The organism is Mesorhizobium sp. A623, assembly GCF_054489405.1.
This window is the reverse complement of record NZ_JBTMXB010000010.1, coordinates 1-112561: the sequence shown is the minus strand read 5'-3', so window position 1 is coordinate 112561 and position 112561 is coordinate 1. Positions and strand designations below refer to the sequence as shown.

Here is a 112561-nt window from a genome sequence, read left to right as displayed (position 1 = left end):
CTCGATCAACATGTCCGAGTTCCAGGAGGCACACACCGTCTCGACGTTGAAAGGCGCGCCTCCCGGCTATGTCGGCTACGGCAAAGGCGGCATCCTGACCGAAGCGGTGCGCAGAAAGCCATATTCGGTGATCCTGCTCGACGAGGTCGAGAAAGCGCATCCGGATGTGCACGAGATTTTCTTCCAGGTCTTCGACAAGGGCATGATGGACGACAGCGAGGGCAGGCGCATCGATTTCAAGAATACGCTGATCCTGCTAACCTCCAATGTCGGCTCCGAAGTGATTATGGATCGTACCCACAATGGTACCGTGCGGGCCGGCCTTGACGATCTCGATCTGGCCCTGCGCCCACCACTCTTGAAGGTATTCCCGGCCGCGTTTCTCGGCCGCGTCGTCACCATCCCCTACTATCCGCTGTCGGATGCCATGATCGAGGCGATCACCCGCCATCAGTTCGGCAAGATAGCAAAAAGGCTGCGTGCAACCAGCGACGCCGAACTGGTGATCGGCGAAGGCGTCATGGATATGGTCAAGGCCCGTTGCACCGAGATCGAATCCGGTGGGCGCATGATCGATGCCATTTTGACCAATACCCTGCTGCCCGAGCTTTCCCGTGGTGTGCTCAACCGCACGCTGGAAGGCGAGCCCATGAAAAAAGTGACGGTTGGTGCCTCCGCCGAAGGGTTTACCTATACCTTCGAATAGTGTGGCGACTTTCCATCGACCACAATGTTGCCGGTTCCCAAAGCGGCTTGGGAGCCGGCAACGTTACGCTGCGCTGTCGTCATCCTCCGACAAGATCAGCGAGGCGTCGTTCGACAGGCAGGAGATGCTGGAGCCTCCCCTGGTCGTGGTGAGCCTCTTCGAATGCGGCTATGATCCTGGCGTCGTAACGGATGCGCTCCGACCGCGGCATAGGCGTGCCAATGGTGGCGGCCGGACCTTGACCCGCTGTCGAACGCTCATCCCCAGCCGCCACTGCCGCCACCAGTGCCAGTGCCACCAGTGCCGCTGCCGCCCAAGGGCGGAACGACGACAGGTGCCGTTTCCTCAGCCGGTTTGACAATTTTCTTGGCGACGATCTTCTTCTGCTTGACGATCTTTGACCTGGTGGTCGTGCGGGTGGTCGTCGGCCTGTGCTTCGTCGTCGTCAGCGTCGGTTCGGCCTTCGGTGCGACCGACACGCAGCCCGTCAGCACCGCCAGAGAACCGGATAGAATCGTGGCGATCAATGCTTGCTTCATCACCCTGCCCACCATTGCCTCCTTGTTGATCAAAACAGGTCTCGACGTGGATTGGCCTGCTCCCAGACCGCTCTGGCCGCATTGACCAGTTGGTCGTCCAGCGAGCCATTCGCCGGGACCTTCGACTTGAGGTCCCGGCGCAATTGCTTGAGCGCCGCCGTCTTCGCCTTCACTCCGAATTTCGCCAGCACCGCCCGGGCGTCCGGCAATTCCTTGCGAAGATCAAGCGCGACCGTGAAGGCAAGATAACGCACTGCTATTGCCTGGTCGGCCTTGTCGCCCTTCTGCATTTCAAGGGCCGCGCGATCATACGCGCCGGACTGGTCGCCCCGCGTTGCCGCCACCTCGAACAGCCTTTGCGCTTCGGCGAGGTTCTGTCCTACGCCGACACCGTCCCGGTACATGCGCGCAAGGCTGCCTGGGGCGTAGGGTTGGCCGAGGTCAATGGCCTTCTGAAAAAGCGCCAATGCTGCCTTCGGGTTCTTCTCGACGCCCTGCCCGCTGAGGTAGTTGCGGCCGAGCAGGTTCATCGAATACATGTCCTGCCGCTCGACGCCGGCCTTCAGAAAAGCCACGGCGCGAGCCGGATCCGCGGGCACGCCATTGCGGCCTTCAGTGAAGATCGCGGCAAGATCGTTCATCGCGTAAGTATGACCCATAGCCGCCGCCTTGAGCAGCAGGTCCAGCCCCTTGCCGGTGTCGCGCTCGACGCCATAGCCGTTGAACAAGGCGCGGCCCCACGACGTCATCCCGTAGGGATCGCCCTTATCGGATGCGGATGCATAGAAGGTGTTGGCCCGCTTGCGATCGACGGGCATTCCCGTTCCCGTCGCGTTGAAATAGCCGAGTTCGAACACGGCGCGGACATGGCCCCTGTCTGCGGCTTCCTGGATGGCCTTCTTTGCCTGGTCGACCTTGCCGGCCGCCAACAGCGCTCGCCCCAGTTCGTAGCGGAAGCGGGCGACATCGGGATAGGCCTTCACCGCCGCCTCGCAGGGCTTCACGGCCTCGGCGCTGATCTCGTTTGGCAGGAGGCCTGGAACAACACCCTGCAGGTCGAGAGGTTCGCCGGCAGCCTGGTCGCACGGATCGACGCTGGGCGACAGCTTCATCGTGGCGGGCTTGGATGAACTGCTGTCGGCCCGGATCTCGAAGCCGACCTCGACCGGTTCGGCGGTACCGATCTGGGGTTCGTAGCGCAAATCGTCAAGCTCGTCCGCCATCAGGCTCGACTCGGGCGACAGGGCACGATCCGGCAGGGACAGCGTTCCCGTTATCGGATAGTTCGCGACCTTCACGCTGATGGCGGCATCCTTTGTAGGGAAATCCAGCTTCAGCGGAACCGGGCCGACGCCGACCGGAACGCTGATCTCGCGGTTTTCGATCGCCTCGGCAGCACCGGTGATATGGATGCCTCGCTCGAGCACCTGCTGTTTCTGCTCAGCTTCGAGCGAGGCCATAATCTGTTCGCCCTCGGCGCCTTGGCCGCTTTTGACACGGAACACCATTATGCCCTGGGCTTTGCCACCCCAATTGTCATGCGTGGCATAGGCCAGCATGTCCACCTCCTCCTGCGCACCGATGCCCTTGGGCACCTCCATCTTCAGGCGCGGCAAGTCCTTGCCCTGAATCAGTTCGCCCACCTCGACAGCCTTGCCGTCCAGCAGCAGGCGCCCGAGCGCAGGCGGCCTTTCGATGCTAACGGTGATTGATCCGCCATCGATGTCGACCGGTTCCGGCAGGTCCAGGGCGACGGGCCCGACACCCGACGGCACAAGCTTCTCCAGAACCGGTGGCAGCGAAGGCCGGCTGGCACGGCGCATCAGGACAACCTCGTCAATGAGGGACGAGTTTTCCCAGGGAACCTGCTTGCCGTCAGTGGCCTCCACCACATCGCGGCGCACCGCGGCCATGACCGTGCGAAGCTCCTGGTTCGGAGCCATTGCGCGCCGAGAGAATGCGGATGAAAACGGGCTGAGGTCTCCCGTTCCATCATAGGCGACCGCCCCTGGCTCGGTGGCGAAGGCTATCAGCGTGTTCAGCGAGCTTTTGACCTGCGCAAGACCGGTGTTGCCCGCCGTGATCAATTGATCCCTCAGCCAATAATCCTTGCGCGGAAACGGATTGTTGCGACAGGCATCGAGGATGATCACCTGGATCTTCGATTTCGAACGCAACTGCTGCAGCACATCGCCCAGCCTGATCGCCTGTACCTCAATGTCGGCCGCGTTCTTCAACGAGGCATCCACGGGGATCAAGAAATTTTCGCCTCCGATCTGAAAGCCATGACCTGAATAGTACACGACGGACAGATCGGCGCCGTCCGCCGCCGCGAGGTAGTGACGAAACTGCTTCTCGAACTGCAGCTTTGTGAGGTCCTTGGCGACGAACACCTCGAAACCGGCCAGCCGAAAGGTTTTGGATACGTCCTCGGCATCCTTGTCGGGGTTCTTGAGCGCGGGGATTTCCCGGTACTCGGAATTGCCGATCACCAGGGCAACCCTTCGATCGGCCGACGCATCGAAGGTCGTCAGGGCCGCTACGAGGAAGACTGCGATGAATCCGCAAAGTCGGAGCATGGCAACTGCCTTAACCGTTACCTGGCGACCCCAAGCACGCAGCTTGCGGTATCAAGGTCGGCTACAGAGTTCACAATCTGCCGAGACAGGAACAGAGTGAAAAGCCATCGCGACAGCGGGCACATTCCTCATCTGAATAGGCTCTAGGTTACCTCAGAACCGAACCGCCCGCAATGCGTGTCAAATCGCCCCGGAGGTGCTGTCCGGAGTAAGCTGCAGGTGTAGGTTCGTGGGTCTGGCGCATCGGCCGATACTCCGTTCCAGCCCACCCCATAAATCCTCATGCTCCCCCTATTGCATGACGCTGCGTAAATCCCCTTGCCGGGATTATATGCATATGATCGTATGGCGATCAAAATCCATCAGTTCAATCTGATACGAAAACGCAAAGGGAGGAATTGCATCAATGTCCACGAGTAGCAGAGGGTTTTCGCGCCGCGGTTTCCTCGGCGGCAGCGCCGTCGCCCTGACGGCAGGCACGTTGGGAATGCCCTTCGTGCGCACGGCCCGAGCGCAGGCGTCGACCTTCAAGGCGGGCGTCATCACATCGCTGTCGGGAGAAAATATCCTCGGCGGCAACCTCACCAAGCGCGGCTACGATCTATGGGCTGACGCCATCAACGCCAAGGGCGGCGTCGAAGTCGGCGGTGACCGTTTCAAGGTGGACATGTTCTACGGCGACGACCAGAGCAATCCGGCGACCGGCGCCGACGCCGCCGAACGGCTGATCGTGCAGAACGAGGTCGACGTTCTGTTCGGCCCTTATACCAGCGGCTCGACCATCGCCGTGCAGCCGATCTGCCAGAAATACCAGGTACCGATGATTTCCGGCTCGGCGGAATCGCCGAATGTGTGGAAAGCCAAGCCGGAATTCAATTTCGGCATCATCCCCTCGGTCGACACCACGTCCGGCATGTCGTTGGCGGTGCTGGCCAAGCTGTCGAACCCGGCCGCCAAGACAATCGCCGTCATCGGCGTCAACGAGCCGTTCTCGAAGGAGACCGGCGAAGGCTTTCGCGATGGCGTCAAGGCTGCCGGTCTGGAACTGGTTGCCTATGAACTGGTGCCGCCGGAAGGCGACCTCACCCCCGTCATTTCCAAGATCGCAGCCCTCAATCCGGATGTCATTGCGGTGGGCGGGCACGAGGAACCGCTCATCAATGTCGTCAAGACGTGCAAGTCGCTGAATTATCGGCCGAAGGCGCTGATCATGCATTACGGCGTCACCAACCCCGCCTTCGCCCAGGCACTCGGCGCGGATGCGGACGGCACGACCGGCGTGGCGGTGTGGCTGCCGACCGTTCCCTACAAGGACGATCTGTTCGGCACAGCCAAGGAATTCGCCGAGATGGCGCAGAAGAAGTCGGGCTCGGAGCCGGACTATACCGAGGCCGGCTGCGCGGCCAGCGGCTTGGTGCTGGGCGATGCGCTCAAGCGCCTCGGCAAGAAGCCGGCGCTGACGCCCGAGGACCGGGTGGCGCTGAAGGATGCCATCGCCGAAACCGACATCCAGACCTTCTACGGGCCGATCAAGTTCGAAAAGGAAGGCCCGCACTATCACGACAATACCCAGCCCGTTCCGGTGCTGATCCAGATCCAGGGCGGCAAGACCATCGCGGTCGGCCCGAAGGAAGCGGCTGCCGCGCCCTTCATCTATCCGCTGCCGGCCTGGAAATAAGCGTCAAGACGGGATGGGGCGAGACCACCGCCCCATCCCGGTCGAATTCCGCCGCCGGTTGCGCATGCCTGCAAAATGACGGACCATGTGCCTGTGGTGCCGGCTTGCCGCCGTACCGCTCTGCCTTTCCGTTTCCCTGACGACGAACGGTTTTCGCCTTGGATCTTTTTCTCCAGACTCTGCTGAACGGCCTTCTGATCGGCGGCGTCATCGCCACCTTCACCATCGCCTTCCAGCTTACCTTCGGCGTGCTGCATGTCATCGACTTCGCGGTCGGCGGCTGGGTCGTGCTGGGTGGCTATCTCGGCTACTACATGACAGCGGCGCTGGGGGTCGACGGCTTCGCGGCGATCCCGGTGGCCTTCGTCCTGTTCGGCGCGCTTGGCTACCTGATCGGGCCGATCCTCTACAATGTCCGCAACAGCCGAACGGCAAGGCCGGAACTGATGGCGCTGGCGCTGACCTTCGGCCTGTTCACGCTGCTGCGCGGCGGCATGCTGACCGCGTGGGGCTTCAACACCTACAGCGTGCAGACGGCGCTGAGCGGCGAAAGCTTCACCCTCGGCCCGGTCACGGTACCGCTGATCCGGGTTGCCGCGGCAGTTTTTGCGGCGGCAATCGCCGGCGGCCTGTTCCTGTTCCTCTACCGCACCCGCTACGGGTTGGCGATCCGCGCCACGGCCGAGAACCGGCATAACGCCGCTCTGATGGGCGTCAACATCCGCCGCCTCAGCGCCAATGTCTACGGGCTTTACGCAGGCATCACCGCCATGGCCGGCGTGCTGATGGGGTCTATCTACTCGGTCAATCCGGAGGTCGGCCTGCGCTACACGCTGTTCGCCTTCTTCGTCGCCGTGCTGGCGGGGCTCGGCTCGGTCGGCGGCGCGCTGGTCGCAGCCCTGCTGCTCGGCGTCATCGAAGCCTTCGTTTCCACCTATGTCGGGTCCAGCTATTCGCTGCTGGCGGTCTTCGCCACGCTCTTTCTGGTCCTTCTCATATCCCCGAAGGGGATCTTGCGGAGAGGATTGTGACATGGCGGCGCAAACCATGAAATCGCGCCTGCCGGGCCTCGTCCTGCTCGCCGCCATCCTCGTGGTGCTGGCGCTGATGCCGTTGCTGGTCAACAATTACTGGCTGCGCATCGCCACCGGCGCGCTGATGTGGGCGGGGCTTGCCTGCTCCTGGAACATTCTGGGCGGCTATGCCGGCTACATCAATTTCGGCCACTCGGCCTTTTTCGGCCTGGGCGCCTATGCGACCGCGCTCCTGATGGGCGACCCGTTCGGCCTGCCTTTCCTGGCCACGATCCCGGCCGGCATGCTGGTGACAGCCCTGTTCGCCGTCGTCATCGGCGCACCGACGCTGCGCCTGCGCGGCGCTTATTTCGCCATCGCCACATGGGCCTTCGCCGAGGTGCTGATCCAATTTTCCTCGGTGGTGGACTTCACCGGCGGCATCGGCGGCATCGGCCTGCCGCCCTACCTCAACGAGCGCTTCTTCTATTTCGCCATGTTCGGCGCGGCGGCACTGACCTATCTCGTCACCTGGGCGCTGTTCGAGCGCTCCCGCTTTGGCCTGAAGGTCAAGGCGCTGCGCGACCACGAGCCGGCGGCGGAGGCGATGGGCATCAACACATCGCTGGTCAAATTGCAGACCTTCGTGCTGAGCGCGGTAACCGCCTCGGTGTTTGGCGCGATCTTCGCCTACTGGGTCACCTTCATCAATCCCAAGAGCGTGTTCGGCGGCGACATCACCGACCAGATGGTGGTGATGGTGCTGCTCGGCGGGCTGGGTAGCCTGTGGGGACCGGCCATTGGCGGGGTGATGCTGTTCGTCGTCAACCGCCTCGTGTGGATGTACTGGGGCGACACCGCCTTCTATATCGCCGTACTCGGCGCGGCCATCGTGCTGGTGGTGCTGTTCCTGCCCAACGGCATCGCCGGCCTGTTTGCCAAGCGCGCCAAATCGAGCACGATACTGGAAAAGGCCGCCGGCAAGCTGGCCGGCGGTAGCGGGGAGGGAGGGCGGCCATGAGTGAGGCCACGCAATCATCGCCGGCGGGCGACCCCATCCTCGTGGTGCGCGACGTGCAGAAGCACTTCGGCGGCATCAAGGCCGCCAACGGCGTCAGCCTGGAAGTCGGGCGTCGGGAGATCGCCGGGCTGATCGGGCCGAACGGCTCCGGCAAGTCGACATTATTCAGCCTCGTCTCGGGCACGGTGACGCCGGACAGCGGCCAGATCCGTTTCGACGGGCAGGAGGTGGCCGGCCGCAGCGCCTATGCGATCGCCAGGCTGGGACTGGCGCGCACCTTCCAGATCCCCGCTCTGTTCGAGAACATGACCGTAACCGAGAACTTGCTGGCGGCGGCGGCGCAAGGTCATTGGCTGGGTGCGCATGAGCGGGCGACAGAGACGCTCGCGCTGCTCAAGCTGGAACATGTCGCCGATAACCGCGCCGCCGACCTGTCGGGTGGGCAGCAGAAGTTGCTCGAATTCGGCCGCGTCATCATGCGCCAGTCCAGCCTCATCCTGCTCGACGAGGTGACCGCCGGCGTGCACCCCAACATCCGCAAGATCATCCTCGAGGCGATTGCGCGGCTGCGCGAACGCGGCGTTACCTTCCTTGTCATCGAGCACGACATGGAGATGGTGCGCAGCGTATGCGACCGCATTATCGTCATGGATTCGGGTCGGGTAGTGACCAGCGGAACCTTCAACGACATCGTGCGCAATTCGGAAGTCATGCAAACCTATCTGGGGCGGCCGCAATGAGTACGCTCGCCGCCGAAAACATCGTCACCGGCTACGGCAAGCAGGAAATCGTCCACGGCATTTCGCTCACGGCCGAGGCCGGCAAGATCACCTGCATCTTCGGCCCCAACGGCTGCGGCAAGTCTACTTTGCTCAAGGCCATCGCCGGCGCACTGCCGGTGTGGAGCGGCACGGCCAGCCTTGGCGGCACGACGCTTTCCAACCTTGCCGTCCATGACGTGGTGCGCGAGGGGCTGGTGCTGATGCCGCAGGGCGGCGGCGTGTTCCCGCGCCTGACCGTCATGGAAAATTTGCGCATGGGCGGCTACGCCATTGCTGACCGCAGCGCGGTGGAGCGCCGCATCGAGGCGCTGATCGACGAGTATCCCTCACTGGCGCGGCGTCGGCGCACGGCGGCCGGCGCGCTTTCGGGCGGCGAACAGGCGATGCTTTCGCTGGCGCGCGCTCTGGTTTCGCAACCGCGCTTCATCCTGCTCGACGAACCCTCCGCCGGCCTGTCGCCCGCGATGGTGATCGAAACGCTGGAACGCATCACCGGGCTGACGAAACTGGGTATCGGCATTCTGATGGTCGAGCAGAACATCCGCGAGGCCATGCCCATCGCCGACCGAATCTACATCCTCGCTGCCGGCGAAAAGCGCTTCGAAGGCTCGCCGAGCGACGTGCGCGACGACCGCCAGATCATGGACATCTACATGGGCGGCGCCTGATACGCGTTGATGCAGCAAACAGAGCGGTGAAGCGGCCAATCCGCTTGCTGGTGACCACGGGCTCTCAGGTTTCAGGGCTGTTCACGCACTCGAGGAGCGACGGTGGTTGAGGCGCAGGGAAAGCCCGAATGATCGCCGTGAGGAGACCCTGTCCCTGACCGCCGCAGGTCGCCGGCCTTACGCGGAGATTGTTCCTCGCGCGATAGAGTTTGAAGCAGCATTACGTGGCGTGCTTGGAACCGATGCAGGACCCTTGCTGAGGGTACTCCACCGACTCGATGCCCATGCTGGGGTGGGAGCCAAAGGGGGGTGCGATCAGGTGGGGGCCATCGCCCCACCCTCTAGCTAGGTGCTGTGCTTCTACCCTCCGCGGAGGCGGCCTCATGCGATAAGGTCCAGGCTCAGAGCGAGGCGGCCAGTGCCTTCAGGAAATGGTCGTTGTCGGCCTCGGTGCCGACCGAGACGCGCAGCCAGTTTTCGTAGCCCGCTTGCTTCCACGGCTTGACGATCACGCCCTGGTTCAGCAGCGCCTCGGCGAGTTCGACCGATGGGCGGGTCGCTTCGAAGAACAGGAAATTCCCCTTTGACGGCAGCACGCGCAGGCCGAGCGCTTCGATCGCGGCTTTTACGCGCGGCCGCTCGCGCTGCACCAGTGCCACCGCTTCCGCCACCGATTGCGGATGGGCCAGTGCCGCCTCGGCCGCCACCTGGGCCATCAGGTTCACGTTGAAGGGGGTGCGTGCCAGATCCAGCCCGCGCTTCAGTTCCGCGCTGTTGGTCAGCCCGTAGCCGATACGCAGGCCGGCGAGCCCCCAGGCCTTCGAGAAGGTGCGCAGGATCAGCAGCGGCCCGCGATGGGTCGCCAGCCGCGCCGTGCCCGAAGCGTATCCCTCCCCTTCCGCATATTCGTGGTAGGCCTCGTCGAGGCAGGTCACCGCCTCGGGGTGGACCGCGTCCAGCACCCGGTCCAGATCCTGCGGCGACAGCCACACGCCGGCCGGGTTCATCGGGTTGGCGAACAGCACCAGCCGCACCGGCTGCGCCACCGCCTGCACCAGCGCGTCGACATCGATGCTGCCTTGCGGCGTCAGCCCGATGCGCGTGACCTCCGCCCCCATCAGCCGGGCATAATCCTCATGCAGCGGAAAGGACGGATAAAGCGTGACCACCTGGTCGCCCGGCCTTAAAACGGCGCGGGCAAGCACCGCGAGAAGATCTTCCGAACCGTTGCCCAGCACCAGCTGGTCGGCCGAAACGCCGTGCCGTGCCGCCAGCTTGGCCAGCAGCGCGCGGCCCGACGGGTCGGGGTAAACGGCGATGCGCTGCAACGAGGCTTCGAGCGCCTGCCGCACCGCCGGGGCCGGCCCGAGCGGGTTTTCGTTCGAGCCCAACTTGGCGACGCGGGTCACGCCAGGCCGCCGGGCGACCTCTTCGGCGGTGAGGCCGGCATTGTAAGGCGCGAGCGCGGCCAGTTCCGGGCGCAGGAACGAGTGAGCTTTGGTCATGCTTTGGGCCTCCTTGCCCGGCGTGGTGACGGCTTGGCCGCCTGTATCGTGTTTGCCTGTAAAGCTGGGGGAATGGATTTATCTTGCCTGAAAGCCGCGCATCGGGCCGGATCAGTCGCCCCCCGCCGTGGTCTTTTCGGTGCCGACAAAATGACCGGGCTGGAACGCCACCCGGACGGTGGTGATCGGCCCGATGTCGTTCCAGGTGGTGCGGTGCAGGATCAGCAGCGCTTGACCTGGCTGCGTCCGCAGCAGCCGTGCGTCGCGGCGATTGGCATTTTCGGCCGAGAATGCCAGTTCCGCACGCAGGTAAGGCGCATTTCGCACCAGCCATTCATTGGCGTTCAATTGCCAGAAATCGGCTTTTTCCAGCTCTGGCGCGGTGCGCGGGTAGAGCCAGCGGTCCTCCAGCTGGAACGGCAGGCCATCGCCATAGTGCACCGCCCGCATATGGACCAGCACCTCGCCCGTCGGAAGGCCGACCCGCGCTGCAATATCGTCGGGAATGGGGCTCTTGCGCTGCGCAACGACACGATGGCTGTAGGCCATGCCGGCTTGTTCCACCTGTTCGCGCACGATGGAGATGGTGAAGGTTGCCTTGCGGACCGGGTCGATCGCGACCCGCGTGCCGGCCCGGCGCCGGCGGTCCAAAAGCCCTTCGCCGGCCAGAAGCTGCAGGGCCTTGTTGACGGTGGCGCGCGCCGCGTCGAACTCGATCGCCAGGTCGGCCTCGTCGGGAATGCGGTCGCCCTGGCGCCATTCGTGCTCGACGATGCGGCGGCGTACCTCGCTGGCGATGTGCTGCGCCTTGGGGGAGGTGGAACCGGCTGGCTTGTCGGTCACATCCGCTCCTGCAATCGGCCGATGCATGCCAGGTAATCGGCGGTGATGCGCTCGTGGTCCGGGTGCCGACCGTCCTGCACGACATGGCGGCCGGCCGCCCAGACGTCGCGCACCAACCCGTCATGGCCGGCGAAGATCAGGCTGTCCAGCATCTCGTCGCCCTTGCGGCCGGCGAGCACCGGATTGTCCAGCGAAACCGCGCACAGATCGGCCCACAGGCCGGGGGCGATAGCCCCGGTCTCGCGCCCTGCGGCCGTTATGCCACCGTCCAGGCCGGCCTCGTAGAGGACCCGGCCGGTGGAGCGCCCCGTCTCGGCGAGTACGGCGCGGGCGGTGTCGCGCAGGCGCTGGCTGTATTCCAGCGTGCGCAGTTCCTCGACCAGCGAGATGCGGACGTTGCTGTCCGAGCCGAAGCCGAGGCGTCCGCCCGCCTCTTTCCAGATCGTGCCGTTGAAGATGCCGTCGCCAAGACTGGATTCGGTGATCGGGCAAAGCCCGGCCACGGCACCGGTGGCTGCCAGCCCACGGGTTTCGGCCTCGGTCATGTGGGTGAGGTGGATCAGCGTCCAGCGGCGGTCGGGATTGTGGTTGTCGAGCAGCCATTCGACCGGGCGGCGGCCACGCGCGGCCTGCACTTCCTCGATTTCCGGGAGTTGTTCGGCCAGATGCATGTGCAGCGGCCGCCCCGGACGCAAGCCCTCGCAGATGGTCAGCGCCTCGGTGCCGACCGCGCGCAGCGAATGCGGCGCGATGCCGATCCCCGCATCGGCCGGCAGATGCCGCAACGCCCGCTCCGCCGCATCGAGCAGAACGGCGAATTCGTCCGGCGTCGTGCCGAAACGCTGCTGGCCGGGTCCGAGCGGGCGGCCGTCAAGGCCGCCAAACTGATAGTGCACCGGCAACAGGGTCAGCCCGATGCCGGTGCGCGCGGCGGCGGCCACGATCCGCTCCGACATCTCGGCGATGTTGGCGTAGTGTGTCCCGCCCGGCTGGTGGTGCAGATAGTGGAATTCCACATTGGTGGCGTAGCCGGCTTCCAGCATCTCCATCTGCACCAAGGCTGCGATCTCCTCGACATCCTCGGGCGTCAAATGGTCGAGGAAACGGTACATGATCTGACGCCATGTCCAGAACGTGTCGCGCGGCTGCGGCCCGCGCGCTTCCGACAGGCCGGCCATGGCGCGCTGGAAGGCGTGCGAATGAAGATTGGCCATCGCCGGCAGCAAAAGGCCGACCTGCTGCCCCGTTCGCGCCGCGCCGGCTTCAACCTTGGCGATGCGGCCGTCCGCGCCGAAATCGACACGGACATTCTCCGCCCAGCCGCCCTGCAGCAACGCACGGTCCGCCCAAAGTGTCGTCATTATTCCGATCTCCTCTCGCCGTCTCGACTCGGAAGCCGACATCAATAAGTTTAGACATAGAGACAGAATAAGTCTAGACATAGAAATCCGATTATGGTTAGGCTCAGAAAAATCACGGACAGGGCCGGAGGGCACAGGATGCAGGTTCTAAGCAATGCCGCAGTGGCAATCGTGGACGACGAGAAGGCGGGCTATCGGCTCGTTGAGCGCGCTTCGATCGCTATCGACGGCGGCGCAATCGCCTGGGTCGGCGCCGATGCCGACCTGCCGGCAGCCTATCGCGGTGCCCCTTCGCGCGACCTCGAAGGGCGGGTGGTCACACCGGGCCTGATCGACTGCCACACCCACATCGTTTATGGCGGCGACCGCGCCCGCGAGTTCGAGATGCGCCTGGAAGGTGCTGCCTACGAGGAGATCGCGCGGGCCGGCGGCGGCATTCTCTCCAGTGTCCGCAACACCCGCGAAGCCAGCGAGGACGAGCTTCTGGCGCTGGCGCTGCCGCGCGTCGACACGCTGCTTGCCGAAGGCGTCACCACGCTGGAGATCAAGTCCGGCTACGGGCTCGACATCGCCACCGAACTGAAAATGCTGCGCGTCGCGCGGCGTATCGGCACGCTTCGTCCGGTGCATGTCTTTACCAGCTGGCTTGCCGCCCACGCCCTGCCGCCGGAATTCAAGGACGACCGCGCCGGCTATATCGACCGCGTGGTTCTTGCCGGCATGGATCAGGGCCATGCCGAAGGGCTGATCGATGCGGTGGACGGTTTTTGCGAGGGCATCGCCTTTTCGGTCGAGGAAATGGCGCGCATCTTCGATCATGCCAAGGCGCTCGGCCTGCCGGTCAAGCTGCATGCCGAACAATTGTCCGACCTGCACGGAGCGGCGATGGCGGCCGAACACGGCGCGCTTTCCGTGGACCACCTCGAATATCTCGGCGCGGACGGCATCGCCGCCATGGCGAAGGCCGGAACCGTCGCCGTCCTGCTGCCCGGCGCTTTCTATACGCTCAGGGAAACGCAATATCCGCCGCTTCAGGCGCTGCGCGACGCCGGCGTGCCGATCGCGCTCGCCACCGATTCCAATCCCGGCACCTCGCCGCTGACCTCCATCCTCCTGACCATGAATATGGGCGCGACGCTGTTTCGCATGACGCCTGCCGAATGCCTGCGTGGCGTGACCCGCAACGCGGCGCGCGCGCTTGGCCTTTCCGATCGCGGCGTGATCGTACCCGGCGCCCGCGCCGATCTGGCCATCTGGAACATCAAGCATCCGGCCGAGCTTTCCTATCGCATCGGCTTCAACCCGCTTCATGCCCGCATTTTCGGAGGCCAATATGTCTGAAATCGTCCTGATACCCGGCAAGGTCACCCTGGCCGATTTGGAGCGCGTCTGGCGCGAGGGGCTTGCCGTGCGGCTGGCCGACAGCGCCCGCGCCGGCATTGCCGATTCCGCAGCAAGGATCGATGCCGCCGCCAAGGGCGACGTGCCGGTCTATGGTGTCAACACCGGCTTCGGCAAGCTTGCCTCCATCAAGATCAAGACCGAGGATACGGCCACCTTGCAGCGCAACCTTATCCTGTCGCATTGCTGCGGCGTGGGCGAGGCCGTCGAGGAAGAAACCGTGCGCCTGATCATGGCGCTGAAGCTTCTGTCGCTCGGTCGCGGCGCCTCCGGCACCCGCCCCGAACTGGTCGCGCTGATCGAGGCCATGCTGGCCAAGGGCGTGCATCCGGTGATCCCCGCGCAGGGTTCGGTCGGCGCTTCGGGCGACCTCGCGCCATTGGCGCACATGGCGGCCACGATGCTGGGCGAAGGCCGCGCCACCTATCAGGGTCGCGAAATGGCGAGCGCCGAGGCTATGGCCGCCGCCGGCCTGAAGCCGATGGTGCTGGCCGCCAAGGAAGGGCTGGCGCTCATCAACGGCACCCAGGTTTCGACCGCCTTCGCGCTGGTCGGCCTCTTCGAGGCCTCTCGGGCGGCGCGCAATGCGCTGGTGTCGTCGTCGCTTTCCACCGACGCCATCATGGGCTCGACCGCGCCCTTCCTGGATGAAATCCACCAGTTGCGCGGCCATCGCGGCCAGATTCTTGTCGCCAGCGCCATCCGCACATTGATGGATGGCTCGGAAATCCGCGAAAGCCACCGCGTCGGCGACACCCGCGTGCAGGACCCTTATTGCATCCGCTGCCAGCCGCAGGTCACCGGCGCCTGCATCGACCTTTTGACCCAGGCGGGCCGCACGCTGGAGATCGAGGCAAACGCCGCGACCGACAACCCGCTGGTGCTGGTCGAAACCGGCCAGATCGTTTCGGGCGGCAATTTCCACGCCGAGCCGGTGGCGTTTGCCGCCGACCAGATCGCGCTGGCGATCGCCGAGATCGGGGCTATCTCGCAGCGCCGCATCGCGTTGATGGTCGACCCGGCGCTCAGCCACGATTTGCCGCCCTTCCTCACACCCGATCCGGGCCTGAACAGCGGCCTGATGATCGCCGAGGTGACCTCGGCGGCGCTGATGAGCGAGAACAAGCATCTGGCCAATCCCTGCTCGACCGATTCGACCCCGACCTCGGCGAACCAGGAGGACCACGTCTCCATGGCCGCGCACGGCGCGCGCCGCCTGAAGCGGATGAACGCCAACCTTGCCCAGATCGTCGGCATCGAAGTGCTGTGCGGAGCCGCCGGCGTCGAATTCCGCGCCCCGCTCAAAACCTCAACCCCGCTTCAGGCGGTGGTCGCACGGCTGCGCAAGTCGGTCGCGGCGCTGGATCAGGACCGCTACATGGCTCCCGACCTTGCCGAGGTCGCTGCCCTTGTCCGCTCCGGCGCGCTGCTCGAGGCCCTGCCCAAGGGCATGCTGGACGAGGCCCGCCCGTGAACCCAACCCCCGTGGACCCAACACCCGTGAAGCCTGTCGAAATTGTTCGGGGCGATGGCCCGGTCATTCTCGGCCTGCCGCATACCGGCACATATCTGCCCGAGACGATCCGCGCGAAACTCAACGCGCGCGGGCGCATCCTGGCCGATACCGACTGGCACATCGAGCGCCTCTATGACGGGTTGTTGCCGAATGTGACGACGGTCAGGGCGACGTTCCATCGCTATTGCGTAGACGCCAATCGCGGCCCGGACGACGCCAGCCTCTATCCCGGCCAGAACACCACCGGCCTGGTGCCGGTGACCGATTTCGACGGCGAGCCGATCTGGACCGAGGAACCGACGGCGGCTGAAATCGCAGCGCGCAAGGCGGATTTCCATGCGCCCTACCATGAGGCGCTTGCCGCCGAGATCGAACGGGTGAAGGCCAGGCACGGCGTGGCGATCCTCTACGATTGCCATTCGATCCGCTCGCATATTCCGTTCCTGTTCGAGGGCGTGCTGCCCGACTTCAACATTGGCACCAATAACGGCGCGACCTGCGACCCGCGTATCGAGGCCGCGATCTTCGACCTGTGCGCCGCGAGCGGCCGCACGCACGTGCTCAATGGCCGCTTCAAGGGCGGCTGGACCACGCGCCATTACGGCCGCCCCAAGGATGGCGTCCACGCCATCCAGATGGAGTTGGCGCAATCCACCCATCTCGCGACCGAATCCCCGCCCTTCGCCTATGACGAGGTCAAGGCAGCGGCGCTGCGCATTACGCTTGGCGCCATCCTCACCCGGCTTGCCGCGCTCGCGCCGGAGTTGAAGCCATGAGCGGACCGCTTGCCGGCATCAAGGTGCTCGACCTGTCGCGCGTTCTGGCCGGGCCGTATTGCACCGCGCTGCTGGCCGATCTGGGCGCCGAGATCATCAAACTGGAGCCGCCATCCGGCGACGACTACCGCCATGTCGGCCCGTTCAAGGATGGCGAGAGCGCGCTGTTCACGCTGAACAACCGTGGCAAGAAGAGCATCGTGCTCGACCTGAAGAAGCCGGCCGACATGAAACTGGCGCAGGCGCTCGCCGCGCGTGTGGACGTGATCGTGGAAAATTTCCGCCCCGGCGTCGCCGCCCGCCTGGGCCTTGGTGCCGAGGCGTCGCGCGCGGCCAATCCGCGCCTGGTCTACTGCTCCATTTCCGGCTTCGGGCAGGAGGGTCCTTTCAAGGACCTGCCGGCCTACGACCTGGTGGTGCAGGCCATGTCCGGCCTGATGGCCGCGACCGGCGAGGAGGGCGGTGCACCCTTGAAAACCGGCGAAAGCATCGCCGACCTGGTCGCCGGCCTGTTCGCTAGCTGGTCGATCATGGCAGCACTCGTGCAGCGCAACGCCACCGGCCAAGGCGCGACGCTGGACGTCGCCATGTACGACGCCTTGTTCTCCATGCTGACGACCAGCCATGCCCAGCATCTTTACGGCGGCATCCTGCCGGGCCGGGTCGGAAACCGTCATCCGCTCTCCACGCCCTTCGGCTGCTTTGCCACAAGCGACGGGCAGGTGGTGATCGCCGTGCTGAACGCCGGGCAGTTCGAGCGGCTGGCGGCCCTCATCGGCAAGCCGGAGATCGCTGCCGATCCGCGCTTTGCGAGCGACAGCAGCCGCACCGAGCATGAGCCGGCGCTGCGCGCGCTGATCGAGGCATGGTCGGGCGCGCTGACGACCGAGGCGGCCGTTGCGGCCTTGGCTTCGCAGGGCCTGCCGACCGCGCCGATCTGGGACATCGCCAAGGCCGCCGACAATGAACACTCTGCCGCACGCGGCTTGGTGAGCCAACTGGCGCATCCCGTGCTCGGCCAGGCGCCGGTCGTCGGCCAGCCGGTGCGCTTCGACGGCGTCAAGCCGTTGGCGGCAACCGCGGCCCCGCGCCTCGGCGGCGACATTGAAGCAGTTCTGAGGGAATTCGGGTTGGAGGAATTCGAGTTGGAGGGGAGGGCATGACGCAGATCGACGACCCCTGGCACATGCTTGCCGAAGAGGAGCGCATGTTCTGCGACGTGCTGGAGCGGCTTTGCGCGGACAAGATCGCGCCGCTGGCGGCCGAGACCGACGAGGCCTCGCGCTTCGTGCATGCGCAGCTTGGCGTGCTCGGCGAAGCGGGCATGATGGGCGCCAACCTGCCGGAGGCCTATGGCGGCGGCGGCATCTCCGCGCCGGCGCTGTTGCGCGCCGTCTCCATCGTGGCCGGTGCCTGCGGCTCGACCGCCTCGGCGCTGACGGCGCATTATCTGGCGACCGATTCCATCCTGATCGGCGGCACCGATGCGCAGAAAGAGGAATGGCTGACGAAGGCTGCCACCGGCGAGGCGCTCGGCGCTTTCGCCTTGACCGAACCCACCGCCGGCTCCGACCCCGCCGACATGAAAACGTGGGCGCGGCGCACGGAAAATGGCTGGCACCTCAAGGGTACCAAGTGCTTCATTTCAAACGGCGGGGTTGCGGATTTCATCGTCGTCTATGCGGTGACCGATCCCGAAAAGGCGCATCGCGGCATCTCGGCCTTCATCCTGCCCAAGGGCACGCCCGGCCTCGAAGCCGGGCCAGCGGAAAAGACCATGGGCCTGAAGGGCGGTCATGTCTTCACGCTGAACCTCGACTGCGTGCTTCCTGAAAGCGCGCTGCTCGGCGAGGAGGGCAAGGGCTTCCGCATCGCGATGCAGGTTCTCGACAACGGCCGCATCGAGGTCGCAGCCCAATGTCTCGGCCTTGCCGGTGCTGCCATGAACGCGGCGGTCGCCTACGCCAAGGACCGCGTCATCGGCGGCATTGCGCTGTCGGAGCGGCAGGGCATTCGCTGGATGATCGCCGACATGGGGCTCGCCTTCCACTCGGCGCTGCTGTTGTCGCAGGAGGCCGCGCGCCAGCGCGATTTGGCGCATCGCCATGGCGGGCGTTTCTCGCTGGCCTCGTCCATGGCCAAGCTGGGCGCGTCGGAGGCTGCGGGCAAGATCGCCGACACCGCCCTGCAACTGCATGGCGGCTATGGCTACACCCGCGATTTTCCCATCGAACGGATCAACCGGGACCTGCGCATCATGCGCATCTACGAGGGGTCCAGCGAAATCCAGCGCATCATTATTTCCGGCACTATGCTGGCCTGACAGGAGTCAAACCATGAGCAACCCCAGACACAATACCCGCGATGTCTTTCCTCCGACCGGTTCCGAGATCACCGCGAAAAGCTGGCTGACCGAGGCGCCCATGCGCATGCTGATGAACAATCTGCATCCCGACGTCGCCGAGAACCCGCATGAACTGGTGGTCTATGGCGGCATCGGCCGCGCCGCCCGCACCTGGAAGGATTTCGACATCATCGTCGACAGCCTGAAGAAGCTGGAGGCCGACGAGACGCTTCTGGTGCAGTCGGGCAAGCCGGTCGGTGTCTTCAAGACCCACAAGGACGCCCCGCGCGTTCTGATCGCCAATTCCAACCTCGTGCCGCACTGGGCAACCTGGGACCATTTCAACGAACTCGACAAGAAGGGCCTGGCCATGTACGGCCAGATGACGGCCGGGTCGTGGATCTATATCGGTTCCCAGGGCATCGTTCAGGGCACCTACGAGACCTTTGTCGAGGCCGGCCGCCAGCATTATGGCGGCAGCCTCAAAGGCAAGTGGATACTCACCGCGGGTCTTGGCGGCATGGGCGGCGCCCAGCCGCTGGCCGCGGTGATGGCCGGCGCCTGCTGCCTGGCGGTGGAGTGCGACGAGACCCGCGTCGATTTCCGCCTGCGCACCCGCTATGTCGACGCAAAAGCCCATTCCATCGATGAAGCGCTGGCCATGATCGACCAGTGGACCAAGGCGGGCGAGGCGAAATCCGTGGCGCTGATCGGCAATGCGGCGGATGTCTTCCCGGAACTGGTGAAGCGCGGCGTCAGGCCCGATATCGTCACCGACCAGACCTCGGCGCACGATCCGATACACGGCTACCTGCCGCTCGGCTGGAACGTCGCCGAATGGCGCGCCAAGCAGGAGAGCGCACCCAAGGAAGTGGAAAAGGCCGCGCGCGCCTCCATGAAGCAGCATGTCGCCGCCATGGTCGACTTCTGGAATGCCGGCGTGCCGACGCTCGACTACGGCAACAACATCCGCCAGATCGCGCTGGAGGAAGGGCTGGAAAACGCTTTCGCCTTCCCCGGCTTCGTGCCGGCCTATATCCGCCCGCTGTTCTGCCGCGGCATCGGCCCGTTCCGCTGGGCCGCCCTTTCGGGCGATCCGGAAGACATCTACAAGACCGACGCCAAGGTGAAGGAACTGACGCCCGGCAACCACCATCTGCACAACTGGCTGGACATGGCGCGCGATCGCATCGCCTTCCAGGGCCTGCCGGCGCGTATCTGCTGGGTTGGCCTCGGCGACCGCCACCGGCTCGGCCTCGCCTTCAACGAGATGGTGCGCACCGGCGAGTTGAAGGCCCCGGTCGTCATAGGCCGCGACCACCTCGATTCCGGCTCGGTCGCTTCGCCGAACCGCGAGACGGAATCGATGAAGGACGGCTCCGACGCCGTTTCCGACTGGCCGCTGCTCAACGCGCTCTTGAACACCGCTTCGGGCGCGACCTGGGTGTCGCTGCACCATGGCGGTGGCGTCGGCATGGGCTTCTCGCAGCATTCGGGCATGGTCATCGTGGCCGATGGCACTGAAGACGCCGCGCGCCGGCTGGAGCGCGTGCTTTGGAACGATCCCGCCACTGGCGTCATGCGCCATGCCGATGCGGGCTATGAGATCGCGATCGACTGCGCTCGCGAACAAGGGCTGAACCTGCCCGCCATTCTTTGATGGCATCGCGCGCCTCCGGCCTCTGGCGGCGCGCGACAAAACCCAATAGCTTTGGTTAATCAGCAGTCGCTAACAGTTCACCAGGGAGAAAAGTGAAATGAAGTTTTCCAACACACTGAAATCGGCTTTGTTCGGCCTGGCCGCGCTCGGCCTCGCCGTGCCCGCCATGGCCGACCAGCTTTCCGACATCAAGGCCGCCGGCAAGATCGTCACGGCAACCGACATGCACTATGCGCCCTTCGACGTGCTCAACAACGGCACCTATGAAGGCATGACCAAGGACCTGTTCGACGGTGTCGCCAAGGAGCTCGGCGTCGAGCCGGTCTACCAGGACATTCCGTGGACCGCGGAACTGCCCGGCCTCGAAGTCAAGAAGTTCGACATCGTCATCGCCCCGGTCACCATCACGCCGGAGCGGCTTGAGCGCTACAACTTCACGCTGCCGATCGCCGACGCCACCGTGGCGCTGGTGCGCGCCACCGCCAACACCGAGATGAAGAAGCCGGAAGACATCAAGGGCAAGACCGTAGGCGTCCAGCAGGGCACCGCGCAGTTCAAGCAGTTGCAGGCCTTCGGCGACACGCTGGGCGGCGTCGACGTCAAGGAGTACGGCACCACTGACGAGGCCTATGCGGATCTTGCCGCCGGCCGTCTGGACGCGGTTGCCGGCTCGCTGCCCAACCTGGGCTATCTGGTCAAGAGCCGTCCCGAGACGTTCGCCATGTTCGATAGCGCGACGTTCGGCCAGCCGACCTATTTTGCCTGGGTGGCGCGCAAAGACGCTGACAGCGAAAGCTTCGTCAAGGCCATCAACGACGCCGTGCTCAAGATGACCGACGACGGTCGTATCAAGGCGATCCAGGAAAAGTGGCTCGGCTCCTACACCGAGCTGCCGCGCGAAGTCCCCACCAAGTAACGATACGCTGCGGGCGGGAGCGATCCCGCCCGCAAGCCTTGCGTCAATCGGAGCACCGATGTTTTCGATCTCCACGTTTCTGAACAGCTTCGAGCCGCTCTTCTGGGCCGCGCGCTATACGCTGTTGATTTCAGGGCTGGGCATTGCGCTCGGGCTGGTGGTCGGCGCGCTCATCTGCGCGGCCGCACTGTCCCGCGTGGCCTGGCTGCGCTGGTTCGCAGCACTTTGGGTCAGTTTCCTGCGCGGGGTTCCGCTGCTGGTCCAGCTTCTTCTTTGTTATTATCTCCTGCCCGTCGTCGGCATCAACGTGCCGGCTATGGTCGCGGCCGTGGTGACGGTCGGCATCTGTTCCAGCGCCTATGTCTCCGAAATCTGGCGCGGCGCCATCATTGCGCTTCCCAACGGCCAGGCCGAGGCGGCGACCGCCATCGGCATGCGGCCGCGTGACATCTGGGCACGGATCATCCTGCCGCAGGCGTTCAGGATTTCGCTGCCGGCGCTGGTCAACGAGCTGATCCTGCTGGTCAAGGCATCGTCGCTGGTGTCGATCGTCGGCATAATGGAAGTGACGCGCGCCAGCCAGGCGCAGGCGGCCACCACCTTCCGCCCGCTGGAAGTCTACATCGCAGCAGCCTGCATCTACCTGATCATCAATCTCTGCTTGGCGGCGCTCGGGCGCTACCTCGAGCACAGGATGACCGTGTAATGGACCTGAGCATCCTGCTGCAATACTGGCCGATCCTGCTGAAAGGCTTCGGGCTGACGATCCTTTGCTGGTTCCTGGGCACCGTCTTCAGCATGATCCTCGGCCTGCTCATTTCGCTGGCGCAGCGTTACGGGCCGCGCTGGCTCGGCTGGTTGATCCAGGTCTATATCGAGGTCATCCGCGGCACGCCCTTTCTCGTACAGCTCTTCGTGCTCTATTATGGCGGCCCGCTGCTCGGCCTGCGCCTTGACGCCCTGCCGGCCGGTATCCTCGGGCTCAGCGTCTATGGCAGCCCCTATTTCGCCGAGATTTTTCGCGCGGGCTATCTTGCCGTGCCTCTTGGCCAGCTCGAAGCGGCACGCGCCATCGGCATGTCGGAACTCACCATCATCCGCCGCATCCTGCTGCCGCTAAGCCTGGTTTCCGCACTGCCGGCGCTGGTCAATTTCTCCATCATCCTGACCAAGGAGACGGTGATCCTGTCCATCATCACCGTGCCCGAATTGATGTATCAGGTACAGCGCATGTCCACCGAGACCTTCCGCTATCTGGAGGCCAATTTGGTGCTGGCTCTGTTCTTCTGGGCGTTGGTCGAAACCATTTCGCGCCTCGGCCGCCGGCTGGAAACGCGCATTACCCGACATCTGATCGAAAGGACATAGGATGGCAGAGGCCTCATCCGTCGAGATCCGCAAGGTCAACAAGTTCTACGGCCCGTTCCAGGCGCTGAAACAGGTGGACCTGTCCATCACGCCGGGCAAGGTGACCTGCCTGATCGGGCCTTCCGGCTCGGGCAAGTCCACGCTTTTGCGCTGCATCAACTTCCTTGAGGAATATGATTCCGGCGAGATCACCATCGACGGGCAACTGATCGGCTACGCCAGTCCGGGTGGCCGCAAGATGTCGGGCCGCAAGCTGCGCGAGATGCGCCGCTCGATCGGCATGGTGTTCCAGCAGTTCAACCTGTGGCCGCATATGACGGCGTTGCAGAACGTGGCCGAGGGGCTGATCCGCGTGCGCGGCATGTCAAAATCCGAGGCCGGAAGCCGCGCGGCCGGGGCACTGGAGAAGGTGGGGCTCGCCGACAAGATGGCCAACCATCCGGCGCGCCTGTCGGGCGGCCAGCAGCAGCGCGTCGCGATCGCCCGTGCCATCGCCATGGAACCGCGCCTGATGCTGTTCGACGAACCCACCTCCGCGCTCGATCCGGAATTGGTGGGCGAGGTGCTGAGCGTCATGAAGACGCTCGCCTCCGAGGGCATGACCATGGTCGTCGTCACCCATGAAATGGGGTTCGCCGCGCATGTCGCGGATCAGGTCGGCTTCATGGAAAAGGGCGAACTGGTGGGTGTGGCCGCGCCGAGCCAGATCCTGCACGACCCCAAGGACCCGCGCATCCAGGCCTTTCTGCGCACCTATCACGAGCGCAACGTCTTCTGATTCGCCCACGACAAGGCGGCGAGGTACATGCGGGAAGATGTCACCAGACCTGCGCGGGGGTAGAATTCTACCCTGGTATCGCTTGATCTTTTCGGCTTCCGGGGACGGGAGTAGAGCCGCGCCAGCAATGCGTTGTCGTCGGCGCCTTGCTGGCTCGCTGACGATTCCGGGCCGGTGCCGATCACGGCTCGTTGACGATTTTCCATCACAAATTCCGACGAGCATCCTTGATGTCATGGTGCAGCGCACCTATAATAACCGAACGGTCGGAAATTAATGATTGGATGCCTTGCGCATGGCTCGCCCCAGAGTAATCGAACAGGACGATATTCTTGATGCCGCAGAGGCCGTCGTCGTTCGCAACGGCGCAGCGCATCTGACCCTTGATGCAGTGGCCATCGAGGCCGGCATCAGCAAGGCCAGCGTCATCTACGACTACAAGTCCAAGCAGCAGCTGATCAAAGCCGTGATCGAGCGGCGCGTGGCACTGGGGGAAGAGCGAATTCGTGCCGCGACCGAGGAACTGGGTGCGGTGTCGAGTGCTTCGATACGCGGCCTGATCGCGGCTTCGTCGGATGCGGAGCCTGATGACGCGCGGGCAGTGGCGGTCAATCTCGGTGCTGCGCTCGCGCAAGACAAGGCGTTGCGCAAGCCCATTCAGGATTACTACGAGCGGACCATCGCCTCGGTCATGGCGACGTCGAAAAGCCCGCGCGGTGGCCTCCTGGCCTTTCTCGCTCTTGAAGGATTGAGGGCACTAGAATGGCATGATTTTCATTCCTGGACCGATGAGGAGCGCCGGCGCATCTTGCAGGAAATCGGCTGGCTGGTCGATGCGGTTCCTGCACCTGACAAGGCTGGTGGCGCACCAGACTCTTCCTGATCCCTCGCTGAAAACCCATTCCCAATTTTCACCGGTGCGTCACCATCGAACGCATCGGCAGTGACACCTATTCGTGGATTTCCCCTAATGCGTATTTTTGCCGTGCCCCTGAAGATAGCTGCCGCTGTCGCGCTCCTCTCGCTGGTCGCAGCCTGTAGCGAGGCTGAAAGCTCCGCCGAAGCGCCGGCGGCACCGCCGCCTTCCGCTGTCAGCGTCGTCGAGGTGACGCCGGAGCCGATCCCGATCCTGAATGAATTGCCCGGCCGCATCGCGCCTACCCGCATCGCCGAAGTGCGTCCGCGCGTGTCGGGCATCGTGCTGGAGCGCGTTTTCGAACAGGGCAGCCTCGTCGAGCAGGGCGACGTGCTCTACCGCATCGACCCCGCACAGTTTCGCGTGCAGGTCGCCAGTGCGGAAGCGACGTTGCAGCGCGCGCAATCGGTCCAGCTTCAGGCGCGTCAGGCGGCTGATCGGCAAACACAGCTGCGCGAGCGCAATGTCGCCAGCGGGCAGCAGATGGACAATGCCGTGGCAGCCCTTGCCCAGGCCGACGCCGAGGTCGCGATAGCAAGTGCGGGTCTTGCCGCAGCGCAACTCAATCTCGACTATGCCGAGATCAAGGCGCCGATCTCCGGCCGTATCGGGCGGGCGATGATCACCGAGGGGGCGCTGGTCAGCACCAACAGCGCCGAAAGCCTGGCCACCATCCAGCAGCTCGACCCGGTCTATGCCGATTTCACCCAGTCGGCCAACGCACTGCTGAAACTGCGCAAGGCTCTCGAAAACGGAGCGCTGACGAGTTCGAACCCCGGTGAAGCGCGCGTATTGCTGCGACTGGACGACGGCAGCGAATATGCCCATGCCGGCCGTCTTTTGTTTCTTGAGGCGGCGGTCGATGCGACGACCGGGCAGGTGACGTTGCGTGGCGAATTTCCAAATCCGGAAGGCGATCTTCTGCCCGGCATGTATGTGCGCGTGCTGATCGAGCAGGGCGTCCAGCAAAATGCCATCGCCATTCCGCAACAGGCGATCCAGCGTGATTCCGGCGGGCAATCCCAGGTCTATGTCGTGAATGACGAAAATATCGCCGAACTCAGGACGGTGCGGGTCGGACGTACCGTGGGCGAGCGCTGGGTTGTCGAAGATGGCCTGAAGGCCGGCGACAAGATTATCGTGGAAGGCTTTCAAAAGATCAGGCCCGGTGCTCCGGTCAGTGCTCAGCCATGGAAGCCGGAAGCCGCCCAGCCCGCAACGGATAGTGACACACCGGTCGATGCCGGCAGCAAATCCACGGCCGGATAAGGACGCTCAACATGCCCCAGTTTTTCATTGAACGGCCCATTTTCGCATGGGTCGTGGCGATCTTCATCATGCTGGCCGGCGTCATCGCCATCCCGTTCCTGCCGGTCGCGCAGTATCCCAACGTCGCGCCGCCACAGATATCGGTTAATGCGAACTATGCGGGTGCCGCACCCGAGGACATCTACCAGAGCGTCACCAAGCCGATCGAAGAAGAGCTGAACGGCGTCGGCGGGCTGCTCTATTTCGAATCGACCTCGGATTCGTCCGGCATGATCAGCATCACGGCGACGTTTGCTCCGGGCACCGATACCGCCCAGGCATCCATCGACGTCCAGAACGCCATCCGGCGCGTCGAGCCGCGCCTGCCGCAGCTTGTCAAGCAAACGGGCATTCAGGTGCAGGAAGCCGGCACCGGATTTCTCATGATGGTCGCGCTTACCTCTACCGACGGCTCCGTCGACGTGGTCGGTCTCGGCGACTATCTCAGCCGCAACGTCTTGAGTGAGATAAGGCGCATCGACGGCGTCGGCCGCGCGCAGCTTTTCGCCACGCAGCGTGCCATGCGCATCTGGATCGATCCCGACAAGATGGTGGGTCTGAACCTGACGTCGGACGACATCACCAATGCCATCCGGTCGCAGAACGCCCAGGTTGCCGCCGGTCGTATCGGGGCACAGCCCAATCCGATCACCCAGCAGATTTCGGCGACCGTGCTGGTGCGCGGCCAGCTTACTTCGGCGGAAGAGTTCGGCTCGATCGTGCTGCGCGCCAACCCCGATGGCTCGTCTGTCCGGCTATCGGATGTGGCCCGCATCGAGGTCGGCGCTGAGAATTACAGTTTTTCCACCAGGCTGAACGGCAAGCCCAGCGCCGCCATTGCGGTGCAGCTTTCGCCGACCGGCAATGCGCTGGCCACCTCCAATGCGGTTCGCGCCCAGATGGAGGAACTTGCGAAGTTTTTCCCGGCAGGTCTCGAATATGCCATCCCCTACGACACGTCGCCCTTCGTCAAGGTGTCGATCGAAAAGGTCATCCATACGCTTCTGGAAGCGATGGTGCTGGTCTTCGCGGTCATGTTCCTGTTCCTGCAGAACTTCCGCTACACGATCATCCCGACGCTGGTGGTGCCGGTGGCGCTGCTGGGAACCTGCGCGGTGATGCTCGCTACCGGCTTCTCGATCAACGTGTTGACGATGTTCGCGATGGTGTTGGCCATCGGCATTCTAGTCGATGACGCCATTGTCGTGGTCGAGAATGTCGAACGCATCATGGCCGAGGAAGGGCTGTCGCCAAAGGAGGCGACGCACAAGGCGATGAAGCAGATCACGGGGGCGATCGTCGGCATCACGCTGGTGCTGACGGCGGTTTTCGTGCCCATGGCCTTCTTCCCCGGTGCCGTCGGCGTCATCTACAAGCAGTTCAGCCTGACCATGGTCGTGTCGATCCTCTTCTCGGGCTTCCTTGCGCTTTCGCTGACGCCCGCACTTTGCGCCAGCTTCCTGAAGCCCATCGCCAAGGGCCATCATGCCGAGAAGAAGGGTTTCTTCGGCTGGTTCAACCGCGGGGTCAACCGGACGACCGCACGCTACACCTCGTCTGTCGGCTGGATCGTCAATCGGACCGGCCGCTTCATGGTCATCTATCTGGCGCTTCTGGTCGGTCTCGGCTGGTCCTTTCTGCAGCTTCCGAGTTCGTTCCTGCCCAACGAAGACCAGGGCTTCGTGCTGGTCGATATCCAGGGTCCACCGGAATCCAGCAGCAGCCGCACAGCGGAGATCGTGGAGCAGGTCGAAACGATTTTCACGGCAGAGGAAGCGGTCGACCGCATGGTCGTGGTCAGCGGCTTCAGCTTTTCGGGTGCCGGCCAGAACGCGGGCCTGGCCTTCGTGACGCTGAAAGACTGGAGCGAGCGCGACGAACAGAACTCGGCCGCGGCCATCTCCGGCCGTGCCAACGGCGCGCTGTTCCAGATCAAGGACGCGATTTCGTTCGCGCTCTCGCCCCCGCCCATCCAGGGGCTAGGCACGTCGAATGGCTTCACCTTCCGCTTGCAGGATCGGGCAGGGCAGGGGCAAGTGGCGCTTGCTGCCGCGCGCGACCAGTTGATGGCGGCCGCCGCACAAAGCGAGATCGTCACCGGCCTGCGGGTTGAAGGCATGCCCGACGCGGCACAGGTCAATCTGCTCATCGACCGCGAGAAGGCGAATACGTTTGGCGTTTCCTTTGCCGACATCAACTCGACCATCTCGGCCAATCTCGGCTCGGCCTATGTCAACGATTTTCCGAACGCCGGCAAAATGCAGCGCGTGACCGTGCAATCCGATGCCGAGCGTCGCATGAAGACCGACGACCTCTTGAACCTCAACGTGCGCAACTCCAGTGGCGGCATGGTGCCATTGTCATCCTTTACCAGTGTGGAGTGGCAGAAAGGCCCCGCGCAGATTGTCGGCTATAATGGCTATCCGTCGGTGCGCATCGGCGGTCAGGCAGCGCCCGGTCATTCGTCCGGTGCTGCCATTGAAGAGATGGAACGCCTTGCCGGCGAACTGCCGGCCGGCTTCGGCTATGAGTGGACCGGACAGTCGCTGCAGGAAATCCAGTCCGGCTCGCAGGCGCCGGCGCTGATCGCGCTCAGTATCGTGTTCGTCTTCCTGCTTCTGGCAGCCCTCTACGAAAGCTGGACGATCCCGCTGTCGGTCATCCTGGTCGTACCGCTCGGCGTCATCGGATCGGTCTTGGCGGTGACGGTCATGGGCATGTCGAACGACGTCTATTTCAAGGTCGGGTTGATCGCAATCATCGGCCTGTCGGCCAAGAACGCGATCCTGATCATCGAGTTCGCCAAGGATTTGCGCAAGGAAGGCATGTCCCTGCTCGATGCGACGGTCGAGGCATCAAAGCTTCGCTTTCGGCCGATCATCATGACGTCGCTGGCCTTCAGCCTCGGCGTCACGCCGTTGGCTATCGCTACCGGGGCAAGTGCAGCCAGCCAGAACGCCATTGGCATCGGGGTGCTGGGCGGGATGATTTCGGCGACAGTGCTTGCCGTCTTCTTCGTGCCGGTCTTCTTCGTCTTCGTCATGAAACTGTTCGGGCGTGGCAAGGCTGAAGCAAAGGCGGGCGGTCAGGCGGTCGAATCCGCTCAATCGCCGGCGGAGTGAGGCGCACGTGCTTGCGAAGGTAGAAGCGGGAGCTGCGGATGACGTGAACCCGAAGGAACGCATCTTCCATGCGGCGATGTCGGTCGCGCTGCGAAAAGGGTTTGGCAAGGTCGCCCTGAGCCTGGTTGCCCGCGAAGCGGGTCTCAGCAAGGGCGGCTTGCTCCATCACTTCGCGACCAAGGACAATCTGATCAGGTCGATGCTGGCGTTTTACGCGGACCCGACGGCCCGTCACGCCCAGCCGGTCCTGCCCGGCGAAGCGAACGCATTCGTTTCCGGCTGTGATCCCTTCGCCGTGGCGGTGCTCATCGCCGCGGCTGAAAATCCCTTGCTGCTTGAGGTCGTCCGTACGCAGCTTGCTTCGGGAACCCCTGATTTGACAGATCGTTCGGAAACGACGCCAGGCCATTTGCGGCTTGTCGGCGATTTGGTCGCAAAGCTAAGCCAGCGGCGCCGGCTCACGTAGAACTGCCGGTCGTCCGAAACATTTCGGGAGCGGCGGGGAAATGTGCGGCGGCCTGATCGTCTCGGACATCATGGGCGCGTTCCGTCAACCGACGATGCCGTTGGTTGCGTCCGTGGCATGTGCGATATAGGAGCAGATCTGCGCGCGCGACCCGACCGGGAACACTGGGTACATGGTGACGAGATCATTTTCGAAAGCGGTTGCAACCGCGTTCGTCCTGGCGGTGATCGCTGTTGCCGCCATCATCGCCGTTTTCGGCGGCGCGTTCGCCACGCGCGCTTATCTCGACCAGACGGCGGCGCGCGGGGAAACCACCCTGCGGCTGGCCGTTGCCGCGCTGCGCGGCCATATGAGCCGTTTCGAGCCGCTGCCAGCCCTCATCGCCGACCATGACGACATAAAAGCGCTCGTCGACAACCCGGGCAATGCCGTGTTGCGCGCCGAAGCCAATCTCTATCTCAAAGAGATCAACGCGCTTTTGAAATCGTCCGACATCTATGTGCTGCTGACGGATGGCGAGACCATCGCCGCCAGCAATTTCGACGCGCCGCTGAGTTTCGTCGGTGAGAATTTCAGCTACCGTCCCTATTTTCAAGATGCCGTTCAAGGCAGGCAAGGGCGCTTCTTCGCGCTCGGCACCACCTCGCTCAAGCGCGGCTATTATTATTCCGCCCCGGTCCGTGTCGGCAGCCAGATCCGCGGGGTCGTGGTCTTCAAGGTCGACATCGAGCCCATCGAAGCCTCCTGGAAGGGCGACGAGTACGAAATCATCGTCTCGGACCCGGAAGGCATCATCTTCATGACCGACCGTCCCGAATGGCTCTATTCCAGCATCCTTCCCCTTAACCGCGAGCGTCTGGCCAGAACCGAGGCGTCGCGCCGCTATGCCAATGCGACGTTGCGCGATCTGCCGGTCCGACGTACCGCCTCCGATGGACCGCACCATTTGATGAAGATCGCCAGTGCCGGCGTCGACCAGGAGTATCTGGTGCTGGAAGAGCCGATGGCGGAAGCCGGCTGGACCGTCAGCGTCCTGCTCGACACCGGCTCGGCGCATACCCAGGCGCTCACCAGCGTTATCGCCGGGCTCCTCCTGCTTGGCCTCGCCACGCTTGGCGGAACCATTATCTTCCAGCGGCGCGCCCGGCTGGCCGAGCGCATGGAGATCCATCGCAATGCGCGTGAAGAACTTGAACACCGGGTCGAGGAACGCACCGCCGATCTGGCCTCGGTTAACAGCCGGCTTGAACTCGAGGTTGCCGAACGGCGCACCACCGAGCAGCAACTGCGCAAGACGCAGGCCGACCTTGTCCAGGCAGGCAAGCTGGCAGCACTCGGCCAGATGTCGGCCGCCCTTTCACATGAGTTCAACCAGCCGCTGGCGGCGGTCAAGACCTATGCCGACAACGCCGCGATCCTGATCGACCGCCAACGCATCGCCGAGGCGCGAGACAATGTTTCCCGCATCTCCGCGCTGACCGACCGCATGGCCGCGATCAGCCGCCATCTGCGGAATTTCGCACGAAAGCCCAATGAAAGGCTGGGCCCGGTCTCGCTGGCCGAGGTTGTGACCGATACGCTGGAGATCGTCGCCTGGCGGTTGAAGGCCGCCGATGCGACGGTGAGCATCGATCTCGGTACCCGGCCTCCGCAGGTGCAGGCGGGCAGCGTTCGGCTTCAGCAGGTCCTGGTCAATATCATTTCCAATGCGGCCGACGCGGTGGAAGGCCTGCCAGATCGCGTGATCGAGCTTGTCGCCCGGCGCAAACGCGGCATGGTCGCCATCACCATCCGCGATCACGGTCCCGGCGTAGCGGATGCGATCGCCGCGCGTATCTTCGATCCGTTCTTCTCCACCAAGGGCGTCGGCAAGGGGCTTGGGCTCGGCCTGTCGATCTCGTACAACATCGTCAAGGATTTCGGCGGAAGCCTTGGCGTCGAGAACCATGCCGATGGCGGCGCGCTTTTCCGCATCGAACTCAAGGCCGCCGAGGCCGTCACCCACGAGGCTGCCGAATGAACCCTGCGCTGGTCTTGCTGGTCGAGGACGAAGACGAGCTTCGCCGCTCCACCGCGCAAGCGCTGGATTTGTCCGGGTTCAAGGTGCGCGATCTGGCCAGCGCCGAGCGTGCGCTCGACCTCATCACCCCCGGCTTCAACGGCGTCGTGGTAACGGATATCCGCATGCCGGGCATGGACGGCATGACGCTGATGGGGCGTATTCGCGAGATCGACGCCGATATTCCCGTCATTCTCACGACCGGCCATGGCGACGTGCAACTCGCGGTCACGGCGATGCGCGAAGGAGCCTATGATTTCATAGAAAAGCCCTTCACCACGCAAACCCTTGCAGCCGTGGCGGCGCGTGCACTCGACCGGCGGGGCCTGGTGCTGGAAAATCGCCTGCTGCGTGCGGTGGCCGGCAAGCGCGACGATCTCGAGGTTCGCCTGCCCGGCCGCACCCAGACCATGATCGATCTGCGCTACCGCCTGCGCGCGGTGGCCCCCACCGACGCCGATGTTCTCATTGTCGGCGACACCGGCGCCGGCAAGGAGGTCGCGGCGCGTGCGCTTCATGACATCAGCGCGCGCGCCAGCAAGCCCTTTGTCGCCATCGACTGCGCCGCGTTGCCGGCAAACCTGATCGAAAGCGAATTGTTCGGCCATGAGGCGGGCGCTTTTGCCGGTGCCATCCGCGCCCGCTTCGGCAAGTTCGAGCATGCACGCGGCGGCACCATCCTGCTCGACGAGATCGGCTCGATGCCGATCGATCTTCAAGCCAAGCTGCTTCGCGTCATTCAGGATCGCAATATAACCCGGCTGGGATCCAACGAACTTATCGCGCTTGACGTGCGCTTCGTGGCTACCAGCAAGGCCGACCTCGAGGCCGAAGTCGCGGCCGGCCGCTTCCGGGCCGACCTGTTTTACCGGCTCAACGTCGTGACCCTGCGACTGCCTTCGCTAGGCGCCAGGCGCGAGGATGTGCCGCTGCTTTTCCTCCAGCTTGTGCGTGAGGCCGCCGCACGCCATCGCCGGGAAGAAGTCGACGTGCCGCCGCAGGTGATTGCCCATATCGCCAATCGAACCTGGCCCGGAAACGTGCGTGAATTGCGCAACGCGGCCGATCGTTATGTGCTCGGCCTCGGCTTGGGGCTTGATGAAGAGGCGTCGCCCGCCGACAGTTCGCCGCGGCTTGCCGACCGGGTTGCGGATTTCGAGAAGAGCGTGATTTCCGCCGCTCTTTTGGCGCAGGGCGGCAGCCTCAAGGCCGTCTATGAATCCCTCGGCATCTCGCGCAAGACGCTTTATGAGAAGATGCAGCGCTTCGGCCTGGACAAGCGCGATCCGGGCGACCTCTAGCCGCCCGTGTGTGGGATCATACCCGCGCCAAGTCGCCGATGTACCCTTTTCCACCCATCTGGCCACCCAAAATGCATAAATCCTTTCTGCATTCGTCATTGACGGTTGCGGTGGGGCAATCAGGCTTCGTTTATTGTCTCGCCCATCACGGATGCGGGAGGACCCTTCGCATCAGATGGCCGGTCCATATCCTGGGAGGATTTTGATGAAGAAGCTTTTCGCGGCGCTCGGCGCTGCCGCTGCCCTTTCCCTTACCCCGTTTGCCGCTGGTGCGCAGACCTATCCGGAGCGCTCGATTACCATCGTCGTGCCGTTCTCGGCTGGCGGGCCGACCGACACGGTGACGCGTCTGGTGGCCGAAGCCATGTCGAAGGACCTTGGCCAGCAGGTGCTGGTCGAAAACGTCGGTGGTGCCGGCGGCACGCTCGGTGCCGGGCGCGTCGCCAGCGCCGAGCCGGATGGCTACACGCTGCTGTTGCACCATATCGGCATGGCCACCAGCGCCACGCTCTACCGCAAGCTCGCCTATGACACGCTGAACGCCTTCGAATATGTCGGCCTCGTCACCGAAGTGCCGATGACCATCGTCGCGCGCAAGGATTTTGAGCCGACCGACGCGAAGGGCCTGGTCGAATATGCCAAGGCCAACAAGGACACCGTCACCGTCGCCAATGCCGGTATCGGCGCTGCCTCGCATCTGTGCGGCATGCTGTTCATGAGCGCCATCCAGACGCCGCTGGTCACCGTTCCCTACAAGGGCACGGGACCGGCGATGACCGACCTGCTCGGCGGCCAGGTCGACATCCTGTGCGACCAGACCACCAACACCACCAAGCAGATCAAGGCGGGCACGATCAAGGCCTATGCCGTCACCTCGCCGAACCGGCTCGACGTGCTGCCCGACCTGCCGACGACCACTGAGGCCGGCATTGAGGGCATGGAGGTCGGGATCTGGCATGGCGTCTACGCACCGAAGGGCACCCCGGCCGAAATCGTCGACCGCCTGTCCAAGTCGCTTCAACTGGCGTTGAAGGATGAAAACGTCGCGGCACGCTTTGCCGAACTCGGCACCGCGCCTTCCCCGCAGGAAGACGCCACGCCGGCAGCCCTCAAGGCCAAGGTGGAAAGCGAAATCGTCCGCTGGAAGCCCATCATCGATGCGGCCGGCCAGTACGCCGACTAGGTCGACATAAGGAGAGCGGTGGCGGAGCCCTGCCTTGTGCATGTGCCGTCACCGCTCCAGTCCTTTAAGCGCCGCAACCGCGCCTACCTGAAGGAATTGCCATGAAGTCCTTCTCGATCGATAGGGTCAACGGCCTGTGCGCCGCCTTTTTCATCGTCCTTGGGCTGTTCTTTGCCCAGCAGTCGCTCACCGTCGAACTCGGCACCGCATTCCGCATGGGACCGGGTTACTTTCCGCTGGTGCTCGCCGTCATCCTGATCGTGCTTGGCGGGGTCATTCTCGTTGACGCCATTCGTGTCGAAAGCGAGCCGATCGGGCATCTTGCCTGGCGCGGTATTTTCTTCATTTTGCCGGCACCGATCTTTTTCGGCCTGACGGTGCGCGGCCTGGGTTTCGTGCCCTCGATCTTCCTCACCGGGCTTATCGCCGGTTTCGCCAGCCAGAAGATGAAGCCCCTGACCGCCATTTTGCTGGCCGCCGGGCTGACGGTTTTTGCCGTGGCCGTCTTCAGTTACGCGCTCGGCCTGCCCTTCCGGCGGTTCGGCCCCTGGGTCCGGTTCTGAGGCTAGATAAATGGATCTGATCAGCAATCTCGCGCTTGGCTTCGCCACCGCATCGACCCTGTGGAACCTGCTGTTTTGCCTGATCGGCGTCCTGCTGGGCACGCTGATCGGCGTGCTTCCCGGCATCGGCGCGACGGCCACCATCGCCATGCTGTTGCCGATCACCTTCCAGATCGGCGACCCGGTTTCAGCGCTGATCATGCTGTCGGGCATCTATTACGGCGCACAATATGGCGGTTCCACCACAGCGATCCTCATCAACATGCCGGGCGAATCCTCTTCGGCGGTCACCGCGATCGACGGCTACCAGATGGCGCGCAAGGGGCGCGCCGGCGTGGCGCTTGCGACCGCCGCCATAGGCTCATTCTTTGCCGGTTCCGTCTCGACCTTCCTTGTCGCGCTGTTTGCCCCGCCGCTGACGGCTATCGCGCTCAAATTCGGCGCGGCCGAGTATTTCTCGCTGATGGTCGTCGGCCTGGTTTCGTCGATCGCACTTGCGCATGGCTCCATCATCAAGGCGCTGGGCATGGTGGTGCTCGGGTTGCTGCTCGGCCTTGTCGGCACCGACATCTATACCGGAACGCCGCGTTTCACCCTCGGCATTCGCGAATATGCCGACGGCCTGAACTTCGTCGCCGTTGCGGTAGGCGTGTTCGGCATCGCCGAAATCCTGCGCAATCTGGAGAACGAGAAAGGCCGTGACGTGCTGATGGCCAAGGTCAGCGGGCTGATGCCGACCCGAGACGATTTCAGACGCATGGCCGCACCCATCGTGCGCGGTACGTTGATTGGCTCGGCACTCGGCATCCTGCCCGGCGGCGGCGCCATTCTAGCTTCCTTTGCCTCCTATACCGTGGAAAAGCGGGCTTCGAAAAACCCTGAGGAATTCGGCCAGGGTGCGATCGAGGGCGTAGCGGGGCCGGAATCGGCCAACAATGCCGGCGCGCAGACCTCCTTCATCCCGATGCTGACGCTGGGCATTCCCGCCAATCCGGTCATGGCGCTGATGATAGGCGCGATGATCATCCAGGGCATCGTGCCCGGCCCGAACGTGGCGGTCGAACAACCGGCACTATTTTGGGGCATCATCGCCTCGATGTGGATCGGCAATTTGATGCTGATCGTGCTCAACCTGCCACTGATCGGCCTGTGGGTGAAGCTGCTCACCATCCCCTATTACGTGCTGTTCCCGATCATCATGGCGTTCTGCTCCATCGGCGTCTACAGCGTGAACTCCAATGTCTACGACCTCTATGCCGTCGCCTTCTTCGGCCTGCTCGGTTATGCGCTGCTGAAATTGCGGTGCGAACCGGCACCCTTGCTGCTCGGTTTCGTGCTCGGGCCGCTGCTGGAGGAAAATCTGCGCCGCGCCATGATCCTGTCGCGCGGCGACCCGATGACGTTCCTCAACCGGCCGATCAGCGCGATCCTGCTCGGCATTTCAGCTGCCGTTCTGGTCATCGTATTTCTCCCCAGCATCAAGAAAAAGCGCGAGGAAGTCTTCGTCGAAGACGATTGAAGGTTCTGCCGCAGCAGGCCGACTGATCGGCGGCAGTGTTTCGCGACGTGACACAATGTGACCACGGCTTCTGCACGTTCGAGTTGAACCCGCGCTATCATGGCGGCGTCGAATACGCGGAGGAATCATGGAGGTCCAGCAACGATCGACGCTGCGGCAGCGCCTGATCGCCATCATCGTCACCGGCATTGGCGGGGCGGTGGCGACTGCCGTGTCGTTCGGGATGGCCGTCTATGAAACGGCCCATCCGGAGGCCGTTCCCGTCATCGCTGCCGGAAAGCCCATCGACACCGGTCGATGGGCTGTTACGATCCGGGAGGCGAAGATAGATGAAATGCCGCCAACAGGTACGAAGCCGCTCGAGCCGAAGACGTTCGTGACGGTCGCGTTCGATCTCGACAACCGCTCGGCCGCAACCAGCAACGTCTTCTCCAAATTGCTCGCCATCGATCCGCCGGTGCGAGGCTTGCAGGAGCCGACGGTCTATCTGGCGCGGGACAATTGGATCGCCGGCGGCATCCACCCCGACATGCCCGAACGACTGGTCGCCGTGTGGGAATGGCCAGCCTCCGCCCTGCCGCCACGCGAACTTCGGCTGCTGGTCGGCGGCCAGGTCTACAAGCGCCGCGACAATCTCTATGGCGCTTCCGGCTGGTTCGATCGCGATCCGATCGCCGCCGTCGAACTTCCTGTTGCCCAACCTCCTGCCGAGGTGACGCAATGAGCGGGCGCGTCACAGGCTACGCGGCGGTCATCATTGCTGCGGCGCTGCTTTACGCCATACAGCGCACCACGCCCCTCTACAGCGAGATCACCTCGCCTGTTCCGGTCGCAGGCAGGCAGGGCGAAAGGGTAGATACGGCGGCTTTCGCCGTCGGAATCACCAATACCCATCTGGCGCGAAAGCTGACCGTGACGGATTTCGGCCGCACCCGTACCTACACCACGTCAGGCGTCTGGGTGGTCGTCGAGGGGGCTGCGGAAGCGAAGCATGAAAGCCTGGCGCTGACCTCTGCCGAATGGCTCGGCCCCGGCGGCCTGCTCTACCAGGTGAGCCAACGCCTCCCCACAATTCCCGGCTCGTTGGGAACGGAACAACTCGAACCGGGTATTCCAAGACCGATCCTGATGGCATTCGAAGTGCCGGAAACCCAACTCGCGGGCGCGCGGCTGCTGGTCTCCAGATCCGCCATGACGCCGCTTGACGAGCAAGCCTCAATCGAGCTGACCGATATGCGGCCGCACGATATCCAACCTTCCATCACGCTCAGTCGCGGCAACCCGGTCCTGCCCTGGACGCTGGAGGCGAAATGACGGCGACACCGGTGGTTTTGGGCGAACGTCGCCGCTACTGGCTGAGTCTCGCGGCTCTGGCGGTCATGCTGCCGGCCGCCATCCTGATGCATTCAGGAAGCCGGTTTCAGGAATGGCTGCGCCGGGACATGCGCGACCCTATCGCCGTCGAGAAAGGAGCCTCCCAACCGTATGGCGGGGCAGACTGGCGGCTGACCGACATGACCCGATTGCCCGGCAACCTGCCCGGAACGGCCGTCGTCGTCGCCGAGTTCGAGGCGGTTGTCGGCGACCCGGAGCGCCTGCGCGGGGGCGCTTCCTGCACGGTCGTCCTTACCGACATGCAGGGCCGCCGCTGGCGACCTCTGTTCCTGACCGAGCCGGTGGCGCGCAAGATGAAACCCGAAGCCGCGGAAAAGCCGCGCTGCGGTGCCTTCGAGAGCACCGGCAATGGCGATACGCTGATGATGGCCGAGAGTTTCGTCGTTCCGGAGGGCGCGCAGCGCCTCGCCCTTTCCGTGGCCCTTACCAAATCCTTGCCGGAATATCTGCTGTTCAGGTAGCGGCGGCCCGTTGCTGCCTGCCTCGCAGGGTCCGGGTTGCCACGGCATATTCGAGTACCGCCGCCAGAAGGGCGATGCGCACGGCGTCGAACAGGATGCCGCCATCGAGGTCGCTGGGGTTGCCGATGAAGATGTTCGAGACACTGCCGATCAACTGCCAGGTGTCGAGGTCGTAGGGCCCTAGCATGCGCGTCGCGCCGTACCAAAGCCAGGCAGTCGCCCAGTTGAGCGCGCGATAGGCGACGATGCAGGTGAGCAACGTCGCAATCCCGGTGCCAAGGGTCAGCTTGAGGCAGGACCAGACAGGCCGGTAGCGTGTTCGGTAGCCGCCAAAAAAATGCGCCGCGAAATCATGCAGCCATTTTTGCCATGTCGATGCGCCGGCGGACGCGGCCTTCGGCCGAGCGGCGGCGGACAGATCATAGCCGTTGATGATCGCCGCCATCACCAGCCAGACCATCGGCAACAGCGCGTAGAAGAAAAGGTTTTTGGCCTGCTCAAAGCTACCCTGCGGCTGGAACTCGACCGGCACGAAACCCTCGGAGGCATGGACCGCCATCGATAGCGACAATGCGCTCGCGTCAAGCTTGTCAAGCAGTGAGCCTGCGCCAAGCCAGGCAATGAAATCGTCTTTCCACACGCCGAGCGCATAGAGGCCGATGAAGATCCAGCTTGCGTCTGCCGCCACGATCAACAGCCGCCACCAGGGCGCGCGCGCGTACTTGTTCATACGTTTGGCAAACCAGCGGATCGCCCAGCAGGCAATAATCGCGGCGATGAGACCGCGCGATTGCAGCAGGTCAAAGATCTGGAGGCTTTCGCCGAACGGCACCCGCTCCAGCGCCAGCCGCGAGTATTCGCGTACGGTGTCACCGAGAAAACCCCACGCGGCATAGTAGGCGAAAAACGGCAGGATCACCGCCGCCGTGACCCCGAGCATGGTGTCGGCATTGCCAGGCGGCGGTGCTTGCGCGGAGGCCTCGGTTGCGCCCTGCCGTAACGCCGCCAAGGCAGGCAGGCCCGGCCGAAGCGCGGCAAACATCGTCACCACGACGAGGAGCTTCGCCAGTACCACCAGCGACAGCACAACCATGCCGCCAAGCGGGTATTGCATGCCAACGCCGACAGCGGCATCCAGCAGAAAATCATGCGCCATGAACCCGACCGCACCGATCAGCAGAAGCTGCGGCCAGAAACGAACGAGAAGCCTGCCCGTCAACACAAGTGGGCGGACCATGTCCTCCAGCATCGTCATGTCGTGAGGATAGCCGGGCGCGGACCGGGTCTCAACACGCCGCAACTTCAGATTTCATATCCTCGTCGTAACCTGCGTGAGCGAGCGCCGGTCCTCTCGACTTCTCCCGGACACACCAAAACAAGGCCATGCGCATCAGGCTGCGGAACGCATGGAGCGTTGCCGCCGCCTGCGCTTCAGGAACGCGGCGATCGGCTTTTCCAGCGCTTCATGAGCGACCGCGCCGATGGCGATACCCGACACGATGGCGACACCGCAGACAATCGGGCCTGGCACGGAAAAGGAGGTACCTGCCTTGGCCACCACCGAAATCGCCATCGTGTGCCACAGATAGATCGAATAGGAACTGTCGCCGAGATAGGAGGCCAGCGACAGGCGGGGGATCGTCGCGTGTTTTTCAAATGCAAGGACGCCAAGCACGAGAGCCGCGGCCAGCGGCCCGAGGACGAACGGGGTGAACCCGGCATAGGTGACGCCGACAAAGGCGAAGCCCGCAATGGAGACGGCCATCAGCGCGATGCCCGTTCGCGGTGCCGGGATCGCGCCTTTCAGCCAGGCTTTGCCGATGGCCATGCCGATGAGGAACTCCAAGAGCAGCGGGTCGGTCCAGGTCTTGAGAACCGGCGTTTCAGGCCGCAACATCCAGCCAGCCGCGACGAGCGCGAGGAGCAGCGCCGCCATTGCCGCGAAGCGCCGCCTTCCCGGCATGAACAGGGTCGCGGCGAAAAGCACGTAGAAGAACACCTCGTAGTTCAGCGTCCAGCCCTGCACCAGAACCGGCCAGATGTCGCCGGTGCTGGGCGAGCGGCTGGCGATGAAGAAGAGCGAGGACATCACGTACCATGCCGTGAGGCGCAAATTGGGAAACAGGCTTACCAGCGCGCCCACCACCATTACGCCGGTGGCGATCCAGTAGAGCGGCGCAATGCGTTCGATGCGGTCGCGCAGGAAGGCGGCGGGCGAGGGCGCCCGCTCGCTGGCGACGACCCACATGATGAAGCCGCTGATGACGAAGAATACATCCACGCCGGCCGCGCCGATGGCAAAGTGCGTGCCGAATCGTTCGGCCGCGTGGAAGACGACGACGCCCAGTGCTGCGGCGGCGCGCAGATACTGGATCCCGTGGAGTTTCTTCATGCGGCGTGGCCGGGTTGCGGTGACCTGCCGGCGCTGGCGTGCCGATGCACGGCACGCGGCGCCGCCAGCCGGCCGGCCGCATAAAACAGCAGGAACGAGCCGACTACATAGGGGTTGATGACGTCGACCTCGACGAAGGCGCGCACCAGAAGCATCGCGACGAGACCGAACAGGACGAAGGACGCCTCGTTGCGGGCGTCGCCGACGACCCTGCGCAGGTGCCCCACGAATGTGTGCAGCAGCACCGCAAGGAGCAGGACGACCCCTACGAGGCCCAGTTCCACGGCCACTTCGATGAAGGTGTTGTGGAAATGGAAGCCGCTGCGCGAGCCGATGTAGAATTCTTCCCACAGGCGCTCGGCCTCGGAAAAGCCCTGCACCCAGTAGGCCTGGTAGCCGACGCCGAAGACCGGTGCCTGCGTGGCCGCGGCCCAGCCCTGCGACCACAGGTAAGTGCGCCCGGTGAGTGTGGAGTCCTTGCCGAATGCGGCCAGCAGGAGATCGAGGCCGCCGAGGTTCAGGCCGATGAAAACGACGCCGATGGCAAGCGCGACGCCGACGACCATGCTCACCTTCCGCACGCGGGGCGAAAACAGCAGCGCCAGCCTCAGCCAGATCTGGATGGCCAGCACCAGGACGAGCGCGATGACAGATGTCGCCGATTGCGACTTGATCAGCATCCAGACGGACAGGCCGCCGACGGCAAGCGCCAGCAGCCGCCAGGGGCCGCGTTCTGCGAGCAGGACGAGCGCGGCGAAGGCGAAATAGACGCCCAGCGAGGAAAACAGGCCAAGCTGGTTCTTGGACGGAAAAGCGCCGACGAAGCTGAAACTGCCGTCGAGCGGATCGAGATAGTATTGTCCGAAGGCCAGCGAAAACAGCAGGACGAACAGGGTGCCCGTGAGCGCGCCGAGCGTCAGCGTCCTGACGCTGACGGTGCGGGCGGCGATCAGGGCGCAGGCGACGTGGGAGGCGAACTGCACGGAAGCGCGCGCGGTGACGCCGGGTGCCGCCGACCAGAACACCGACAGGCAGGCCAGCGCGGCAAAGGGTGCGATCCAGGCGAGGTCGGCCCAATTGCCGAGCGTCTTGCGATAGTCGACCAGAACCAGCGGCAGCCACAGGCCGTAATAGACGAGGATCGAGACCTGACCGAAGCGGAGCGAGTAGGCGAACACGAAAATCGAGATCGATACCGCAATCAGCCCGTAGCAGAGATTGTGGTCGGGATTCACGAGTCGGGCCTTGGCAATCTTCATCGGTGATACCCGCAGCGATACCCGCTTCGGCCCGTTTTCCCCGACCCGCTCAGTTGGAATCCGGGGATGTCGGCTTGATCTCCACCTTGACGACGTCTCCCGGCAGGACCGGCGTGTTCTCGTCGGCCGCGATCTCGCCTTCCTTGCCGTCGGCCGTGCGCACTATGGAGAAGCTCATCTGCGGCGGATTGCGGCCATTGGCGTTGCGCGCGGCATCGGGTGCCCGTTCCAGGGCTTCCGTCATCAGGCCGGAATACATACCCATCTTCAGGTTCATCGCGTCGAGATCGGCTTCCGTCTGCTGGCGATCCTGGGCGATCTCGGTGTCCCGGTCGTTCTGCAGGCCGATGGCGTCCTGCGTCGCCTTGGCGATGTCCTGCTTGGCGCGCAGTATGGCCGTATCCATGTCGAGCAGCTTGCTTTCCAGTTCGGCGATCGTCTGCTCGAGGGTGAGCACGCGCTGGTTGACCACGAGCCCTTTGCCGGCAAGTTTATCGATGCCTTTCAGTTCCTCACGCGCCAGATCCGTCTGCCTCGACTGCGTGGCGATCTTCTTCTGCAGCGAATCGATCTCGGCCTGCAGCAGGGCCTTGAGGTTGTCGAGGCTTTCGAGTTGCAGGCGCAGCCGCTTCTGCCTCGCTTGCATCAGGTTGGTTTCGTCGGCCATCAGCTTCTTTCCGGCCGCTGTCTTGGCGAGTTCCGGCGGGAAATCGATCTGCTGCTTGTCGGCGGCTTCGGCGTCCAGCCTGGCCCGCCTTGCCAGAAGGCCGTCGCGCTGCGAGGCCATCACCTCGTAGTTGCCCTGCGCCATGATGAAGTCGCGCACTCCGCCCTGGCCACTTTCCGACCGGTGCAGCCCGCCGGCGATGCTGAGGGCCTTCAGCACGGTCAGATGCGGATCGTAGGGATAGCGGCCGGGCGTCTGCACGTCGCCGGAAACGAAGATCGGGCGGAACTCCGCCAGTTCCACGGAAGCCTCCGGCCGGTCGGGCAGGCCGAGTTTCTGCTGAAGGCCGTCGCCGATGGCGGCGGCGACCTGTGCCGTGGTCTTTCCCGTTACGGGCAATTCGCCGACGAAGGGGATGGATATGGTGCCTGCCGGCCCCACGCCATAGTCGCCGCTGACGGCCGACCAGTCGCGGAACCCGCCTTCGGCGCTTTGCCATTCCGCGACCCGTACGCGCAGTTTGTCCATCGTGCCCAGCCGGTATTCCTCGGCTGCGGCGGACAAAGTCTGTAGCGGCACCGCCGCCAGCAGAACGCCGATGGCGAGCAAGGCGCGCATTTTTTGCGGTATCCGGGTCAAATCACTGGCTTCCTTCGTTTGCGGATCGAGGATCGTGGGGTGAGGACGCGGCCACCTTCAGTAGCTGCCGCGCGACGAAAACACCGCCGGTACGGTCCAGATCAGGATCTTCAGGTCGAAGGCGAACGACCAGTTTTCGACATAGTGCCTGTCGAAGGCGACGCGCGTTCCGTAGGAGACATCGTTGCGGCCGCTGACCTGCCACAGTCCCGTCAGGCCGGGGCGCGATTTCAGGTAGAAGCTTGCGGCCGTGCCGTACATGACGAGTTCGTCGTCGACGACCGGCCGTGGGCCGACGAAACTCATCTCGCCGCGAAGGATGTTGAAGATCTGGGGCAGTTCATCGAGGCTGAGCTTGCGCAGGACCGTGCCGACCCGCGTGACGCGGGGATCGTTCTGCAATTTGCGCGTCGCGTTCCATTCCTCGCGTTCCTGCGGGTTCGTGACGAAATGCGCGGTCAGCACTTCGTCCCCGTTCTCGACCATGGTGCGGAATTTGAGGCAGCGGAAGACCTTGCCGTTGCGGCCGATTCGCGGATGTCCGTAAATCACCCTGCCGCCATCGGAAAGTTTGACCAGAACGACCAGCATTAGGAAAAGCGGGCCGAGGACGACGATTCCGGCAAGCGCCGCTGTTATGTCGAAAGAGCGCTTGAAGGCACCGCCTATCGGCGGCTCCCCCTCCATTTCCGATTCCGCTTCCGCCTCGGAAGCCCTCTGCGCCAGTCCGGTCTGTGACATTATTGCCGCTCCGCGATGTTGATCGTCAGATGCAAATGCTGCGACGCAACATGCTCATTGATAGGGCGGGAGATATGACGTGGGTTCGATGAAAATAGGTCAGGCGGATCAATTTTCGATCATAATTTGTGACGGGCAGTCACATAAGCGGATTTCTTCGGGAATTTTTACTAATTCCATCATAAAAAAATGAAAATAGAAAATCTATATCAATTTATTTTCCTGGAAACTGTATTTTGTTTGAAGAGATCGCGCCACATTCAAAAAAGTAACCACACTATCGCCGATATATATAGATATATATTATAGCGTATTCTTTCCGACTAAATCCTCGGGAAGATGTCGCCGTCGCACAGCGGTGATGGGGAATCCCGCCAAGAATCGGCGATGTGAGAGGAGTCCGCCCAGCTTGCGTATTGCCTGCCGTGCGAATATTTTCTATATTCTGCTATACAGACGCGATTGAATTCGCGCCTCCGGTCCAGAAAACAGCCAATGCCTAATACACCGGATGCGCAGCAACCGTTGCTGCTTGGGCGGGAGGTAGTCTTGGACGTGAAATTTGATCGCACGCGGCGCTGGCCCGGCCTGTCCGGCTGACATGTCCTTTGTCCTGTTCCTTCGCGGCTTCATCGGCGCTTTGGTGGTATTCGCCGTCGCCACCTATGCCATCACGCAGTCGCTGTGGACCACCCTGATCAATACCGCCATCTGCGCGGTCGTCATCCAGGTCGGCTATTTCGTGGCGGTTCTGGTGATGATCCGGCGATCGCCCGCCCCCGGCAAGGCCCCAGAACCCGCGCACAAGGAGTCCGCGCGCAAGCAGCCCCCGCCGGCTCCGGCGAAGAAAGACCAGCAGCCCGTGCGTTAATTCGCGCCAGGCAGCAACAGCTTTTTTGACCGTCATCAAATCGCCTTTCGGTTCTGCGACCGGTCCGCCATGCGGGCGGGCCAAGCTGATCGAGAGGGTGCGGATGTCATCAACCGCCACAGTCTGCGTCATCATCGCAGCCAGAAACGCGGACCGGACCGTCGCACAGGCGGTAAGTTCCGCCCTGTGTGACGAGCACGTCGCCGAGGTGGTCGCGGTCGACGACGGATCGAGCGACCGGACGGCCGAGGCGGCTCTCGGCGCGGACGACGGAAGCGGGCGGCTGCGTATCCTGCGGCTCGACGTCAATCGCGGTCCGTCCTTCGCGCGCAACCATGCGATCGCGCATTCCACCGCGCCGCTGATCGCCATTCTCGATGCCGACGATTTCTTCCTTGAAGGCCGGTTCGGCAAGCTTCTTGGCGGCGACGACTGGGACTTCGTCGCCGACAACATCGTCTTCGTCGATTCGCGCGACGCGATTGAAACGGAGTTCGCCGTGCCGGACTTCGCCGCCGAACCGCGCTTCCTCGACTTGCCGGGCTTCGTCGATGGCAACATTTCCCGGCGCGGCGCGTCGCGCGGCGAGATCGGTTTCCTGAAGCCGGTGATGCGGCGCGCATTCCTCGATGCACACCAACTGCGCTACGACGAAGGCTTGCGGCTGGGTGAGGATTACGACCTCTATGCGCGGGCCTTGCTGAAGGGCGCCCGCTACAAGGTAGTGCATGGCTGTGGCTATGGTGCCGTCGTGCGCGCGGATTCGCTGAGCGGCCGCCACCGGACGTCCGACCTGAAGCGCCTGTACGAAGCCGACCGCGCCATCCTTGCCCTGCCGGAGACGGACGATGCCGCCAGCGCGGCGCTGCATCGCCACGAGCACCACATGCGCGCGCGCTACGAGTTGCGCCGCTTCCTCGACATCAAGGCCGAGCAGGGCCTGGCGCGGGCGGCGCTCCACGCGCTCGCCCGCCCCGCAGCACTTCCGGCGATTGTCGGCGGCGTCGCCGCCGACAAGTTCGAGGCGCTCAGGGAAAGGATCGGTCCAGCTGGCACGAAGGCCGCGCCGCGGCGCTACCTCCTGGCCGGGCGCACCGTTCAGAAATAGTCGCGCCGTATGCCGGCGAGCACGTCGCGGAACCGATCCTTGCGCTCAGTCAGCTTGGCATCGGCGCTGAGCTGCGGCTCCGCCTTGCTGGCTTGGCGAAGGGCGATCACCGAGGGCGCCGCCAGCGCATGCTTGAGCGCGTCGCGCAGCGCCGACCGGGGTGGTTCGGCGCGGGTCAGCACCTCGGTTTCGTCCAGGTCCAGCCTGTCGGGCCGGTCGTGATCGACCACCGCCTTGCGCTCGAAATCGACGCCCCAGAAGCGGGCTCCCTTGGTGATCGCCTCGGCCCGCGAGGAGACCGGCACGCGGCGCGGCTGGTAGGTCAGCCCGAGCGATGACGCCCAGTCTTGCCATTTGAAGCCGTTGACGTTGCGAGACGTGGTGACAGCGACAAAGGGCACCCGCAGCGCGTCGGCGAGGATGGCGGCGTGCATGGATTCGGCCACCACGAGCCGCGCGCCCGCAATGGCGCCGATCACCGTCTTCGCGTCGCCGCACGGGTCGACATAGGCAAGGCCGGCCGCCTGGCAGACGGCCGGCCAGATGCCGCCGACGGTCGATTCCCAGTGCGGCACGAAGATGGCGTCGTGGACCTTCGGCACCGCCCGGAACTCGGGCATGTCGGCCACCATCACCGCCGGGTCGACGATGCCGAGCGCTTCGTCCAGCCCGAGCTTGGCCGCCGTGAGCGGCCCGCGCACGCTGCGCACGTCCCATTCCGCCTTGTCGGAAAAGTCGGGCGCCGCGCCATAGCCGAAGCCGCTGCCGACGATCAGCTTCCTTTGTCGCGGCGGCAGCAGCGTCCGGTTGAGCACCGTGCCGACGCCGACCAGCAGCATGTCCGGATGCGCCTCGCGAAAGCCGGGCAGCAGGAAATCCCACAGCCACAGGTTCAGGTCGTCGCCGAAGTTGCCGCGCTCGGATTCCCAGTGGAAAGGCTGCATGGTCCTGTCCTATCTGGCCATCTTGGCGACGGCGAGTTCGACGGCGCTGCGCAGGATTTGCGGGTCGCGCCAGGCCCATTGCGCCAGGAGGCCGAATTGCGGCGTCTTGCGGCCGCGCACCAGCCGGGCCTGACCCCACAGCGCCTGTTGCCGGGCGGTCTGCTTGTAGGAGTGGATCGAGGCGCGGTCCTCGGGCCGATGGACGGAGCGGCTCTCCAGCCGGTCGAGCGCCACCCAGGTATTGAACTGCTGTTGCAGGAACTGCGGCGAATCGCTGGCGACGCCGTGAAAGATGTTGAGACCCTCGCCGCGCACGGCGCCCACGTTCTCGCCGAGCACCACGCGGCGCGCGCCGCGGATGCAGTCATAGAAGAACAGCACGTCCTCCGCCGCCAGCCGCAGTTCCGCCTCGAAGCGGGCGGTGCGGAACAGGCTTTCGCCGATTACCATGCAGGACAGGTGCAGAAAGCTCCAATCCTTGAGCATGACGCCGGCAAGGTCCGGGATCTCGACGAGCGGCGGATCGTCGCAAAGGCGGCTGCCGGCGGTGCTGCCGGCGAGGTCGGCGACGCCGAAATGATAGTAGAATTCCGCGCCGCCCTGGATGGAGGCCCAGTAGCAATCGGCGTCGAACCGGGTGAGCGCCTCCGTTGCCGTTTTGAGGTGACCGGGCGTCCATTCGTCGTCGGAATCCAGGAAGGCGACGCAGGCGCTGTCGGCGGGAACGTGGTCCAGGCCGGTGTTGCGCGCGCCGCCGGGGCCGGCATTGGCCTGCTTGATGACAGCGATGCGTGCCCGCTGTTCGAGCGAAAAGGCCTCGACCTCGGTCTCGACCGGCAGCGGCGAGGAATCATCGACGACGATGATGTCGAAATCCGCATGCGACTGCGCGAACACCGATTTCAGGGCGCGTTGCAGGATGCCGGGTTCGCGCTGGTAGTAGGGGATGATCACGCTGCACTTCATCGTCGTCCTTTCGTCGTTCACGCGCCCGGCGAGGGGCCGCCTTCGACCCCGCCGGTGCGGGCTGGCCCTTCAAGACCAGCAGTTTCGGGCTGAAATTTGTCGCCGCACCGGATCACGGCCTTTACGGCGAAGACGCGGCACGGGGTCCTGTCCTCCGTCGCTTTGCCATCTTTGCAAGTTATGGGGCGCTGGGTGGGAACAAAGGAGACTGTCGAAATGGCCCTGTTCAGCGTGCGCGCAGCGAACCCTTTCCGAACCAGAAATCCGCGGCGCGACCGCGATACGGATGCTGCGCGCGCCGGGCGTTTGCGCGTTTTCCTGGACGATCTGGTGACCGAGATCGAGCATGAGCGCGACGGCCTGCGCGGCCGGTATGAAAGCGTGACAGTGCGCGCGGCCTTCTCGCAGCAGGCGCTGGAGCAGGATGAGGCAGGCCCGGAAATGGCGTCATCCGTCGACCAGCTCACCCAGACCATGATCGACTATACGAGGCGGCTCGACGCGTTGGGGCAACAGGCCGCTTTCGTGAACGGGCTGCGCGAGCGCGCCGCGCTGTTTCCCCAGCAAACGGAAGAGGTCGCCGCCGCCGCCGCCGCCTCGGTCCGGCCGTCCGCTTAACGCCGATCATAAAAAGTGACCGGCAGGCTGACCGCCAAAACGGCCGCGCGTCACATTCTCATCCCCTGACGGCCTTATGTGCAGCGCAACGTTTGCTTGAACGGAGCGCCGCTGGGAGGACGGCGCCGCACTGAAAGGCGGTAGGATGACGATGTATCTGAGGTTTCCCACTCGCGGCTCCACATGGCTGGCTGCGGGCCTTGCGGCGGCGGCGCTTTGCGGCCCTCCCGCCGCCCATGCACAGCCCGCCACGGGCAAGTCCTTCGTCGAGAATTTCGACAGGCTCGACGCCGGGCGCTGGTACGTCTCGGACGGCTGGGCGAATGGCGATCATCAGAACTGCACCTGGTCAAAGGGGCAGGTCGGCGTCGAGGGCGGCACGCTCAGCCTCGGGTTCGCCAGGCAGAAAACCAAGGACCGGGACTACGCCTGCGGCGAAGTGCAGACCAATCAGCGCTTCGGCCACGGCACCTTCGAGGTACGCATGAAGGCGGTTGCGGGTTCCGGCCTCAACACCGGTTTCTTCTCCTATATCGGGCCTGTCCACAAGCAGCCGCATGACGAGATCGATTTCGAGGTGCTCGGCAAGGATCCGGCGACGGTGCAGATCAACCGCTTCGTCGACGGCAAGAGCCTCGGCCCCACCAAACTGGTGGAGGTGGCGTGCGGCGCCGACAAGGATTTCCACGACTATGCCTTCGTCTGGCGCAAGGACAGCATCGCCTGGTATGTCGACGGCAAGCTCGCGGGCGAGGTCACCGATCCCGCCAAGCTGCCTACCCATCCCGCCAAGATCTATCTGAGCCTGTGGGGCAGCGACACGCTGCAATCGTGGATGGGCGCGTTCGCCGATCCCGGCCAGCCGGTCACGGCGCAGGTGGAGCGCGTTGCCTTCACCGCCGAAGGCGACAAGTGCCAGTTCCCCGAATCCATCGTTTGCAAGACGCAATCGCAATAAGAGGGGCTGGCGATGCTGCGCATCCTTTATCTGGTGCACAACCTGTCCGATCCGGCCGTGCACCGGCGCGTGACGATGCTGGAAGCGGGCGGCGCCACGGTGACGCTGGCCGGCTTTCGCCGTGACACTGTGCCGGAGAGAATGGAAGGGGCAGCGCCCATCGAACTCGGCCGCACGCAGGACGGCAGGTTCACGCAGCGGCTGGCCTCGGTAGCGGCGGCGGCCATGGCGCTGGCGGGCAAGCTCAGGCATGTCGCCCGGCCCGACGTCATCATAGGGCGCAACCTGGAAATGCTGGCGCTTGCCAACCGGGCGCGGGCGGTTTTCGGTGCCGAAATTCCGCTCGTCTACGAATGCCTGGACATTCACCGCCTGCTGCTCGACCCCGGCCCCGTGGGCAAGGCGATGCGTGGGGCCGAGCGGCTGTTCGGCCGCGACGCGGCGCTTCTGATCACCAGTTCGCCGGCCTTTCTGCGCGATTATTTCGTCCGTTTCGGCCAGTCGGCCGCGCCGACCGCGCTGCTGCCGAACAAGGTACTGGAACTGGACATACCGCAGCCGCTCGGCCCGAGGGCCGCGCCTCCGGATGATGGCCAGCCGTGGCGGATCGGCTGGTTCGGCGCGCTGCGCTGCGCCAGGTCGCTCGATCTCCTGGCCGCCTTCACGCGGCGGGCGGGCGGCCGTTTTGAGGTCGTGCTGCGTGGCCGCCCCGCCTATCGCGAATTCACCGATTTCGACCGCTTCGTGGCGGCCGAGCCGCATATGTGTTTCGCCGGTCCCTACCGCAATCCGGACGATCTCGCCGCCATCTACGGCGCGGTGCATTTCTGCTGGGCGATCGACTTCTTCGAAGAAGGGCTGAACGCCGCGTGGCTGCTGCCCAACCGTCTCTACGAAGGCTGCCGCCATGGCGTCGTTCCGATTGCGATGAAAGGCACGGAGACGGCGCGCTTCCTTGCGCAACGCAAGCTTGGGCTGCTGCTTGACGATGCTTCCACGGACGGGCTCGAAGCCGCGCTGTCCGCCATTGGCCGACAAGGATATGACGCGCTGCGGCAGCGGGTCGTGGCGCATGACAGCCGCGACTGGGTCGCCGGCATCGGCGACTGCCGCGCGCTGGTCGAGCGCCTGAAAGCCGTGGCGGCGTCGAGGGCGGGCAGCGATGTCCTGCTGGAGGACGCGGCATGACCCGGCAAGCGCACCTTGACGGCGAGCCATCGAAAGCCGCGCCGGGCCGCCGCTGCATGGTGGTGATCCCGTGCCTGAACGAGGCCGGCCATATCGGCGATTTGCTCGCGCGCCTGATCGGCCCGGCGGAGCGGCTGGACATGGTCATCGTCGTCGCGGACGGCGGCAGCAAGGACGGCACCCGGCGCATCGTCGAGCAAATCGCGGCGGCCGAACCGCGCGTCATTCTGCTTCACAATCCCCGCGGGCTGCAGGCCGCCGCCGTCAATCTTGCCGTTGCCGCATATGGAGATGCGTTCGCACGCTTCATCCGCATCGACGCGCATGGCGGCTACCCGCACGACTATTGCGCCCGGCTGATCGAGGAAGCCGACGCCACCGGCGCCGATTCGGTGGTCGTCTCCATGGTCACGCAAGGCCTCACCATCTTCCAGCGGGCGACCGCTTCGGCGCAGAACTCGAAGCTCGGCAATGGCGGCTCGCCGCACCGCGAGGGCGCCACGGGCCACTGGACCGATCATGGCCATCATGCGCTGATGAGCGTGGCGGCGTTCCGCGCGGTCGGCGGCTACGACGAAGCCTTCAGCCACAACGAGGATGCCGAACTCGACTTCCGGCTGCGCGCGGCCGGCTATCGCATCTGGATGACCGACAGGACGGTCATGACCTACTATCCGCGCGCTTCCGTCGGCAGCCTGTTTCGGCAGTATCTCGGCTACGGCCGCGGCCGCGCCAGGAACATCCTCAAGCATCGCGCCATTCCGAAGGTGAGGCAGATGGTGCCGCTGATGGTGCTGCCGGTCGTGGCGGGCGCTCTGCTCGCCTTCATCAGCCTTTCGGCCCTGATCCCGGCCGGGCTGTGGGTGGCGGTGTGCATGGGCTACGGCGTCTGGCTGGCGCTGGCCGAGCGCAATCCCTACGGCCCGCTCGCCGGCTTCTCGGCAATGGTCATGCATCTGGCCTGGTCGGCCGGCTTCTGGATGCAACTTGCCCTGTCCTGGAAACGGAAGGCGGCAGCGTCATGAACAATCGCGTGCGCATCGATATCGGCATCTGCACGTTCCGCCGGCCACGACTGGAGCAGACGCTACGTTCGCTCGCCGGCCTGCACGTTCCCGCCGGGGCGGTGCTGCGGATCGTCGTGGCCGACAACGACGCCGTGCCGAGCGCACGCGCTCTGGTCTATGTCATGGCCGCCAGCCTGCCTTTTGAAATCCGCTACGTCCATTGCCCGGCGTCCAACATCTCGCTTGCCCGCAACGCCTGCCTGGAAGCGGCCAACGGCGATTTCCTGATCTTCATGGACGACGACCAGGAGGTGGTGTCGAGCGACTGGCTGACCGAGCTTTTGTCGGTGACCAACGCCTCGGGCGCCGACGTTGTTTTGGGGCCGGTGCTCGCAATCTATGGCGAGGGCGCGCCGCGCTGGATGCGCGAAGGCGATTTCCATTCGACCCGTCCCGTCCGGGTCGAGGGCGAGATCCGCACCGGCTACTCGGGCAACACGCTGCTGCGCCTGTCTTCCCCCGTCGTCGCGGGGCGGCGCTTCAGCCTGCTGCTGGGCCGCAGCGGCGGTGAAGACACGGACTATTTTACGCGGCTCCATCGGGCCGGCGGGCGCATCGCCTATGCGCCTGGTGCGGTGGCGCGCGAGCCGGTGCCGGCTTCGCGCGCCAGCTTCGCCTGGCTGGCGAAGCGCCGTTTCCGCAGTGGCCAGACGCATGGCCGGCTGGCCGGCGAGGGGCTGTCGCGGACGGCTCGCGCGCGCCAGGTCGTGCTTGCCGTGGTCAAGGCCGGCTACTGCCTCGGCGCGGCGGCGGCTACCGCTCCTTTCGCTCCCCGCCGCAACCACCATGCCTTGCGCGGCGTTTTCCATGCCGGCGCGGTCGTCGGTCTGCTGGGCGGCCGTGAAATCCAGCAATATGGCGAAGGTGCTCCGCTGGAAGGCCCGATCGATGCCCGGATGGAAAGCAAGCGCCATGCAGCCTGACGTCACCTTCCTCATTGCCGCCTTCAACGCCGAAGGCTCTATTCGTCGCGCCATCGAAAGCGCGCTGGCGCAGCGCGGCGTCTCGGTGGAGGTCGTCGTCGTCGACGATTGCTCGAGCGACCGCACGGTTGAGGTCGCCACCCGTTTTCCGCGCGACCTCGTGCGCGTGGTCGAACTGGACCAGAACTGCGGACCGGGCGGCGCCCGCAACGCCGGGCTGGATGTCGCGAGCGGCCGCTGGGTGGCGGTGCTCGATTCCGACGACACTATCCATCCCGACCGGCTGGCGCGCATGCTGCGGCGGGCGGAGGCAGCCGGCGCCGAGATCGCCGTCGACAATCTCGAAATCGTGCGTGACGACATGAGCACCGGCGAGCCAATGTTCGCGCCGGACCATCTTCAGGCGCTCGCCGGTCTATCGTTGGCGGACCTGATCGGCACCAGCCTTCTGTTTGAAAGCGCGTTCTCCTACGGCTACATGAAGCCGGTATTCGAGCGGCGTTTCCTGCGCGATGCCGGCCTGCGCTACGACGAGACGCTGCGCATCGGCGAAGACTACATCTTCCTTGCCTCGGCGCTGGCGCGTGGCGGGCGCTGCGCGGTCGAGCCGAGCGCCGGCTACCGCTACCATGTCCGCGCCGGCTCGGTCTCGCGCGTGCTCGACCTGCACCATGTCGAAGCGATGCTTCAAGCCGACGCGGCGTTCCTGCGCCGATACGACCTCGATGCGCCGGCGCTGGCGGCACAGGCGCGCCGTACCCGAAGCCTCTGTCGGGGCGCTTCCTTCCTCTCGCTGGTCCGGCACCTCAAGCAGCGCGCGCCGCTGAAGGCGGCGGGCGTCGCGCTCCGGGATCCGGCGGCGCTGCGCCATCTCAGGATGCCGATCGCGGCCAGGCTGCGGCGGCTGTCGGCGTTATCCAAGGCGGCTCAGGCCGGCTGAACCATTCGAGTTTGGCGGGGGCGCCAACCAAGCAGGGATGCAATGAAAAAAGTCAGAAAAGCAGTGATACCTGTCGCCGGTCTCGGAACGCGCTTCCTGCCCGCCACCAAGGCGATGCCGAAGGAAATGCTGACCATCGTCGACCGTCCCGTCGTGCAATATGCCGTCGACGAGGCGCTGGAGGCGGGCATCGAGCACATCGTCTTCGTCACCGGCCGCAACAAGCACATCATCGAGGACTATTTCGATATCCAGCCGGAACTGCTCGACACGCTCACCCGCTCGGGCAAGACGGATCAACTGGCTTGCCTCGACCGCATGCAGCCGCAGGCGGGCGCCATCTCGTTTACCCGCCAGCAGGCGCCGCACGGCCTCGGCCACGCCGTCTGGTGCGCCCGCGACGTGATCGGCGACGAGCCGTTCGCGCTGCTTCTGCCGGATATGGTGTCCTTCGGCGAGCGCGGCTGCCTTTCGGGCGTCATGGACCTTTACGGGCGCACCGGCGGCAATGTCGTGGCCGTCGAACAGTGCGATCCCCTCGATACCGGCCGCTACGGCATCGTCGGCAAAGGGCCGGTCGTCGGCAAAGGGTTCGCTATTACCAGCATGGTCGAAAAGCCGGAACCGGCAGCGGCACCCTCCAATTTCTACATCAACGGCCGCTACGTGCTGCAGCCGGAGATCTTCGGGCTCCTCGGCAATCAGGAGCGCGGTGCCGGCGGCGAGATCCAGCTGACGGACGCGATGCTGCGGCTGTCGCAGCAGCAGGACTTCTTCGCCAGTCCTTTCGACGGCCGCATGTTCGACTGCGGCTCGAAGGAAGGGTTCATCCAGGCCAACGTCGCCTTCGCGCTGGCCCGTGCCGACATCAGGGATTTGGTGCTGGAACCGATCGAGACGATCATCGCAGGGCAAACGCGCCGCAACGAAGCGGCCTGATCGAAGCGGAACGTCGCCATGGCCATGGCCCAGGGTTGGACCCTCGCGGCCGTGGCTGTCATTTTCGACGGACGAGCAAATCGGCAAAGTCATGAACCATGGACGTTTTTTCTTGAGCAAGCCAGTACCCATGCCTTCGGATGAAATGGATGGCTTCATCGACCTCGACAGGCTGCTGGCCGCGGCAAGGCGGCAGATGGGGGTGGCGGGCCTGTTTGCCGTGGCGGGCCTGGCGCTGGGGATCGTCTATCTCCTGTTCACGCCGTCGGTCTATACCGCCTCGACCGACATCCTGCTCGACGACAGCCTGACGAAATTCGCCGAGGACAAGCCGACGCCGGCGCCAGTGTCGCAGGCGGAATCGATGGTGCTGAGCGAAGTCGAGATCCTGAAATCCGCACGGCTGGCGCGGGTCGTGGTGGAGGCGCAACATCTCCAGGACAACGAGGCCTTCCTCAACCCGCCGGTTTCTCCCCTTGCCTGGGCCAAGTCGACGGTCAAAAGCGTGCTGCGCGTCTTCTCCAGCCGGCCGGTTTCCGCCGGCTCGGTCGAGAACGCCAGGATCGGCAAGGCGATGGCGCTGTTGCAGCAGAACCTCGCCGCCGAGCGGGTCGGCCGCAGCTACGTCATCTCGGTGTCCTTCTCGAACAACGATCCGAAGCTGGCGGGAGCGATTACGCGAGCCTATGCCGATGCCTATCTGTCGGACCATCTCGACGCCAATTTCGACGCCACCCAGCGCGCCACCGTGTGGCTGCAGGGGCGGCTGGACGATTTGCGCCAGCGCTCGCAGGATGCCGCGCAGGAGGTCGAGACCTATCGCGCGGCGAACGGGCTGACGGCGGCGCGCGGCGAACTGGTATCGGACCAGCAGCTTTCCGACCTCAACAGCCAGCTCATCCTGGCGCAGGCCGACACCGCCAACGCGCTGGCGCGCTACACCCAGTTCAAGTCGATCGTCGACAGCGGACCGGAGAACGCCGTCAAGAACGCCACGGTGCCGATCGAGAAGGGCAGCAGCGGCACCAATACGGCGTTGCTGACAGACCTTAGAACCCGCTATCTCGGCATGGCCAAGCGCGAGCAGGATATCTCCACCCGCTTCGGTGAAGACCATCCGCAGGCGGTGGCGTTGCGCCGCGAGGAGGCCGACGTTACCCAGCAGATATACGGTGAGTTAAAGCGGCTTACCGAAAGTTATCGCAACGAATATGAGGTAGCGAAGTCGCGCGAGGCATCGCTGCGCACCAATGTCGGCGAATTGTCCGCCCAGAGTTCAAAGTCGGGCCATTCGGGTGTGGAATTGCGCGCTCTGGAGCAGAAGGCGCAGGCGCTCGCCACGCTCTATCAGTCGTTCCTGGGACGGTATGCGGAAGCTTCGCAGCAGCGCTCGTTTCCCATCGCCGAGGCGCGCGTGATCTCGCAGGCGGGCGATCCGACCACCGCGTCCAGCCCGCGCAAGTCGATGGCGCTCGGCCTGTCCCTGGTGCTCGGCCTGTTCGCAGGTGCTGGCGCCGGCGCGCTGCGCGAATTCCGCGAGCGCTTCTTCCGCACCGCCGAAGACGTGCAGAACGCGCTCGACGTCAAGTTCCTCGGCTACCTGCCGATCGTCGGTCCGTCCTTCCGGGCCAAGGCGAACGGCGCCGGCGCGACGGACCGGACGCAGGCGCCTCGGGAAACCACCATCCCGCGCATCCTGCGCGTCGCCATCAATGCGCCGGCCTCTTCCTTCGCCGAAACGTTGCGCAACGTGAAACTGGCCAGCGACGTGGTCTTGCAGCGCAGCCCTTGCAAGGTCATCGGCTTCGTCTCCGTGCTGCCGCACGAAGGCAAGACCACCGTGGCCGCCAATTTCGCTGGCCTGCTGGCGGCGAACGGCGCCAGAACGCTGTTGATCGACGCCGATCTCAGGAATCCCGGCCTGAGCCGGAGCCTGCCGCTGGTTCCGGAGAAGGGGCTGATCGAGGCGGTCGTTGGCGGCGAGCAACGTTGGCAAAACACGCTTCTGGTCGACAGGAAGACCAAGCTCGCCATCCTGCCGACGGTGATCCGCGGGCGGTTTCCGCACAGTGGCGAACTCATCTCGGGGCCCGGCATGCGCGAACTGATCGAGTCGGCGCGGCAATCCTTCGACTATATCGTCGTCGACCTGCCGCCGCTGGGGCCGGTCGTCGACGCCAAGGCGTTCGCGCCGCTGGCCGACGGGTTCGTGCTGGTGGCCGAGTGGGGCTCCACGCCGCGCGCGCTGGTACGCTCGGCCTTGCAGGCCGAACCGCGGATCGCCGCCAAGGTGCTCGGCCTCGTCCTCAACAAGACCGACGTCAAGCAACTGCCGCGCTACGGTCTGTTCGGCAGCGCCGAACAATATCTGGATCGCTATTCCTCCTATTATGTCGAGCCGACCCAGACGACCGGCCAGCGAGCCAGCAGGAAGGAGCCGGCATGATGGCGCGGTCAGTTCGTCAGGTAGCGGCCCTTGTTTTGCCAGATGCGCAGCGCCGTCAGCCGCCCGCTGAAGAAGGCGCCGGTGTCGATGTCGACCCGCATGCCTTCGCGCCTCGCTTCATCGACCGGCGTGTGGCCATGCACGACGTAGCGCGAAAGCAGGTGCGCGGCCTTGTAGAAATCTTCGCGGATGAACACCAGGTCCCGGTCGGACTGCCGTTCGAGCGGCAGGTCCGGGCGAATGCCGGCATGCACGAACAGGAAGCCGGGCGTTTCGACCATGATCGGCAGGGAGCGCAGGAAGGCGAGGTGCGCGGCGGGGATCGCTGCCCGGATGACGTCGTCGATGCGGCGGTCGGCGCGGTAGATGTCGCGCAGGTGTTCGGGGTCGATGCCGTAGGAGAGCAGCGTCTGCCGCCCGCCCATGCCCAGCCATCCGGCACGGCCGATACGCCCTTCCAGATAGTCGAGCATGACCATCTCGTGGTTGCCGGTGAGGCAGATGCGCTCGAAGCCGGGCGGCGGCGGCGCCAGCAGATGGTCGAGCACCTGGGCGGAAGCAGGGCCGCGATCGACATAGTCGCCGACCATGACGATGAGTTTTGCGCCGGGCAGTTCCTCGGCGTCGCGCACGATGACGCGCTCGAGCGCCAGCAGTTCGTCGAGACAGCCATGGACGTCGCCGATCGCGTAGACGGCGGTGTCCTTGATGTCGAGGCGCAGGCGCGGGCGCTTTTCCCCGGTGCCTCGCCGGGCCATGCCCAACAGATCGGTCCACGCCTTCAATTGCAGGCCCTTTTTGTCATCGCCATGGTCGAGCGGCCTGCTGTGCGAGGCGGGCTGGAATGAAACCGACCGAGGAGACGACCGTGTCCATCCGCAGCTTCTTCGAGGTGCCGGCCGCGTCGCTGGACCCGGTCCGCAAGACGATGTCCGAGCGTATAAGGATCGCGCGCGGCCTTTGCATCTTCTTCATGACCTTCGTCCATATACCGCCCGGCATCGCGGACAACGTCTATGATCGCGACGCCGGCTTCTTCGATCTCGTTTACTTCGCCCTTTCGCGCATGGTGGGGCTGAGTTCCGTTTCGCTGCTCAGCGTCGTCTCCGGCTATTTCATCGTCTCGAGCCTTGCCAAGATCGGGACAGGCTCCCTTTTCCTGTCGAAATTGAAGACGCTGGTGGTGCCGCTGGCGGCCTGGAATCTCCTCATGCTGGCCTTGCTTACGGTTTATGGGCTGTTGCGCGGCAAGTGGCAGGACATGCCGGGCTTCACCGTGCCGGGCATGGCCGACGCGCTGTTTGCGCTCACCCAATGGCCGCTTGACGTGCCTTTGTGGTTTCTTCGCGACCTTTTTGTCTGCTGCCTGTTTTCCCCGCTCCTCTATGTCGCGCTGAAACGGGTTCCCATCGCTACGATCCTGCTGCTGTTCGCCTATACGCTGTTCGGCGAGGACCTTTATGTGCTGCAACGGCCGCAACTCATGCTGTTCTTCGCGCTCGGCATGTGGCTGCGCATTTCCCGCACGGCCGAGTCCTCCGTCGACGCCATGGCGCGTCGGCTCGTCCCCGGCCTGATCGTTATGGTTGGCCTGTACCTGGCGCTCAGGCTGGCGAACGTGCTGTTCGGGGAAATGGACGACACGCTCCGGCTGACGCTGGACACCCTGCTGCGCATCACCATGGCGGCGGGGTTCTGGCTGCTGACCGGCCTGATCCGCCGCTCGCGCCTGGCCGCCGGGTTTGTCTGGTTCGAGTCTTACGCCTTCTTCCTGTTTTGCAGCCACGCGATCCTGTTTCACTTCGCCGCCATCGTCTTCCGCCGCTTCTTCGGCGATTACGGCAGCGACCTGTTTGCGGTCACTTTCTTCGTGCTGCCCTGCCTCGCCGTGATCTGTGCCGTGATCGGGTTGCAGGTCATCAGCCGGTCGAGGACGCTGCTTTTCCTGTTCAACGCCGGCCACGGCATCGAGCCCTTGCGCAAGCCCGCCGGGCGCGATGCGCAAGCCGCCCGGACACGGGTGGGCTAGGCCATGGCGAGCGTCACCACACGGCTGATCAAGGGAAGCCTGTGGCTCACCCTTGCGCGCGCCATCGTCAACGCGCTGGCGGCACTCAGCACCTTCGTGCTGGCGTGGAACCTGACGCCGTCCGACTTCGGCGTGGTGGCGCTGGGCATGACCATCCTTGTGATCGTTTCCACCGTGACGGAACTTTCATTGGCGGAGGCGCTCATCCGCCACGAGGCGCCCACGGAATCGCATTTCAGCGCCGCCTGGACGCTCAACGCCACGCGGGGATTGCTGCTTGCCCTGTTGTTCGCCGCAGTCGCCTGGCCTGTCGCGCGCCTGTTCGACGAACCAAGGCTAGTCGGCATCATGCTGGCGCTCGGCCTTGGCGTGCTGATGAGCGGGCTTACCAATCCGCGCCGCATCATGCTCCAGCGCGACCTGGTCTTCTGGCAGGAATTCGTGCTCGCCGTGTCGCAGAAGCTCACCGGCTTCATCGCCGCCGTTGCGATTGCCGTCATCTATCACAGCTACTGGGCGCTGGTGATCGGCACGTTGGTCTCGCAGGCCACCAACGTCGTCGTTTCCTACCTCGTGCTGCCGTTCCGGCCGAGGATCACCTTCCGCCACATGCGGGAGTTCTTCTCGTTCTCCGCCTGGCTGACGGCCGGCCAGATCGTCAACACGCTGAACTGGCGCTTCGACTATCTGCTGGTCGGCAAGATGCTCGGTGGCACGGCCTTGGGCTATTATTCGGTCGGCTCCAATCTCGCCATGATGCCGACGCGCGAGGCGACAATGCCGCTCACGCAGACGATCTATCCCGGCTTCGCCAGCATCCAGCATGATCCCGCGCGGCTTGCCGCGGCCTACCAGCGGGCGCAGGCGCTGCTCACCGCCGTGGCGCTGCCGGCCGGCATCGGCGTGGCCGTCATCGCCGATCCGCTGGTGCGCCTGGCGCTCGGCGAGAAATGGGCGCCGATCATCTTCATCATTCAGGCGCTGGCCTCGGTGTTCGCGCTGCAGACCTTGGGTTCGCTGGTGCAGCCGCTCGGCATGGCCAAGGGCGAAACGCGGCTCCTGTTCATGCGCGACACGCAGATGCTGCTTGTCCGCGTGCCGATCATGATCGCCGGCCTGATGCTTGCCGGCCTTCCGGGCGTCGTCATCGGCCGGGTGTTCACGGGGCTGTGCAGCGCCGTCGTCAATATGGTGCTGGTGCGGCGTCTCATCGGCGTCACGGTGCGCAAGCAGCTCGCGGCCAACCTGCGCGCGCTGGCGAGCGCTGCCGTGATGGCCGCCGGTGTCGCTGTCGCCTCCACTTATCTCGCCCACACCGCCCACACCGCCGACAAGCCGATGCTGGCGCTGCAACTGGCGACGCTGGTGGCGCTCGGCGGCTTCCTCTACTGCGCCGCGTCCTTTCTTCTTTGGGAAGCGATGGGACGACCGCAAGGGCCGGAGACGGACGTCCAGACCATACTTGGAAAAATGCTCGCAAAGCTGCGGCCGGCCTGAGGATCGCTCGAACAATGGAGAGAAAAATGGCATTGGAATCCCGCTTGGCGCTGATCGCAAGATTGCAGGCCACTATCCACGGCTGCCTGAAAACCCATATTTCGTCGGACGAGCCGGTGGCCATCCTCGACTTTCCGGACATCCGCAATTGCGGCGATTCCGCCATCTGGCTGGGCGAGATGGCCTACCTCAAGGCCCACTACGGCAAGCGGCCGGCCTATGTGTCGCGCATGGACGACTTTTCCGCCGAAGACCTCGAACGGGCGATGCCGGCGGGGCCGATCTTCATTCATGGCGGCGGCAATTTCGGCGATATCTGGGGCGCGCACCAGGATTTTCGCGAGCGCGTGCTGGAACGGTTCCCGGATCGCGCCGTCATCCAGTTTCCGCAATCGATCCATTACCAATCCGCTCGGCGGATCGAGGAAAGTGCGCGCGCCATCGGACGGCATCGCAATTTCACGCTTCTGGTGCGCGACGAGGAATCGAAAGCTTTCGCCGAAAAACATTTCGACTGCGCGGTCGATCTCTGCCCCGACATGGCGTTCGCGATCGGACCGGTCGCGCCCACGCCTGCCGAATTCCCGGTGCTGGCGATGTTGCGGGCGGATCGCGAGAAGGCGGGTGATGCCGATCTGTCGGCCTGGCCCGACCTGCCGGTCGAAGACTGGATCTCCGAATCGGCTGCCAGCGTGCGTGCTGCCAAGGCACTCGGTGCGGCATCTGCGCTGCTTGCGCTAAAACCGGCGGAACGGCGGCTGGCCAAGCTCGACGCGGCCGCGCATAACCGCTTCCGACGCGGCATCCGCCAGATCTCACGCGGACAGGCCATCGTCACCGACCGCCTGCATGTCCATATCTGCTCGCTGCTCATCGGCCGGCCGCACGCCGTGCTCGACAACAGCTACGGCAAGGTGCGGCGCTTCATGGCCGCGTTCTCCGGCGGAACCGACCTGTCCCATATGGCCGCGTCGCTCGACGACGGCATTTCCTGGGCGCGTCAGCGGGCCGATGTGAAGGCGGCGGCATGATGACGGAGGATCGGATGAGCCTGCTGACCTTCATCATTCCCGTCCGCCATCAGGACAATGCGCGCGACTGGGGCCTGCTCAAGGCGAACCTCGCCCAGACCGTCGCCTCGATCTCGGGCCAGACGCACGACGACTGGCGCGGCATCATCGTGGCGAACGAGGGCGCCGACCTGCCGGACCTGCCTGCGCGTTTCGGCGTCGTGCGCGTCACCTTTCCGCCCAACGACCTGCATGAGATAGACAGGGCCGACGTCGAGGCCGTGTATGAGGCTTTCCGTGCCGACAAGGGCCGCCGCGTGCTCGCCGGCATGCTCGCCGCCCGCGACAGCCGTTTCTTCATGATCGTCGACGACGACGATTTCGTCAGCGCCCGCATCGCCGGTCATGTGGCGCAAAACCCCGATGCCAACGGCTGGACCATCGAGCGCGGCTATATCTGGGACGACGGCGGCAGGCTGCTGCTGGGCTATGACGGGTTCAACCATCTGTGCGGCACTTCGCTGATCGTGCGTCGCGACCTCTACGGCCTGCCGATGCGGTTCGAGGACGCCTCGCTCGACTGGATCAAGTCGATGCTCGGCAGCCATGTCCGCATCGCCGACATTCTTGCCGGGCGCGGCGCGCCGCTTCGCCCGCTGCCGTTTCGCGGCGCTGTCTATCGCGTCGCCCATCGCGGTTCGCATAGCAAGGCGCCCAGCCTCGTGAAAAAGTATTTTCTCAGCCGCGAGGCGCTGCGGCGGCCACGGCGCCTGCTGCGCCATCTGGCTCGCCTGCGGCTGGTCGGCGACGATGCCCGACGTGAGTTCTTCGGCACGCCGGCGAGGAGCCCGGTGCACTCGATCCGCGCAAAGCCCTGAACCGGCGTGCCGACGCGGGTGAGAAAAACGCTCCTGACAAAACCGGGTTGACCGCCAACCTTGATCGCCCAGATTGTGAAGGCGGGCGGGTCAGGCAGGAGAAACACCATGCCCAAAACCACCATCGCCCTATTGGCTCTCTTTGCCGCAGCGTTCGTAGGCATCGACCGCCCATTGGCCGAAGAGCCTACAGCCGCCCAGCGCATGTCGGAACCAGGCCCTTTGGAACAGATGCTCGCAAAGCAGACCGGCACGTGGGATGTCGTCGCGAGCCTTTGGACAGCACCAGGAGCCCAGCCGATCGTCGCTCGCGGGCTGGTTGCCGAACGCACCATGATCGGGCCGATCCTGCAGGAAATCATGAAGCCGGCGCCAGGCGGCACTACGCCCGATTTTACCCGGATCGACTATCTCAATTTCGACAGGGTCGAGGGCCGCTGGAAATATGTCTCCATGGATACCCGCTTTCCCGTCAGCATCATGCCTGCGCGCAGCTTCGGCCCTGCGATAGACGGCAAGATTGATGTCCAGTTCGAACCGCAGGGATTTGTCGGTTTCGGCCCTGAAGTCGAAGGGCGCTTCATGGTTTCCGACATGGCGATCTCCAGTTCCGACGTCGACCACATGCTGAAGGAACAGCACGTGATGATGGCCAACGGCACGGGGAAAAGCTGGCTGTTCGTCCGGTATGAATACACGCGCCGCCCTTGATTGTTGAAGGCCCGCCTTGCGCGTACCTGCAGCGACGCAAACGGTCAGCGAGATCTGCTCCCGCCGGGGATGGGGCCGAAGGTACTCGACGGGGGGCTGAAGAGGCGCCGCATGAACGTGTCGAGGGTCGCGGATGTCGTCGCCACCAGTATCGATGCACCGACCACGGCGGGCAAAAGAAGCGGATAGGGGATCAGGTCCACGACGCCGGCGCTGACCAGCGCCATGACGATCAGCCCGTGCAGGAGATAGATCGACAGCGAACGCTCGCCGAACCAGGCGAGCACCGTCGAACGGCTTGGCACCAGGGCGCAAAAGCCCAGCACCCCGGCCAGGCTCAACGACAGCACCAGTAGCCGGCCGAGCCCCGGATAGGCCGGGAAGGGCGGCGCACTGTCGTAGTCACGGCTTCCCGTCAGCACCGAGCCGTCCAAACCGTTCAGCCACCATACCGTCACCATCAGCATGGAAAGCCCGAACAGGCAGGAAAAGGCGAGGCGGTAACGCCCGGCCAACGCCACCAATTGCGCGCCGTAGAGATGACCGAGCACGAAGAAAGGCAGGAAATAGATGGTGCGAGCCGCGCTCAGAGCATAGCCGACCGCATCGTCGTAACCGACGAAGATGGCGCCCAGAAGCGCCACCGACAGCCCAATGGGAGAGGCGAACAGCGGCAGCAGGATGCGCCAGCCAATCAAGCTGGCGATAAACCACAGCAGCCAGTAGGGCGTCAGCGGCGAATAGCTGTACCAGCCGGTGAGTTGGCCCGCGCCGAGATAAATGATCTGGAAGACCACCAGCGGGAAGAACAGCGTCCATGCGATGTTCTGGTAGTCGCGGCTTTTCAATGTCTCGCGCGCGAAGATGCCGGACAGGAAGACGAACAGGGGCATATGGAAGGCGTAGATGTCGGTATAGAGCGTCTGGAGCAAGGCTGACTGCCCGGACGGTCTTTCGATCAGATGGCCAAAGACCACGAGCAGGATACCTGCTCCCTTCAGCGCATCGATATGGCCGTTACGGCCACTTCCGGCTGTATTCATTCCATAACCGCTCCATGGGTCGACCTGTTCGAGGTAATGCACCGAGCGGCAATGCACACCCCTGCGCCGGCCCGCGATCGGCCATCGGGCTGGCTGATCCAGCCGGCACCCGAGGCGGCAACCCTTGCTGCCCAAGCGTTGCGTCGCCATGCCGTGCGCCGCAAACGGTGCGATCAAAAAGGATGAAAGAGCGGTCCCGAACGTGACCAACCGGGGGTTGACTCGCTCGCTGCGATCAAGCGGCATGGATGCAATGCCAGGCCCTGAAAGAGCTTGCTTTTGGAGAAGGCGCGATGGCTCAAAAGAGATCGATCTTGTGCTTCGGCGATTCACTCACCTGGGGCTGGGTTCCGGGGAGGGAGGGGTCGCCGGCCTCTCGCTATCCGTATGAACAGCGCTGGACGGGCGTGATGGCGTCCCATCTCGGTGCCGCTTATGATGTCATCGAGGATGGCGTCAGCGCACGTACCACGAGCGTTGATGATCCCGACGACCCTCGGCTGAATGGCAGCGCCTGTCTGCCGGCTTCGATCGCCAGCCACCTGCCGCTCGATCTGGTGATCCTTCTTTTGGGGACGAACGACATCAAGACATTTTACAATCGAACGCTCCATGACATCACCTGTGGGATGGCCAAACTGGTCGAACAGGTGCTCACAAGCGGCATCGGTACGCCCTATCCGGCTCCGAAGTGCCTTGTGGTTGCTCCCCCACTGCTGACGCCGACGCAGCAACCCTATTTCCAGCGCCTGTTCGGCAGCGGGTATGAAAAGTCGGCAGTGCTTGGCAAGCAGTATAGGGACATGGCAGAGTCTATGAACTTGGATTTCCTGAATGCCGGTGATTTCATCACCACCGATGGCTGCGACGGCATCCATTTTACCGTCCAGAACAATCTGGATCTCGGCAAGGCCATCGCCGACAAGGTCGCAGGCATCTTTGAGGGCCATCCGGCGCGGAAGGCCGGTACGCCTCTGTAGAATTGGTAAGAAGTGCAGCCGTTACACGCTGACCACCAGGGATGTTGGTTTTCGAGCGACGTCATTGTGGTGTTCTCGCCCAATCTCGCCTATCAAACACGGGGCATTTTCTCTCAGGATCATCATGGTAAATCCGACACGTCGACCGACAAATCCAATCACTGCTGCTGAAGCAGTCTTCAAGCCGATCAAAAAGCCGGTCCCACAGGCGCGCGAATCCCCGGCTGTCCCAAATGTGAGAGAGCTTGTCTCAATCCGGATCGATAGAGCTGTGCTGGATCATTTCCAGGAGAACGGCCCGGGCTGGCAGGATCGGATCAACGATGCTTTGCGGGATGCCGTGGCCAAGTGATCTTGCCGAAGGCAAGCGGTCCTACGGCGTATTCGAGATTGGTGCGCGGCTTATGGGCGCCTAGCTTAAGGCAGCCTTAAGGTTGACCGGATTTGTGCGCTGAACTCCAGCCTTGCTCCAGGGAACGCACCGAGAGTTTCTTGCCATCGTGAAGAAAACAGCCCGCTCGGCCGAGCCGCATAATCGGCATGGAAATAACTTCTTAACCAAGATGCTATTCATCCTCATGGTGCGGGCGGGGTGATCGCCGGGTCCCCGATAAACGCCAGAACACCGGCAACCTGAGCAAGGTGTAAACTTGTTTGAGAGCGAACAAAACGCGCAAAGCCGCTTCCATGGCTGGATACGATTTCCGGCCATCCTGATAGCGCTTCTATGCCTGGGCGTTACCAGCGCGGTCGCGGAAACGCGCGCCCTGAAGATCCATCACCTGCATACGGGCGAGAAGGCCGAGATCGTTTTCAAGCGCAATGGGCGCTACGATCAGGCGGGCCTGAAGAAGATCAATGTCATCCTGCGCGATTGGCGCCGCAACGAGCCGATCAGGATGGACCCGCGCCTGATCGACCTGGTCTGGCAAGCCTATCGCGCCAGCGGTTCGAGAGGCTACATCAAGGTGGTCAGCGGCTACCGCGCGCCTGCGACGAACGCGATGCTGCGCAGCCGCTCGAAGGGTGTCGCCAAGACGAGCCAGCACATGGTGGGCAAGGCGATGGACTTTTTCCTGCCCGACGTGCCGCTGAAGAAGTTGCGCGACATCGGCTTGAAGATGCAGGCCGGCGGGGTCGGCTACTACCCGAGGTCCGGTTCGCCTTTCATCCATCTCGATGTCGGCAATGTGCGCCATTGGCCGGGTATGAGCCGCAAGGAACTGGCCGGTCTGTTCCCCAACGGCAAGACGCTGCATGTGCCCAGCGACGGCAAGCCGCTGCCGGGCTACAATCAGGCACTTGTCGCCTACAATTCAAGACAGGCGAGCGGTGCTCCCGCCATCGCGCTGGCAAGCGTCGGCGGTAATCAGGGCAAGAAGCGCGGTCTGCTGGCGGCGCTGTTTGGCGGTGGCGGCGAAGACGAGGCGGATGATGTCGCCGATGTCGCCAGCGCCGCCCCCGTGCCACGCAAGACGGTCAAGGCGGCCCCTGAGCCGAAGGTGGTGGAACCGGCACCGCAGCCGGGCATCGCCATCGTTTCGCCGGACAAGGCGCAGCGCACCGAAATCCCCGTGATGGTGGAGCAGGCGCCCGAGGCGAAGCCGGAAGCGCCCGAAACCATCGTTGCAGCGCTGACGGGACACTCCGTTCCGCTGCCGGAATTCGCGCCGCGCCGGACTGCCGAGGCGACAGTCGCGACACCTGCGCCGACCCCTCAAAACATGCCGTTCGGCATTGCTGAGCCTTCGCCGGCCCCGGTGGAAATGGCGCTTGCCGGTCCGGTCCCGACCGTCGTGCCGTTCGACCAGGCTAATGCCGCGCCGGCTCCTGCCGCATTGGACAGGGTGGCCATCAACATTCCGCTGCCGACGAAGCGACCCGACTATCGGGCAACCCCGATCGGTGCACCGGAAGCGCTCAAATCTCCCGATGCGGTCGGCGCGTTGCTGGCGATGAACCAATCCGACGATGAGCTGGCCGACGATGAACTGGACCGCCTGTCCGGCCAGTTGGTTTCAACGCCCGTAGCAGCGTCCGTATCGGTGCCGGTGCCGACTTCGGCCGATCGTGTCAGGACCAGCCCTAAGGCGGGTCGTGTCGAGCAGCGGGGCCAACAACTTGCCGCTGCGCCAGTCGTCGTGCCGGCCCCGCAGTTGCAGGCAAGCTATTGGCCGCTTGAGGTCGATCGCGGCGTCACCGGGGCTATCGCGTCGGCCGATGCACCGCGCCTGTCCGCCAACTTCATCCGCACCGCGCCACTTCAGGCCTATGTCGAAGGCTTCACCCCGGACCGCACCGCGGTCGACCACAAGCGGTTCACCGGCACGGCGGTCAATTTCCTGCCTATCGCCCGTTTCAATTAAGGCCAGTCGCGCGCGGAGCTGAACGCGCACGACTGGTAGAAGTTGGATTACCCGGCGCGCGCGCCGGCAATCGCTTCCGTCAACGCCTTCTCGTCCATGACGCCGTGGAACAGCTTGGTGCCGACGATGAAGGAAGGCGTGCCGCCGAAGCCGAACGCGTTGGCCTGGTCCATGTTGCGGGCCAGAATTCCGTCGATGCGGGTCTGATCCTTCTTGAACGACGCCTGCATCACGGCCGGATCGAAGCCCGCGTCCTTAAGTGCTGCGTCTATCTGCTTATCGGTCAGCCGTGCCTTGGTCGCCATCAGGGCATCCATGGCTTTTTCATAATCGCCGCCGGTTTGCGCCAGGACGAGGCTTGCGGCGTGGACCGAAGGCGCACCGAAGATCGGCCAATCCTTCATCACCAGCCGCACATTGCCGTCCCGCTTCACCACCTTCATCAATTCGGCATGGCCCCGCTTGCAGTAGGGGCACTGGTAGTCGAAATATTCGACGATGGTGACATCGCCCTTCGGATTGCCGAGCGCGGGAATTTCCGCATCGAATAGAACTTCTTCCACGGATGGATAGTTCTGCGCATTGGCGAAGGCGGCGGGCAGCGCAAGGGCTGCTGCGCCGGCGGCGGATGCGGTCAATAGCTGGCGTCTGTTCAGCATGTCAGATTTCTCCCTTTCCGGATTGTTCGGGGCCAAGCACCACCACGCGCGAACCCTTCGGCACGCGCTTGTGCAGGTCGACGATGTCCTGGTTGAGCAGGCGGATGCAGCCCGACGACACCGACTTGCCGATCGACCATTGCTCGTTGGTGCCGTGGATGCGGTAGAGCGTGTCCTGGCCGCTCTTGAAGAGATAGAGGGCGCGGGCGCCGAGCGGGTTCTTCAGGCCGCCTTCCATGCCGCCGGCCAATTTTTCGTAACGCTCGGGATTGCGCTTGATCATGTTGGGCGTCGGCGTCCAACGCGGCCATGAGGCCTTGCGCAATATGTCGGCGTCGCCTTCATATTCGAGACCGGACTTGGCGACGCCGACGCCGTAGCGCATCGCCTTGCCGCCCTCCATCACCAGATAGAGGTAACGCGCATGCGGATCGACGACGATGGTGCCGACCGGCTCCTTGGTCGCGTAGTCGACGACCTGCCGCAGATTGCTCTTCTTCATCTTGGACACGTCAATGGCCGGAATGAGCGTGCCGTTGTCGTCTATGGCGCCATACATGCTGACATAGCCGGGATCGGGCGCCAGCGCCGCCTTCAGCTTGGCGGTACTGACCGGAGACGTTGTCGAACACGCCGTCATCAGAAGCGGGGCTGCCGCCACCAGGAGGATGCGCGCCAGAAGGGCGCGGCGATTGGGGTGGGTTTCAAGGGTTGGCAAGCGTGTCTCCTGAATGGCCGCTGTTCAAGCGGGTTATGTTGGATTGAAGGATTTCCCTGGATATTTCGCCGTGATGGGCGTGTTTCAAAACTCCATCGGCACCGATGAAAAGGGTCATCGGCAGGCCGATGGCGCCGTAGTGACGGGACAGTTCGGAAAACGGGTCGAGGATTGCCGCGGGCAGGTCGAGTTTTTGCGCGGCGAGATAACCGGCTACCCGGCCGCGTCCTTCGCCCTGATTGGCGAAGAAGAAGTCCGCATTTGTCGTCGTTGCCGCAACATCGGCCATCATCGGCAGCTCGCGGCGGCAGGGCGGGCACCAGCTTGCCCACAGGTTGACCACCATCGGCTTGCCTGAGCTGTTTTCCAGCGAGACCGGCGCGCCCGTCAAGGACTGGTAGGTGCCAGCGGGAAGCGGCAGGGCATTCGCGCCGCCCGTCAATTGCCACGTGACGTTCCAGACGACCAGCGATAGCGCCAGCGGCAGCAGCGCCCACAGGCGCTGGCGCGCGTCGGTCAGGACCAGCACTAGCGTCAGCGCGACAGCGCCGGCACCCGCAGGCCAGAAGAACCCGCCCTGCCAGAAGGCCAAGATGCGCAACGGCTCCTGGATAAAACTTTGCCAATGGATGGCGACATGGCCAAGGCGTGCTGCCACGATGCCGCCGACCACCACCCACCACGACCAGCGATGGAAGGCGGGATCGACCCGGCGCGCCAATATGCCGGTGACGATGGAAAACAGGAAGATGGCGAGCACGACCGCGAAACGGTCGGCGGCCAGAACCAACGGGCCTATCGACACGGCACCCATCAGATATCGCCCGTGATGACGGCCGACCGCGTCAGGTTTTGGACCGTCACGTCGCCGATAAGGCGGGTTCCGGCCGCCTCGCGGCTGGCGCGGTCGAAGAAGACCATCGTCGGCGGACCGGCGACATCCAGCTTTTGCATCAGCTCGGTGTTCTGCTTGGTCAGGTCGGAAAGATCGGCCTTGATCAGCGTGAAATCGCCGAGCCCCGCGCGTACCGTCGTGTCGGTCAGTACCGAGCGCTCGATGCTGCGGCAGGTGACGCACCAGTCCGCCGTGAAATAGACCAGCGTCGGTTTGGTGTCCTTCGAACTGTCGAGCCTCGCCTGCAAGTCGCCCGTCGAGTTGGTATCGGAGAATACGAGTGCGCTACCGGCTGCGGTCGACCCGCCGGTGAAGGCCGCCAGCGGTTTGAGCGGATTGGCGCCGCCCGAAGCCGCGCCGACCATTAGGATGACGCCGTAGATCAGGCTGGTCGCACCAAGCGCGCGGGCCGTGACACGTGTGCCTGCCCATTTGGCGCTGAAGAAAAAGCTGGCGACGCCGATCAATAAGGCTGCCCACAGCGCGAGGTCCAGCCCGGCAGGCAACAGCGGCGTCGCCATCCATATGGCCGAGCCCAGGAACCCGAAGCCGAACAGGCGCTTGGCGTTCTCCATCCAGGCGCCGGCCCGAGGCAATGCCCCGCCGCCCATAGTGGCAAGCACGATCAGCGGGATGCCCTTGCCGATGCCGAGCGCAAACAGCGCAGCAGCACCCAGTGCGACATTGGCGCTTTGGCCGATATAGAGCAGCGCACCGGCCAAGGGCGCGGTGACGCAGGGGCCGACGATGAGCGCGGAAGAGAAGCCGAGTACGGCAGCTGAGCGCTTCGAGCCACCGCCGCCGCCCGTCCGGGCGACGATGGCGTTGGTCCATGCGCTTGGCAATTGCAGCTCGAACAGGCCGAACATCGACAGGGCAAGCACGGCGAAGATGACGGCGACGACGCCGGCGGTGATGGGCGATTGCAGCGCCATCTGCAGGTTCTGGCCCGACCATCCGGCAACCGCGCCTAGAAGGGCGAAGGCGATAGCCAGAAACACCACATAGATGGCTGAGAGCAGGAAGCCGCGTCGTGGCGTCAGCCGGTCGCCCTCGCGCGCCAAAGTGGCCGCGAGGATCGGATACATCGGAAACACGCAAGGCGTGAAGGCAAGCGCTAGCCCGAACAGCAGGAACGAGGCAATGACGAAGACTGTGCCGCCCCGCTCCAGCAGCGACGGCACCAGCCCCTGCTCCTGCGCGATAGCGAAGGTGCGTGGCGTCGAGGAGGACACTGCGCTTTCGTTAGGCGGCGCGGCCGCATCTTCGATCGCCCATTGCAGCATTGGCGCGCCGCCATCGGCATAGGGGTCGCTCACCGCCAAGGTAACGGCATCGATGATGCGCGTTTCCGGCCGGTAGCAGATGCCGTCCACCTGGCAGCCCTGATAGACGAGTTCGACCGTGCCCGTACCTTGCGTCGGCATGGAAGCCACCGCGCGGCCGTAATAGACCTCCATCGGCCCGAAATTGGGATCGTCCTGCTGCGTGCCGGTCGGTGTTTCGACCTTCACATCCTCGCCATCAGCGCCCTTGGCCTTGATATGGTCCCGGTAGAGGTAGTACCCATCGGCGATAGTCCAGTCGAGCTGGACTGTTCCGTCCGGCGCGCCCGACACATGGAGACGGAAGGCTTCGTTGGCGGGAAGCGGCTCAGCGAGTGCGGCGGTGCAACATCCAACAAATACCAGAATTGCCAGTAAAGCTCTCATACCTGTCCTTGGTGCCCATTTGGGTCGGGGCGGCGCGCGTCGAGGGGCGCTTGCCGGCCGGGGCGATCTCCCTGCATCAGCTTAAGGCAGCCTTAAGCCTCGGCTGTAGATTGGCGCGAAAAGGCGGCGAAGGCGGACGATGCGTATCCTTGTAGTCGAAGACGATCCGATGTTGCTGGACGGGCTGACCGTTGGCCTGGGGTTGGCAGGTTTCACCATCGATCCGGTGTCGAGCTGCGCCGATGCGTCCGCTGCGATCGCCGCTCAACGCTATGACGCCATCGTGCTCGACCTGATGCTGCCGGACGGTTCGGGGCTGGATGTGCTGGCATCGTTGCGCGGCAAGAAGGATTTGACGCCTGTGCTGCTGCTGACGGCGCGCGATCAAATTTTGGACCGCATCGCCGGCCTGGACGCCGGCGCCGACGATTATGTCGGCAAGCCGTTCGATCTCGATGAACTGGCGGCCCGGCTTCGGGCGGCGGTGCGCCGTGGCACGGGTCGCGCCACGGCCTCGCTGGAATGGCGCGGCGTCGTGCTCGACCCTGCCGACAAGACCGCCGTGAAGGGCGATGCTCCCGTCAAGCTGACGCGGCGCGAATTCGCGGTGCTTCAGGCGCTGATGGAACGGCCAAGCGCGACCGTCTCCAAGGCCGCGCTCGAGGACACGCTCTATGGCTGGCAGGAGGAGGTGGAGAGCAACGCCGTCGAGGTGCACATCCACCATTTGCGCAACAAGCTGGGGTCCGACTTCATCAAGACGGTACGCGGCTTCGGCTACCGGCTGTCGGAGGGAGGTGCATGACTTCCATCCGAAGCCGGCTCATCACCATCCTGATCGGCACGACCGGGCTCGTCTGGCTGCTGGCCGCGATCTGGATTTACCAGGGCACCCGCTCGGAGGTTGAGCATGTGCTCGACGCGCGGCTGACGGAAGCCGCCCGCATGGTGAATTCGCTGCTGACCGACCAGCGCATCGAACTGGCGATGACGCAGGGCGAGGGCGGCGCCTCTACTGTGCCCGGCTTTGTCGAGCATCCCTATGAGCGCCAGCTTTCCTGCCAGATCTGGTCGCTCAACGGCCAGCTTGTCGGCCGCTCGGAGAATGCACCCGAGGGGAAGCTCAGTTCGGCCGGCGAAGGCTTTTCCGAAACCAACATCGATGGCGAAACCTGGCGCGTCTATACGGTCGAAAATGCCGGGCTTGGCGTCCGGGTCATGGTCGGCGACAGCGTTCGCATTCGTGACCGCCTCGTCGGCGATGTCGTCAAGGGGCTGGTGCTGCCGGGCGTTCTCATCTTGCCGATCCTCGCCGGCATGATCTGGCTCAGCGTCAGGCGCGGCCTCTCGCCGCTCAACATGATGGCGGATACGCTCTCGAAGCGCGCGGCCAACGATCTGCGCGAATTGCCCGCGACGGGCCTGCCGAAGGAGATCGCGCCCGCCGTCAATGCGCTCAACGGTCTATTCAAGCGGGTCGAGGAGGCGCGCGAGCGCGAGCGCAGTTTTACCGCCTTTGCCGCGCACGAATTGAAGACCCCGCTCGCCGGCCTGAAGACGCAGGCGCAGATCGCGCTGGGCAGCAGCGACCGCCAGGTTCACGCCAACGCCTTGCGCCAGATTTCCGCCGGCGTCGACCGGACCGCCCGGTTGGTCAAGCAGTTGCTCGACCTCACCTCGCTCGAGGCGAGCGACACCGAACCCGTTCTCGTGCCGGTCGACGTGAAAGCGCTGGTCGACGCCGCCGTTGCGGAATTGAACTCTCTGCGATCCGTGAAGGTTGAGGTGGTAGGGGGAGACGATGAGAAGATGACGGCCGAGCCGCATTTCCTAACGCTGGCCGTACGCAACCTGCTGGAAAACGCCATCAACCATTCACGGGAAGGCGGCTTCGTTACCTGCCGCATCGTGCAGTCGGATGCAAAGTTGACGGTGTGCATCGAGGATGACGGCCCCGGCGTGCCGGAGGCGGAACTGTCGCGCGTAACGGAAAAATTCTTCCGTGGCCGCAACAAGTCATCCACCGGAAGCGGGCTGGGACTGGCCATCGCCGAGATCGCCATGGCGCGGATCGGCGGCGAGATGCGCTTTCGAAACCGCCAGCCGCACGGTTTTAGCGCCACGCTGATCATGCCGTTCGAGAAAGCCTCGACATGATCAGCCGCCGTATTTTCCTGGCGGGTGTTTTTGCCCTTACCGCACCCGCCACGGCGCAAGCTGCGCGCCCACCCAGCTTGCAAGAGATCCTGTTCGACCCGGCACTTCCCGTGCTTGGAAACCCTAATGGCGATGTCAGCATCGCCGAGTTCTTCGATTATATGTGCCCATCCTGCAAGGCGCTGCATCCGCATCTAAAGCGGCTGGTCGCGGAGGATGGCGGCATTCGCCTGGTCATGAAGGATTGGCCGATCAACGGCGATCTCGCCGAATACGCGTCGCGCATGACGCTGGCGTCGGTTCATATGGGCGTCTACGCCAAGACTTATGCGGCACTCATGGCGCTGGAGGGCGGTCTGTCGGCGAAGCGTATCGACGATGCGATGCGCGCTCAAGGCGTCGATGTCGGCAAGGTCCGCGACATGCTGGACATCCACCTTGGCTCGATCGACGCCTTGCTTGCGCGCAACCGGGCACATGCAAGGGCACTGAAATTGCCTGGAACGCCGGGCTTTATCGTGGGCAACAGGCTATTCCGACGGGTAATCAGCCTCGAAGAGCTGAAGACGGTAGTTGCGCAGGTTCGCGGCTCCAGTCGATCATGAGGCTGCCCGGTCTACGCCTTGTCGTGCCTTGATCGCAGGCCGTCGACAAAGACGTCCACGAGGCGGATGACGGTGTGTTGCCAGCCGGGCTGCTCTCGCGTGTAGCACATGCCGATCACCGCTCGCATCACGTCCTCCGGCACGATGTCGTCGCGGATCTGGCCGGCGGCGACGGCTGCCGCCATCAGGTCGCTCGCGGAGCGGACCAGCCGCGCAAGGGAATCGGCGTAAAGCTCGGTCGAACTGCCTGCGGCCGGCGCCAGCGCGGCCAGCATGCCCTTCTTGGTGGCAACCATGCCGATACTGGCGTGGAGCCAGTGGCGCAGCGCTTCCAGCGGCGTTTTCTCGGCGGCGAGCGTCACGGCGAGATCGACAAGCTGATCGACTTCGCGCTGGTAAACGGCCTGAAACAGCGCCTCGCGCGTCGGGAAATGGCGATAGAGCGTACCAATGCCGACCCCGGCCGTGCGTGCGACAGCCTCGAGGCTGGCATCCGCGCCGCCGGCGCTGAACACCTCACGCGCCGCGCCAAGCAGCCGTTCCCGGTTCCGCAGCGAATCCGCGCGCGGTTTTCGATTTGCCTTTTGCGGCTGCTGTCCCATCTTTCCTGCAATCCCCATTTTTATCTTGCAAAACGGAGGGACCCTCCGTATAAAGCATTTGGAAGACCGATGCGACCCTCCATCTCGCGGTGTGGCTCTCTGCCCTTCAAAGGGCGCCCCGCCTGCCTCGCACAGCCGGCCCCATTGCGTCGATCCATATCTGAGACATAGCCGATCGGAGCAACCATGGCTCTGTCCATCAGCCTTACTGTCAATGGCGTGCACAAGCACGTCATGCTCGAAGATCCAAGGGTGACGCTACTCGACCTGCTGCGCGAACGGCTCGACCTGACCGGAACCAAGAAAGGCTGCGACCGCGGCCAATGCGGTGCCTGCACGGTGCTGGTCGACGGGCGGCGGATCAATGCGTGCCTTGCACTGGCCGTCAGCTTTGACGGCGCGGATGTACTGACCATCGAAGGGCTGGCCGTCGATGGCCGGCTCGATCCGGTCCAGGCCGCGTTCATCGCCCATGACGGTTTCCAGTGCGGATACTGCACGCCTGGCCAGATCATGAGCGCGGTGGGTCTTATCCGCGAGGGCGAGGCCGGCAACGACCCGGAGCGCATTCGTGAAGGCATGAGCGGCAATCTGTGCCGCTGCGGTGCCTATGCGGGAATCGTCGAGGCCGTGCTCGATGCGCATCTGTCCAGCGAAAAACAACGGAGCGTGGCATGAACCTGTTCGACTATATCAGGCCGGCCTCGGTGGCTGAGGCCATAGAAGCGGCCTCCGAACCCGGAGCCGCCTATCTCGGGGCCGGCACCAATCTACTCGACTTGATGAAGATTGGCGTGCAGCGCCCCGGCCGTCTGGTCGATGTCACCCGGCTGGCCGGGCTTGACCGGATCGAGTGGCTTGCCGATGGCGGCGTGCGCATCGGCGCGATGGTGCGCAATTCCGACCTGGCCCGCGATCCGGCCTTCGCTACGGCATATCCCGTCGTGGCCGAGGCGCTGCTTTCGGGAGCCTCGCCGCAATTGCGCAACATGGCGACCGTCGGCGGTAATCTGATGCAGCGCACGCGCTGCGCCTATTTTCAGGACACCGCCAGCGCCTGCAACCGGCGCGAGCCTGGCTCCGGCTGCGATGCGCGCCACGGCGAAAACCGCACCCATGCCGTTCTTGGCTGGTCCGACGCCTGCATTGCCACGCACCCGTCCGATTTCTGCGTGCCGCTGGTCGCTCTCGATGCGGTGGTCGAGATCGAAGGGCGGTACGGGCTTCGCGAGGTGCCGCTGGAACAGTTCCACCCGCTTCCCGGCTCGACGCCGGAGCGCATCAGCGTGCTGGAGGCCGGCGAATTGATCGTCGCGCTGCGCCTGCCGCCGGAGGCTGCCGGTTTCCGCAGCCATGCCCGCTATCTGAAGCTGCGGGAACGCACGTCCTTTGCCTTCGCGCTGGTGTCCGCAGCCGCCGCCCTGCAAATCGAGGACGGCACGATCCGGGCCGCCCGGCTCGCTTTGGGCGGTGTCGCCGCCAAACCCTGGCGCGCCCGCAATGCCGAGACGCTGCTCGAAGGGGCGGCCCCTACGCCCGAGATTTTCGCACAGGCGGCAGAAGTGGCGCTCGCCGACGCGCTGCCTTCGGGTGACAATGCCTACAAGATCGACCTTGCGAAACGGGTGGTGAAACGCGCTTTGCTGCTGGCGGCGACTGGCACGCCGGACCGCATGCCCGCGCTCCCCGCATCCGCCTTCAGTTCCGACACCGGAGCCCACGCCCATGCCTGATACCATTGCCTTTCCCGCCCCGCATGTCCGTCTTGGTTCGTCCAGCGGCCAGCCGCTGAACCGGCGTGACGGCATTCTCAAGGTCACGGGGGCGGCGACCTATGCGGCCGACAATCATCCCGTAGGCATGCTGTATGCGGTTGTCGCGACCAGCACCATTGCACGCGGCCGCGTTGCCTCGCTCGACATGGCTGCGGCAAAGGCCCATCCAGACGTCGTCGAGGTCATCACGCCCGCCAACCGACCTCCGCTGGCGCTCGACCCGGACGCAAAGCAAGGCCTGTTCAGCTTCCGCATCGAAGTCTTGCAGAACGACCGGGTGCGCTACGCCAAGCAGCCCATCGCCGTTGTTATTGCCAACACGCTGGAAGCCGCCACGGAGGGCGCGCGCCTGCTGGCCCCGACCTATGAGGCGGAGCCGGCACGCATGGGCTTCGATGACGGAGAACACTATGATCCGCCTGCGGTGGGAATTGGCGCTCCGCCCAGTTTCGATCTTGGCGACCTGGCCGCCGGGCTCGGCGCGGCTACCCACCAGACTGTTACGGAGTACGAGACCCCGACGCAGTACCACAACGCGATGGAGCCGCATTCCATCGTTGCCGAATGGGACGGCGACCGGCTGACCATCGACACGCCGAACCAGGCGATCGTCATGGCGCGGGGGGCATTCGCCGCGTATTTCGGCATTCCGGCCGAGAACGTGCTGTTGCGCAGTCCGTTTCTTGGCGGCGGCTTTGGATCGAAGGCGATCCTGGCCGGTCCGCAGATATTGTGCATCGTCGCGGCGCGGATGCTTGGGAAGCCGGTCAAGCTGGTTCTGTCGCGCGACCAGATGTTCGGACCGGTCGGGCATCGCGGCGCGACGCGCCAGACGCTTCGGCTCGGCACGGATGCCGAGGGGCGGCTGACGGCGCTGGAGCACAGCGCGATGGCGATGACCAGCAGTTTCGACGACTTTGTCGAATCCGCCGCCAACGCCTCGCACAATCTCTATGCCAGCCCCGCGATCTCGACCCGGCATTCGGCGGTCCGGGTCGATACCGGAACACCGGGGCCGATGCGGGCGCCCGGCGAAGCCTCCGGCTCGGCGGCGCTCGAATGCGCCATGGACGAGGCGGCGCTGGCCTGCGGGCTCGACCCGCTGGAGTTTCGCCTGCGCAACTATGCCGAGACCAACCCGGCGACGGGACGGCCATTTTCGGCCAAGGCGTTGCGCGCGTGCTATGCGCAAGGCGCCGAACGGTTCGGCTGGGCAGGGCGCCCCCTATTGCCGCGACAGATGCGCGACGAAGCCGGCCGCCTTGTCGGCTGGGGCATGGGCACCGCCCAGTTCCCCGCGCCGATGTTCCAGGCCGAGGCGCGCGCCACCTTGCGCAGCGACGGCACCGCGCTGGTCGAAACCTCCGGCGCCGACATGGGGCAGGGCGCATGGACCGTGCTCGCGCAGATCGCCGCCGACGGGTTGGGTCTGGATATCGACAGGATAGAATTCCGGTCCGGCTCGTCGGATCTTCCCGATGGCGGGGTCGCGGGTGGCTCGGGCCATACCGCCACGGCCGGAAGCGCGCTTCACAATGCCGGGGGAGACGTCATCGCCAAACTGGCGGAGATTGCCACCAAAGACCCGGCCTCGCCCCTGTACGGAGCCGGCAACGCCGGGGTCGAGGCACGCGACGGGCGGCTCTACCATGGCGGCGACAAGGGCCGGAGCGAAAGCTATGCCGATATCCTCGCACGCGCAGGCATCGCCTCTCTCGAGGGGCGCGGCACGGGCGGTCGCGATCCAGCCGACGCGGAAGCGCGCGCGATGTTTTCGCATGGCGCGGTCTTCGCCGAGGTCAAGGTCGATCCCGACCTTGGCCAGACACGGGTCACGCGGCTTGTCGGTGCGTTCGCGGCCGGGCGGATCATCAACCCCAAGCTGGCGCGCAGCCAGCTATATGGCGGTATGATCTGGGGCCTGTCCTTCGCGCTGCATGAAGAAGCGCACCACGACCGCCGTACGGGCCGGCCGATGAATGCCGATCTGGCGGGCTATCATGTCCCCGTCCATGCCGACATTCCCGAGCTCGAGGCGTTGCTCATCGACGAGGACGACCCCTACGTCAACGTGCTGGGCGTGAAGGGCGTGGGCGAGATCGGCATCACCGGGACCGTCGGCGCGATCGCCAACGCCATCTGGCACGCCACCGGGGTGAGAGCGCACCGCTTTCCCATCCGCATCGAGGACATCATTCGGTAAGGCAGAGGCGAGTGGCGGGCCGCGAAGGCGTGTATCCGCGAGCGAAAGCAAGGCGATAAAAGCAGGAATCGGGTGGCTGTGCTCCCGGTCCCGTCGCTAGATCCATGGCGTAACGATCAGGAAAGCACGTCATGGAACTGGAAAACAAGTCGATCATCGTCACCGGAGCCAGCAGTGGCATCGGCGCGGCGGCTGCTTTGCTGTTTGCGGAAGAAGGGGCCAATGTGGTCCTCGGCGCGCGCCGGCCGGCCGAACTCGAAACCCTGGTGGGAACGATCAACCGCGGCAATGGCAGGGCCGTCTGTCTGGCCGGCGACGTGAAGGACGAAGCCTATGCCGACGCCCTTGTCGATCTCGCCACAAGGGAGTTCGGCGGGCTGGACGGCGCGTTCAACAATGCCGGCATCGTGGGAGAAATGGGTCCGGTTCCCGATATGGGGATCGGCAACTGGAACGATGTCATCTCGGTCAACCTGACGGCCGCTTTCCTGGCCGCCAGTGCGCAGATACCGGCCATGAGGAAGCAGGGCGGCGGCGGCTCGATCGTCTTCACCTCGTCTTTCGTCGGCTTCAGCAATGGCGGCATGCCCGGAATGGCGGCCTATGCGGCATCCAAGGCCGGGTTGATTGGACTGGCGCAGTCGCTGGCATCCGATCACGCCGCCGAAGGCATTCGCGTCAACGCGCTGCTGCCCGGAGGCACGGTCACGCCGGCCGGAGGAGAAGGGAACCCGGGCGTCATGGAATTCATCGCGAACCTGCATCCGATGAAGCGGATGGCAAGCGCCAGGGAGATCGCGCAGGCAGCACTTTTCCTTCTGTCCGATCGGTCGAGCTTCATGACGGGAAGTCCGATGATCGTCGATGGCGGCATGTCGGTTCGGCTGACATAGCCGACCAGGCGGGCAGCTGTCCGGAGGCGGCAAGCCGGCTGACGCGTGATCCTGCAGTTTCGAATGGCGTGAGCTGTCAGGAGAAACATTTCCGGAAGCTGTCGGCGGGTCGCAAAAATGATATATGCGTCGGCTCGCCGCAGTCTGGCGAGCAAGCAAAACCTCGTCGCGACCGCCGGATGGTGCCATGAACGACGCTGTTGCTCTCGCAGGGAAAGTGTTCGCCTTTCCCGATCGTGTGCCCGCCGCCATTTCGGCGCGCGGCCTGGTCAAGACGTTCGGCAAACTGCGTGCGGTCGACGGAATCGACCTGGAAGTGCCGCGCGGCATGATCTTCGCCATCCTCGGGCCGAACGGCGCCGGCAAGACCACGCTGATGCGGATACTGGCCACGCTTTCGCGTCCCGACGCCGGATCGGCCACCGTCATGGAGCACGACCTTGTGCAGGCCCCGCACGAGGTGCGCGCGGCCATCGCCATGACCGGGCAGTTCGCTTCGCTGGACGAGGATCTGACCGGCCGGGAAAATCTCATCCTGCTCGCCCGCCTCTGGGGTTTTCGCGGCCGTGCCGCCAAAGGCCGGGCCGATGATCTGCTCGCGGCTTTCGGCCTGTCCGATGCGGCGGCCAAACAGGTGAAGGCCTATTCGGGTGGCATGCGGCGGCGGCTTGACATCGCCGCGTCGCTCGTCGTCACGCCGGGCGTGCTGTTTCTCGACGAGCCCACCACCGGCCTCGATCCGCAGGCGAGAAAGGATGTCTGGGGCATGATCCGGGAGCTTGCCGCTTCGGGCGTGACGATCCTGCTGACCACGCAATATCTGGAAGAGGCCGACCAGCTTGCGGCGCGCATCGCCGTCATCGACCATGGCCGCAAGATTGCCGAGGGCACCAGCCGCGAACTGAAAGCGGCCACCGGCTCCGGCTTCCTGCATGTGGCGCTTGCCGATCCCGCGCGGATCGAAGAGGCCGCGACCATCCTCGAGCAGCGGCTGGCGCATACCGTTCAGCGCAGCACCGAGGGGGCGGAACTTTCCATTCTGGCCGGAACGGCGAAGGCGGCCAATGAGGCGGTCGCCGCCCTTGTCACCGGCGGCATCGACCTGTCTGATTTTTCCATGGGCCAGCCGAGCCTGGACGAGGTTTTCTTCGCCTTGACGGGCAAGCCGGGCAAGGGCGAAAGCCAAGGCGGGGACGAAAGCCAGGGGGAGGAGAGGGGATGAGCGAGCCCACTTCCCTGATGCGGCTTGAACGGGTGGCGCGGCCGCCGCGGCCCTCGGCGCTTTCCAACGCGCTCGTCTTCGGCTGGCGCGCCGTGCTGAAATTCAAGCATGTGCCGGAGCAGCTCTTCGATCTCGTCATGACGCCGATCATGTTCACGCTGCTCTTCACCTTCGTCTTCGGCGGCGCGCTTGCCGGGTCGCCGGGCGAATATCTGCAGTTTTTCCTGCCCGGCATTCTCGTTCAGACCGTGGTGTTCAACGCCGTCTATTCGGGCATGGGCCTGTCGACCGATCTCGGAAAAGGACTGTTCGACCGGTTCCGGTCGCTGCCGATCTGGTCGCTTTCGCCGTTTGCGGGCCTGATGGTGGGCGATATCCTGCGCCATCTGATTGCCGCCTCCATCATCCTCACCATCGGCCTGATCCTCGGCTACCGGCCGGAGGCCGGCATAGCGGGCGTGCTTGCCGCCTTCGTCATGCTGGTCGCCATCGGCTTCGGCATGGGCTGGGTGTTCATCGTGCTCGGCCTGTTGATCCGCACGCCGACCACGGTGATGACGTTCGGCTTCATGTTCCTGTTCCCGCTGGTGTTTGCCTCCAACATCATGGTCGATCCCGGCACCATGCCCGATTGGCTGCGCGCCTTCGTTGCGGTCAATCCGGTCTCGCTGATGACAACCGCGCTGCGTGGGCTTTTGGGTGGCACCGCGACCTTCGAGCAGGTCGCGCTGGCGCTGATCGCGCCGGTGGTGCTGACGGCGATCCTCGCGCCGACGACGCTTTGGCTCTATCTCAGAGGCGACAGATGACCGGTGACGTCACCTGACCTGCTCCTCTTCCTCGCTGATGCGACACGGCTCGAACGGTAGATCTGCGAGCTGTGTCATCGACATTTCCCTGAGCGCCGGATGCGAGAGTGGGTCTCGTCGCCACTCTTCCGGGTCCCCATCGGGCGATCCAGCCGCCGCCCACTCGCGCAGCGCGCGTGCCCAGCCTAAGATCATAACTCGTCGCTCGTGTTCCATCCGGACCTCCTTTCGGGGCGTGCGAGACACGGAAGGCAAGTTGCTGTAAGCAGCATCATACAAAGGAATGAACTGGAGTTCAATACTTAATGGCCTATCGCCGAACACCCAAGATGCAGAACCGCATCGACACCGCGCGCGATCAGATCGTTGCGGCGGCGCGCCGTCTGGTCGCCAGGTCCGGCTATGGCGGAACCAGCATACCGGACATCGCAACGGAAGCGGGAATTTCGACGGGCAGCGTCTATAGGCATTTCCCGTCAAAGACCGTCCTCTTCGCGGAAGTCTACCAGCAGGCTTCCCGCCATGAGATCGAAGCTTTCAGCCAGGCCGCCGAAACGAAGGGGACGACGCCCGAGCGCCTGGCAAGAATGGTGGAAACCTTCGCCCGGCGCGCCTTGGCGGGTCGCAAGCTGGCATGGGCTTTGCTGGTCGAATCCGTCGGCCCGGAAATTGACGCCGAACGGCTCAGGTTTCGCGAACCTTACCGCGCCATCATCGAAGACGTGATCGACGAAGGCATCGAGGCCGGGGAATTCCTGCCACAGGATGCCCGCATCACGTCGATGTGCATCGTGGGTGCGATTATCGAAACGTTGCTCGGGCCTTTGAGCGAGGCCCCACAGGCAGGCCACGAGGACAACCTCGTCCAAAACCTGGCTCATACCTGTCTAAGGGCGGCCGGTCCGCTCAAAGCGCTCCCGGTGGAGGCGCCGCACACGCAAATTGATTGATCGCGGCTGGGGCGCAGAACGGAGACTGGATGCTCGAAGGCCAGTGCCCTGCCGATCGCGCCCGCTCCGAAAGGGTTTTCGGAGCGGGCGCATGAATTCACGCGAACAGACGTTCCGGCTTCGCGTCGCGTTCCCGGACATGGCTTGGAAGTCCGATGCGCCCGAGCGTTTCCAGGAAGGGTCGCGCTGGCAGGTCTTCGACATTCGCCATCTTCTTCACGTCCCATTCGCCGGTCGCGATCAGCATGGCGGCGGCGACGGCTGGCACTCCCGCCGTATAGGAGATGCCCTGGCTGCCCACCTCGTCGTATGCCTCCTTGTGGTCGGCGACGTTGTAGATGAAGACCTCGCGTTCCTTGCCGTCCTTCACGCCCTTGACGAGATCGCCAATGCAGGTCTTGCCGGTGTAGTCGGGCGCCAGCGACGAGGGGTCGGGCAGCAACGCCTTCACCACCTTCAGCGGCACGACTTCCAGGCCTTCCCCGGTCTTGATCGGCTGCTCGGAGAGCAGTCCGAGGTTGTTCAGCACCGTGAAGACGTTGATGTAGTGGTCGCCGAAACCCATCCAGAAGCGCACGTTAGGCACGCCGAGGCGCTGCGATAGCGAATGAACCTCGTCGTGGCCGGTCAGGTAGGCCTTCTGCTTGCCGACGACCGGCAGATCCCATTCGCGGCCGATTTCGAACATCTTGTTGGACGTCCATTCACTGTCCTGCCAGGACCAGACCTGTCCCGTGAACTCGCGGAAATTGATCTCCGGGTCGAAGTTGGTGGCGAAGTACCGGCCATGGCTCCCCGCATTGATGTCGATGATGTCGATGGAATCGATCCGATCGAAGTACTCGTCCCTGGCGAGCCGCGCATAGGCGTTGACCACGCCTGGATCGAACCCCGCGCCGAGGATCGCGGTTACGCCCGCTTGCTCGCATTCTTCCCGACGCTTCCACTCGTAGTTGGCGTACCAGGGCGGAGCCTCGCATATCTTCAGCGGGTCCTCGTGGATGGCGGTGTCGATATAGGCGGCCCCGGTTTCTATGCAGGCCGAAAGAACAGACATGTTCAGGAATGGCGAACCGACATTGATGACGATGCGCGCGCCGGTCCGTTCGATCAGCGCCTTCGTTGCCTCCACGTCCATGGCGTCGAGCCGGTGCGGTACAATCCTGCCATCGCCCTTCAGCGCGTTCTTCTCATGGACGGAAGCGACGATCGCCTCGCATTTGGCCAGCGTGCGCGAGGCGATGTGGATGTCGCCGAGCAGGTCGTTGTTCTGCGCGCATTTGTGAGCGGCCACTTGCGCCACGCCGCCGGCGCCGATGATGAGGACATGCTTCTTCATTTCGGGGGAAATATTCCTTCTTTCTGCTATTTTCTCGGGTTTTCAGGAAAGGCTTGCTTCGTAGTCCGCGTAACCGAACTCGCGAACCGTCCTGACCGTTCCATCGAGTTCGCGGATCGCGATTGCCGGCATGTGCACGCCGTTGAACCAGTTCTTCTTCACCATGGTGTAGCCGGCGGCATCCTGGACCGAGATGCGATCGCCGACCTTCAGCGGCTCCTCGAAGCGGAAGGTGCCGAACACGTCGCCGGCCAGGCACGATTTGCCGCACACCATGTACTCATGCGGTCCGGCATTGGGCTCGATCTTTGCCTGTTCGCGGTAGATCAGCAGGTCGAGCATATGGGCCTCTATCGAGGAATCGACGATGGCCAGGTGCTTTCCATTGAACAGCGTGTCGAGCACGGTGGTCTCGAGCGTGGCGCAGCCGGTGATGGCCGCCTCGCCCGGCTCAAGATAGACCTGCACCCCGAAACGCTCGGAAAAGGCGCGCAGGCGCTGGCAAAGCGCATCGATCGGATAGTCTTCGCCCGTGAAGTGGATGCCGCCGCCGAGGCTCACCCAGTCGGCATGGTGCAGGAGATCTCCGAAGGCTGCTTCCACCTGGTCCAGCATTCTGGAAAACAGGCCGAAATCGCCATTCTCGCAATTGTTGTGGATCATGAAGCCGTTGATGCGGCTCAGAACGGCCTCGATCCTGCCTGTCTCCCGCTCGCCTAGCCGGCTGAACGGCCGCGCCGGATCGGCCAGGTCGAAGCTCGACGAGCTGATCCCGGGGTTGAGCCGCAACCCGCAGGCAATTCCGCCCACGCGCGCGCTGAAGCGTTCGAGCTGGCCAATGGAATTGAAGATGATCTTGTCGGCATGCGTGACAGCCTCGTCGATCTCATGGTCCGCCCATGCCACGCTGTAGGCATGGGTTTCTCCGCCGAACCGGGTTCGCCCCAGCCTGACCTCGTTGAGGGAGGAGGAGGTGGTGCCGTCCATGTAGGGCCGCATGAAATCGAAGGCCGACCACGTGGCGAAGCATTTCAGGGCGAGCAGGGCCTTGGCGCCGGATTTCTCACGCAAATAGGCAATTCGCTCGAGATTGCGTAGGAGCTTGGCCTTGTCGATCAGGTAATAGGGCGTCTGCATCAGGTTCTTGGCATCCATTTTGCTGAGGGGTTCGGGTGACGGCCTAAGGGCTGCGCCTTGAATGGGAAATTCTCATGTCACGTTCCATCGATGCGGCACTGTCAGTTTCGCAGGAATCAACCGCAATCTTATGAAATGTCCCGGAGCAGGGTTACGTGCGGATCAGATGTTGAAGAGCCTGCTCCGGGAAGGGACGCGCCCTTCTCCGGCAAGCCTCGAAACCCTGATGAAAGTCTCCATGCACATGATGGTGTTTATAGAGACTGGTGTCGGTCTATTCAAGGCGACCCGCCGGAAGCGGCGCGCTATCGGACACATCCGCCTGCCACAACGGCGACGAGGCGAGCAATCGTTCGGTAATGCCGATTAGAATGATCTTCTATTCCAGTTGGATAATTTGGAACAGATTTTGCTAGAAGGGCGCAGATTTCGCTTTGAAGTTGCAAGAGTACGTAAATGACTGCCGCTGCCGCCATATCCGAGCTACGCCTTAAAAATTCGATCGCCCAGTACATGCCGGGTCTGGTGCTGGTCGGTGTCATCACCGCATCGGCCTATGGATTGAGGCACATTCCGTCCGTGTCGCAATTGAGCCCGATGATCTCGGCGATCTTCGTGGGAATGCTGTTTGCCAACGTGGTCGGCGTCAACACATCGGCGGCAGCCGGCATTTCGCTCTCGGGCAAGCGGCTGTTGCGCCTGGCGGTTGCCTTGCTGGGACTTCAGATCTCTTTTGCGCGACTCGCCGAGATCGGCGTCACGGGAATAGGCTTTGCCGCATTCGGATTGCTCTCTACATTCCTGTTCACGGTCTGGATGGGCCGGCTGCTGGGCGTCGACCGCGACCTGACCCAACTGCTGGCTGCGGGCACGTCCATCTGTGGTGCGTCGGCAATCGCCGCGGCAAATGCGGTGACGGGCGCCGATGATGAAGATGTGTCCTACGCCGTCGCCTGCATCACGCTGTTCGGCACCATCGCGATGTTCCTGTTTCCCTTCGTCGGCCTGCTCGCCGGGCTCTCGACGCAACAATACGGCCTGTGGATCGGCCTGTCCGTGCATGAGGTCGCGCAGGTCGTTGGCGCGGCATTCCAGGGCGGGGCCGAGGCCGGCGAAATCGCGGTCGTGACCAAGCTGGCGCGCGTCATGATGCTGGCGCCGCTGATCATCGGCCTGTCTTGCTTCCTCGCCCGTCCGTCGGGGCACGCCGAGGCCACGCGTGGCCGCACGCCGCTCGTGCCTTTCTTCGTGATCGGCTTCCTGATATTGGCGGCGCTCAACAGCTTCGGCCTTGCGCCGGAGATCGTTCGCGCGCCAATCGTTGCCTCCACTCCGGTCCTGCTGACGGCCGCCATGGCCGCGCTGGGGCTTGGAACCAACATATCCAAGCTGAAAAAGCATGGCTTGCCGCCTTTGTTGCTCGCAGCCATGGGATCGGTGTTTATTGCCGGCGTCAGCTTTTTTATGGTGACGTTTGTGCTGTAATGAGGATACGCCATAAGGCCTGCAAAGTCGTCCCAGGGAAACGCATTTCGTGACATTTGACCAGCTCAGGATTTTTCTGGCGGTGGCCGAGCGCGAGCATGTGACCCGGGCGGCGGAAGCCCTCAATCTCACCCAGTCCACCGTCAGCGGCGCGATTGCGGCACTCGAATCCCGGCACAATGTGAAGCTTTTTCACCGCGTCGGGCGGCGTATCGAATTGACGGGCGAGGGCAGGATATTCGCCAGCGAGGCGAAAGCGATACTTGCCACGGTCCGCTCGGCCGAAGCCACGCTGGCCGATCTCGGCGGCGCGCCGCATGGCACGCTTTCCATTTTCGCCAGCCAGACAATTGCCAGCTACTGGCTGCCGAAGCATCTGGTCCAGTTCCGCAAGGCCTATCCCAAAATAGACTTGCGCCTGGAAGCCGGCAACACGGCCCAGTGCGTGCGCGCCGTAAATGCCGGAATTGCCGATCTCGGCTTCATCGAAGGCGTCATCACGGAGCCGGGTGTGTCGGTCAGGTTGGTCGCGCGCGACCGCCTCGTCATAGTGGTCGGTAGCGACCACCCCTGGGCGAAAGACGGGCCGCCGTCGCCCCAGGAATTGGGTCAGCAACAATGGGTGCTGCGCGAGAGAGGTTCTGGCACGCGCTCCAGCTTCGAGGCAGCTATTCATGCGCATGGCCTGCGGCCGATGGAGCTGCATGTCGCGATGGAACTGCCTTCGAATGAGGGCATTTGCACCGCTGTGGCGACAGGCCAGTACGCGGCGGCCGTTTCCGAGACCGTCGCGCAGGCGGGGGTGAGCGCAGGGCGGCTGGTGGTGGTGCCGTTCGAACTCCCGTCACGGGCTTTCAGTCTCATCGTTCAACGAGAGCGCCACCGGAGCCGTGCCAGCAAAGTGTTCCAGGATATGATAAATCTCGCCCCCCAAGAGGATGTTTGAGACACCTCTCGGCTCACGGCCTGGCAACGCCCGGATACACAGTCTTAAAGCAGTTGTTCCTCGTAAATATAGGATGACAGTTTCACGGGGCCGTTCGCCGTCACCAGGATTTGCTCTTCGAGCTTGACGCCTTCTCCGCCATGGGGGTCGCCGACAAAGCTTTCGACGCAGAACACCATGTTTTCCTCGATCACGCCGTCGTGGCCGCCGCTGGCGAGTCCGCGCTTGTGCAGGACGAGGGGGTATTCCTTGCACAGGCCGATGCCGTGCGCGATGCAGCCATTTTGCCGCTCGACATAGCGCGACGGCAACACATTGGCGCGGTCGGCGATCTCGAAGAAGGTCGCGCCGGGCCGGAACAGTTCAATATTGCTATGGACCTGCCTGTGGGCTGCCTCATAGAGGCGGCGCTGGTCGTCCGTGGGCTTGCGATCGCCGGCGATCCAATTGCGCGAAATGTCCGCCGAATAGCCATGCGGCCCGATCAAATCCGAATCGAAGGCGATCATGTCGCCATTCTCGATGACGCGCGCGCTTGCCTCCTGGTACCAGGGATTGGTCCTGGGGCCTGAATTGAGCAGGCGCGTTTCTACATCGTGCTCGGCATCCTCTATGAAAGCTTCATCCATCCGCTGACGATCCTGACCGGCCTGCCCTCGGCGGTGATGAGTGCGTTGGTGGCACTCAGGCTGGCGGCCATGGACCTGTCGGTCATCGCCATCATCGGCATCGTCAAGAAGAACGGCATCATGATGATGCCCAGCGCGTTCGATCCGTCGGTGGCGCGCAACTACTTCACCGACGATATCGTCGCCTGGCTTGCCTCCGGCAATGTCGACGCGCACCCGCTCTATGGCGCGCAGGATTTCGATGGCTCGATAGGGGAGCCGACCCCGACCGGCCGATGCTGCGTGGCATGATCACCATCAATGTCGACTTCACCAATTTCGGCCGGAAGCAGCGCGTCGTCTATTTTTTGTGCGCCGATACGACCAGAAGGGGCGCGCCGCTGCGCATTTTCAGGGTCGAGCACGACGGCTGGTCCTACCCCTGAACGCTGCGGTCGAGGGGTTGCTTGGTGCGCCCGCCTAATTCTTGTCGACGGGCTTTGAGCGCATGCGCGAGACGGTCTCGCGTTCGGCGCGCTTGCCGCGCAGCGGCGGCAGGCCACGGTCGACAAGGTCCATGTCCTCGAGAACCATGTCGCCCATGCGCTTGAAGGCGATGTCCAAGGCACCCGCGCGATGGGCCGAGCGAATGAAGCCCGGAAGCGTGCGCACAGCATGGTCTTTTGCCAGCGGTTCCTGTGGAAAGACGTCGCTGGCGGCAACGATGTGGCCACTCTTCACGGCGTCCATCAGGGCTGGAAAATCCACGACATCGGCGCGAGACAACAGGATGAACGCGGCGCCCTTGCGCATTCTGGCAAAGGCGTCGGCTCCGAGGAACCCCTTGTTTTCGCTCGTTACGGAAGCGACGACGAAGACGAAGTCGCTTGTCGTCAATACATCGTCGAGCGTGGCCGGGTGAACGTCGTTTTCGATCAGGATCGACGGCGGCAACCATGGGTCGAACACTTTGGTGCGCGTGCGAAAGCCCGATAGCAGGCGGTTGAGCGCGCGGCCGAGATCCCCAAACCCGACGATGCCTACATCCGCGCCGGAGAGAAGTCGCGCGGTCTTGTTGCCGTCGCCGCCCCATAATTCGTGCCCCTGCCGGAAAGCGAGATCGGCGTCGATGATACCCCGGGCGAGATTGAGCGCCATGGCAAGCCCCAACTCGGCCACCGGCTCCGCAAACACCAGCCCGGTGGTAACGACATGGATGCCGCGCGCAAACAGCGTCTCGTAAGGCATGTTGTTGATCATGTTGGTTTCGACATTGAAGATGCAGCGCAAGGACCGCATCCGCTCCAGTGCTTCCGGGGTTATCGGGGGCTGGCCGACGATGTAGCGCGCCTCGGAAAGCACGTCGGTGGGCAGATCCGCCACGCCTTCGGCCGATGTCTCCACGATGCGGTATTTCGACCGCAACAGCGCCAGCGCGGCCGGTTCGAAGATGAGATCGAGCGTGCGCGGCTCGGGTGCGCTGATGACAAGCGGCAAGGCTTTGTCGGCCATGGCATTTTCTCCCCGGCGAGCATCCGCCTCGCCAACTTTTGAAATTCTAAAAAGGGTGGCGCAGGATGAAACGATTTACAATCACAAAAAATCGATTTATCGATAGAGATATCAGCTTGGCATCGCCCAAGCCCCTCTGGGAGGAGGTCCATGGTAGTGCGGCAGGCTCAGCAACGGCGTGCGTCCATCCACGATGTGGCCAGTCGTGCCGGCGTGTCGGCTGCCACCGTTTCCAAGGTCATGCACGGCGTTGCCACCGTGAAGCCGGAAAACGCCAAGCGCGTGTCCGATGCCGTGGAGGCGCTCGGCTACCGTGTCGACCCGCTGGCCTCGGACCTCAGGCGCGCCAAGCGCCGCATCATCGGTGCGGTGGTGCCGGAATTCGAAAGCGAATTCTTCGGCTCGATAATCACCCAGTTGGAAAGGCTTGCGGAGCAGCGTGGCTATGCGCTGGTGGCGGCATCGAGCCGTGAATCCGAGACGCGCGAAAGGGAAATCATCGCCCGCATGCACGACTGGAAGGTTTCCGGCGTCGTGTTGGCGCCGGTACGCAACGAACGGGGAAGCGCCGCCGAATTCATGAAGGCGAACGGCATGACCGGCGTGCTGATCGATCGCGTTCTGGCCGACGGCGGTTTTGACACGGTGTCCGCCGACAGTGCCGCTGCCAGCGCCGAAGTCGCGCGCGAACTCATCGACAGGGGGCATCGCCACGTCCTCGTCATCGGCCTTGGCGAGCAGGCGGCGACGGTGCGGGCACGCCTGGATGGTTTCCGTGCCAGGGCGTTGGAGCTGGCGCCCGGCATCCGTATCGACGTGATCCTCTCGGAAAGCGACGTCGAGCCGCTACGCGCCTCGTTGCGGGACTATTTTGGCAAGGGCGAGCGCCCGACGGCCGTCTATTCGCTTTTTCTGAAAGGCACGCTGGTGGCGCTTTCGGAATTCCGCCGGCTTGGCTGGCACTGCCCCAACGACATATCCCTGGTGGGCTTCGATGACGCCGAGTGGATGCAGGTGACATGGCCGGCCATTGCGACCGTCGTGCAGCCGGTCAGGCAGATTGCTATCCATGCGATGAGCGCGCTGTTTCGCAGGATAGACGGCGAGGAGGGCCCGCCCAGGGCACGGCTGGAACCGTGCAAGGTCTTGATGCGTGAATCCGTCGGGGTGCCAGGTGGCGGGTCGCATTTGGGGAGAGCGGTCGGACAATAATCCAATTGTCGAAAGCAGAAGGCAGGTGCCGGATCTGGCTGAAACCCCAGGCACCGAACACCGGATTAAATGGAGGAAACGATGACACGATTTTCGCTGAAGATGAACAAATTGACCCTGGGTTTGGGCATTGCCCTTGCCTTTGCCGTCGCACCGATGGCCCACGCCGAAGACGGTGAATATGGCGTGTTGATGAAGACGTTGGCCAACCCGTTCTGGGGGGCGATGAGCAAGGGCGTCGAGGATGGCGCCAAGGAAGCCGGCGTCAAATACTTCCTCCAGGCAGCCGAGAGCGATCAGGCGGCGGAGCCGCAGCTCAATCTGTGCAACACGATGCTGGAACGCAAGCCGGTGGCGATGATCACCGCTGCCATCAATTCCACCAACCTGCTGCCCTGTCTCAAGGCGGCGCAGGATGCCGGCATCAAGGTCGTCGACCTCGACGGCAATCTCGACCCTGCGGTTCTCGACAAGGAAGGCATAAAGATCACCTTCCGCATCGGTTCCGACAACATAGCGGCGGGGGGCCAGGCGGCGGAATATCTGGCTTCGAAGCTCGGCAAGGATGCCAAGGGGCCGGTCCTGGTCATCGAGGGTCTGTCGGGCAATGTCACCGGCCAGAAGCGGGTTGAGGGTTTTGATGCCAAGCTGAAGGAACTGGCCCCCGGCCTCGAGGTCGTCGCATCGCTGCCCGGCGATTGGGATCGCGGCAAGGCGGCCTCGATCACCAACGACATCCTGACCCGCAACCCTGATCTCGTCGCCATCTTCGCCGCCAATGACGGCATGGCGCTTGGCGCGGTCGAGGCCGCTTATGCCGCCGGCAAAGGCGAGCAGGTGACGATCGTCGGCGTGGACGGGAACTCCGACGCGGTCAAGTCGATCAAGGATGGCAGGCTGAACGCTTCGGTCGCCCAGCTTCCCTATCTGGTAGGCAAGCAGGCGGTCGAGAACGTCAAGAAGTCGCTGGCGGGTGAAGAGGTTCCGGCCGACGTCGCCGTTCCGACGCTGGTGCTGACCAAGGAACTGCTTGAGGCCGGCACGGAGCCGATGCTGCAATATGTGAAATAAGCCTCTCAAGGCCTGGCTGGCGCGGTTTTTTTCGCGCCAGCCTTTCTCACCAGCAAGCTGGATCGACCATTTTTTCGTGGGCGCAACTGGAGACGGCACCGACAATGACGAGTGAAACGTCAAAGCCCGGCTTTTGGGCCAATGCTCAACGCAATTCCGTCGAACGGCTGCATATAAGGCTGGAATCCTTCGTCGTCCTGATCGTGCTTTGTGCGGCCATGGCGTTGCTGTCTCCGTTCTTCCTGTCGCTCAGCAACTTCCTCAACATCCTGCTCGCCACGTCGACCATCGGCGTGCTGGCGATCGCCGCCACGTTCGTTATCGGAGCCGGCGGTCTCGACCTCTCGCTGGGTTCAGTGATGGGGCTTTCGGGCGTGGCTGGCGCCTATGTCGCCGTCAATCTCGGCGCGCCATCCCTGCTTGGCCTTGCCGCATGCGTCGTTGCCGGCGGCATTGCCGGCTATATCAACGGCCAGCTGGTGACCCGCGCATTCGTGCCGGCTTTCATCGTAACGCTGGGCATGCTGGGCCTGGCCCGCGGCCTCGCGCTCGTCATTTCCGACGGCCGTGTCATCTACGGCCTGCCTTCCATGATGGTCTATGTAGGCCAGGGCCGCCCGCTCGGCATCCCGATGCCGGTCATCATCTTCCTGGTCACGGCAATCGTCGCGCATTGCGTGCTGGCCTACTCCAAGTTCGGCCGCCACACGCTGGCCCTTGGCGATTCCGAGGGTGCTGCCCGCGCCGCTGGCATTCGCGTCGACTGGCATCGGCGTGTCCTCTACACGCTGTCGGGCGCGCTTGCCGGCCTGGCCGGAATGCTGTTCATGGCCCGCATCAATTCGGGCGACCCGACCGCCGGCCTGAACTACGAACTGACCGCCATCACCGCCGCCATCATCGGCGGCACCAACCTGTTCGGCGGGCGTGGCTCCATCCTAGGCACCATGATCGGCGCGTTGATCATGGGCGTGCTGCAAAACGGGCTGACGCTTCTGGCCGTTCAGTCCTACTACCAGCAGATGGCGATCGGCGCCGTTCTGATCCTTGCCGTCTTCATCGACCAGTATCAGGTACGCAAGGAGAGCCGCGTATGACGCTCCTCCAACTCTCCGGCATCCGCAAGAGCTTCGGCTCGGTCGACGTGCTGCACGGCGTCGACCTGGCCGTCGAAAAAGGCGAGGTGGTCGGCCTCGTCGGCGACAATGGTGCTGGCAAATCCACCTTGATGAAAGCCATCACCGGCATTTATCGCGCCGATGCGGGATCGATCGATTTCGATGGGAAAAATATCCTTCCGCTCGATCCGGGCGAGCGTCGCGAACTCGGCATCGAGATGATCTACCAGGACCTGTCGCTGGCCAAGCAGCAGGACGTGGCCAGCAATATCTTCCTTGGCCGGGAGCCGACGAAGACGCTGTTTGGCCTGTTTCCCGGCTTTGTCGACAAGGCCCGGATGGACCGGGAAGCGGCGAAGATGATCGAGCGGCTCGGCGCGCATCTGCCGTCGATCAATCGATCCGTCGGATCCTTTTCCGGTGGCCAGCAGCAGACCGTGGCGATTGCCCGCGCGCTGACCTTCAACCCAAAGCTCGTCATCATGGACGAGCCGACGGCGGCGCTCGCCGTGCGCGAGGTGCAGAGCGTGCTCGACCTGATCCGCCGGCTCAAGTCGGAAGGCATCGCCGTCATTCTCATCTCGCACCGGCTGAACGACGTGCTGTCGGTCACCGATCGCATCGTCGTCCTGCGCCATGGCCGCGCCGAAGCCGATCTCGTCACCGCCGATACCAATATGACCGAAGTCGTCAGCCGCATCGTCGGCGGCGGCGATGTCGGCGCTGCTGCCGCACATGAACAACGAGGCTGATTTTGACCAACACTTTCGGACTGCACACTTTCGCCATTGCGCCGGTCTGGGACCTGGCCCGCATCGAGCCGCAGATGGAGCGCCTGAAGGAGTTTGGGGTCGGCCTGCTCGAAATCCCGCTGCTGCGGCCGGAAGAAATCGACACCGCGCGCACAAGCGCTTTCGCCAGCCGCCACGGTATCGAGCTTGTCCCGTCGCTTGGCCTGCCCGCCAGTCTCGACATCGTCGAGCAGCCGCAGGAGGGGCTTGATTTTCTGGAGCCGGCGTTCCGCGTCTGCGCGGAAGTCGGCAGCTTCGGCCTCGGCGGCGTCACCTACGGCACCATCGGCAAGACCACCGGGCGGGCTCCGACGCAAAGGGAGATCGACGGCATGTGCCGGTTCCTCGAACGCGCGGCAAGGGCGGCAAAGGCGCATGGGCTGAAACTGGGCATCGAGCCGTGCAACCGCTACGAGACGCACCTCATCAACCGGGGCAGCGATGCGGCGAAAATCATAAGGCAGGTAGGCGCCGACAATATCTTCATCCACCTCGACACCTATCACATGCATATCGAGGAAGAGAGTTTTGCCGCGGGCTTCGAGGCGGCAGCCCCCTTCCTCGGCTATGTGCATGTGTCGGAATCCAACCGGGGCGTGCCGGGGCGCGGCATGGTGAACTGGCAGGCGTGCATGAAGGCCATGGCCGATATCGGCTATCGTGGCCCGATCACGCTGGAAAGCATGAACCATGTCGATGTCGACATCGCCGGCGGATTGGCGGTCTGGCGACCGGTGGCGGAAAACCCCGACGATGTCATCGAGGTCGGGTTGCCTTTCCTGCGCAAGGCCGCCGCCGACGCCGGGCTGACGCTCGGCTAGGGCTTCCTTGAAGCTTTCCCCTTCCCAAAATCAGGATAGTTCCTCCAGGAGGGACTGGATTTTGAGGTACAGTTTCCTGGGGACGCGGACGCCGTCTCTCAGGCTGCGCTCCCTGGCGTCGTAGCGCCGCTGCGAAGGCAGCCGAGCGCCTTGATCGACGAATGCCGCGAACAGCGCTTCGGCGCTGGCGTGGTTGTCGGTGCCGGCACCGCCGCCCAGCAGTTTGGGATCGAAAGCGATGATCAGTTCGCCATGGCAGGGAGCGGCCTTCGCGCCGCCATCGAACTCCATTGATTGCATGCTGATCATGTCGCCTATCAAGGGGCCGGCTAGCAGTTCGATCATGGTCGACAGGGCGGAGCCCTTGTGTCCGCCAAAGGTAAGCATGGCACCCGACAATGCGGCAGCGGCGTTGGTGGTCGGATTTCCTTGCGCGTCGATCCCCCATCCCGCCGGGATCGGCTTGTCGTCAAGCTTGTGCAGGGCAATATCGCCTCGGGCAATCGCGCTGGTTGCAAAGTCGAAAACATAAGGCGTGTGCTCGCCGCGCGGCCAGCCGAAGGCAATCGGATTGGTGCCGAGCACCGGTCGGGTCCCGCCGGCCGGCGCTACCCAGCTATGGCTGGGCGTCATGGCGACTGCCGCCAATCCTCGCTCGGTGATCGCCTCGATTTCCGGCCATAGCGCCGAAAAATGAAAGCAGTTATTGATGGCGAGGATGCACACGCCAACGGACTTGGCCTTTGCCTCGACAAGGGAAAGCGCTCGGTCAAAAGCCAGCAGCGAGTAGCCGAAAGCGGCGTCCGCGTGGACGACCGCGGCCGATGTTTCCACGATAGCGGGAACCGCGTCAGGCCTGAATTTCGGGCTCTTTATCGTTTCGACACATCCAGGCAGCCGGTAAAGACCGTGGGAAAAGCACTCGTCCCGTTCGCCGGCAGTTATCACGCGCGCTACGGGTTCGGCCTGCTCGGGCGACAGGCCCGCACCCAGCAACACCTGCAAGGCGATGTCGAATACATCGTTGACGCCAACGGTGACATGGTCCGTGTCATCGAGCTTGTTGGTCATATCTACCCCATATCGATAAGCGTGCTTTCTTCCCGGCTCACCAGCTAGCCGCTTGTATCCAATCTGTCGAGGATATGATCGCGGCCATCGTCGCCCAGGATATCGAGCAAACAGACAAGCTGGCGAGCGACCACGCCGAGCGGATCGTCCGCCAGATCCAGGCCTACATAACAGCCGACACGCGGACCAACGCGCACATCAACATCTGACACGGGCCTACCTACCACAGGCCCCGGCTCGTGGTACGCCTGCGAACCCGTCGCCACCCGTTCCTTCCATACGCGCCGCTACGCTGCCGATGCGTCGCCACGCATGTTTTCTCCAGCCGTCGTCGGCTCGCCATCGAACGATGACGGCGGCAACGCATATGCTGTTTATTTAGCAGTCGACAAATCCGACATTTCGTATATTATATACGCTAGCGCAGGCAGAGCCTCTATCGTCGTGCCTCGACTGCGCCAACGGCAAGACAGGCTCTTGCCAAGACAGGCACTCGCCAAGATAGGCACTGGAAGGAGAACCACATGAATTCCGCCATTTTTTCTGGCTGCATCCCGGCGCTGATGACGCCGTGCACGGCCGACCGCAGGCCTGATTTCGACGCGCTGGTGCGCAAGGGCAAGGAGTTGATCGCAGCCGGCATGTCCGCCGTCATCTATTGCGGCTCGATGGGCGACTGGCCTCTCTTGACCGACGCGCAGCGCATGGAAGGCGTGAAGCGCCTGGCCGAAGCCGGTGTGCCTGTCATTGTCGGCACCGGGGCCGTCAATTCCGCCTCGGCCGCAGCCCATGCCGCCCATGCGCAAAAGGTCGGCGCCAGAGGCCTGATGGTAATTCCGCGCGTCCTCTCGCGCGGCTCGTCGATTACCGCGCAGCGTAACCATTTCAAGGCAATCCTGGCGGCGGCGCCCGATCTTCCGGCGGTGATCTACAACAGCCCCCATTATGGCTTTGAAACACGCGCCGACCTGTTCTTCAGCCTACGCGCCGAACATCAAAACCTCGTTGGCTTCAAGGAGTTCGGGGGCGTGGACTCGCTGACTTACGCGGCCGAGCACATCACCAGCCAGGACGACGGGGTGGCGCTGATGGTCGGTGTCGACACCACCGTGTTCCACGGCATCGTCAATTGTGGAGCCACCGGCGCGATCACCGGCATCGGCAACGTGCTTCCGCGTGAGGTGCTGCATCTGTGCGCGCTTTCGCACGCGGCCGCCAAGGGCGCTCCGGATGCCAGGCAGCGCGCGCGCGAACTGGAGCAGGCGCTGGCCGTGCTGTCCTATTTCGACGAGGGGACGGACCTGGTCCTCTACTACAAGCATATGATGGTCCTGAAGGGGTGCCCGGAATATACGCTTCACTTCAACGAGACGGATGCGCTTTCGGGCAGCCAGCGCGGCTTTACCGAAGCGCAACTCAAGCTCTTCGACACCTGGTATGCACAGTGGAGCAAGTTGCCCGGCGCAGTGCAGAAATACGCCGCCTGATATCGTGGTTGGGAAAGGCCTGCTTTGAGCAGCCTTTCCCTTTTCGACGTTTTTCGCCCCTTTAATAGCCGAGGGCGCAACCGTCCTTGCGTGGGTCCGAGCCCCCAAGCAGGGTGCCATTTTCCCAGTCGATCCAGATGGCCTGCGCGCCACCGATCGGCCGGGCGGTTGGCTGCATCTCGAAACCGCGGCGTACAAGATCTTCTATGACGGACGGGTCACATGTCAGTTCCGCCTCGACCTGATCGGTGCCCGGCACAGGCGCGACGCGCGGCAAATCGATCGCCGTCTGCAAGTCGAGGCCGTCGTCGATGACACGCGTGAGAAACGCAGCATGGCCCATGGCCTGATACTGGCCACCCATGACACCGAATGGCATGACGGCCCGGCCGCCTTTTGTAACCATCCCGGGAATGATCGTGTTGAGAGGCCGCTTGCGGCCTGCGATGCAGTTGGGGTGCCCTGCCTCGGTGACGAAACCTTCGCCCCGGCTGTTCAGCAGCACGCCTGATCGCGGCGTCACGATGGTGCTGCCAAAGACCTCGAACAGCGAGTTGATGAAGCTGACGGCGTTACGGTCACGATCGACGACGGCGATGTAAACCGTATCCTTGTGCGGCGGGAGCGGCGCGGCGGGAATGCCGGTCAGTGCCTTGTCCGGGTCTATGCGCTCCCGAAGCGCATCGGTGATCGGCTTGGAAAGCATCCAGTCCGTCGGAACATCGCTGCTCGCCGGATCGGCAACCAGGGCATCGCGCATGGAGTAGGCAAGCCGGCCCGCTTCAATCTCGAGATGTAACCGTTCTGGCGAGAGCGGATCGTTGGGCAGGTCGTAACCTGAAAGGATGTTCAGCATGATCAGGGCCGCCACGCCTTGGCCATTCGGGGGGCACTCATGCACGTCGAACCCGCGATAGTTCGTCGAGATCGGCTTGACGTACTCTCCGGCAGCTTCGGCGAAGTCTTCACGCGTATGCAGGCCACCGAGTTCCTGGAGGCGCTCGATCATGTCTTCCATGATCGGCCCTTTGTAGAATTCGTCCGGCCCATGTTCACCGATCGCCTCGAGCGTATCGGCCAATTCCAACTGGCGATGCACCTCTCCAACCTGGAGCGGACGTCCCCCGGGCAGGAATATTCGCGCCGCGTGCGGGTCATTCATCAGCGCAGCAGCCTGATTGGCCCAGTCAAAGGCAACGCGCGGCGTGATGGCATAGCCGTTGCGGGCAAGAGACACAGCCGGTCTCAGCAATTGCGCCAACAAAAGGCGGCCATGGTCGGCCGACAGGCGCGCCCAGGCTTCGACCGAGCCGGGAACCGTCACCGCGTGCGGCGTCTGCCGCTCAATTTGCGTGATTGCGTGCCGGCGATACCAATCCGCCTCCGCCTTGGCTGGAGCGCGGCCGGAACCGTTGTAGCCCAAAACGTTCGACTGGCCTTCGCGCGCGAATAGGGTGAAGCAATCGCCGCCAATGCCTGTCGAACCGGGTTCCACGACACCCTGGACCGCACAAGCCGCGATCGCCGCATCGATGGCATTGCCGCCGGCTTTCAATATCTCCAGCCCTGCCAAGGTTGCAGCGGGATGGGATGTCGCGACCATTCCGTCGCGTGAAACGGCGAGGGATCGTCCAGGAACCTGAAAATTGCGCACGAGAACACCCTTTGGAAAAATTGACATATTAGCTGTGTAAAATATGCAGAAAGAAATTCGGAACGGAGTTCGTTCATGAACCAAGCAATTGGTACGCTCGTCAATTCCCAAATCACCCGGAGCGCGACGAACTGGTACGCGTCCGCAGGCGGGCCGTCGTCGTCGGCCGCAGCAAGCGAGGCTCCGGGTCATCGAGATCGACGGCAAGGCGCTCTCGAGAATTTTGAGGGGGCATGCCATAGGCATCGTAGAACTTATATAATATGGACTAAGGATATAAGTACGGGGCGCATGCCGCAGTAGCATGGTCCCTACATTGGATATCGGCTTTTGACACCTATGCCCATGCACCGGGACTTTGTCGGCAAAGATCTCAAGCACAAGACAATGTCGGCGGCGGCTGCAGAGCAACTTCGCCAACGTATCCTCGGGGGTGCGTATCCTGCGGGAACGGCCCTGCGCCAGGACGCCCTGGCGGCGGAGTTTGGAATAAGCAGAATTCCCGTTCGCGAAGCCTTGATGCAGCTCGAGGCGGAAGGTCTTGTAAAGATCGTGCCGCACAAGGGCGCCATCGTCTTCGAACTGTCTTTGGCCGAGGTCGAGGAATTGTTCGAATTGCGCGCCCTGATCGAGCCGATCCTGCTTGAGCGTTCGGCACCGCATCTGACGGAAGCCGATTTCGTGGAATTACGCGAGATCATAGCCGCGTTCACCACGGCAGGGACGGCCCGTCACGTAAACCGCTGGGGCGAGTTGAACGCCGAATTCCATATGGTGCTCTACAGGCACGCGAACAGGCCTCGATCCCTGTCACTCGTCATGAACCTGCTGCAGGAATGCGATCGCCACACGCGTATTCAACTCTCGCTTGAGGGCGCGATGGCCCGTGCTCAACAAGAGCATGCTGAAATGGTCAATCTATGCGAAGCGGGTCGGTTTGACGAAGCCAGTTCCCTCATGCGCCGGCACATTTTGCATGTCGGGGAAAGCCTTCGGCATCGGCGGGTAGGACCTGAAGCTTCCGGCTGATCGGCAAGCCGTATGGCCAGACGGAGTGAGGTTTCAAGCTTCGAGCAGCGGTTCGGGAATACCGATGCACCCCGTATCATGAATCGCGAAAACGGACCCTGCCAAAAGTTCGTCGGGTGCCGCTAGGTAGGCCCGGCTTCCACTTTTCTGACACGCGTTAGTTGCGAACGGGCAGGCCAAGGCGTGCCCATTCGTCGGACGGGATCGTGGTTCCGACACGGAAGGCGAAGGACAGGACCTTCGTCGCATCGGTGTCGACCTCGCATCGGAAGCTCAGGCCGTACCATGCGGCTTCCGCGTGGAAGGCGGTCTCCGGGACGTCCAGGACGTTGCCCGCCTTCAGTGGAACCATCGGCACAAGGTCGGGAAAATAAGAGGCGCCCTGCAGTTGCTGCTGCAATTCGCTGGCGCAAAGTGTGGCGGCCCGCTTGCCGCGCGGCATGCCGGCCATCGAGGTCATGGCCAGCGCATTGCCGGTGGCGCCTTGCGAGTAGAGCCTGCGGACACCCGGGAGGCCCGAATAGCGCTGCGACGTGGCGGCAGCCACGTCTTTGGACCTTGGCCTCGTCGCGTTGCCGCTACCGGGCGTCGAGACCTTTGCCGAGTTTCGCTTCGGCACGTTCGTGGGCCTGGGCTGGGGCGCTTCGACCGACGCGGGAAGTGCGATCTCGCTATCGCCGCTGGGTGCGGCCGGCATTGCTGGCGTCGCCATTGCCTGCTTCTCCGCACCCTCTGCAGCGGCGTCATCCTTAGCCTCGGTCGTCGGCCTCTCGGCTTCCTGCGCAGGGGCGGGCGGCTTTGGCGCATTGTCCTTGGCCGGTGACGGCGAGCCATCCTGTGTGCTGCCCCCGTCCAGGGATTTCCTCGGGCCGGTATCCTTGTCGCCGAACTGGAAAACCGGCTTCAGGACCTCGATTGACGCAGGCTTGGACGGTTGCTTTTCCGGCGCAGGCGGCTGCTCAGCCTTTGGTTCTGGTGGCTTTTCGGCCTTGGCCTCCTCTGGCGGCGGCACGGGAGCAGGTTTCGGCTTCGGCTGGTCGGGTGGAGGCACAAGCGCGACATTGACCGCCTGCTCCTGTTCAGGCTGTTGAGGAGATCTCGGCAGGCCGTTGACCAGCAGCGCGATAAGGAGCGCGTGGAACAGCAGCGATGCGGGCATGGCCCACAGCAAATCTCGACGCTTGTCCCGTGTCTCGTCCTTCATCGTGACCGATGTGGAACGAAATAGCGGCGGCATCAAGCAGGAGCGCCGGAGCGGCGCGATTTAACCGCCCATCAACGCCCTCGGGAGCGTTGCCTTGCTGCCTGCACCCTGTTCCGCACCGGAACTCATCTCGGATATTCGGACGATGAGACGTACTGGACAGCCAGCTTGATGAGTTCGGGAAGGTTGCGGGCCCCGAGCTTCGACTTGAGTTGCGCGCTGGTGTTCACGACCGTCTTGTAGCTGACACCGAGATCGGTGGCGATCTGCGCATAGGGCTTGCCCTCGGCAAGCAGCGCAAGCGTCTGCAACTCGCGCGACGTGACCTCGGCCATCGGATTGTGGTTTCCCGTACTCGCCAGCATGGCGACCTGCATCGCCATCTCATGCCCCAGATAGGGCTTGTTTCGACGGACGGCTTCGAATGCATCGAGAAAATCACGTGGGCCGGAATCTTTCAGCACATATCCGGTCGCACCCGCCTTGAGCACGCGGCTGACGACAAGCGGGTCGCTGTGCATGCTGAATGCGAGGATGGGCGTGCGCTTGTCGTAAAGCCGCATGCGCCGGATCAGTTCGAGGCCGCCAAGCCCCCCGCTCTTCAACGCCAGGTCGACGACAACGATATCAGGCTTGTTGCGCATGAACAGGCGGTAGCCGGCGGTTATCGTGTCCGCCTCCAGCACATCCTGGATGCCGACGTCCTGCAAGACACGCCTGCATCCCTGCAACACGATGGGGTGGTCATCAATGAGGAGAACTGTCGTCACCGCTGCGAAACCTCCGGCTTGCCGAAGCCTTCGTGCCCGGTGGTGTCGAGCGGTATTTTTACCCTGAGACAGGTGCCACGGCCGGACGGGTTCGGGGCTATCTCGATGCTGCCGCCCAGCGCGCGCACCCGCTCTTCCATGCCGGTCAGGCCGAGGCCGGGCGCATCGCTTGACGACGTGCCGATGCCGTCATCCGTGACCGACAGATAAAGCACCGCACCACTGTCCCTGCTGCTGCCGGCTTGGGGTTTGCCCTCTCGCAGATCCACGTCCAGCCTTTGCGCCTGGGCGTGGCGCAATGCGTTGGTCACCCCTTCCTGGACGCAGCGGTAGACTGTGATGTTGACGGCATCGTCGTACCGCGAAGCCGGCATATCGATCGCCAGCGTGATCTTCGGCGACGGCCCGTGCCGCTGGAACTCCGATATCAAGCCGCCAAGGACCTCGCCAAGCGGCAGGTGGTCCAGCGCGATCGGGCGCAGCCTGTCGAGGAGCCGGCGGTTCATGTGCTGGATCTTGTCGGTGATCTCATCGATCGTGGCGACGCGCTCGCGCACGCCCTTGCCGATTTCGGCGGGGAGACGCCGCGCCAGCGCTTCCAGGGAAGTGACGTCGGCCCTGATGCCGAAGAGGCAGGGGCCAAGCTCGTCATGCAGTTCGGAGGCGAGGCGGCGGCGCTCGTCATCCTGGGCGGTCAGCAGGCGGCGGTTCAGGTTCCGGTTCTCCGACCGCGCCAGGTCCAGCCGAAGGGCGAGTGCGTTGAAGCGGTCGGTGATTTCTGCGAGCGCCCGGATGTTCGGGCCGGAAAGGCGATGGCGGAACTCTCCCTGCTCCAGTTTGCGCAGGCCCGCCGCTACGCCTTCCAGCGGGCGCAACAAGCCGCCGAAAGCGAAGTGCAGCAACACCAGAACGGTGATGCCAAGCATCAGCGCGACCAGGAAGAGGTCCCTCGTCTCCCGCCATACTTCCGCGATCTCGTCGGCGGCATAGCCGACAATGACGATGGAACCTATATGACGGCCTTCCGATACGATCTGCATCTCCCGGCGCACGTCCTCGACATTCACGATGGACGCAAACCAGCTTGGAACGTCGTCCTGCGCGTCGATCGAGGGGAGCGGCATGAGTGCCGCCCGGCCTCTGTCGGCCGCTGGGATCGCAAGGACGCGGACGTGGCGCAACTGTCCGATTCTGGCGGGCAGTTGTTCGAGCTGCGCCGCAGCCTGGAACTGTGGCTGCGCAACCAGTTCGCGAACAAGCTGTTCCGCGGCCGCCATGGCTGCGGCAACCTCGACCTCGGACGATTTCTTTGCGTTGTAGACGACGATGACCATGGCGGCGGCGCTTGCCAGCAGGCCGACCAGCGTGATCGTCGCCACGATCTGCCCCCGCAACGATACCGCGCGCCAGCGCGAAACCAGCCAGGACCGCCAAGGTGCGTGCACCGTCGGCGCCGTGAATGGCTGGTGAGAAATACCGTCGACCATCGACTTGTTCCTGGCTCGGCTTTTGCGTCGGGTTTTGACCGTTGACGGCCCCGACTTTGACCGTTGCCGATGCGGCGTCGCATCGCCGACCCTTTGTGGCACGAGCGCCTTGACGCTGGCAATCTTGCCGCCGCGCCCGCGTGGAAATGGAAGCGTATCGGGAACTTCTGGCAACGACATTGGGAGCAAGTGCCATAGGCGCTTGAGACGAAGCCCGATAGGCTGCCTTCACCTGCGAGCAGGTACACGCGTTACCATCAGTGGTGTCTGGAGAGCGGTCCCTAAACCGCGATGATCCGGACACCCCTGGAGGCGCGCTACGAGAGGCTGGGCACCTCCTTGAATGCGTTAAGATGGCTACCGCGTAGCCATCGCGACGGCGGAGTGGTTCATGCGCCATCTGAGGGTCCTGGCCCTGTCGGCATCGCTGGTGGTCCTCCCGGCAAGCATTGCTTTGTCCGAGACAACCAAGCCTGAGCCCAGCGAGATTTTCATCTTCTACCTGCGGGCCTGCGCGCCGCAATCGACGCTGTCCCTCATCGACCTGCCGCCGTGCGGCGAGGGCATTGCGGCTGCGAAAAGCGGAAACGAACTGCGTCCTTAACTAAAGCAAACCGGGAGGAATTTTGGTGCATAGACGAACTTACGCATTCGCCATTCTGGCAAGCGGCCTGATGGCCAGTCCGGCGGCGGCCTATACGGCCTATGTCTCCAACGAGAAGGACAATACGATAACCGTCGTCGATACGGCGACGATGAAGGTGGTGAAGACCATCGAGGTCGGCCAGCGCCCGCGCGGCATCACCATCTCGCATGACGGCAAGTTCGTCTATCTGTGCGCCAGCGACGACGACACGATCGAGGTCATCGACACGGCGACGCTGGAGATCGTCGACACGCTGCCGTCCGGACCCGACCCCGAACTCTTCGTGCTGTCGCCCGATGGCAAGACGCTCTACGTCGCCAATGAGGACGACAATCTCGTCACCGTCATCGACATCGCCAGCAAGCAGGTGCTTTCGGAAATCCCCGTCGGCGTCGAGCCGGAAGGCATGGGCATCAGCCCCGACGGCAAGACCATGGTCAACACGTCCGAGACCACCAGCATGGCGCATTTCATCGATACCGCCACGCATGAGGTGGCCGACAATGTGCTGGTCGACACGCGGCCGCGCTACGCCGAATTCACGCCGGACGGCAAGCAGGTCTGGGTCAGCGCCGAGGTCGGCGGCACCGTCAGCGTCATCGACAACGCCAAGCGCGAGGTGGTGAAGAAGATCGAGTTCGCGATTTCGGGCCTGCGCGCTGAAAGCATCCAGCCGGTCGGCGTCGCCATCAGCGCCGACGGCAAGAAGGCCTATGTCGCGCTCGGGCCGGCAAACCATGTCGCGGTCGTCAACACGGCCACCTATGAGGTGGAGAAGTACATTCTCGTCGGCCAGCGCGTCTGGCACCTGGCCTTCACGCCCGACCAGAAGACGCTGATCACCACCAACGGCAATTCCAACGACCTCACCTTCATCGACACCGCGACCGACGAGCCTGTCGAATCGCTGACTGTCGGCCAGCAGCCCTGGGGCGTGGTCGTCTCGCCGAACTAAAAGCAGGCAAAACAGGCAACAACGGAGTTATGCCATGAATATCTGCCGCACCATCGCCTATGCCGCGCTTGCCGGGATGCTGCTCGCCCCGATAGCTGCGCACGCCGACGATGATGACGATGCGCCGAAGGTAACGCGCTCCAGCAAGAACCTGCCGGAACTGATCCTCGGCTCCCCAGATTCCAGCTACGACGTCAACCAGAAGGATTTCGAACTGATTGCCGGCCAGGGCTATCGCTGGAAGATCACGTCGAAGGGCGGCTTCGAATACAAGTTCGTCACCGATCTGTTCCGCAATGTGTGGATGGACCAGATCGTCATCGACGATCTGGAAGTGCATATGGCGGGCGCGCCGGCCTGGCTGGAATTCGACGACACCGGCACGATCCTGGTGCAGTTCCACACGGTGCGTCCCGGCGAATATACCTGGTCGATCCCCGATCTCGCCGACAAGGGCATGTCGGGAAAGATCACGATCAAGTAAGATTGTAGGCGACAGCCTGGCCCTGGGTGGACAGCCGATTGGGCTGCGGGTGCCCGGTGTCGGCAGCGTCGTGTTTCTGGCGTTTAAGGGCTGGAGCCGCAGCGGGGAGGAGGCGTTTGACTTAGCCGAACGCCTTCTGCGATCCCGGGGGTGGCTGCCTTCGGCAGTTCAGGATGGCAGGGTGGCGTCATCGGGATTGAGCAACGAGATTTGCGTCTGGTCCATGGCGGGAAGGCGCGACCAGCGTTTCCCCAGCATCCGCAAGCCCGACAGGGCAACCGCGATCACGTCCGACGCTTCATGGTCGCTCGGATAGGCGAGATAGATCGGCCTGTGAAACACGGGAACGCCGTCGATGCATTTCAACTCGCCGCTCTCGATGTGGCTGGCCACGGCGCTGAGCGGCAGATAGGCGGCGCCCCGGTTCATCAGCACGTAGCGGACCGCGCCAAAAACCATGCCCACCGACAAGGCCGGCTTCGCCATCGCGGGGAACGCGCGGTCATGCTCGACGCGGAACTCCGCGCCCCAATCGACGAAAATGTAGTGCTGCGACCAGTGTCCCGTCTGCTTCGCATGCTGGACCAGGACGATGCTGTCGTCGGCCAGCGGCTCGAACGCGATGGCGGGGTGCGGGCGGGGCAGATACAGGATGCAGATGTCAAGCAGCCCATCCGCCAGCTGGTCGATGGCGGAATCGGGAAAGCTGCCCTCCAGCCGCAGCGCGACATTCGGCCGGGTAGCGCGCATCCACTCAATCCACGGCGTGACGATCGGGTCCCACAGATAGGCCGGCGCCGTCAGCCGCAGCATGTGTTCGTAGCCCTCGGACACCGCGACGTCCTGCCTGGCCTGCTCCCAGGTGCGGGTGATCGACGAGGCGTGCGGCAGGAACTGCTTTCCCGCAGGCGTCAGCGTGACGCGGCCATGACCGCGCGAAAACAGGCGCACGCCAACCTCTTCCTCCAGCCCCCTGATCCGCGCGCTGACGGTGGACTGGGCAAGATTGAGCTTTCCCGCCGCCACCGTGAAGCTGCCATGGGCGGCCACCTCGAGAAAACTGCGCAGGTTCTCGGTATCCATTCGTTCCCCCGCGGCCCCGGCACGCATCGAAAATTTCGATGGACCCTACCAAAATAAATCGCTTTTCGACAATGGCCGAACCGGGCTTAGATGCCGCCACCTTCAACGAGGCGCTAGGAAGTTCAGGCATGTCGAAGCATCTCCAGTTACTTGACGCCATTCGCCGGCAGCTCGGGCCTATCGAAAACTCCGCTATCGACAGCCTGATCGCCGGCCGGATAGACCGCCGCGCCTTTTTGCGCCATGGCAGCGTCCTTGGCCTGTCGCTGCCGTTGATGGGCGGCATTTTCGGAGCGATCGGGCTAGCCACGCCAAGTGCGCGAGCGCAGGGCAAGCCGGGCGGCACCGTGCGGGCGGCAATCGCCATGCCGGGCGGCGCAATCGATCCGGTGACCTATTACGACAGCGGCAGCTATCAGCTGGTTTTCCAGACGGCGGAATTCTTGTGCGTCACCGAGCCGGACCTGACGCTGCGGCCGGTGCTGGCGCAAAGCTGGTTCCCCAACGAGGACGGCAGCATCTGGACGTTCAAGCTGCGCAAGGGCGTGAAATTCCACAGCGGCAGCGAACTCACCGCCGACGATGTGGTGGCGACCTTCGACCGCCTTGCCGATCCGGCAGGCGCCTCCAACGCGCTGCCGGTTTTCAAGGGCCTGCTGTCGAAGGGCGGCACGCAAAAGGTCGACGAGCACACCGTGGCGTTTCACCTCGACACGCCGAGCGGCAGCTTTCCCTACTCGGTGTCGATCGACAATTATAACGCGGTCATCCTGCCGGCCGGCTACAAGGGCGACTACGAAAAGACCTTCGACGGCACCGGCCCGTTCCGGCTCGAATCCTACACGCCCAAGGTCGGCGCCGCCTTCGTGCGCAACCCGGACTACTGGGGCGAGAAGGCGCTGCCCGACCGGCTCGAATTCAAGTTCTACGGCGATGTCCAGCCCCGCATACTCGCGCTTCAGGCCGGCGAGGTGGACCTGCTCGACACCATTCCATTCGATGTCAGCCCCGTGGTTCTCAACAACCCCGATATCAAGGTGCTGCGCATGGCGTCGACCGCGCACCGCCAGATCCACATGCGCTGCGATACCGCACCGTTCACCGACAAGCGCGTGCGCCAGGCCATGGCGCTCTCAATCGACCGGACCCAACTGGTGGACGGCCTGTGCCGGGGCATGGCGCGGATGGGCAATGATAACCCCTTCACCACGGCCTTTCCCTCGACCGACACCTCGGTGCCGCAGCGCATGCAGGATATCGGCAAGGCCAGGCAGTTGCTGGAAGCAGCGGGCTTTGCGGACGGTTTCGACATCACGCTGACGACGCTGCGCTATTCGGACATTCCAGCCTATGCGCAGCTGTTCCAGAGTTTTGCGAAGGAAATCGGCGTGCGGGTGACGCTGAACATCGAGGATCAGGACAAATATTACGGCAAGGCGGTGTTCGGCGAGTCGGACTGGCTGGACAGCCCGCTCGGCATTACCGACTACGCGCATCGCAGCGTGCCGAACGTATTCCTGCAAAGCCCGCTGGTCAGCGACGGACCGTGGAACGCCGCGCACTTCAAGAACCCGGCCTATGACGGGATGGTCAAGACTTATCTGAAGGCGCTCGACATCGATGCGCAGCGACGTGCGGCCGGCGACATCCAGAACCTGTTGCTGGATGAAACGCCGATCATCTTCAGCTATTTCTCCGACCTGCTCGTGCCGACCCGAAAGAACATCAGCGGACTGCGGCCGATCCCGGCCGGGCTGATGCTGGACCGCGTATCGGTCAGCTGAGCGTGGCCCGTTCAAACTCCGCCAAGGAACAACGAAAGAAACCGATGCGAAAGTCACATCTGCGCGCTCGAGGACCGCATTTTCCGGTGCTCGATCAAATCGTCCAATACGAGTCCGAACCGGGCTATGTCGTCTTTACCATGCCGTCGCCCAAGCGCATCCGCGTGCAGGTCGGGTCGCTGGTCGTCGCGGATTCGGTGAACGTGCTGGTGATGTACGAGTCCGACCATCTGCCGGTCTACTATTTTCCGATGGGCGACGTGCGCGAGGACTTTTTGCTGCCGAGCGCGACGACGACGGAATCGCCCTTCAAGGGCGTGGCCACGCACTACTCGCTCAACACCGGCGTGACACTGGTCGAGGACGGCGCCTGGCGCTACGAAAATCCCATCGAGGGCTGTCCGCCGATCGGCAACTACATGGCGTTCTACTGGGGCAAGATGGGCAGCTGGTTCGAGGAGGACGAGGAAGTCTTCGTCCATGCCCGCGATCCCTACCGCCGCGTCGATTGCCTGCCCTCGTCGCGACGGGTGCAAGTGTTCCTCGGCGGCGAGCAGGTCGCCGATTCACGGCGTGGGGTTTTCCTTTATGAAACCGGCCACCCGACCCGCCACTATCTTCCGATTTCGGATACGCGGCTCGAACTGTTGTCGCCCAGCCGCTACATTTCGCGCTGCCCCTACAAGGGCATTTCCAACTATTATCACGCGACGCTGAACGGCAAGCGCTACGACAATCTGGTGTGGTATTACCCCGAGCCGGTCCATGAATCCGAGCGGATCAAGGGGCTGGTCTGCTTCCATCACGAACTCGTCGACAAGATATTGATCGACGGCGTGGAACTGCCCAAGGAAGCGACGGCTGCCTCGCACGGCTACTACTAGAATTACGCCATCATCCGCGCTTCGCGAAAGGAGACCAGCTTGCTGCCGGTTTCGTCCCACAGCGCCAGTTTCACGCAGCGCAGGCTATCGAGCAGCGTGATACGGCCGATGTTGCGCAGTTCCGGATAGTCGCGCAGCACTTCCGGCAACCGGTAGTGCGGCACCTTGGCCGACAGATGATGGACATGATGGATGCCGATATTGCCGGTGAACCACCGAAGCACCGCCGGCAGATCGTAGTAGGATGAACCGTGCAGGGCGGCATACTGGAATTCCCATTCCGGGTTCCTCGACCACGCGGTTTCCTCGAATTGATGCTGGACGTAGAACAGCCAGACGCCGATCGAGCCGGCCAGAATGACGATCGACAGGTGAATGACCAGGAAAGCCACGAAGCCGATGAACCAGATGAGGATCGCGGCGGCCAGTGCGATGCCGAGATTGGTGGCCATGGACGATACCCAGGGTGTCGCGCCGCCCCGCATCATGCCGATTGGCAGTCTCTGCTCGAAAATGAAGATCCAGGTAGGCCCGATCCCGAACATCACTATAGGGTGACGATAAAGCCGGTAGACAAGGCGTCGCCAGAGCGGGAGGCTTTTGTATTCGGCGACCGTCAGCGTCTTGATGTCGCCGGTGCCGCGTTCGTCGAGATTGCCGGCGCTGGCGTGGTGTATGGCATGGGCGCGCCGCCAGCAATCGTAAGGCGTCATCGTCAGGACGCCGAGGGCGCGGCCGATCCAGTCATCCGCAAGGCGGTTGGCGAAGAAGGAACCGTGCCCGCAGTCGTGCTGGATCATGAACATGCGCACGAGAAAGCCGGCCGCAGGAACGATGAGAAACAGTCCCCACCAGTAGCCGTAGACGTATGCGAGCGCACATAGCGCCCACAGAACCGCAAAGGGAACGAGCGTCACCGCCAGTTCGACCGCGCTGCGCCTGCGGTTCGGTTTCTTGTAGCGGGCGAGGATTTTAAGCCATAGGCGTCGGCTGGCTTCTTCCGGGGAAATGATGTGCATCAGGAAGCATAAGCAGCGGCGCTGGCGCCTGCAAGGAAATGTTCACGCGGAATTACAGCGCGTATTGTCGCGTGGCGGGCAATCGAGCGCTAATGCATCGGACCGAAAACCGGAAACCGGTTTTCGGGTTATCCCGATCGCTGAATGTCGATTGGTCCTAGAGCGCCGTGCGGGTAGTCAAAGATAAGGCGATCCGAGCCACAGAACGCGGTCGATCAGGCGCACGAGGAAGGGGCGGGCGCGCAGGCCGGCCAGCGTGACGGCAGTGGCCGATTCCATAGCCGATCCGATCCGCGCATCGATTTCGCCGGCAAAGTCTCGGTCGAGCACCGCGAGATCGACCTCGAAATTCAAGCGCAACGAGCGGGGATCGAGGTTGGAGGAACCGATGAAGGCCCAGGTCGAATCGACCGAAAGCAGCTTGGAGTGGTCGAACGAACCTCCGGCACGCCAGACGCGGCAATAGCTCCTCAGGACCTGGTCGAACTGGGCCGTCATTGCCCGGTCTACGAGCTTGAGGTTGTTGACGGAAGGGACAACGATATCGATGTCGACTCCGCGCCGGGCGGCTGTCGTCAGGGCGACGATCAATTCTCGGTCGGGCAGGAAATAGGGCGACATGATGCGGATCGACTTGCGGGCGACCGAGAACGCGCCCATCAGCATTTTCTGGTTTGCCTCGATGCTTGCATCGGGTCCGGAAGGAATGGCCTGCACGAGGATCGGCGAACCGGGTTCGCCGAAAAACTCCTCAATGCGCCAGGCTTGTCCATGCAGCCTCTCTCCCGTCGTGAAATGCCAATCCTCGGCGGCGATCGAGAAGATGTCGGCAACCACGGGTCCTTGCACACGAAAATGCGTGTCGAATGCGCAATCGGGCCCGGCGAATTCCGACGTGAAGCCCTGCCGGATATTCATGCCCCCGACAAAAGCGGTTGCGCCGTCGACTACCAGAATTTTTCGGTGGGTCCTGAGATTGGCATAGGGCAGGCGCAATCCCATGATGATGCTGCCGTTGAATACGGCCGTCGAGACGCCGCATTCGCGCAGATAGCCGACGATACTGGGAACCGAATAACGCGCGCCGACGGCATCGATCAGCACGCGTATCTCGAGCCCACGTTTTACCGCTTCAATAAGGGCATCGGCGATACGCAGCCCGATCGGATCGCGGTCGAAAATATAGGTTTCGAGGATGACGCTACGCCCGGCGCCCGCAATCGCCTCGACCATCGAAGCGTATGCCTCGTCGCCGGTCTTCAGCATTTCGATGGCGTTGCTCGTCGTCAGCGTGTGGTGGGTTATCCTGTCCCCCACCGTCTTGAGGGCGGCGAAGCGCCTGCCGAACCGTTCGGCAACGAAGTCGTTGGTGGTGTCGAAGCGGGCATGCGCCAGCGTCTCATGCCCGGCCGCCAGGCGTTCGGCGGCAATCGAGCCGCGCCTGATCCGGTTTATTCCCGCGACCGCATAGATCAACGCGCCGATGATGGGCGACAGTAGAATGACGCCGACCCAGCCGATCGCCGAACGCACTTCGTCTTTCGTCATCGCCGCATGCACTGCTGCAACCACTGCGACCAGCACGGACAGGACGGCAAGGAAATGGGGCCAGTATGTCGAGAAAAGGGTCCACATGAGCCCGAAACCTATGCGATAATCTGGCTCATGTCGTGAAGCTTAAATCGTTTTGCTGAATGTCTGGGCCTCGGCCAGAAGCCATTTTCGAAAGAGCATCACGGCCGGGTTCTTTTTCTGTGCGGATTTGGGCGTGAGCACATATTGGCCTTCCTCGATGTCCACGCCGTCGCTCAGCGGCGCGACGAGTTCCCCACTTTTGAGCGAGGGCTGCGCGTAATAGCTCTGGACCAGGCACGGTCCGAAGCCGGCGCGGGTCAATTCAATGGCGGAAATGGAATTGTCCGTCGTGACGTTCACCTTGATGTCGTCCTCGGGCAGGCCGTATTTTCGCGCCAGCCTGATCCAGCGGTTCTCGCAGCCCATGATGTGGACCACGCCGTTGCGGATAAGCGCCTCGATGCATGCCTTGTCATCGGCGGACGGCACGATGGCATCGCTGCGCGCTATCACCAGCGACTGCGCTTTCAAAAGCAGGGTGGAATCGAAGCCCGGCCAGTCTCCGCTGCCGAACTGGATATCCACCTCGGTGGATTCACCGGGACCGGCCCAACTGCCAGCCAGAATGCGTACCCGGATGCCGGGATAGGCGGCATAAAATCGCCCGAGCCGGGGCGCGAGCCACGCACCGGTCAGCGTCACCGGCGCGCGCACGGTTATCTGGGCTTCGCGCTCCGCTCCGAACAGGCCGACCGTCGAGACGAGAAGTTCGTCCAGCGCCTTGCTGACGCTCGGCAGGTAGGCATGGCCGATTTCGGTCAGTTCGACCCTGCGCGCCAGTCGCTCGAACAGCTTGAACCCCAACTCTCCTTCAAGAGAGCGTATCTGGTGGCTGACGGCAGCGGGCGTCAGCCCCAACTCGGTCGCGGCGGCGGAGAAATTGCGGTGGCGGGCCGCCGTCTCATAGGCCCGAAGCCATTGCAGAGGGAGAAGAGAACGCATCATGGCAGCTCGACCTTCAAATAAAATACCGTCTTCGCTGAATAATGCTTTGTTTGACTTGCAGCAAGTCTCACTGAAATATCGCCGTGAGCAGGACGGCCGGAGGGGCCGAAATCCCGCTTCACGACAATAATGCCCTTTCGGAGACCGCCGCCCATGAAAATCACCGACGTAAAGACCTTTGTCGTCGGCAACCCGCCCCCCGGCATCGGCGGCAAGTATTTCATATTCGTCAAGCTGACCACCGATGGCGGCGTCGT

105 protein-coding genes and 1 pseudogene (1 of these 106 cut by a window edge) are annotated in these 112561 nt (G+C 63.8%); 73 read left to right on the top strand and 33 right to left on the bottom strand.

Annotated features, from left to right (window positions below):
• Positions 1-706, top strand: the 3' end of a protein-coding gene (tssH, locus tag ACX3P1_RS12755) for a type VI secretion system ATPase TssH (RefSeq protein WP_459079944.1). The gene continues 2048 nt to the left of window position 1, outside the view; only the last 706 of its 2754 coding nucleotides appear in the window; the start codon falls outside the window, past its left edge; the stop codon is at positions 704-706.
• A 257-nt stretch (positions 707-963) separates the two neighbouring features.
• Here tssH and ACX3P1_RS12750 read toward each other — a convergent pair whose 3' ends face one another.
• Positions 964-1245, bottom strand: coding sequence for a hypothetical protein (locus tag ACX3P1_RS12750; RefSeq protein ID WP_459079943.1), 282 nt, complete (start codon positions 1243-1245; stop codon positions 964-966).
• Between the two features lie 29 nt (positions 1246-1274).
• A complete protein-coding gene (locus ACX3P1_RS12745) occupies positions 1275-3824 on the bottom strand; it encodes a caspase family protein (RefSeq protein ID WP_459079942.1) in 2550 nt (849 codons plus the stop codon).
• Positions 3825-4230: 406 nt separating this feature from the next.
• On the opposite strand from ACX3P1_RS12745, the gene ACX3P1_RS12740 reads away from it, so the two are divergent.
• From ACX3P1_RS12740 to ACX3P1_RS12720, 5 genes are all read left to right on the top strand, one after another.
• Positions 4231-5502, top strand: a complete 1272-nt coding sequence (locus ACX3P1_RS12740) for an ABC transporter substrate-binding protein (protein ID WP_459079941.1) — start codon at positions 4231-4233, stop codon at positions 5500-5502.
• 158 nt (positions 5503-5660) lie between these two features.
• Entirely contained in the window at positions 5661-6533 is an 873-nt protein-coding gene (locus ACX3P1_RS12735) for a branched-chain amino acid ABC transporter permease (protein ID WP_459079940.1), read from the top strand.
• Position 6534: 1 nt separating this feature from the next.
• The gene (locus tag ACX3P1_RS12730; RefSeq protein ID WP_459079939.1) at positions 6535-7536 is read left to right on the top strand and encodes a branched-chain amino acid ABC transporter permease; all 1002 of its coding nucleotides are present in this window, start codon (positions 6535-6537) and stop codon (positions 7534-7536) included.
• On the top strand, positions 7533-8276 hold the full coding sequence (locus tag ACX3P1_RS12725; RefSeq protein WP_459079938.1) for an ABC transporter ATP-binding protein: 744 nt from the start codon (positions 7533-7535) through the stop codon (positions 8274-8276). Before ACX3P1_RS12730 ends, ACX3P1_RS12725 begins: the two co-directional genes overlap by 4 nt.
• Positions 8273-8986: an ABC transporter ATP-binding protein gene (locus ACX3P1_RS12720; protein WP_459079937.1), complete on the top strand. Its 714-nt coding sequence runs from the start codon at positions 8273-8275 to the stop codon at positions 8984-8986. The genes ACX3P1_RS12725 and ACX3P1_RS12720 overlap by 4 nt, the downstream gene beginning before the upstream one ends.
• Positions 8987-9387: 401 nt before the next feature.
• On the opposite strand, the gene hisC is transcribed toward ACX3P1_RS12720, so the two are convergent.
• From hisC to ACX3P1_RS12705, 3 genes are all read right to left on the bottom strand, one after another.
• On the bottom strand, positions 9388-10491 hold the full coding sequence (gene hisC / locus ACX3P1_RS12715) for a histidinol-phosphate transaminase (RefSeq protein WP_459079936.1): 1104 nt from the start codon (positions 10489-10491) through the stop codon (positions 9388-9390).
• 111 nt (positions 10492-10602) lie between these two features.
• Complete coding sequence (locus ACX3P1_RS12710) at positions 10603-11334, bottom strand: GntR family transcriptional regulator (protein WP_459079935.1); 732 nt, start codon at positions 11332-11334, stop codon at positions 10603-10605.
• Positions 11331-12695 (bottom strand): formimidoylglutamate deiminase, encoded by a 1365-nt coding sequence (locus ACX3P1_RS12705; protein WP_459079934.1) that lies wholly within the window; start codon positions 12693-12695, stop codon positions 11331-11333. The genes ACX3P1_RS12710 and ACX3P1_RS12705 overlap by 4 nt, the downstream gene beginning before the upstream one ends.
• A 138-nt stretch (positions 12696-12833) precedes the next feature.
• On the opposite strand from ACX3P1_RS12705, the gene hutI reads away from it, so the two are divergent.
• From hutI to ACX3P1_RS12595, 22 genes are all read left to right on the top strand, one after another.
• A complete protein-coding gene (gene hutI / locus ACX3P1_RS12700; protein WP_459079933.1) occupies positions 12834-14036 on the top strand; it encodes an imidazolonepropionase in 1203 nt (400 codons plus the stop codon).
• Positions 14029-15570: a histidine ammonia-lyase gene (hutH, locus tag ACX3P1_RS12695; protein WP_459079932.1), complete on the top strand. Its 1542-nt coding sequence runs from the start codon at positions 14029-14031 to the stop codon at positions 15568-15570. The genes hutI and hutH overlap by 8 nt, the downstream gene beginning before the upstream one ends.
• A gap of 26 nt (positions 15571-15596) precedes the next feature.
• Positions 15597-16388, top strand: a complete 792-nt coding sequence (gene hutG / locus ACX3P1_RS12690; RefSeq protein ID WP_459080020.1) for an N-formylglutamate deformylase — start codon at positions 15597-15599, stop codon at positions 16386-16388.
• Positions 16385-17551, top strand: coding sequence for a CaiB/BaiF CoA transferase family protein (locus ACX3P1_RS12685; RefSeq protein ID WP_459079931.1), 1167 nt, complete (start codon positions 16385-16387; stop codon positions 17549-17551). The genes hutG and ACX3P1_RS12685 overlap by 4 nt, the downstream gene beginning before the upstream one ends.
• On the top strand, positions 17548-18711 hold the full coding sequence (locus tag ACX3P1_RS12680; RefSeq protein ID WP_459079930.1) for an acyl-CoA dehydrogenase family protein: 1164 nt from the start codon (positions 17548-17550) through the stop codon (positions 18709-18711). Before ACX3P1_RS12685 ends, ACX3P1_RS12680 begins: the two co-directional genes overlap by 4 nt.
• A 13-nt stretch (positions 18712-18724) precedes the next feature.
• A complete protein-coding gene (hutU, locus tag ACX3P1_RS12675; RefSeq protein WP_459079929.1) occupies positions 18725-20392 on the top strand; it encodes a urocanate hydratase in 1668 nt (555 codons plus the stop codon).
• 97 nt (positions 20393-20489) lie between these two features.
• Entirely contained in the window at positions 20490-21308 is an 819-nt protein-coding gene (locus ACX3P1_RS12670; RefSeq protein ID WP_459079928.1) for a transporter substrate-binding domain-containing protein, read from the top strand.
• A 58-nt stretch (positions 21309-21366) separates the two neighbouring features.
• Positions 21367-22014, top strand: a complete 648-nt coding sequence (locus tag ACX3P1_RS12665; RefSeq protein WP_459079927.1) for an amino acid ABC transporter permease — start codon at positions 21367-21369, stop codon at positions 22012-22014.
• Positions 22014-22676 carry an amino acid ABC transporter permease gene (locus ACX3P1_RS12660; RefSeq protein ID WP_459079926.1) on the top strand — a complete coding sequence of 221 codons (663 nt, stop codon included), beginning with the start codon at positions 22014-22016 and terminating at the stop codon, positions 22674-22676. Before ACX3P1_RS12665 ends, ACX3P1_RS12660 begins: the two co-directional genes overlap by 1 nt.
• Position 22677: 1 nt before the next feature.
• A complete protein-coding gene (locus ACX3P1_RS12655) occupies positions 22678-23454 on the top strand; it encodes an amino acid ABC transporter ATP-binding protein (protein WP_459079925.1) in 777 nt (258 codons plus the stop codon).
• 295 nt (positions 23455-23749) lie between these two features.
• Positions 23750-24337 (top strand): TetR family transcriptional regulator, encoded by a 588-nt coding sequence (locus tag ACX3P1_RS12650; protein WP_459079924.1) that lies wholly within the window; start codon positions 23750-23752, stop codon positions 24335-24337.
• 87 nt (positions 24338-24424) lie between these two features.
• Positions 24425-25639, top strand: coding sequence for an efflux RND transporter periplasmic adaptor subunit (locus ACX3P1_RS12645; RefSeq protein WP_459079923.1), 1215 nt, complete (start codon positions 24425-24427; stop codon positions 25637-25639).
• Positions 25640-25650: 11 nt separating this feature from the next.
• A complete protein-coding gene (locus ACX3P1_RS12640; protein ID WP_459079922.1) occupies positions 25651-28800 on the top strand; it encodes a multidrug efflux RND transporter permease subunit in 3150 nt (1049 codons plus the stop codon).
• Between the two features lie 7 nt (positions 28801-28807).
• On the top strand, positions 28808-29266 hold the full coding sequence (locus ACX3P1_RS12635) for a TetR/AcrR family transcriptional regulator (RefSeq protein ID WP_459079921.1): 459 nt from the start codon (positions 28808-28810) through the stop codon (positions 29264-29266).
• Between the two features lie 172 nt (positions 29267-29438).
• Positions 29439-31286, top strand: a complete 1848-nt coding sequence (locus tag ACX3P1_RS12630; RefSeq protein ID WP_459079920.1) for a sensor histidine kinase — start codon at positions 29439-29441, stop codon at positions 31284-31286.
• A complete protein-coding gene (locus ACX3P1_RS12625) occupies positions 31283-32626 on the top strand; it encodes a sigma-54-dependent transcriptional regulator (protein WP_459079919.1) in 1344 nt (447 codons plus the stop codon). The genes ACX3P1_RS12630 and ACX3P1_RS12625 overlap by 4 nt, the downstream gene beginning before the upstream one ends.
• Positions 32627-32831: 205 nt before the next feature.
• Positions 32832-33809 carry a tripartite tricarboxylate transporter substrate-binding protein gene (locus ACX3P1_RS12620; protein WP_459079918.1) on the top strand — a complete coding sequence of 326 codons (978 nt, stop codon included), beginning with the start codon at positions 32832-32834 and terminating at the stop codon, positions 33807-33809.
• A gap of 101 nt (positions 33810-33910) precedes the next feature.
• Positions 33911-34372, top strand: a complete 462-nt coding sequence (locus ACX3P1_RS12615; protein WP_459079917.1) for a tripartite tricarboxylate transporter TctB family protein — start codon at positions 33911-33913, stop codon at positions 34370-34372.
• 10 nt (positions 34373-34382) lie between these two features.
• Positions 34383-35891 carry a tripartite tricarboxylate transporter permease gene (locus ACX3P1_RS12610; RefSeq protein WP_459079916.1) on the top strand — a complete coding sequence of 503 codons (1509 nt, stop codon included), beginning with the start codon at positions 34383-34385 and terminating at the stop codon, positions 35889-35891.
• A 127-nt stretch (positions 35892-36018) separates the two neighbouring features.
• Entirely contained in the window at positions 36019-36615 is a 597-nt protein-coding gene (locus tag ACX3P1_RS12605) for a hypothetical protein (RefSeq protein WP_459079915.1), read from the top strand.
• The gene (locus ACX3P1_RS12600; RefSeq protein ID WP_459079914.1) at positions 36612-37205 is read left to right on the top strand and encodes a hypothetical protein; all 594 of its coding nucleotides are present in this window, start codon (positions 36612-36614) and stop codon (positions 37203-37205) included. The genes ACX3P1_RS12605 and ACX3P1_RS12600 overlap by 4 nt, the downstream gene beginning before the upstream one ends.
• On the top strand, positions 37202-37747 hold the full coding sequence (locus ACX3P1_RS12595) for a hypothetical protein (protein ID WP_459079913.1): 546 nt from the start codon (positions 37202-37204) through the stop codon (positions 37745-37747). The genes ACX3P1_RS12600 and ACX3P1_RS12595 overlap by 4 nt, the downstream gene beginning before the upstream one ends.
• On the opposite strand, the gene ACX3P1_RS12590 is transcribed toward ACX3P1_RS12595, so the two are convergent.
• The 5 genes from ACX3P1_RS12590 to ACX3P1_RS12570 form a co-directional block, all read right to left on the bottom strand.
• Positions 37740-39002: a hypothetical protein gene (locus tag ACX3P1_RS12590; RefSeq protein ID WP_459079912.1), complete on the bottom strand. Its 1263-nt coding sequence runs from the start codon at positions 39000-39002 to the stop codon at positions 37740-37742. The genes ACX3P1_RS12595 and ACX3P1_RS12590 overlap by 8 nt on opposite strands.
• Before the next feature lie 135 nt (positions 39003-39137).
• Positions 39138-40139: an acyltransferase family protein gene (locus ACX3P1_RS12585; protein ID WP_459079911.1), complete on the bottom strand. Its 1002-nt coding sequence runs from the start codon at positions 40137-40139 to the stop codon at positions 39138-39140.
• Complete coding sequence (locus ACX3P1_RS12580) at positions 40136-41398, bottom strand: O-antigen ligase family protein (RefSeq protein WP_459079910.1); 1263 nt, start codon at positions 41396-41398, stop codon at positions 40136-40138. Before ACX3P1_RS12580 ends, ACX3P1_RS12585 begins: the two co-directional genes overlap by 4 nt.
• 49 nt (positions 41399-41447) lie before the next feature.
• Positions 41448-42683, bottom strand: coding sequence for a polysaccharide biosynthesis/export family protein (locus ACX3P1_RS12575; protein ID WP_459079909.1), 1236 nt, complete (start codon positions 42681-42683; stop codon positions 41448-41450).
• Positions 42684-42761: 78 nt separating this feature from the next.
• A complete protein-coding gene (locus ACX3P1_RS12570) occupies positions 42762-43391 on the bottom strand; it encodes a sugar transferase (protein ID WP_459080019.1) in 630 nt (209 codons plus the stop codon).
• Positions 43392-44046: 655 nt separating this feature from the next.
• Here ACX3P1_RS12570 and ACX3P1_RS12565 point away from each other — a divergent pair.
• Both ACX3P1_RS12565 and ACX3P1_RS12560 read left to right on the top strand, forming a co-directional pair.
• The gene (locus tag ACX3P1_RS12565) at positions 44047-44316 is read left to right on the top strand and encodes an exopolysaccharide production repressor protein (protein ID WP_459080018.1); all 270 of its coding nucleotides are present in this window, start codon (positions 44047-44049) and stop codon (positions 44314-44316) included.
• A 103-nt stretch (positions 44317-44419) separates the two neighbouring features.
• Positions 44420-45424 (top strand): glycosyltransferase family 2 protein, encoded by a 1005-nt coding sequence (locus ACX3P1_RS12560; RefSeq protein WP_459079908.1) that lies wholly within the window; start codon positions 44420-44422, stop codon positions 45422-45424.
• Here the strand turns inward: ACX3P1_RS12560 and ACX3P1_RS12555 are convergent.
• Positions 45415-46368, bottom strand: a complete 954-nt coding sequence (locus tag ACX3P1_RS12555; RefSeq protein ID WP_459079907.1) for a polysaccharide pyruvyl transferase family protein — start codon at positions 46366-46368, stop codon at positions 45415-45417. The two genes, ACX3P1_RS12560 and ACX3P1_RS12555, sit on opposite strands and share 10 nt — an antisense overlap.
• A gap of 9 nt (positions 46369-46377) precedes the next feature.
• Positions 46378-47334: a glycosyltransferase family 2 protein gene (locus ACX3P1_RS12550; RefSeq protein ID WP_459079906.1), complete on the bottom strand. Its 957-nt coding sequence runs from the start codon at positions 47332-47334 to the stop codon at positions 46378-46380.
• Positions 47335-47550: 216 nt separating this feature from the next.
• Between ACX3P1_RS12550 and ACX3P1_RS12545 the strand changes: the two genes are divergently transcribed.
• From ACX3P1_RS12545 to ACX3P1_RS12510, 8 genes are all read left to right on the top strand, one after another.
• Positions 47551-47952 carry a hypothetical protein gene (locus ACX3P1_RS12545; RefSeq protein WP_459079905.1) on the top strand — a complete coding sequence of 134 codons (402 nt, stop codon included), beginning with the start codon at positions 47551-47553 and terminating at the stop codon, positions 47950-47952.
• 145 nt (positions 47953-48097) lie between these two features.
• Positions 48098-48910: an endo-1,3-1,4-beta-glycanase ExoK gene (exoK, locus tag ACX3P1_RS12540; RefSeq protein ID WP_459079904.1), complete on the top strand. Its 813-nt coding sequence runs from the start codon at positions 48098-48100 to the stop codon at positions 48908-48910.
• A 12-nt stretch (positions 48911-48922) separates the two neighbouring features.
• Complete coding sequence (locus tag ACX3P1_RS12535; RefSeq protein WP_459079903.1) at positions 48923-50098, top strand: glycosyltransferase; 1176 nt, start codon at positions 48923-48925, stop codon at positions 50096-50098.
• Positions 50095-51123, top strand: coding sequence for a glycosyltransferase family 2 protein (locus ACX3P1_RS12530; protein WP_459079902.1), 1029 nt, complete (start codon positions 50095-50097; stop codon positions 51121-51123). The genes ACX3P1_RS12535 and ACX3P1_RS12530 overlap by 4 nt, the downstream gene beginning before the upstream one ends.
• Positions 51120-52088 carry a glycosyltransferase family 2 protein gene (locus ACX3P1_RS12525; protein WP_459079901.1) on the top strand — a complete coding sequence of 323 codons (969 nt, stop codon included), beginning with the start codon at positions 51120-51122 and terminating at the stop codon, positions 52086-52088. The genes ACX3P1_RS12530 and ACX3P1_RS12525 overlap by 4 nt, the downstream gene beginning before the upstream one ends.
• Complete coding sequence (locus ACX3P1_RS12520) at positions 52078-53028, top strand: glycosyltransferase family 2 protein (protein ID WP_459079900.1); 951 nt, start codon at positions 52078-52080, stop codon at positions 53026-53028. The genes ACX3P1_RS12525 and ACX3P1_RS12520 overlap by 11 nt, the downstream gene beginning before the upstream one ends.
• A 42-nt stretch (positions 53029-53070) precedes the next feature.
• Entirely contained in the window at positions 53071-53967 is an 897-nt protein-coding gene (locus tag ACX3P1_RS12515; protein WP_459079899.1) for a UTP--glucose-1-phosphate uridylyltransferase, read from the top strand.
• A gap of 130 nt (positions 53968-54097) precedes the next feature.
• Positions 54098-56413 carry a Wzz/FepE/Etk N-terminal domain-containing protein gene (locus ACX3P1_RS12510; protein WP_459080017.1) on the top strand — a complete coding sequence of 772 codons (2316 nt, stop codon included), beginning with the start codon at positions 54098-54100 and terminating at the stop codon, positions 56411-56413.
• Between the two features lie 8 nt (positions 56414-56421).
• On the opposite strand, the gene ACX3P1_RS12505 is transcribed toward ACX3P1_RS12510, so the two are convergent.
• Positions 56422-57171, bottom strand: coding sequence for a metallophosphoesterase (locus ACX3P1_RS12505; RefSeq protein WP_459080016.1), 750 nt, complete (start codon positions 57169-57171; stop codon positions 56422-56424).
• 86 nt (positions 57172-57257) lie between these two features.
• On the opposite strand from ACX3P1_RS12505, the gene ACX3P1_RS12500 reads away from it, so the two are divergent.
• The 5 genes from ACX3P1_RS12500 to ACX3P1_RS12480 all read left to right on the top strand — a co-directional run bounded on the left by ACX3P1_RS12500 (position 57258) and on the right by ACX3P1_RS12480 (position 62538).
• On the top strand, positions 57258-58442 hold the full coding sequence (locus ACX3P1_RS12500; RefSeq protein WP_459079898.1) for an acyltransferase family protein: 1185 nt from the start codon (positions 57258-57260) through the stop codon (positions 58440-58442).
• A gap of 3 nt (positions 58443-58445) precedes the next feature.
• Complete coding sequence (locus ACX3P1_RS12495; protein ID WP_459079897.1) at positions 58446-59939, top strand: lipopolysaccharide biosynthesis protein; 1494 nt, start codon at positions 58446-58448, stop codon at positions 59937-59939.
• A gap of 26 nt (positions 59940-59965) precedes the next feature.
• Positions 59966-60970, top strand: a complete 1005-nt coding sequence (locus ACX3P1_RS12490) for a polysaccharide pyruvyl transferase family protein (RefSeq protein ID WP_459079896.1) — start codon at positions 59966-59968, stop codon at positions 60968-60970.
• Positions 60971-60984: 14 nt separating this feature from the next.
• Positions 60985-61827, top strand: coding sequence for a galactosyl transferase (locus ACX3P1_RS12485; RefSeq protein WP_459079895.1), 843 nt, complete (start codon positions 60985-60987; stop codon positions 61825-61827).
• Between the two features lie 108 nt (positions 61828-61935).
• Positions 61936-62538, top strand: a complete 603-nt coding sequence (locus ACX3P1_RS12480; RefSeq protein WP_459079894.1) for a hypothetical protein — start codon at positions 61936-61938, stop codon at positions 62536-62538.
• 44 nt (positions 62539-62582) lie between these two features.
• Here the strand turns inward: ACX3P1_RS12480 and ACX3P1_RS12475 are convergent, their stop codons facing one another.
• On the bottom strand, positions 62583-63581 hold the full coding sequence (locus ACX3P1_RS12475; protein ID WP_459079893.1) for an acyltransferase family protein: 999 nt from the start codon (positions 63579-63581) through the stop codon (positions 62583-62585).
• Positions 63582-63895: 314 nt separating this feature from the next.
• Between ACX3P1_RS12475 and ACX3P1_RS12470 the strand changes: the two genes are divergently transcribed.
• From ACX3P1_RS12470 to ACX3P1_RS12460, 3 genes are all read left to right on the top strand, one after another.
• A complete protein-coding gene (locus tag ACX3P1_RS12470) occupies positions 63896-64561 on the top strand; it encodes a GDSL-type esterase/lipase family protein (protein ID WP_459079892.1) in 666 nt (221 codons plus the stop codon).
• Between the two features lie 124 nt (positions 64562-64685).
• Complete coding sequence (locus ACX3P1_RS12465; RefSeq protein WP_459079891.1) at positions 64686-64913, top strand: BrnA antitoxin family protein; 228 nt, start codon at positions 64686-64688, stop codon at positions 64911-64913.
• A gap of 298 nt (positions 64914-65211) precedes the next feature.
• Positions 65212-66927, top strand: coding sequence for a DUF882 domain-containing protein (locus ACX3P1_RS12460; protein WP_459079890.1), 1716 nt, complete (start codon positions 65212-65214; stop codon positions 66925-66927).
• A 47-nt stretch (positions 66928-66974) separates the two neighbouring features.
• Here ACX3P1_RS12460 and ACX3P1_RS12455 read toward each other — a convergent pair whose 3' ends face one another.
• Genes ACX3P1_RS12455 through dsbD form a run of 4 tightly spaced genes read right to left on the bottom strand, consistent with a single transcriptional unit; the run spans position 66975 to position 70911 of the window.
• Positions 66975-67586 carry a DsbA family protein gene (locus ACX3P1_RS12455; protein ID WP_459079889.1) on the bottom strand — a complete coding sequence of 204 codons (612 nt, stop codon included), beginning with the start codon at positions 67584-67586 and terminating at the stop codon, positions 66975-66977.
• Between the two features lies 1 nt (position 67587).
• The gene (locus ACX3P1_RS12450) at positions 67588-68304 is read right to left on the bottom strand and encodes a L,D-transpeptidase (RefSeq protein WP_459079888.1); all 717 of its coding nucleotides are present in this window, start codon (positions 68302-68304) and stop codon (positions 67588-67590) included.
• Positions 68291-69118: a prolipoprotein diacylglyceryl transferase family protein gene (locus tag ACX3P1_RS12445; protein WP_459079887.1), complete on the bottom strand. Its 828-nt coding sequence runs from the start codon at positions 69116-69118 to the stop codon at positions 68291-68293. The genes ACX3P1_RS12450 and ACX3P1_RS12445 overlap by 14 nt, the downstream gene beginning before the upstream one ends.
• Positions 69118-70911, bottom strand: a complete 1794-nt coding sequence (gene dsbD, locus ACX3P1_RS12440; RefSeq protein ID WP_459079886.1) for a protein-disulfide reductase DsbD — start codon at positions 70909-70911, stop codon at positions 69118-69120. Before dsbD ends, ACX3P1_RS12445 begins: the two co-directional genes overlap by 1 nt.
• Positions 70912-71050: 139 nt before the next feature.
• On the opposite strand from dsbD, the gene ACX3P1_RS12435 reads away from it, so the two are divergent.
• Genes ACX3P1_RS12435 through ACX3P1_RS12425 form a run of 3 tightly spaced genes read left to right on the top strand, consistent with a single transcriptional unit; the run spans position 71051 to position 73673 of the window.
• Positions 71051-71716, top strand: coding sequence for a response regulator (locus ACX3P1_RS12435; protein ID WP_459079885.1), 666 nt, complete (start codon positions 71051-71053; stop codon positions 71714-71716).
• A complete protein-coding gene (locus ACX3P1_RS12430; RefSeq protein ID WP_459079884.1) occupies positions 71713-73068 on the top strand; it encodes an ATP-binding protein in 1356 nt (451 codons plus the stop codon). Before ACX3P1_RS12435 ends, ACX3P1_RS12430 begins: the two co-directional genes overlap by 4 nt.
• A complete protein-coding gene (locus ACX3P1_RS12425; RefSeq protein WP_459079883.1) occupies positions 73065-73673 on the top strand; it encodes a DsbA family protein in 609 nt (202 codons plus the stop codon). Before ACX3P1_RS12430 ends, ACX3P1_RS12425 begins: the two co-directional genes overlap by 4 nt.
• Before the next feature lie 11 nt (positions 73674-73684).
• Here ACX3P1_RS12425 and ACX3P1_RS12420 read toward each other — a convergent pair whose 3' ends face one another.
• Positions 73685-74275 carry a TetR/AcrR family transcriptional regulator gene (locus ACX3P1_RS12420; RefSeq protein WP_459080015.1) on the bottom strand — a complete coding sequence of 197 codons (591 nt, stop codon included), beginning with the start codon at positions 74273-74275 and terminating at the stop codon, positions 73685-73687.
• A 186-nt stretch (positions 74276-74461) separates the two neighbouring features.
• Between ACX3P1_RS12420 and ACX3P1_RS12415 the strand changes: the two genes are divergently transcribed.
• From ACX3P1_RS12415 to ACX3P1_RS12385, 7 genes are all read left to right on the top strand, one after another.
• Entirely contained in the window at positions 74462-74953 is a 492-nt protein-coding gene (locus ACX3P1_RS12415; protein WP_459079882.1) for a (2Fe-2S)-binding protein, read from the top strand.
• Entirely contained in the window at positions 74950-76008 is a 1059-nt protein-coding gene (locus ACX3P1_RS12410; protein WP_459079881.1) for an FAD binding domain-containing protein, read from the top strand. The genes ACX3P1_RS12415 and ACX3P1_RS12410 overlap by 4 nt, the downstream gene beginning before the upstream one ends.
• Positions 76001-78253: a xanthine dehydrogenase family protein molybdopterin-binding subunit gene (locus ACX3P1_RS12405; protein ID WP_459079880.1), complete on the top strand. Its 2253-nt coding sequence runs from the start codon at positions 76001-76003 to the stop codon at positions 78251-78253. The genes ACX3P1_RS12410 and ACX3P1_RS12405 overlap by 8 nt, the downstream gene beginning before the upstream one ends.
• 131 nt (positions 78254-78384) lie before the next feature.
• On the top strand, positions 78385-79146 hold the full coding sequence (locus tag ACX3P1_RS12400) for an SDR family oxidoreductase (protein ID WP_459079879.1): 762 nt from the start codon (positions 78385-78387) through the stop codon (positions 79144-79146).
• Positions 79147-79333: 187 nt separating this feature from the next.
• The gene (locus ACX3P1_RS12395; protein ID WP_459079878.1) at positions 79334-80368 is read left to right on the top strand and encodes an ATP-binding cassette domain-containing protein; all 1035 of its coding nucleotides are present in this window, start codon (positions 79334-79336) and stop codon (positions 80366-80368) included.
• Positions 80365-81177: an ABC transporter permease gene (locus ACX3P1_RS12390; RefSeq protein ID WP_459079877.1), complete on the top strand. Its 813-nt coding sequence runs from the start codon at positions 80365-80367 to the stop codon at positions 81175-81177. Before ACX3P1_RS12395 ends, ACX3P1_RS12390 begins: the two co-directional genes overlap by 4 nt.
• A 305-nt stretch (positions 81178-81482) precedes the next feature.
• On the top strand, positions 81483-82127 hold the full coding sequence (locus tag ACX3P1_RS12385) for a TetR/AcrR family transcriptional regulator (RefSeq protein ID WP_459079876.1): 645 nt from the start codon (positions 81483-81485) through the stop codon (positions 82125-82127).
• Between the two features lie 97 nt (positions 82128-82224).
• On the opposite strand, the gene ACX3P1_RS12380 is transcribed toward ACX3P1_RS12385, so the two are convergent.
• Positions 82225-83466 carry a saccharopine dehydrogenase family protein gene (locus ACX3P1_RS12380; RefSeq protein ID WP_459079875.1) on the bottom strand — a complete coding sequence of 414 codons (1242 nt, stop codon included), beginning with the start codon at positions 83464-83466 and terminating at the stop codon, positions 82225-82227.
• Positions 83467-83508: 42 nt separating this feature from the next.
• Positions 83509-84606, bottom strand: a complete 1098-nt coding sequence (locus ACX3P1_RS12375) for a carboxynorspermidine decarboxylase (RefSeq protein ID WP_459080014.1) — start codon at positions 84604-84606, stop codon at positions 83509-83511.
• A 453-nt stretch (positions 84607-85059) separates the two neighbouring features.
• Here ACX3P1_RS12375 and ACX3P1_RS12370 point away from each other — a divergent pair, with 453 nt between their 5' ends.
• Both ACX3P1_RS12370 and ACX3P1_RS12365 read left to right on the top strand, forming a co-directional pair.
• Entirely contained in the window at positions 85060-86088 is a 1029-nt protein-coding gene (locus tag ACX3P1_RS12370) for a YeiH family protein (protein WP_459079874.1), read from the top strand.
• A gap of 49 nt (positions 86089-86137) precedes the next feature.
• Complete coding sequence (locus tag ACX3P1_RS12365) at positions 86138-87034, top strand: LysR family transcriptional regulator (protein ID WP_459079873.1); 897 nt, start codon at positions 86138-86140, stop codon at positions 87032-87034.
• Positions 87035-87078: 44 nt separating this feature from the next.
• Here the strand turns inward: ACX3P1_RS12365 and ACX3P1_RS12360 are convergent, their stop codons facing one another.
• Positions 87079-87663 carry a M24 family metallopeptidase gene (locus ACX3P1_RS12360; protein ID WP_459079872.1) on the bottom strand — a complete coding sequence of 195 codons (585 nt, stop codon included), beginning with the start codon at positions 87661-87663 and terminating at the stop codon, positions 87079-87081.
• On the opposite strand from ACX3P1_RS12360, the pseudogene ACX3P1_RS12355 reads away from it, so the two are divergent.
• A pseudogene (locus ACX3P1_RS12355) lies at positions 87625-87807 on the top strand (efflux RND transporter permease subunit); the annotation flags it as partial. The gene ACX3P1_RS12360 and the pseudogene ACX3P1_RS12355 sit on opposite strands and share 39 nt — an antisense overlap.
• Positions 87808-87950: 143 nt before the next feature.
• Positions 87951-88088 carry a hypothetical protein gene (locus ACX3P1_RS12350; RefSeq protein ID WP_459079871.1) on the top strand — a complete coding sequence of 46 codons (138 nt, stop codon included), beginning with the start codon at positions 87951-87953 and terminating at the stop codon, positions 88086-88088.
• A 34-nt stretch (positions 88089-88122) separates the two neighbouring features.
• Here the strand turns inward: ACX3P1_RS12350 and ACX3P1_RS12345 are convergent, their stop codons facing one another.
• Positions 88123-89154: a hydroxyacid dehydrogenase gene (locus ACX3P1_RS12345; protein WP_459079870.1), complete on the bottom strand. Its 1032-nt coding sequence runs from the start codon at positions 89152-89154 to the stop codon at positions 88123-88125.
• Positions 89155-89304: 150 nt separating this feature from the next.
• On the opposite strand from ACX3P1_RS12345, the gene ACX3P1_RS12340 reads away from it, so the two are divergent.
• The 5 genes from ACX3P1_RS12340 to ACX3P1_RS12320 all read left to right on the top strand — a co-directional run bounded on the left by ACX3P1_RS12340 (position 89305) and on the right by ACX3P1_RS12320 (position 94167).
• Positions 89305-90366, top strand: coding sequence for a LacI family DNA-binding transcriptional regulator (locus ACX3P1_RS12340; protein ID WP_459079869.1), 1062 nt, complete (start codon positions 89305-89307; stop codon positions 90364-90366).
• 81 nt (positions 90367-90447) lie between these two features.
• Positions 90448-91437 carry a sugar ABC transporter substrate-binding protein gene (locus tag ACX3P1_RS12335; RefSeq protein WP_459079868.1) on the top strand — a complete coding sequence of 330 codons (990 nt, stop codon included), beginning with the start codon at positions 90448-90450 and terminating at the stop codon, positions 91435-91437.
• A gap of 104 nt (positions 91438-91541) precedes the next feature.
• Entirely contained in the window at positions 91542-92534 is a 993-nt protein-coding gene (locus tag ACX3P1_RS12330; RefSeq protein ID WP_459079867.1) for an ABC transporter permease, read from the top strand.
• Positions 92531-93307, top strand: coding sequence for an ATP-binding cassette domain-containing protein (locus ACX3P1_RS12325; RefSeq protein WP_459079866.1), 777 nt, complete (start codon positions 92531-92533; stop codon positions 93305-93307). Before ACX3P1_RS12330 ends, ACX3P1_RS12325 begins: the two co-directional genes overlap by 4 nt.
• A gap of 2 nt (positions 93308-93309) precedes the next feature.
• Entirely contained in the window at positions 93310-94167 is an 858-nt protein-coding gene (locus ACX3P1_RS12320; RefSeq protein ID WP_459079865.1) for a sugar phosphate isomerase/epimerase family protein, read from the top strand.
• Positions 94168-94197: 30 nt separating this feature from the next.
• Here the strand turns inward: ACX3P1_RS12320 and ACX3P1_RS12315 are convergent, their stop codons facing one another.
• Positions 94198-95238: an Ldh family oxidoreductase gene (locus ACX3P1_RS12315; protein ID WP_459079864.1), complete on the bottom strand. Its 1041-nt coding sequence runs from the start codon at positions 95236-95238 to the stop codon at positions 94198-94200.
• Between the two features lie 74 nt (positions 95239-95312).
• Between ACX3P1_RS12315 and ACX3P1_RS12310 the strand changes: the two genes are divergently transcribed.
• Positions 95313-95447, top strand: coding sequence for a hypothetical protein (locus ACX3P1_RS12310; RefSeq protein WP_459079863.1), 135 nt, complete (start codon positions 95313-95315; stop codon positions 95445-95447).
• Positions 95448-95762: 315 nt separating this feature from the next.
• On the top strand, positions 95763-96725 hold the full coding sequence (locus tag ACX3P1_RS12305) for a dihydrodipicolinate synthase family protein (protein ID WP_459079862.1): 963 nt from the start codon (positions 95763-95765) through the stop codon (positions 96723-96725).
• Positions 96726-96786: 61 nt separating this feature from the next.
• Here the strand turns inward: ACX3P1_RS12305 and ACX3P1_RS12300 are convergent, their stop codons facing one another.
• Positions 96787-98328, bottom strand: a complete 1542-nt coding sequence (locus ACX3P1_RS12300) for a gamma-glutamyltransferase family protein (RefSeq protein ID WP_459079861.1) — start codon at positions 98326-98328, stop codon at positions 96787-96789.
• Positions 98329-98718: 390 nt separating this feature from the next.
• Here ACX3P1_RS12300 and ACX3P1_RS12295 point away from each other — a divergent pair, with 390 nt between their 5' ends.
• A complete protein-coding gene (locus ACX3P1_RS12295; RefSeq protein ID WP_459080013.1) occupies positions 98719-99408 on the top strand; it encodes a GntR family transcriptional regulator in 690 nt (229 codons plus the stop codon).
• A gap of 157 nt (positions 99409-99565) precedes the next feature.
• Here ACX3P1_RS12295 and ACX3P1_RS12290 read toward each other — a convergent pair whose 3' ends face one another.
• From ACX3P1_RS12290 to ACX3P1_RS12280, 3 genes are all read right to left on the bottom strand, one after another.
• Positions 99566-100645, bottom strand: coding sequence for a DUF930 domain-containing protein (locus ACX3P1_RS12290; protein WP_459079860.1), 1080 nt, complete (start codon positions 100643-100645; stop codon positions 99566-99568).
• 92 nt (positions 100646-100737) lie between these two features.
• Positions 100738-101382, bottom strand: coding sequence for a response regulator transcription factor (locus ACX3P1_RS12285; protein ID WP_459079859.1), 645 nt, complete (start codon positions 101380-101382; stop codon positions 100738-100740).
• Positions 101379-103049: an ATP-binding protein gene (locus ACX3P1_RS12280; RefSeq protein WP_459079858.1), complete on the bottom strand. Its 1671-nt coding sequence runs from the start codon at positions 103047-103049 to the stop codon at positions 101379-101381. The genes ACX3P1_RS12285 and ACX3P1_RS12280 overlap by 4 nt, the downstream gene beginning before the upstream one ends.
• A 211-nt stretch (positions 103050-103260) precedes the next feature.
• On the opposite strand from ACX3P1_RS12280, the gene ACX3P1_RS12275 reads away from it, so the two are divergent.
• The 3 genes from ACX3P1_RS12275 to ACX3P1_RS12265 all read left to right on the top strand — a co-directional run bounded on the left by ACX3P1_RS12275 (position 103261) and on the right by ACX3P1_RS12265 (position 104954).
• Entirely contained in the window at positions 103261-103473 is a 213-nt protein-coding gene (locus ACX3P1_RS12275; RefSeq protein WP_459079857.1) for a hypothetical protein, read from the top strand.
• Between the two features lie 70 nt (positions 103474-103543).
• Entirely contained in the window at positions 103544-104470 is a 927-nt protein-coding gene (locus ACX3P1_RS12270) for a YVTN family beta-propeller repeat protein (protein ID WP_459080012.1), read from the top strand.
• 34 nt (positions 104471-104504) lie between these two features.
• Positions 104505-104954, top strand: coding sequence for a cupredoxin domain-containing protein (locus ACX3P1_RS12265; protein WP_459079856.1), 450 nt, complete (start codon positions 104505-104507; stop codon positions 104952-104954).
• 168 nt (positions 104955-105122) lie between these two features.
• On the opposite strand, the gene ACX3P1_RS12260 is transcribed toward ACX3P1_RS12265, so the two are convergent.
• The gene (locus tag ACX3P1_RS12260; RefSeq protein ID WP_459079855.1) at positions 105123-106037 is read right to left on the bottom strand and encodes a LysR family transcriptional regulator; all 915 of its coding nucleotides are present in this window, start codon (positions 106035-106037) and stop codon (positions 105123-105125) included.
• Between the two features lie 128 nt (positions 106038-106165).
• Between ACX3P1_RS12260 and ACX3P1_RS12255 the strand changes: the two genes are divergently transcribed.
• A complete protein-coding gene (locus ACX3P1_RS12255) occupies positions 106166-107821 on the top strand; it encodes an ABC transporter substrate-binding protein (RefSeq protein ID WP_459079854.1) in 1656 nt (551 codons plus the stop codon).
• A gap of 44 nt (positions 107822-107865) precedes the next feature.
• Positions 107866-108705, top strand: coding sequence for a DUF427 domain-containing protein (locus tag ACX3P1_RS12250; RefSeq protein WP_459079853.1), 840 nt, complete (start codon positions 107866-107868; stop codon positions 108703-108705).
• A gap of 2 nt (positions 108706-108707) precedes the next feature.
• On the opposite strand, the gene ACX3P1_RS12245 is transcribed toward ACX3P1_RS12250, so the two are convergent.
• The 4 genes from ACX3P1_RS12245 to ACX3P1_RS12230 all read right to left on the bottom strand — a co-directional run bounded on the left by ACX3P1_RS12245 (position 108708) and on the right by ACX3P1_RS12230 (position 112459).
• On the bottom strand, positions 108708-109724 hold the full coding sequence (locus ACX3P1_RS12245) for a fatty acid desaturase (RefSeq protein ID WP_459079852.1): 1017 nt from the start codon (positions 109722-109724) through the stop codon (positions 108708-108710).
• 177 nt (positions 109725-109901) lie between these two features.
• The gene (locus ACX3P1_RS12240; protein WP_459079851.1) at positions 109902-111359 is read right to left on the bottom strand and encodes a phospholipase D-like domain-containing protein; all 1458 of its coding nucleotides are present in this window, start codon (positions 111357-111359) and stop codon (positions 109902-109904) included.
• Between the two features lie 42 nt (positions 111360-111401).
• Positions 111402-112304 carry a LysR family transcriptional regulator gene (locus ACX3P1_RS12235; protein WP_459079850.1) on the bottom strand — a complete coding sequence of 301 codons (903 nt, stop codon included), beginning with the start codon at positions 112302-112304 and terminating at the stop codon, positions 111402-111404.
• The gene (locus ACX3P1_RS12230) at positions 112301-112459 is read right to left on the bottom strand and encodes a hypothetical protein (RefSeq protein ID WP_459079849.1); all 159 of its coding nucleotides are present in this window, start codon (positions 112457-112459) and stop codon (positions 112301-112303) included. The genes ACX3P1_RS12235 and ACX3P1_RS12230 overlap by 4 nt, the downstream gene beginning before the upstream one ends.
• Positions 112460-112561: the final 102 nt, after the last annotated feature.

What these genes read in the sequence shown, in the direction of transcription:
- ACX3P1_RS12750 (WP_459079943.1), bottom strand. Translation starts at nt 1,245, where the DNA reads ATGAAGCAAGCATTGATCGCCACGATTCTATCCGGTTCTCTGGCGGTG.
- ACX3P1_RS12745 (WP_459079942.1), bottom strand. Translation starts at nt 3,824, where the DNA reads ATGCTCCGACTTTGCGGATTCATCGCAGTCTTCCTCGTAGCGGCCCTG.
- ACX3P1_RS12740 (WP_459079941.1), top strand. Translation starts at nt 4,231, where the DNA reads ATGTCCACGAGTAGCAGAGGGTTTTCGCGCCGCGGTTTCCTCGGCGGC.
- ACX3P1_RS12730 (WP_459079939.1), top strand. Translation starts at nt 6,535, where the DNA reads ATGGCGGCGCAAACCATGAAATCGCGCCTGCCGGGCCTCGTCCTGCTC.
- ACX3P1_RS12725 (WP_459079938.1), top strand. Translation starts at nt 7,533, where the DNA reads ATGAGTGAGGCCACGCAATCATCGCCGGCGGGCGACCCCATCCTCGTG.
- ACX3P1_RS12720 (WP_459079937.1), top strand. Translation starts at nt 8,273, where the DNA reads ATGAGTACGCTCGCCGCCGAAAACATCGTCACCGGCTACGGCAAGCAG.
- hisC (WP_459079936.1), bottom strand. Translation starts at nt 10,491, where the DNA reads ATGACCAAAGCTCACTCGTTCCTGCGCCCGGAACTGGCCGCGCTCGCG.
- ACX3P1_RS12705 (WP_459079934.1), bottom strand. Translation starts at nt 12,695, where the DNA reads ATGACGACACTTTGGGCGGACCGTGCGTTGCTGCAGGGCGGCTGGGCG.
- hutI (WP_459079933.1), top strand. Translation starts at nt 12,834, where the DNA reads ATGCAGGTTCTAAGCAATGCCGCAGTGGCAATCGTGGACGACGAGAAG.
- hutH (WP_459079932.1), top strand. Translation starts at nt 14,029, where the DNA reads ATGTCTGAAATCGTCCTGATACCCGGCAAGGTCACCCTGGCCGATTTG.
- ACX3P1_RS12685 (WP_459079931.1), top strand. Translation starts at nt 16,385, where the DNA reads ATGAGCGGACCGCTTGCCGGCATCAAGGTGCTCGACCTGTCGCGCGTT.
- ACX3P1_RS12680 (WP_459079930.1), top strand. Translation starts at nt 17,548, where the DNA reads ATGACGCAGATCGACGACCCCTGGCACATGCTTGCCGAAGAGGAGCGC.
- hutU (WP_459079929.1), top strand. Translation starts at nt 18,725, where the DNA reads ATGAGCAACCCCAGACACAATACCCGCGATGTCTTTCCTCCGACCGGT.
- ACX3P1_RS12670 (WP_459079928.1), top strand. Translation starts at nt 20,490, where the DNA reads ATGAAGTTTTCCAACACACTGAAATCGGCTTTGTTCGGCCTGGCCGCG.
- ACX3P1_RS12665 (WP_459079927.1), top strand. Translation starts at nt 21,367, where the DNA reads ATGTTTTCGATCTCCACGTTTCTGAACAGCTTCGAGCCGCTCTTCTGG.
- ACX3P1_RS12660 (WP_459079926.1), top strand. Translation starts at nt 22,014, where the DNA reads ATGGACCTGAGCATCCTGCTGCAATACTGGCCGATCCTGCTGAAAGGC.
- ACX3P1_RS12655 (WP_459079925.1), top strand. Translation starts at nt 22,678, where the DNA reads ATGGCAGAGGCCTCATCCGTCGAGATCCGCAAGGTCAACAAGTTCTAC.
- ACX3P1_RS12650 (WP_459079924.1), top strand. Translation starts at nt 23,750, where the DNA reads ATGGCTCGCCCCAGAGTAATCGAACAGGACGATATTCTTGATGCCGCA.
- ACX3P1_RS12645 (WP_459079923.1), top strand. Translation starts at nt 24,425, where the DNA reads ATGCGTATTTTTGCCGTGCCCCTGAAGATAGCTGCCGCTGTCGCGCTC.
- ACX3P1_RS12640 (WP_459079922.1), top strand. Translation starts at nt 25,651, where the DNA reads ATGCCCCAGTTTTTCATTGAACGGCCCATTTTCGCATGGGTCGTGGCG.
- ACX3P1_RS12630 (WP_459079920.1), top strand. Translation starts at nt 29,439, where the DNA reads ATGGTGACGAGATCATTTTCGAAAGCGGTTGCAACCGCGTTCGTCCTG.
- ACX3P1_RS12625 (WP_459079919.1), top strand. Translation starts at nt 31,283, where the DNA reads ATGAACCCTGCGCTGGTCTTGCTGGTCGAGGACGAAGACGAGCTTCGC.
- ACX3P1_RS12620 (WP_459079918.1), top strand. Translation starts at nt 32,832, where the DNA reads ATGAAGAAGCTTTTCGCGGCGCTCGGCGCTGCCGCTGCCCTTTCCCTT.
- ACX3P1_RS12615 (WP_459079917.1), top strand. Translation starts at nt 33,911, where the DNA reads ATGAAGTCCTTCTCGATCGATAGGGTCAACGGCCTGTGCGCCGCCTTT.
- ACX3P1_RS12610 (WP_459079916.1), top strand. Translation starts at nt 34,383, where the DNA reads ATGGATCTGATCAGCAATCTCGCGCTTGGCTTCGCCACCGCATCGACC.
- ACX3P1_RS12605 (WP_459079915.1), top strand. Translation starts at nt 36,019, where the DNA reads ATGGAGGTCCAGCAACGATCGACGCTGCGGCAGCGCCTGATCGCCATC.
- ACX3P1_RS12600 (WP_459079914.1), top strand. Translation starts at nt 36,612, where the DNA reads ATGAGCGGGCGCGTCACAGGCTACGCGGCGGTCATCATTGCTGCGGCG.
- ACX3P1_RS12595 (WP_459079913.1), top strand. Translation starts at nt 37,202, where the DNA reads ATGACGGCGACACCGGTGGTTTTGGGCGAACGTCGCCGCTACTGGCTG.
- ACX3P1_RS12590 (WP_459079912.1), bottom strand. Translation starts at nt 39,002, where the DNA reads ATGACGATGCTGGAGGACATGGTCCGCCCACTTGTGTTGACGGGCAGG.
- ACX3P1_RS12585 (WP_459079911.1), bottom strand. Translation starts at nt 40,139, where the DNA reads ATGAAGAAACTCCACGGGATCCAGTATCTGCGCGCCGCCGCAGCACTG.
- ACX3P1_RS12580 (WP_459079910.1), bottom strand. Translation starts at nt 41,398, where the DNA reads ATGAAGATTGCCAAGGCCCGACTCGTGAATCCCGACCACAATCTCTGC.
- ACX3P1_RS12575 (WP_459079909.1), bottom strand. Translation starts at nt 42,683, where the DNA reads ATGCGCGCCTTGCTCGCCATCGGCGTTCTGCTGGCGGCGGTGCCGCTA.
- ACX3P1_RS12570 (WP_459080019.1), bottom strand. Translation starts at nt 43,391, where the DNA reads ATGGAGGGGGAGCCGCCGATAGGCGGTGCCTTCAAGCGCTCTTTCGAC.
- ACX3P1_RS12565 (WP_459080018.1), top strand. Translation starts at nt 44,047, where the DNA reads ATGTCCTTTGTCCTGTTCCTTCGCGGCTTCATCGGCGCTTTGGTGGTA.
- ACX3P1_RS12560 (WP_459079908.1), top strand. Translation starts at nt 44,420, where the DNA reads ATGTCATCAACCGCCACAGTCTGCGTCATCATCGCAGCCAGAAACGCG.
- ACX3P1_RS12555 (WP_459079907.1), bottom strand. Translation starts at nt 46,368, where the DNA reads ATGCAGCCTTTCCACTGGGAATCCGAGCGCGGCAACTTCGGCGACGAC.
- ACX3P1_RS12550 (WP_459079906.1), bottom strand. Translation starts at nt 47,334, where the DNA reads ATGAAGTGCAGCGTGATCATCCCCTACTACCAGCGCGAACCCGGCATC.
- ACX3P1_RS12545 (WP_459079905.1), top strand. Translation starts at nt 47,551, where the DNA reads ATGGCCCTGTTCAGCGTGCGCGCAGCGAACCCTTTCCGAACCAGAAAT.
- exoK (WP_459079904.1), top strand. Translation starts at nt 48,098, where the DNA reads ATGACGATGTATCTGAGGTTTCCCACTCGCGGCTCCACATGGCTGGCT.
- ACX3P1_RS12535 (WP_459079903.1), top strand. Translation starts at nt 48,923, where the DNA reads ATGCTGCGCATCCTTTATCTGGTGCACAACCTGTCCGATCCGGCCGTG.
- ACX3P1_RS12530 (WP_459079902.1), top strand. Translation starts at nt 50,095, where the DNA reads ATGACCCGGCAAGCGCACCTTGACGGCGAGCCATCGAAAGCCGCGCCG.
- ACX3P1_RS12525 (WP_459079901.1), top strand. Translation starts at nt 51,120, where the DNA reads ATGAACAATCGCGTGCGCATCGATATCGGCATCTGCACGTTCCGCCGG.
- ACX3P1_RS12520 (WP_459079900.1), top strand. Translation starts at nt 52,078, where the DNA reads ATGCAGCCTGACGTCACCTTCCTCATTGCCGCCTTCAACGCCGAAGGC.
- ACX3P1_RS12515 (WP_459079899.1), top strand. Translation starts at nt 53,071, where the DNA reads ATGAAAAAAGTCAGAAAAGCAGTGATACCTGTCGCCGGTCTCGGAACG.
- ACX3P1_RS12510 (WP_459080017.1), top strand. Translation starts at nt 54,098, where the DNA reads ATGCCTTCGGATGAAATGGATGGCTTCATCGACCTCGACAGGCTGCTG.
- ACX3P1_RS12505 (WP_459080016.1), bottom strand. Translation starts at nt 57,171, where the DNA reads ATGGCCCGGCGAGGCACCGGGGAAAAGCGCCCGCGCCTGCGCCTCGAC.
- ACX3P1_RS12500 (WP_459079898.1), top strand. Translation starts at nt 57,258, where the DNA reads ATGAAACCGACCGAGGAGACGACCGTGTCCATCCGCAGCTTCTTCGAG.
- ACX3P1_RS12495 (WP_459079897.1), top strand. Translation starts at nt 58,446, where the DNA reads ATGGCGAGCGTCACCACACGGCTGATCAAGGGAAGCCTGTGGCTCACC.
- ACX3P1_RS12490 (WP_459079896.1), top strand. Translation starts at nt 59,966, where the DNA reads ATGGCATTGGAATCCCGCTTGGCGCTGATCGCAAGATTGCAGGCCACT.
- ACX3P1_RS12485 (WP_459079895.1), top strand. Translation starts at nt 60,985, where the DNA reads ATGAGCCTGCTGACCTTCATCATTCCCGTCCGCCATCAGGACAATGCG.
- ACX3P1_RS12480 (WP_459079894.1), top strand. Translation starts at nt 61,936, where the DNA reads ATGCCCAAAACCACCATCGCCCTATTGGCTCTCTTTGCCGCAGCGTTC.
- ACX3P1_RS12475 (WP_459079893.1), bottom strand. Translation starts at nt 63,581, where the DNA reads ATGAATACAGCCGGAAGTGGCCGTAACGGCCATATCGATGCGCTGAAG.
- ACX3P1_RS12465 (WP_459079891.1), top strand. Translation starts at nt 64,686, where the DNA reads ATGGTAAATCCGACACGTCGACCGACAAATCCAATCACTGCTGCTGAA.
- ACX3P1_RS12455 (WP_459079889.1), bottom strand. Translation starts at nt 67,586, where the DNA reads ATGCTGAACAGACGCCAGCTATTGACCGCATCCGCCGCCGGCGCAGCA.
- ACX3P1_RS12445 (WP_459079887.1), bottom strand. Translation starts at nt 69,118, where the DNA reads ATGGGTGCCGTGTCGATAGGCCCGTTGGTTCTGGCCGCCGACCGTTTC.
- dsbD (WP_459079886.1), bottom strand. Translation starts at nt 70,911, where the DNA reads ATGAGAGCTTTACTGGCAATTCTGGTATTTGTTGGATGTTGCACCGCC.
- ACX3P1_RS12435 (WP_459079885.1), top strand. Translation starts at nt 71,051, where the DNA reads ATGCGTATCCTTGTAGTCGAAGACGATCCGATGTTGCTGGACGGGCTG.
- ACX3P1_RS12430 (WP_459079884.1), top strand. Translation starts at nt 71,713, where the DNA reads ATGACTTCCATCCGAAGCCGGCTCATCACCATCCTGATCGGCACGACC.
- ACX3P1_RS12425 (WP_459079883.1), top strand. Translation starts at nt 73,065, where the DNA reads ATGATCAGCCGCCGTATTTTCCTGGCGGGTGTTTTTGCCCTTACCGCA.
- ACX3P1_RS12420 (WP_459080015.1), bottom strand. Translation starts at nt 74,275, where the DNA reads ATGGGACAGCAGCCGCAAAAGGCAAATCGAAAACCGCGCGCGGATTCG.
- ACX3P1_RS12415 (WP_459079882.1), top strand. Translation starts at nt 74,462, where the DNA reads ATGGCTCTGTCCATCAGCCTTACTGTCAATGGCGTGCACAAGCACGTC.
- ACX3P1_RS12410 (WP_459079881.1), top strand. Translation starts at nt 74,950, where the DNA reads ATGAACCTGTTCGACTATATCAGGCCGGCCTCGGTGGCTGAGGCCATA.
- ACX3P1_RS12405 (WP_459079880.1), top strand. Translation starts at nt 76,001, where the DNA reads ATGCCTGATACCATTGCCTTTCCCGCCCCGCATGTCCGTCTTGGTTCG.
- ACX3P1_RS12400 (WP_459079879.1), top strand. Translation starts at nt 78,385, where the DNA reads ATGGAACTGGAAAACAAGTCGATCATCGTCACCGGAGCCAGCAGTGGC.
- ACX3P1_RS12395 (WP_459079878.1), top strand. Translation starts at nt 79,334, where the DNA reads ATGAACGACGCTGTTGCTCTCGCAGGGAAAGTGTTCGCCTTTCCCGAT.
- ACX3P1_RS12390 (WP_459079877.1), top strand. Translation starts at nt 80,365, where the DNA reads ATGAGCGAGCCCACTTCCCTGATGCGGCTTGAACGGGTGGCGCGGCCG.
- ACX3P1_RS12385 (WP_459079876.1), top strand. Translation starts at nt 81,483, where the DNA reads ATGGCCTATCGCCGAACACCCAAGATGCAGAACCGCATCGACACCGCG.
- ACX3P1_RS12380 (WP_459079875.1), bottom strand. Translation starts at nt 83,466, where the DNA reads ATGAAGAAGCATGTCCTCATCATCGGCGCCGGCGGCGTGGCGCAAGTG.
- ACX3P1_RS12370 (WP_459079874.1), top strand. Translation starts at nt 85,060, where the DNA reads ATGACTGCCGCTGCCGCCATATCCGAGCTACGCCTTAAAAATTCGATC.
- ACX3P1_RS12360 (WP_459079872.1), bottom strand. Translation starts at nt 87,663, where the DNA reads ATGGATGAAGCTTTCATAGAGGATGCCGAGCACGATGTAGAAACGCGC.
- ACX3P1_RS12350 (WP_459079871.1), top strand. Translation starts at nt 87,951, where the DNA reads ATGATCACCATCAATGTCGACTTCACCAATTTCGGCCGGAAGCAGCGC.
- ACX3P1_RS12345 (WP_459079870.1), bottom strand. Translation starts at nt 89,154, where the DNA reads ATGGCCGACAAAGCCTTGCCGCTTGTCATCAGCGCACCCGAGCCGCGC.
- ACX3P1_RS12340 (WP_459079869.1), top strand. Translation starts at nt 89,305, where the DNA reads ATGGTAGTGCGGCAGGCTCAGCAACGGCGTGCGTCCATCCACGATGTG.
- ACX3P1_RS12335 (WP_459079868.1), top strand. Translation starts at nt 90,448, where the DNA reads ATGACACGATTTTCGCTGAAGATGAACAAATTGACCCTGGGTTTGGGC.
- ACX3P1_RS12330 (WP_459079867.1), top strand. Translation starts at nt 91,542, where the DNA reads ATGACGAGTGAAACGTCAAAGCCCGGCTTTTGGGCCAATGCTCAACGC.
- ACX3P1_RS12325 (WP_459079866.1), top strand. Translation starts at nt 92,531, where the DNA reads ATGACGCTCCTCCAACTCTCCGGCATCCGCAAGAGCTTCGGCTCGGTC.
- ACX3P1_RS12315 (WP_459079864.1), bottom strand. Translation starts at nt 95,238, where the DNA reads ATGACCAACAAGCTCGATGACACGGACCATGTCACCGTTGGCGTCAAC.
- ACX3P1_RS12310 (WP_459079863.1), top strand. Translation starts at nt 95,313, where the DNA reads ATGATCGCGGCCATCGTCGCCCAGGATATCGAGCAAACAGACAAGCTG.
- ACX3P1_RS12305 (WP_459079862.1), top strand. Translation starts at nt 95,763, where the DNA reads ATGAATTCCGCCATTTTTTCTGGCTGCATCCCGGCGCTGATGACGCCG.
- ACX3P1_RS12300 (WP_459079861.1), bottom strand. Translation starts at nt 98,328, where the DNA reads ATGGTCGCGACATCCCATCCCGCTGCAACCTTGGCAGGGCTGGAGATA.
- ACX3P1_RS12295 (WP_459080013.1), top strand. Translation starts at nt 98,719, where the DNA reads ATGCCCATGCACCGGGACTTTGTCGGCAAAGATCTCAAGCACAAGACA.
- ACX3P1_RS12290 (WP_459079860.1), bottom strand. Translation starts at nt 100,645, where the DNA reads ATGCCGCCGCTATTTCGTTCCACATCGGTCACGATGAAGGACGAGACA.
- ACX3P1_RS12280 (WP_459079858.1), bottom strand. Translation starts at nt 103,049, where the DNA reads ATGTCGTTGCCAGAAGTTCCCGATACGCTTCCATTTCCACGCGGGCGC.
- ACX3P1_RS12275 (WP_459079857.1), top strand. Translation starts at nt 103,261, where the DNA reads ATGCGCCATCTGAGGGTCCTGGCCCTGTCGGCATCGCTGGTGGTCCTC.
- ACX3P1_RS12270 (WP_459080012.1), top strand. Translation starts at nt 103,544, where the DNA reads ATGGCCAGTCCGGCGGCGGCCTATACGGCCTATGTCTCCAACGAGAAG.
- ACX3P1_RS12265 (WP_459079856.1), top strand. Translation starts at nt 104,505, where the DNA reads ATGAATATCTGCCGCACCATCGCCTATGCCGCGCTTGCCGGGATGCTG.
- ACX3P1_RS12260 (WP_459079855.1), bottom strand. Translation starts at nt 106,037, where the DNA reads ATGGATACCGAGAACCTGCGCAGTTTTCTCGAGGTGGCCGCCCATGGC.
- ACX3P1_RS12255 (WP_459079854.1), top strand. Translation starts at nt 106,166, where the DNA reads ATGTCGAAGCATCTCCAGTTACTTGACGCCATTCGCCGGCAGCTCGGG.
- ACX3P1_RS12250 (WP_459079853.1), top strand. Translation starts at nt 107,866, where the DNA reads ATGCGAAAGTCACATCTGCGCGCTCGAGGACCGCATTTTCCGGTGCTC.
- ACX3P1_RS12245 (WP_459079852.1), bottom strand. Translation starts at nt 109,724, where the DNA reads ATGCACATCATTTCCCCGGAAGAAGCCAGCCGACGCCTATGGCTTAAA.
- ACX3P1_RS12240 (WP_459079851.1), bottom strand. Translation starts at nt 111,359, where the DNA reads ATGTGGACCCTTTTCTCGACATACTGGCCCCATTTCCTTGCCGTCCTG.
- ACX3P1_RS12235 (WP_459079850.1), bottom strand. Translation starts at nt 112,304, where the DNA reads ATGATGCGTTCTCTTCTCCCTCTGCAATGGCTTCGGGCCTATGAGACG.
- ACX3P1_RS12230 (WP_459079849.1), bottom strand. Translation starts at nt 112,459, where the DNA reads ATGGGCGGCGGTCTCCGAAAGGGCATTATTGTCGTGAAGCGGGATTTC.